The organism is Lentzea albidocapillata subsp. violacea, from assembly GCF_900100275.1.
Taxonomy (GTDB): domain Bacteria; phylum Actinomycetota; class Actinomycetes; order Mycobacteriales; family Pseudonocardiaceae; genus Lentzea; species Lentzea violacea.
The window spans coordinates 115,344-230,686 of record NZ_FNET01000014.1 but is presented as its reverse complement, the minus strand read 5'-3'; the positions used below and the strand labels follow the sequence as shown (position 1 = coordinate 230,686).

General features: G+C 68.5%; 100 protein-coding genes, 2 tRNA genes and 1 riboswitch (2 of these 103 cut by a window edge). Of the genes, 37 read left to right on the top strand and 65 right to left on the bottom strand.

Annotated elements, in window-relative coordinates; translation table 11 throughout:
• Positions 1 to 1,325 carry the 5' portion of a polysaccharide lyase 6 family protein gene (locus tag BLR21_RS28485; RefSeq protein ID WP_090010525.1) on the bottom strand. Its footprint begins 22 nt before the window's first position, so 1,325 of the gene's 1,347 nt are visible here — the first part of the coding sequence; the start codon lies at positions 1,323 to 1,325; its stop codon lies beyond the left edge, outside the window.
• Positions 1,326 to 1,368: 43 nt separating this feature from the next.
• On the bottom strand, positions 1,369 to 1,803 hold the full coding sequence (locus tag BLR21_RS28480) for an NUDIX hydrolase (RefSeq protein WP_090010523.1): 435 nt from the start codon (positions 1,801 to 1,803) through the stop codon (positions 1,369 to 1,371).
• Between the two features lie 72 nt (positions 1,804 to 1,875).
• Here BLR21_RS28480 and BLR21_RS28475 point away from each other — a divergent pair, with 72 nt between their 5' ends.
• From BLR21_RS28475 to rpsT, 4 genes are all read left to right on the top strand, one after another.
• Positions 1,876 to 2,802: an SPFH domain-containing protein gene (locus BLR21_RS28475; RefSeq protein ID WP_090010519.1), complete on the top strand. Its 927-nt coding sequence runs from the start codon at positions 1,876 to 1,878 to the stop codon at positions 2,800 to 2,802.
• A complete protein-coding gene (locus BLR21_RS28470; RefSeq protein ID WP_090010516.1) occupies positions 2,802 to 3,029 on the top strand; it encodes a type II toxin-antitoxin system antitoxin in 228 nt (75 codons plus the stop codon). Before BLR21_RS28475 ends, BLR21_RS28470 begins: the two co-directional genes overlap by 1 nt.
• A 17-nt stretch (positions 3,030 to 3,046) precedes the next feature.
• On the top strand, positions 3,047 to 4,438 hold the full coding sequence (locus tag BLR21_RS28465; protein ID WP_090010513.1) for an AAA family ATPase: 1,392 nt from the start codon (positions 3,047 to 3,049) through the stop codon (positions 4,436 to 4,438).
• 214 nt (positions 4,439 to 4,652) lie between these two features.
• Complete coding sequence (gene rpsT, locus BLR21_RS28460) at positions 4,653 to 4,919, top strand: 30S ribosomal protein S20 (RefSeq protein ID WP_030479455.1); 267 nt, start codon at positions 4,653 to 4,655, stop codon at positions 4,917 to 4,919.
• Positions 4,920 to 5,060: 141 nt separating this feature from the next.
• On the opposite strand, the gene holA is transcribed toward rpsT, so the two are convergent.
• Positions 5,061 to 6,038, bottom strand: coding sequence for a DNA polymerase III subunit delta (holA, locus tag BLR21_RS28455; RefSeq protein ID WP_090010510.1), 978 nt, complete (start codon positions 6,036 to 6,038; stop codon positions 5,061 to 5,063).
• A gap of 88 nt (positions 6,039 to 6,126) precedes the next feature.
• Positions 6,127 to 6,269, top strand: a riboswitch (SAM riboswitch).
• 11 nt (positions 6,270 to 6,280) lie between these two features.
• Between holA and thrC the strand changes: the two genes are divergently transcribed.
• Entirely contained in the window at positions 6,281 to 7,537 is a 1,257-nt protein-coding gene (gene thrC / locus BLR21_RS28450) for a threonine synthase (protein ID WP_090010506.1), read from the top strand.
• A 56-nt stretch (positions 7,538 to 7,593) separates the two neighbouring features.
• Here thrC and BLR21_RS28445 read toward each other — a convergent pair whose 3' ends face one another.
• The 10 genes from BLR21_RS28445 to BLR21_RS28400 all read right to left on the bottom strand — a co-directional run bounded on the left by BLR21_RS28445 (position 7,594) and on the right by BLR21_RS28400 (position 18,358).
• On the bottom strand, positions 7,594 to 10,359 hold the full coding sequence (locus tag BLR21_RS28445) for a DNA internalization-related competence protein ComEC/Rec2 (protein WP_090010502.1): 2,766 nt from the start codon (positions 10,357 to 10,359) through the stop codon (positions 7,594 to 7,596).
• A gap of 945 nt (positions 10,360 to 11,304) precedes the next feature.
• Positions 11,305 to 12,003: a ComEA family DNA-binding protein gene (locus BLR21_RS28440; RefSeq protein ID WP_090010499.1), complete on the bottom strand. Its 699-nt coding sequence runs from the start codon at positions 12,001 to 12,003 to the stop codon at positions 11,305 to 11,307.
• 87 nt (positions 12,004 to 12,090) lie between these two features.
• The gene (locus tag BLR21_RS28435) at positions 12,091 to 12,984 is read right to left on the bottom strand and encodes a DegV family protein (RefSeq protein WP_090010595.1); all 894 of its coding nucleotides are present in this window, start codon (positions 12,982 to 12,984) and stop codon (positions 12,091 to 12,093) included.
• 20 nt (positions 12,985 to 13,004) lie between these two features.
• Positions 13,005 to 13,718, bottom strand: coding sequence for a diglucosylglycerate octanoyltransferase (gene octT, locus BLR21_RS28430; RefSeq protein ID WP_090010496.1), 714 nt, complete (start codon positions 13,716 to 13,718; stop codon positions 13,005 to 13,007).
• Entirely contained in the window at positions 13,715 to 14,320 is a 606-nt protein-coding gene (locus tag BLR21_RS28425) for a histidine phosphatase family protein (RefSeq protein ID WP_090010493.1), read from the bottom strand. Before BLR21_RS28425 ends, octT begins: the two co-directional genes overlap by 4 nt.
• Before the next feature lie 8 nt (positions 14,321 to 14,328).
• Positions 14,329 to 14,712, bottom strand: coding sequence for a ribosome silencing factor (rsfS, locus tag BLR21_RS28420; RefSeq protein WP_090010489.1), 384 nt, complete (start codon positions 14,710 to 14,712; stop codon positions 14,329 to 14,331).
• A 142-nt stretch (positions 14,713 to 14,854) separates the two neighbouring features.
• Positions 14,855 to 15,058, bottom strand: a complete 204-nt coding sequence (cspE, locus tag BLR21_RS28415; RefSeq protein WP_030468099.1) for a transcription antiterminator/RNA stability regulator CspE — start codon at positions 15,056 to 15,058, stop codon at positions 14,855 to 14,857.
• A gap of 85 nt (positions 15,059 to 15,143) precedes the next feature.
• Positions 15,144 to 15,725: a nicotinate-nucleotide adenylyltransferase gene (gene nadD, locus BLR21_RS28410; RefSeq protein ID WP_090010486.1), complete on the bottom strand. Its 582-nt coding sequence runs from the start codon at positions 15,723 to 15,725 to the stop codon at positions 15,144 to 15,146.
• 181 nt (positions 15,726 to 15,906) lie between these two features.
• A complete protein-coding gene (locus BLR21_RS28405) occupies positions 15,907 to 17,076 on the bottom strand; it encodes a cytochrome P450 (protein WP_090010484.1) in 1,170 nt (389 codons plus the stop codon).
• A 16-nt stretch (positions 17,077 to 17,092) separates the two neighbouring features.
• Positions 17,093 to 18,358, bottom strand: coding sequence for a glutamate-5-semialdehyde dehydrogenase (locus BLR21_RS28400; RefSeq protein WP_420843917.1), 1,266 nt, complete (start codon positions 18,356 to 18,358; stop codon positions 17,093 to 17,095).
• Between the two features lie 215 nt (positions 18,359 to 18,573).
• Between BLR21_RS28400 and BLR21_RS28395 the strand changes: the two genes are divergently transcribed.
• The 3 genes from BLR21_RS28395 (at position 18,574) to BLR21_RS28385 (ending at position 23,750) form a co-directional block, all read left to right on the top strand.
• Positions 18,574 to 20,658, top strand: a complete 2,085-nt coding sequence (locus BLR21_RS28395) for a RecQ family ATP-dependent DNA helicase (protein WP_090010478.1) — start codon at positions 18,574 to 18,576, stop codon at positions 20,656 to 20,658.
• Between the two features lie 355 nt (positions 20,659 to 21,013).
• Positions 21,014 to 21,667: a helix-turn-helix domain-containing protein gene (locus BLR21_RS28390; protein ID WP_176929830.1), complete on the top strand. Its 654-nt coding sequence runs from the start codon at positions 21,014 to 21,016 to the stop codon at positions 21,665 to 21,667.
• A gap of 4 nt (positions 21,668 to 21,671) precedes the next feature.
• Positions 21,672 to 23,750, top strand: coding sequence for an ATP-binding protein (locus tag BLR21_RS28385; RefSeq protein WP_090010471.1), 2,079 nt, complete (start codon positions 21,672 to 21,674; stop codon positions 23,748 to 23,750).
• Here BLR21_RS28385 and BLR21_RS28380 read toward each other — a convergent pair.
• Both BLR21_RS28380 and BLR21_RS28375 read right to left on the bottom strand, forming a co-directional pair.
• Positions 23,696 to 23,995, bottom strand: coding sequence for a hypothetical protein (locus BLR21_RS28380; protein ID WP_143027899.1), 300 nt, complete (start codon positions 23,993 to 23,995; stop codon positions 23,696 to 23,698). The two genes, BLR21_RS28385 and BLR21_RS28380, sit on opposite strands and share 55 nt — an antisense overlap.
• Complete coding sequence (locus BLR21_RS28375) at positions 23,992 to 25,179, bottom strand: hypothetical protein (protein WP_143027898.1); 1,188 nt, start codon at positions 25,177 to 25,179, stop codon at positions 23,992 to 23,994. Before BLR21_RS28375 ends, BLR21_RS28380 begins: the two co-directional genes overlap by 4 nt.
• Positions 25,180 to 25,330: 151 nt before the next feature.
• Here BLR21_RS28375 and BLR21_RS28370 point away from each other — a divergent pair, with 151 nt between their 5' ends.
• Complete coding sequence (locus BLR21_RS28370) at positions 25,331 to 28,210, top strand: AfsR/SARP family transcriptional regulator (protein ID WP_176929829.1); 2,880 nt, start codon at positions 25,331 to 25,333, stop codon at positions 28,208 to 28,210.
• 241 nt (positions 28,211 to 28,451) lie between these two features.
• Positions 28,452 to 29,636, top strand: a complete 1,185-nt coding sequence (locus BLR21_RS28365) for a cytochrome P450 (RefSeq protein ID WP_090010458.1) — start codon at positions 28,452 to 28,454, stop codon at positions 29,634 to 29,636.
• Here the strand turns inward: BLR21_RS28365 and BLR21_RS28360 are convergent.
• Positions 29,614 to 30,024, bottom strand: coding sequence for an anthrone oxygenase family protein (locus BLR21_RS28360; RefSeq protein ID WP_256334988.1), 411 nt, complete (start codon positions 30,022 to 30,024; stop codon positions 29,614 to 29,616). The genes BLR21_RS28365 and BLR21_RS28360 overlap by 23 nt on opposite strands.
• Before the next feature lie 82 nt (positions 30,025 to 30,106).
• On the opposite strand from BLR21_RS28360, the gene BLR21_RS28355 reads away from it, so the two are divergent.
• Positions 30,107 to 31,006 carry an AraC family transcriptional regulator gene (locus BLR21_RS28355; RefSeq protein ID WP_090010452.1) on the top strand — a complete coding sequence of 300 codons (900 nt, stop codon included), beginning with the start codon at positions 30,107 to 30,109 and terminating at the stop codon, positions 31,004 to 31,006.
• Here the strand turns inward: BLR21_RS28355 and BLR21_RS28350 are convergent.
• Positions 30,988 to 31,353: a VOC family protein gene (locus tag BLR21_RS28350; RefSeq protein WP_256334987.1), complete on the bottom strand. Its 366-nt coding sequence runs from the start codon at positions 31,351 to 31,353 to the stop codon at positions 30,988 to 30,990. The two genes, BLR21_RS28355 and BLR21_RS28350, sit on opposite strands and share 19 nt — an antisense overlap.
• 56 nt (positions 31,354 to 31,409) lie before the next feature.
• Here BLR21_RS28350 and BLR21_RS28345 point away from each other — a divergent pair, with 56 nt between their 5' ends.
• On the top strand, positions 31,410 to 31,988 hold the full coding sequence (locus BLR21_RS28345) for an alpha/beta fold hydrolase (protein ID WP_090010448.1): 579 nt from the start codon (positions 31,410 to 31,412) through the stop codon (positions 31,986 to 31,988).
• A gap of 12 nt (positions 31,989 to 32,000) precedes the next feature.
• Positions 32,001 to 33,266 (top strand): MFS transporter, encoded by a 1,266-nt coding sequence (locus BLR21_RS28340; RefSeq protein WP_090010446.1) that lies wholly within the window; start codon positions 32,001 to 32,003, stop codon positions 33,264 to 33,266.
• Here BLR21_RS28340 and proB read toward each other — a convergent pair.
• The 6 genes from proB to BLR21_RS28310 all read right to left on the bottom strand — a co-directional run bounded on the left by proB (position 33,259) and on the right by BLR21_RS28310 (position 40,975).
• The gene (gene proB, locus BLR21_RS28335) at positions 33,259 to 34,386 is read right to left on the bottom strand and encodes a glutamate 5-kinase (RefSeq protein WP_176929828.1); all 1,128 of its coding nucleotides are present in this window, start codon (positions 34,384 to 34,386) and stop codon (positions 33,259 to 33,261) included. The genes BLR21_RS28340 and proB overlap by 8 nt on opposite strands.
• Before the next feature lie 4 nt (positions 34,387 to 34,390).
• Positions 34,391 to 35,851, bottom strand: a complete 1,461-nt coding sequence (obgE, locus tag BLR21_RS28330; protein WP_090010440.1) for a GTPase ObgE — start codon at positions 35,849 to 35,851, stop codon at positions 34,391 to 34,393.
• Between the two features lie 105 nt (positions 35,852 to 35,956).
• Positions 35,957 to 36,214 carry a 50S ribosomal protein L27 gene (gene rpmA / locus BLR21_RS28325; RefSeq protein ID WP_030479432.1) on the bottom strand — a complete coding sequence of 86 codons (258 nt, stop codon included), beginning with the start codon at positions 36,212 to 36,214 and terminating at the stop codon, positions 35,957 to 35,959.
• 14 nt (positions 36,215 to 36,228) lie between these two features.
• On the bottom strand, positions 36,229 to 36,540 hold the full coding sequence (gene rplU, locus BLR21_RS28320; protein WP_030479431.1) for a 50S ribosomal protein L21: 312 nt from the start codon (positions 36,538 to 36,540) through the stop codon (positions 36,229 to 36,231).
• Positions 36,541 to 36,969: 429 nt separating this feature from the next.
• Positions 36,970 to 40,023 (bottom strand): translation initiation factor IF-2 N-terminal domain-containing protein, encoded by a 3,054-nt coding sequence (locus BLR21_RS28315; RefSeq protein ID WP_090010437.1) that lies wholly within the window; start codon positions 40,021 to 40,023, stop codon positions 36,970 to 36,972.
• Between the two features lie 226 nt (positions 40,024 to 40,249).
• Entirely contained in the window at positions 40,250 to 40,975 is a 726-nt protein-coding gene (locus tag BLR21_RS28310) for a TIGR03936 family radical SAM-associated protein (protein WP_090010434.1), read from the bottom strand.
• 205 nt (positions 40,976 to 41,180) lie between these two features.
• Between BLR21_RS28310 and BLR21_RS28305 the strand changes: the two genes are divergently transcribed.
• Positions 41,181 to 42,611, top strand: coding sequence for a S8 family peptidase (locus BLR21_RS28305; RefSeq protein WP_256334986.1), 1,431 nt, complete (start codon positions 41,181 to 41,183; stop codon positions 42,609 to 42,611).
• A gap of 75 nt (positions 42,612 to 42,686) precedes the next feature.
• Here BLR21_RS28305 and BLR21_RS28300 read toward each other — a convergent pair whose 3' ends face one another.
• The 4 genes from BLR21_RS28300 to BLR21_RS28285 are packed head-to-tail and all read right to left on the bottom strand — an operon-like array spanning position 42,687 to position 47,220.
• Entirely contained in the window at positions 42,687 to 44,648 is a 1,962-nt protein-coding gene (locus BLR21_RS28300) for a TIGR03960 family B12-binding radical SAM protein (RefSeq protein WP_090010430.1), read from the bottom strand.
• A 45-nt stretch (positions 44,649 to 44,693) separates the two neighbouring features.
• Positions 44,694 to 45,536, bottom strand: a complete 843-nt coding sequence (locus BLR21_RS28295; protein ID WP_090010427.1) for an ABC transporter permease — start codon at positions 45,534 to 45,536, stop codon at positions 44,694 to 44,696.
• Positions 45,533 to 46,306 carry an ABC transporter permease gene (locus BLR21_RS28290; protein WP_090010424.1) on the bottom strand — a complete coding sequence of 258 codons (774 nt, stop codon included), beginning with the start codon at positions 46,304 to 46,306 and terminating at the stop codon, positions 45,533 to 45,535. The genes BLR21_RS28295 and BLR21_RS28290 overlap by 4 nt, the downstream gene beginning before the upstream one ends.
• Positions 46,306 to 47,220 (bottom strand): ABC transporter ATP-binding protein, encoded by a 915-nt coding sequence (locus BLR21_RS28285; protein ID WP_176929827.1) that lies wholly within the window; start codon positions 47,218 to 47,220, stop codon positions 46,306 to 46,308. The genes BLR21_RS28290 and BLR21_RS28285 overlap by 1 nt, the downstream gene beginning before the upstream one ends.
• A gap of 55 nt (positions 47,221 to 47,275) precedes the next feature.
• Here BLR21_RS28285 and BLR21_RS28280 point away from each other — a divergent pair, with 55 nt between their 5' ends.
• Positions 47,276 to 47,857 (top strand): GNAT family N-acetyltransferase, encoded by a 582-nt coding sequence (locus tag BLR21_RS28280; RefSeq protein WP_090010418.1) that lies wholly within the window; start codon positions 47,276 to 47,278, stop codon positions 47,855 to 47,857.
• A gap of 335 nt (positions 47,858 to 48,192) precedes the next feature.
• Here the strand turns inward: BLR21_RS28280 and ndk are convergent, their stop codons facing one another.
• From ndk to BLR21_RS28210, 14 genes are all read right to left on the bottom strand, one after another.
• Entirely contained in the window at positions 48,193 to 48,603 is a 411-nt protein-coding gene (gene ndk, locus BLR21_RS28275; protein WP_090010414.1) for a nucleoside-diphosphate kinase, read from the bottom strand.
• A gap of 91 nt (positions 48,604 to 48,694) precedes the next feature.
• Positions 48,695 to 50,137 carry a DHA2 family efflux MFS transporter permease subunit gene (locus BLR21_RS28270; RefSeq protein ID WP_090010411.1) on the bottom strand — a complete coding sequence of 481 codons (1,443 nt, stop codon included), beginning with the start codon at positions 50,135 to 50,137 and terminating at the stop codon, positions 48,695 to 48,697.
• A gap of 40 nt (positions 50,138 to 50,177) precedes the next feature.
• A complete protein-coding gene (locus BLR21_RS28265; RefSeq protein WP_218130981.1) occupies positions 50,178 to 50,660 on the bottom strand; it encodes a MarR family winged helix-turn-helix transcriptional regulator in 483 nt (160 codons plus the stop codon).
• 50 nt (positions 50,661 to 50,710) lie between these two features.
• Positions 50,711 to 56,125, bottom strand: a complete 5,415-nt coding sequence (pulA, locus tag BLR21_RS28260) for a pullulanase-type alpha-1,6-glucosidase (RefSeq protein ID WP_090010405.1) — start codon at positions 56,123 to 56,125, stop codon at positions 50,711 to 50,713.
• Positions 56,126 to 56,219: 94 nt separating this feature from the next.
• Complete coding sequence (locus BLR21_RS43255) at positions 56,220 to 57,464, bottom strand: hypothetical protein (RefSeq protein WP_218130980.1); 1,245 nt, start codon at positions 57,462 to 57,464, stop codon at positions 56,220 to 56,222.
• Between the two features lie 21 nt (positions 57,465 to 57,485).
• Complete coding sequence (locus tag BLR21_RS28250; RefSeq protein ID WP_090010402.1) at positions 57,486 to 58,994, bottom strand: alkaline phosphatase D family protein; 1,509 nt, start codon at positions 58,992 to 58,994, stop codon at positions 57,486 to 57,488.
• 51 nt (positions 58,995 to 59,045) lie between these two features.
• Positions 59,046 to 59,468 (bottom strand): hypothetical protein, encoded by a 423-nt coding sequence (locus BLR21_RS28245; protein WP_090010399.1) that lies wholly within the window; start codon positions 59,466 to 59,468, stop codon positions 59,046 to 59,048.
• A 43-nt stretch (positions 59,469 to 59,511) separates the two neighbouring features.
• Complete coding sequence (locus tag BLR21_RS28240; protein WP_176929826.1) at positions 59,512 to 60,210, bottom strand: ESX secretion-associated protein EspG; 699 nt, start codon at positions 60,208 to 60,210, stop codon at positions 59,512 to 59,514.
• A gap of 1 nt (position 60,211) precedes the next feature.
• Positions 60,212 to 61,555 carry a PPE domain-containing protein gene (locus BLR21_RS41850; protein WP_143027897.1) on the bottom strand — a complete coding sequence of 448 codons (1,344 nt, stop codon included), beginning with the start codon at positions 61,553 to 61,555 and terminating at the stop codon, positions 60,212 to 60,214.
• On the bottom strand, positions 61,552 to 62,157 hold the full coding sequence (locus BLR21_RS28230; RefSeq protein ID WP_090010390.1) for a DUF3558 domain-containing protein: 606 nt from the start codon (positions 62,155 to 62,157) through the stop codon (positions 61,552 to 61,554). Before BLR21_RS28230 ends, BLR21_RS41850 begins: the two co-directional genes overlap by 4 nt.
• Before the next feature lie 13 nt (positions 62,158 to 62,170).
• Positions 62,171 to 62,467, bottom strand: coding sequence for a PE domain-containing protein (locus tag BLR21_RS28225; RefSeq protein ID WP_090010387.1), 297 nt, complete (start codon positions 62,465 to 62,467; stop codon positions 62,171 to 62,173).
• Between the two features lie 150 nt (positions 62,468 to 62,617).
• The gene (locus BLR21_RS28220; RefSeq protein ID WP_090010385.1) at positions 62,618 to 63,016 is read right to left on the bottom strand and encodes a DUF4233 domain-containing protein; all 399 of its coding nucleotides are present in this window, start codon (positions 63,014 to 63,016) and stop codon (positions 62,618 to 62,620) included.
• A complete protein-coding gene (folC, locus tag BLR21_RS28215) occupies positions 63,013 to 64,359 on the bottom strand; it encodes a bifunctional tetrahydrofolate synthase/dihydrofolate synthase (protein ID WP_256334985.1) in 1,347 nt (448 codons plus the stop codon). The genes BLR21_RS28220 and folC overlap by 4 nt, the downstream gene beginning before the upstream one ends.
• Positions 64,360 to 64,379: 20 nt before the next feature.
• Positions 64,380 to 66,998 carry a valine--tRNA ligase gene (locus tag BLR21_RS28210; RefSeq protein WP_090010379.1) on the bottom strand — a complete coding sequence of 873 codons (2,619 nt, stop codon included), beginning with the start codon at positions 66,996 to 66,998 and terminating at the stop codon, positions 64,380 to 64,382.
• Between the two features lie 137 nt (positions 66,999 to 67,135).
• Between BLR21_RS28210 and BLR21_RS28205 the strand changes: the two genes are divergently transcribed.
• Positions 67,136 to 68,002, top strand: coding sequence for a hypothetical protein (locus BLR21_RS28205; RefSeq protein ID WP_090010374.1), 867 nt, complete (start codon positions 67,136 to 67,138; stop codon positions 68,000 to 68,002).
• 149 nt (positions 68,003 to 68,151) lie between these two features.
• The gene (locus BLR21_RS28200; protein ID WP_090010370.1) at positions 68,152 to 70,440 is read left to right on the top strand and encodes an FdhF/YdeP family oxidoreductase; all 2,289 of its coding nucleotides are present in this window, start codon (positions 68,152 to 68,154) and stop codon (positions 70,438 to 70,440) included.
• A 1-nt stretch (position 70,441) separates the two neighbouring features.
• On the opposite strand, the gene BLR21_RS42775 is transcribed toward BLR21_RS28200, so the two are convergent.
• The 4 genes from BLR21_RS42775 to BLR21_RS28185 form a co-directional block, all read right to left on the bottom strand.
• Positions 70,442 to 70,600 (bottom strand): hypothetical protein, encoded by a 159-nt coding sequence (locus BLR21_RS42775; protein WP_176929825.1) that lies wholly within the window; start codon positions 70,598 to 70,600, stop codon positions 70,442 to 70,444.
• Positions 70,601 to 70,623: 23 nt separating this feature from the next.
• Entirely contained in the window at positions 70,624 to 71,181 is a 558-nt protein-coding gene (locus BLR21_RS28195) for a winged helix-turn-helix domain-containing protein (protein ID WP_090010367.1), read from the bottom strand.
• A gap of 68 nt (positions 71,182 to 71,249) precedes the next feature.
• Positions 71,250 to 71,741: a hypothetical protein gene (locus BLR21_RS28190; RefSeq protein ID WP_089922227.1), complete on the bottom strand. Its 492-nt coding sequence runs from the start codon at positions 71,739 to 71,741 to the stop codon at positions 71,250 to 71,252.
• A gap of 47 nt (positions 71,742 to 71,788) precedes the next feature.
• Positions 71,789 to 73,303, bottom strand: coding sequence for a phytoene desaturase family protein (locus BLR21_RS28185; protein ID WP_090010361.1), 1,515 nt, complete (start codon positions 73,301 to 73,303; stop codon positions 71,789 to 71,791).
• A 65-nt stretch (positions 73,304 to 73,368) separates the two neighbouring features.
• On the opposite strand from BLR21_RS28185, the gene fdhD reads away from it, so the two are divergent.
• From fdhD to BLR21_RS28170, 3 genes are read left to right on the top strand one after another with little or no spacing between them, the layout of a single operon-like run.
• Positions 73,369 to 74,196, top strand: a complete 828-nt coding sequence (gene fdhD, locus BLR21_RS28180; RefSeq protein ID WP_090010357.1) for a formate dehydrogenase accessory sulfurtransferase FdhD — start codon at positions 73,369 to 73,371, stop codon at positions 74,194 to 74,196.
• Complete coding sequence (locus tag BLR21_RS28175; protein WP_090010591.1) at positions 74,183 to 75,313, top strand: CaiB/BaiF CoA transferase family protein; 1,131 nt, start codon at positions 74,183 to 74,185, stop codon at positions 75,311 to 75,313. The genes fdhD and BLR21_RS28175 overlap by 14 nt, the downstream gene beginning before the upstream one ends.
• A gap of 39 nt (positions 75,314 to 75,352) precedes the next feature.
• Positions 75,353 to 76,231: an alpha/beta hydrolase gene (locus BLR21_RS28170; RefSeq protein WP_090010354.1), complete on the top strand. Its 879-nt coding sequence runs from the start codon at positions 75,353 to 75,355 to the stop codon at positions 76,229 to 76,231.
• On the opposite strand, the gene BLR21_RS28165 is transcribed toward BLR21_RS28170, so the two are convergent.
• From BLR21_RS28165 to tig, 7 genes are all read right to left on the bottom strand, one after another.
• The gene (locus BLR21_RS28165; protein ID WP_090010351.1) at positions 76,228 to 77,526 is read right to left on the bottom strand and encodes a serine hydrolase domain-containing protein; all 1,299 of its coding nucleotides are present in this window, start codon (positions 77,524 to 77,526) and stop codon (positions 76,228 to 76,230) included. The genes BLR21_RS28170 and BLR21_RS28165 overlap by 4 nt on opposite strands.
• Positions 77,527 to 77,546: 20 nt before the next feature.
• Positions 77,547 to 78,386: a serine hydrolase domain-containing protein gene (locus tag BLR21_RS28160; protein ID WP_090010349.1), complete on the bottom strand. Its 840-nt coding sequence runs from the start codon at positions 78,384 to 78,386 to the stop codon at positions 77,547 to 77,549.
• Between the two features lie 43 nt (positions 78,387 to 78,429).
• On the bottom strand, positions 78,430 to 79,008 hold the full coding sequence (locus tag BLR21_RS28155; RefSeq protein WP_090010347.1) for an RBBP9/YdeN family alpha/beta hydrolase: 579 nt from the start codon (positions 79,006 to 79,008) through the stop codon (positions 78,430 to 78,432).
• Positions 79,009 to 79,073: 65 nt separating this feature from the next.
• Positions 79,074 to 80,354: an ATP-dependent Clp protease ATP-binding subunit ClpX gene (gene clpX / locus BLR21_RS28150; RefSeq protein ID WP_030479397.1), complete on the bottom strand. Its 1,281-nt coding sequence runs from the start codon at positions 80,352 to 80,354 to the stop codon at positions 79,074 to 79,076.
• A 316-nt stretch (positions 80,355 to 80,670) separates the two neighbouring features.
• Positions 80,671 to 81,300, bottom strand: a complete 630-nt coding sequence (locus BLR21_RS28145; protein ID WP_030479396.1) for an ATP-dependent Clp protease proteolytic subunit — start codon at positions 81,298 to 81,300, stop codon at positions 80,671 to 80,673.
• A 20-nt stretch (positions 81,301 to 81,320) separates the two neighbouring features.
• Positions 81,321 to 81,908 carry an ATP-dependent Clp protease proteolytic subunit gene (locus BLR21_RS28140; protein ID WP_090010588.1) on the bottom strand — a complete coding sequence of 196 codons (588 nt, stop codon included), beginning with the start codon at positions 81,906 to 81,908 and terminating at the stop codon, positions 81,321 to 81,323.
• 198 nt (positions 81,909 to 82,106) lie between these two features.
• Positions 82,107 to 83,453 (bottom strand): trigger factor, encoded by a 1,347-nt coding sequence (gene tig, locus BLR21_RS28135; RefSeq protein WP_090010343.1) that lies wholly within the window; start codon positions 83,451 to 83,453, stop codon positions 82,107 to 82,109.
• 516 nt (positions 83,454 to 83,969) lie between these two features.
• On the opposite strand from tig, the gene BLR21_RS28130 reads away from it, so the two are divergent.
• A complete protein-coding gene (locus BLR21_RS28130) occupies positions 83,970 to 84,869 on the top strand; it encodes a LysR family transcriptional regulator (protein ID WP_090010341.1) in 900 nt (299 codons plus the stop codon).
• A gap of 27 nt (positions 84,870 to 84,896) precedes the next feature.
• Here the strand turns inward: BLR21_RS28130 and BLR21_RS28125 are convergent, their stop codons facing one another.
• A complete protein-coding gene (locus BLR21_RS28125) occupies positions 84,897 to 85,886 on the bottom strand; it encodes a LacI family DNA-binding transcriptional regulator (protein ID WP_090010338.1) in 990 nt (329 codons plus the stop codon).
• Between the two features lie 113 nt (positions 85,887 to 85,999).
• Here BLR21_RS28125 and BLR21_RS28120 point away from each other — a divergent pair, with 113 nt between their 5' ends.
• The 8 genes from BLR21_RS28120 to BLR21_RS42770 all read left to right on the top strand — a co-directional run bounded on the left by BLR21_RS28120 (position 86,000) and on the right by BLR21_RS42770 (position 96,452).
• Positions 86,000 to 87,253, top strand: a complete 1,254-nt coding sequence (locus tag BLR21_RS28120; protein WP_090010335.1) for an ABC transporter substrate-binding protein — start codon at positions 86,000 to 86,002, stop codon at positions 87,251 to 87,253.
• On the top strand, positions 87,250 to 88,119 hold the full coding sequence (locus BLR21_RS28115) for a carbohydrate ABC transporter permease (RefSeq protein WP_218130979.1): 870 nt from the start codon (positions 87,250 to 87,252) through the stop codon (positions 88,117 to 88,119). The genes BLR21_RS28120 and BLR21_RS28115 overlap by 4 nt, the downstream gene beginning before the upstream one ends.
• Positions 88,116 to 88,922, top strand: a complete 807-nt coding sequence (locus BLR21_RS28110) for a carbohydrate ABC transporter permease (RefSeq protein WP_090010332.1) — start codon at positions 88,116 to 88,118, stop codon at positions 88,920 to 88,922. The genes BLR21_RS28115 and BLR21_RS28110 overlap by 4 nt, the downstream gene beginning before the upstream one ends.
• A 20-nt stretch (positions 88,923 to 88,942) precedes the next feature.
• Entirely contained in the window at positions 88,943 to 90,061 is a 1,119-nt protein-coding gene (locus tag BLR21_RS28105; protein ID WP_090010329.1) for a glycoside hydrolase 5 family protein, read from the top strand.
• 4 nt (positions 90,062 to 90,065) lie between these two features.
• Positions 90,066 to 92,972 carry an alpha-mannosidase gene (locus tag BLR21_RS28100; protein WP_090010326.1) on the top strand — a complete coding sequence of 969 codons (2,907 nt, stop codon included), beginning with the start codon at positions 90,066 to 90,068 and terminating at the stop codon, positions 92,970 to 92,972.
• Between the two features lie 134 nt (positions 92,973 to 93,106).
• Complete coding sequence (locus tag BLR21_RS28095) at positions 93,107 to 94,591, top strand: PKD domain-containing protein (protein ID WP_090010323.1); 1,485 nt, start codon at positions 93,107 to 93,109, stop codon at positions 94,589 to 94,591.
• A 12-nt stretch (positions 94,592 to 94,603) separates the two neighbouring features.
• A complete protein-coding gene (locus BLR21_RS28090; RefSeq protein WP_090010322.1) occupies positions 94,604 to 96,049 on the top strand; it encodes a PKD domain-containing protein in 1,446 nt (481 codons plus the stop codon).
• A gap of 226 nt (positions 96,050 to 96,275) precedes the next feature.
• On the top strand, positions 96,276 to 96,452 hold the full coding sequence (locus BLR21_RS42770; RefSeq protein WP_176929824.1) for a hypothetical protein: 177 nt from the start codon (positions 96,276 to 96,278) through the stop codon (positions 96,450 to 96,452).
• Positions 96,453 to 96,523: 71 nt separating this feature from the next.
• Here the strand turns inward: BLR21_RS42770 and BLR21_RS28080 are convergent, their stop codons facing one another.
• The 3 genes from BLR21_RS28080 to BLR21_RS28070 are packed head-to-tail and all read right to left on the bottom strand — an operon-like array spanning position 96,524 to position 100,391.
• On the bottom strand, positions 96,524 to 97,477 hold the full coding sequence (locus BLR21_RS28080) for an ABC transporter substrate-binding protein (RefSeq protein WP_218130978.1): 954 nt from the start codon (positions 97,475 to 97,477) through the stop codon (positions 96,524 to 96,526).
• 12 nt (positions 97,478 to 97,489) lie between these two features.
• Positions 97,490 to 99,430, bottom strand: a complete 1,941-nt coding sequence (locus BLR21_RS28075) for an ABC transporter permease (protein WP_090010316.1) — start codon at positions 99,428 to 99,430, stop codon at positions 97,490 to 97,492.
• Position 99,431: 1 nt separating this feature from the next.
• Positions 99,432 to 100,391, bottom strand: coding sequence for a quaternary amine ABC transporter ATP-binding protein (locus tag BLR21_RS28070; protein ID WP_218130977.1), 960 nt, complete (start codon positions 100,389 to 100,391; stop codon positions 99,432 to 99,434).
• A gap of 300 nt (positions 100,392 to 100,691) precedes the next feature.
• On the opposite strand from BLR21_RS28070, the gene BLR21_RS28065 reads away from it, so the two are divergent.
• Positions 100,692 to 101,630 carry an ABC transporter substrate-binding protein gene (locus tag BLR21_RS28065; RefSeq protein WP_090010310.1) on the top strand — a complete coding sequence of 313 codons (939 nt, stop codon included), beginning with the start codon at positions 100,692 to 100,694 and terminating at the stop codon, positions 101,628 to 101,630.
• 9 nt (positions 101,631 to 101,639) lie between these two features.
• Here BLR21_RS28065 and BLR21_RS28060 read toward each other — a convergent pair whose 3' ends face one another.
• Complete coding sequence (locus BLR21_RS28060; RefSeq protein WP_143027895.1) at positions 101,640 to 103,427, bottom strand: hypothetical protein; 1,788 nt, start codon at positions 103,425 to 103,427, stop codon at positions 101,640 to 101,642.
• A 19-nt stretch (positions 103,428 to 103,446) separates the two neighbouring features.
• On the opposite strand from BLR21_RS28060, the gene BLR21_RS28055 reads away from it, so the two are divergent.
• Positions 103,447 to 104,205 carry an alpha/beta hydrolase family protein gene (locus BLR21_RS28055; RefSeq protein WP_090010304.1) on the top strand — a complete coding sequence of 253 codons (759 nt, stop codon included), beginning with the start codon at positions 103,447 to 103,449 and terminating at the stop codon, positions 104,203 to 104,205.
• A 46-nt stretch (positions 104,206 to 104,251) separates the two neighbouring features.
• On the opposite strand, the gene BLR21_RS28050 is transcribed toward BLR21_RS28055, so the two are convergent.
• Positions 104,252 to 104,325, bottom strand: a tRNA-Pro gene (locus BLR21_RS28050).
• Between the two features lie 63 nt (positions 104,326 to 104,388).
• Here BLR21_RS28050 and BLR21_RS28045 point away from each other — a divergent pair.
• The 3 genes from BLR21_RS28045 to BLR21_RS28035 all read left to right on the top strand — a co-directional run bounded on the left by BLR21_RS28045 (position 104,389) and on the right by BLR21_RS28035 (position 105,408).
• Positions 104,389 to 104,459: transfer RNA gene (locus BLR21_RS28045), tRNA-Gly, on the top strand.
• A 91-nt stretch (positions 104,460 to 104,550) separates the two neighbouring features.
• Complete coding sequence (locus BLR21_RS28040; protein WP_090010301.1) at positions 104,551 to 104,886, top strand: VOC family protein; 336 nt, start codon at positions 104,551 to 104,553, stop codon at positions 104,884 to 104,886.
• 186 nt (positions 104,887 to 105,072) lie between these two features.
• The gene (locus BLR21_RS28035; protein ID WP_090010298.1) at positions 105,073 to 105,408 is read left to right on the top strand and encodes a histidine triad nucleotide-binding protein; all 336 of its coding nucleotides are present in this window, start codon (positions 105,073 to 105,075) and stop codon (positions 105,406 to 105,408) included.
• Here the strand turns inward: BLR21_RS28035 and BLR21_RS28030 are convergent.
• Both BLR21_RS28030 and BLR21_RS28025 read right to left on the bottom strand, forming a co-directional pair.
• Positions 105,389 to 105,997: an MBL fold metallo-hydrolase gene (locus BLR21_RS28030; protein WP_090010295.1), complete on the bottom strand. Its 609-nt coding sequence runs from the start codon at positions 105,995 to 105,997 to the stop codon at positions 105,389 to 105,391. The two genes, BLR21_RS28035 and BLR21_RS28030, sit on opposite strands and share 20 nt — an antisense overlap.
• Entirely contained in the window at positions 105,994 to 106,659 is a 666-nt protein-coding gene (locus BLR21_RS28025; RefSeq protein WP_176929823.1) for a 2-phosphosulfolactate phosphatase, read from the bottom strand. The genes BLR21_RS28030 and BLR21_RS28025 overlap by 4 nt, the downstream gene beginning before the upstream one ends.
• A 27-nt stretch (positions 106,660 to 106,686) precedes the next feature.
• Between BLR21_RS28025 and BLR21_RS28020 the strand changes: the two genes are divergently transcribed.
• Together BLR21_RS28020 and BLR21_RS28015 are read left to right on the top strand one after the other, a co-directional pair.
• Complete coding sequence (locus BLR21_RS28020; RefSeq protein WP_090010289.1) at positions 106,687 to 107,136, top strand: ribose-5-phosphate isomerase; 450 nt, start codon at positions 106,687 to 106,689, stop codon at positions 107,134 to 107,136.
• Positions 107,129 to 107,929 (top strand): Fpg/Nei family DNA glycosylase, encoded by an 801-nt coding sequence (locus tag BLR21_RS28015; RefSeq protein WP_090010287.1) that lies wholly within the window; start codon positions 107,129 to 107,131, stop codon positions 107,927 to 107,929. The genes BLR21_RS28020 and BLR21_RS28015 overlap by 8 nt, the downstream gene beginning before the upstream one ends.
• 43 nt (positions 107,930 to 107,972) lie before the next feature.
• Here the strand turns inward: BLR21_RS28015 and BLR21_RS28010 are convergent, their stop codons facing one another.
• The 5 genes from BLR21_RS28010 to BLR21_RS27990 all read right to left on the bottom strand — a co-directional run bounded on the left by BLR21_RS28010 (position 107,973) and on the right by BLR21_RS27990 (position 113,555).
• Positions 107,973 to 108,698 (bottom strand): hypothetical protein, encoded by a 726-nt coding sequence (locus BLR21_RS28010; RefSeq protein WP_090010284.1) that lies wholly within the window; start codon positions 108,696 to 108,698, stop codon positions 107,973 to 107,975.
• 57 nt (positions 108,699 to 108,755) lie between these two features.
• Entirely contained in the window at positions 108,756 to 109,970 is a 1,215-nt protein-coding gene (locus BLR21_RS28005) for a GNAT family N-acetyltransferase (RefSeq protein ID WP_090010281.1), read from the bottom strand.
• Positions 109,971 to 110,011: 41 nt separating this feature from the next.
• The gene (locus BLR21_RS28000) at positions 110,012 to 111,364 is read right to left on the bottom strand and encodes an aldehyde dehydrogenase family protein (protein WP_090010279.1); all 1,353 of its coding nucleotides are present in this window, start codon (positions 111,362 to 111,364) and stop codon (positions 110,012 to 110,014) included.
• Between the two features lie 677 nt (positions 111,365 to 112,041).
• A complete protein-coding gene (locus tag BLR21_RS27995) occupies positions 112,042 to 112,887 on the bottom strand; it encodes a DNA-3-methyladenine glycosylase family protein (RefSeq protein WP_090010276.1) in 846 nt (281 codons plus the stop codon).
• 59 nt (positions 112,888 to 112,946) lie between these two features.
• The gene (locus BLR21_RS27990) at positions 112,947 to 113,555 is read right to left on the bottom strand and encodes a mycothiol-dependent nitroreductase Rv2466c family protein (protein WP_090010273.1); all 609 of its coding nucleotides are present in this window, start codon (positions 113,553 to 113,555) and stop codon (positions 112,947 to 112,949) included.
• A 163-nt stretch (positions 113,556 to 113,718) separates the two neighbouring features.
• Between BLR21_RS27990 and pepN the strand changes: the two genes are divergently transcribed.
• On the top strand, positions 113,719 to 115,343 hold the 5' portion of the coding sequence (pepN, locus tag BLR21_RS27985) for an aminopeptidase N (protein WP_090010270.1). 937 nt of this gene lie beyond the right edge of the window; only the first 1,625 of its 2,562 coding nucleotides appear in the window; it begins with the start codon at positions 113,719 to 113,721; the stop codon falls past the right edge of the window.

Genomic DNA, 115,343 nt, shown 5'->3' with positions numbered 1-115,343 from the left:
TCGGCCTTCGTCAGCGGCTTCCGCACCGCCGAGGAGTTGTACTCATCTGCCCCGACATCGGGCTTGCCCGAGCGCGACTGCAGGTCGAAGTCACGCGTCACATAGGAGTAGGTGCCGGCCGAAGTGTCGACCGCCGGGCTACCCGAAGACAGCCGGAACAGTCCGTTGGCGTCCTTCACCAGCTTCGGGTCCACGGACCTGTAACCGGACGACGGCATGTTGCCGCCGGTGCCGCCCCAGATGACGTTGCCCTGGTACTTGACGGTCGAACCGGCGTGCATGGAGACGACCCCACCCGACGAACCTCGAATGACGTTGTTCGCGAGCACGCAGTCCTTCGGCTTGAAAGCACCGCCGTCGCTGTCGACCACCGCACCGGTACCGATCAGCGTGTTGAACGCGACCGTCACGCGGTCCGGCCGGTCGTGCAGCTTCGAGTCGGGGCCACTGTCGGCCTCCTTGCCCGAGCCGAACACGATCGCGCGGTCCTTGGTGGTCTCCACGTAGTTGTTGATGACCTTGTGGTCGTTGCCGTGGAACCGGATGCCGCTGTTGAACAGCAGGTTGCCCTCGACCGTGGTGCGGTGGCCGTGGCGCAGGACGATGTAGCCCTTGCTGTTGCGGATCGTGTTGTAGCGGACGATGTTGTCCGATGACTTGATCGAGATGGCCTCGGCGTCGCCGTTCGCCTTCTCGAACAGGTTGTACTCGACGATCGCGTTCGCCGACTTCGACTGCTTGTGGCTGTAGCCGAGCCGGATCGACTCACCGCCGTTCGCACCGGTGAACTGGTGGTTGTAGAAGTAGTTGTGGTGGATCCACGACCGCTTGGCGATCTGGCTGCCGGGGCCGGTGATCTGCAGGTAGACACCCGCGTTGGTCCGGTTCTGGAACGTGTTGTGGTCGATTTGGACGTCGTCGGCACTCACGCTGAGCGAAGCACCGTTCTTGTTCCCCGAGTACGTGTTGCGGGTGATGCGCGTGGCCCGCGCTGCCGCGGGGACCGAGAGCGTGCTGGTTCCGTTGAAAACGAAGCCTTCGATCGTCACGTCTCGAACGGCCCCGAGTTCGAAGCCGCCGCGGGTGAACACCGTGCCGCCGACGGTCTGCGCGGCGACGGTGATGCCCGACTTGGTGATCTTGACTGGTTGGTCGGCGGTGTACCGGCCCTGGGCCAGCACGATGCGCTGACCGGCTCGCGCGGTGTCGAGGGCGGCCTGCAGAGAGGACACGCTCGAGACGCTCACGACAGCCGCGTGGGCCGGCACGGGGACGAAGGACGACAGCAGGGCGGCCGCGCCGACTGCGGCCAGTGATCGGATCATTCGCCAACTCCGGTGTTGGGTCATCGGCGGCGGTGGACCCAAGCTAGCGCAGGATTCCGGCAGGTGGGGTAGTCCGGTACAAACCGAGGGCCGTATCCAGCGACGGCACTCGCTCAAGTTGTCCGATGTCTGCGAGAGGGAACCACTGGGCGAGGTCGGTCGTGCCGTCCACCTCGTTGCGCAGCTCGCCGCCGACGATCCGCACCTCGTACATGATGCGAAGCGCGTGGTAGTCGCGGTCGGGGTCCTCCCGGAACTCGGAGTCGATGCCGAGCAGGCGGACCACCTCGGCGAGGTAGCCGGTCTCCTCCTCGATCTCCCGGATGACCCCGTCGTACGGGTGCTCGCCGTGGTCGATGCCGCCTCCCGGCAGGATCCAACGTTTGCCCTTTGGGCCAAGCCAGCGCGCCAGGAGGATCTCGTCGCGCTCGTTGATGCACACCCCGTACGCCGCCACGCGCTGCTTCTTCGCCCTCATGCGATCAAGCCTAACTGGCGATCACCTCGGAAAAGTGATATCACTTAGATACTACTTCGATAGGGGGTCTGAATGAGCGCGGTTGTGGACACGACAGTGCAGATGCCGGCGCCCGTGGTGCGGGAGAAGCACGCACGGGACCTGCCCGGTCTGCCCATGTTCTTCGGAGGGGTGGTGTTGGTCGCGGTGGCTGCATGGACGTTCGTCGAGGGACTCAGGGCCGCCGCCAACGACGAGCCGTCAGCGGGACTCCTGCTCGTGGGGATCCTGCTGTTCCTGGCGGGGGCGCTGGTGTTCCGGGGCCTCTTCACGGTGGCGCCGGGTGAGGCGCGGGTGCAGCAGTTCTTCGGCCGATACGTGGGCACGGTGCGCACGGACGGTCTGCGGTGGGTGAACCCGTTCAACACGCGGGAAAAGATCTCGACCCGGATCCGGAACCACGAGACGTCGGCGCTCAAGGTCAACGACGCGGACGGCAACCCGATCGAGATCGCCGCCGTGGTCGTGTGGCAGGTCGAGGACACTGCGCGCGCACGGTTCGAGGTCGACGACTTCGTGCGGTTCGTCGGCATCCAGACCGAGACCGCGGTGCGGCACATCGCGAACAGCTACCCGTACGACAACCACGAGGAAGCCGGGCTCTCGTTGCGGGAGAACGCGGACGAGATCACCGAGACCCTCTCCATCGAGATCGCCGCGCGGGTGCAGTCCGCGGGCGTGAAGGTGATCGAGTCGCGGCTCACACATCTCGCGTACGCGCCGGAGATCGCCCACGCGATGCTGCAGCGGCAGCAGGCCAGCGCGGTCGTGGCGGCACGGACACGGATCGTCGAGGGCGCCGTCGGCATGGTGGAGCTTGCGCTGCAGCGGCTCTCCGAGCAGAACGTGGTCGAGCTCGACGAGGAACGCAAGGCGGCGATGGTGTCGAACCTGCTCGTCGTCCTGTGCGGTGACCGATCCACCCAGCCCGTGGTGAACGCAGGGTCCCTCTACACCTGATGGCCGAGCGCAAAAGCGTTCTGCTCAGGCTTGATCCGGCCGTGCACGACGCGTTGAGCAGGTGGGCGAACGACGAGCTGCGCAGCACCAACGCGCAGATCGAGTTCCTGCTGCGGCGTGCGCTGTCGGAGGCCGGCCGCTTGCCCAATGAGGCAAAGAAAATGCCGCGTCGGGGCAGGCCACCGAAGAATCCTGAGGAAAACACGGAGGCCGGGCCAGAGGGTTAGTGCGTACGGTGGAATCGATGACGGATCTCCACACATCTGACGCACGATCGCTCGCGTCGGCTCTGCAGGGGTTGTTGGAGGAGGCCAGGAAACTGGTCTCCGACGGCGCGGAGTCGACGCTGGTCCGGAAGGTCTCCGGGCACATAGGCATTCCGATGGCACAGGTTCCCACGGTGACGGCCAAGTTCATGGCCTGGGAACACGTCAACGTCCACCGCGGGATCGAGACGTACCTGGCCGAGCACTCCCCAGGGGCGGAGTGGTTCGGCATAGCGGGAAGGCGCGCGTTCCAGTACCTCGTGGACATGTTGAGCGGAGCGGTCCACGACGGCAGCTTCGGGCTCGGTCCCGTCGACTACGCGACGGTGGCCACCGGCCCCGACACCGCGGTCGAGGCAGTGCAGCTCGGCCTGGTCCTCTCCCGGTCACCGGACGGCGATCCGGTGGTGATCGCGCTGCAGGGTCCGGGCGAGGACTGCGATTCCCAGTGTTCGCTGCAGGTGCTCGCCGGGTCGAGAGAGATAGCGACGGCCACGCGTGAGGCGGTCGAAGGACACATCGCCCGCCACAACCTGTTCCAGGGCAAGGTGATGGCGTTCGGACTGAGCGAGCACCGGCGCAACCAGCTGCTCACGTTCCTGCCGAGACCGTCGTTGCGACCTGAGGACGTCGTTCTGCCAGACGGTGTGCTCGACACCATCGAACGCCACGTCGTACGCACGGCCGAACAAAGCGCACGGCTGAGAGCCCACGGGCAACACCTGAAACGCGGGCTGCTGCTCCACGGCCCGCCAGGCACCGGCAAGACACACACGATCCGGTACCTGATGGGACGGCTGGAGTCCTCGACGGTGATCGTGCTGAGCGGCGTCGCGATGTTCAAACTCCTGAAAGTGGCGACGTCGATGGCGCGGAAGCTCGCGCCGTCCGTTGTGGTCGTCGAGGACGTCGACCTGATCGCGGAGGACCGGCGGCACACCGAGTTCGGCAACCCGGCACTGTTCGAGCTGCTGAACGAGATGGACGGTGTCGGTTCCGAGGCGGACGTGACGTTCGTGCTCACCACGAACCGCGTGGACGTGATGGAGCAGGCCCTGGCCCAGCGCCCCGGCCGGATCGACCTCGCGACGCAGGTGCCGTTGCCCGACGCGCACGCCCGCGAACGGCTGTTGCGGCTCTACGCGTCCCGCACGGATCTCGATCTTCCAGACGCCTCCGCGATCGTGGCGGCGAGCGAGGGCGTCACGGCGTCGTTCGTGAAGGAGCTCGTGCGGCGGGCGACGCTGCTCGCGTTGGACGAGCAACCCGGCGTTGAGCGCGTGCGGCTGGGCGAACCCACGATCGCAGCCGCGCTGGCCGAGCTGATGGACGAAAGACAGTCGCTGACGCGCTCCATCCTGGGCGGCTGAACAGGCGTTTCACCAGCGTGAAAACGCCGTCATCGAGTTCTCCCGAGGCGGCGGTGGTTGCCGGGAAGGCCACCTTCACGGTGCGCTGAGCTGGCCTGATATCCTTCGTCGTCGTGAACGCGCGGCTCTCCGCCGTGGAGGAGACCCGGTCCTCGTGACCGGTGCCGACCAAGCGCGCCACGAACCCCGGTTTCGACAAGAAGGGTGATGTCGCATGGCGAACATCAAGTCCCAGCTCAAGCGGATCAAGACCAACGAGAAGGCTCGCCTTCGCAACAAGTCGGTCAAGTCGTCTCTGAAGACGGCCATCCGCAAGTTCCGCGAGGCTGCCGAGGCCGGTGACAAGGCGAAGGCCCTGGAGCTGCTGCAGGACGCGTCCCGCAAGCTCGACAAGGCCGCCACCAAGGGCGTCATCCACGCCAACCAGGCCGCCAACAAGAAGTCGGCGATGGCCCTGCGCGCGAACTCCCTCGAGGGCTGATCTCGCTCGTAGCGCTTCCAGCTGCTGCAAAGGGCTCCACTTCCTCCGGGAGGTGGAGCCCTTTCGCATGTGGTCTCGGGCACGGTTGGCGTAGGAGCCCAGTACCTGATCGGGATCCCGCGCCGGGAGTGATCCGGCGGGTCAGCGGCGGCTGTGGGCGGCCACGATCCGGAGTACGGCGCGTTCCAGCGCGTAGTCGGCGTCGGCCGCCACGCCCTTCACGTCGGCGTTGAGCCCGGCGACCACCTGCATCGCGTCGGCGAGGCCCGACTGGTCCCAGCCGCGGGACTGGGCCTGCGCCTTCTTGATCTTCCACGGCGGCATGCCGAGCGGCCCGGCCAGGCTGAACGGGTCGGCGCGGCCCACCGCGGACACGCGCGCGACCGTGCGCACAGCGTCTGCCAGCGCATCCGCGACCAGCACGTGCGGCACGCCGAGCTGCATGGCCCAGCGCAACGCCTCCATGGCGCCCGCCCGGTCACCGACGACGGCCTTCTCCGCGACGGCGAACCCCGTCACCTCGGCCTTGCCCTGGTGGTAGCGGCGGATCTCCTCGACCGTCACCTTGCCGTCGGTGTCGGCGACGAGCTGCGACGAGGCCGCGGCGAGCTCGCGCAGGTTCGTGCCCACGGCGTCGATGAGCGTGGCGACCGCTTCGGAGTCGATCTTGCCGCCCGCGCGCCGCACCTCGTTGCGCACGAACGCCTCGCGATCACCCTGCTTGGTGACCTTGCCGCACTCCGTGACGGCGGCGCCGGCCTTCTTCAGCTGTCCGGGCAGGTCCTTGGCCGCCTTGCTGCGACCACCGCCCGTGTGCACGACGACGAGCGTGACACCGTCCGCGGGCGCCTTGACGTAGGAGAGCACCATGTCGGCGACCTCCTTGCTGATGTCCTGCCCGTTCTGCAGGACGATCACGCGACCCTCCGCGAACAGCGACGGACTCACCAGTTCGGCCAGCTCGGGAGGCGTGAGATCAGTCACCTGGACGCGGGTCAGGTCGGCGGTCGGATCGACCTCCCGTGCGGCCTCGAGAGCCGCCCGAACAGCACGTTCGACCAGCAACTCCTCCTCGCCGACGACGAGGTGCAGTGACTCCGGTGCGCTCACGCTCCGCATCCTGCCACGTCCCGGATCGTGGACGTTTGCGGACGTTTGTGGATGCGCGACGGGCTGTTGCCGTAGGTTGGTGGCCACAACTGAACACCGCTCATCCAGAGGGGCAGAGGGAACGGCCCGAAGAAGCCCCGGCAACCGGCGTCAGCGCTATGTGCACATCTGTGCGCACAGCTCGCGCAGACGATCACGGTGCCAATTCCGACCCGTTCGATTTCGCGGGAAAGATGAGGAGATACCTCGCGATGACTGCTGTCACTGTGCCCACGAGCACGAAGTTCGACCTCGGCCCTGCCCGGGCACTGCTGTGCCGGGAGTGTGGCAACGAAACCCCTCTCGCACCTGAGTACGCCTGTCTCGAGTGTTTCGGGCCGCTGGAAGTGGCCTACGACTTCGGCAAGATCCGGCGCGAGGACATCGAGGCCGGCCCCAGGTCGATCTGGCGCTACCGCGGCCTCCTCCCTGTTCCGTCCACTGTGGAACAGCACCCGAACACCGATCCCGGCGGCACACGCCTGGTCGAGGCGCACAACCTCGCCAAGGCCCTGGGCGTCCGCAAGATCTGGGTGAAGGACGACACCGGCAACCCCACGCACTCGTTCAAGGACCGCGTCGTCGGCGTTGCGCTGGCCGCCGCCCGCGAACTCGGCTTCAAGGTGCTGGCCTGCCCATCCACCGGCAACCTGGCGAACGCCGTCGCCGCGGCCGCCGCCCGCGCGGGCTGGAAGTCCGTCGTTCTCGTTCCCTCCAATCTCGAGCGCGCCAAGATCCTCATGAGCGCCGTCTACGAAGGCGCCCTGATCGCCGTCGACGGCAACTACGACGACGTGAACCGCCTCGCCCAGGAACTCGCCGCGGAGAACGAGGACTGGGCGTTCGTGAACGTCAACGTCCGCCCGTACTACGCGGAAGGCTCGAAGACGCTCGGCTACGAGGTCGCCGAGCAGCTCGGCTGGCGCCTGCCCGACCAGATCGTCGTGCCGATCGCGTCCGGCTCGCAGCTCACCAAGGTCGACAAGGCGTTCCGCGAACTCGGCCAGCTCGACCTCGTCGAAGCCTCGCCGTACAAGGTGTTCGGCGCGCAGGCCACCGGCTGCTCCCCGATCTCCGCCGCGTTCAAGGCGGGCCACGACGTCATCCGCCCAGTCCGCCCGGACACCATCGCCCGCTCGCTGGCGATCGGCGCCCCGGCCGACGGCCCGTACGTGCTCGACGCGGTGCGCCGCACCAACGGCGCCATCGACGACGTCACCGACGAAGAGGTCGTCGAGGGCATCAAGCTGCTCGCCCGCACCGAGGGCATCTTCGCCGAGACCGCCGGTGGCGTGACCGTCGCGACGGCGAAGAAGCTGTTCGAGTCGGGCCAGCTCGACCCGGACGCCGAGACCGTGCTGCTGATCACCGGCGACGGTCTCAAGACCCTCGACGCGCTCGGCGACACGATCGGCCCGCGCGCGACGGTCCCGCCGTCGGCCGAGGCCGTCATCAAGGCACTGGGTTAACCACCTCCCTCCACCCTTCCTCCGGCTCGGGGACGCGCTCGCGTCCCCGAGCCGTTTCACGTCCGGACATGAACACGTTGGCTCACAAGGAGATCGCGTCCGTCTTGAGCCAGCCCGTGCGCGGGAAGCGTTGCAGGCCATCCACCACGTGCGGCCCGACCGCCTCCACGGTCGCTCGCCATGCCACGATCCGTTGCGGCCACGGGGCTTCCGCCTTGAGTGCGTTGTAGTGGTAGTCGTGCCAGACGTCCGGCGCGATCCGCAGCGCGTCGTCGAACACGTGCTCCGCGGCGAGGTCGTACGCCTCCTCCGGTGTCGCCGCCTTCGTCGGCGGCAGCGCGTGCGTGGTCGTCGCCTTGTGCGTGACGGCGCGGGTGCCGTCTTCGAGTGTTTCGCAGATGTAGTAACCGAAATCTGGTTTCAGCTCGTCGTGCGGCCACGGCGTGGCCGAGTAGTTCGTCTGCCACAGCGCCCATGCGAGGCCCGGCGTGCCACCGGGAATCGGGTAGCGCGCGTTGAACAACCTGACCCAGACCATCTCTTCTCCTTCGTACGATTCGGTTTCCCGGCAACACCGCCAGGTCGCCGTCCTTGTCCGTGCGCAACACCAACGCACCTGCCGCCCGCAACACGTCGATGACGTGTGGGCTCGGGTGCCCGTACCTGTTGCCCGCGCCGACGCTCACCAGCGCCACCCGAGGCCGCACGGCCTTCAGGAACGCGGGCAGCGAGTACCGCGAACCGTGGTGCGGCACCTTGAGCACCTCGGCGCTCAGGTCCCGCTCCCCCAGCAACGCCGCCTGGCCGGTCAGTTCGACGTCACCGGTGAGCAACACCCGGCCCGCCCTCGTGTGCGCCCTGAGCACGAGCGAGTAGTCGTTCACCGTCGTGTTCTCGGCCCCGGCGATCGGCGGCCGCCTCGGTCCCATCACCTCCAACTCCAGTCCTGGCAAGGCGAACCGCTCGCCTGCCTTCGGCTCCACGACCCGCACGCCGTGAGCGCGCGCCCGTTCGCTGACCTCCCTCCACGCCCACGCGGGCTCCTTGAGCGGCCCGACTGCCACCGCCCCCACCGCACGACCGGTGAACACGGCGTCTAGGCCGCCGACGTGGTCCGCGTGCAGGTGCGTCAGCACCACCAGCGGAATCCTCTTGATTCCCAGCGTTTTCAGACACCGGTCGACCGCGCCGGGATCGGGCCCGGTGTCGACCAGCACCGCCGTGTCGGCGGCGTCGGTCGCGAGGACCAGCGCGTCGCCCTGGCCGACGTCGCAGCTGACGACCTTCCACCCGGCAGGCGGCCAGACCGGCGCCACGACTCTCACCGGCACCAGCACCACGAACCCGCCTACGAGCACCGCGACGACCAACGTCCGCGTCTTCTTGAACCGCACCAACAACACGACCACGGCGGTCACGACCGTCAGCGCGAACGCGCCGGCCCAGCCGTCCGGCCAGCCGACCGCCGCGCCGGGCACAGCCGATGCCTGCCGCCCGACCGTGATCAGCCAACTCACAGCGGGCCCGGCGACGTGGGTGACCACCTCGGCCACCTGGGGCGAGAGCGGCGCGACGGCCGCCGCCAGCACACCCAGCACGGTCGCCGGCGCGACCACCGGCCCGGCGACGAGGTTGGCCACCACCGACACCAGGCTCACCTGTCCGGAGAGCCCGGCCACCACCGGCGCCGTGGCCAGGCTCGCGGCCATCGGCACGACGATCGCCTCAGCCAGCCCGTTCGGCACGCCACGCCGTTTGAGCGCCCGCGCCCACTTCGGCGCGACGAGCACCAACGCCGCCGTCGCCACCACGGACAACGCGAACCCCGGATCACCACCCAGCGCCGGATCGTGCAACACCAGGACGAGCACCGCCGTCGCAAGGCTCGGCACCGCGGACCGTTGCCGGCCCAGCACCAGCGCCAGCAGCGCGACAGCACCCATGACAGCGGCCCTGAGCACGCTCGGCTCCGGTCCGGCCAGGATGACGAACCCGACCAGCGCCGCCAGGGCGGCGAACGCCGCCGGACGTGGACCGAGGCGTCTGGTGAGCAGGTAGACCGCCCCGCAGACGATGGCCAGGTTCGCCCCGCTCACCGCGAGCAGGTGGGCGAGGCCGGCGGTCCGGAACTCCTCCACGATGCGCGGCACCATCTGCTCGGTGTCGCCCACCACGAGGGCCGGCAGGAGCCCGGCTTCCTCGTCGCCGAGGACCTTGCTGGCCTGTCTCAGGCCATCGCGGAGCTCGTCGGCCCAGGTCTGCCAGACCGGTGCCGGCCACGGGTCCTGCGGCGGACCGCGCACCCTCAACAACGCCGACGCCAGGTCGCCGCCCCTAGAGGGCGCAAGAGTGCCTTTGACCGTGACCTTCTGCCCTGGCAACAGATCTCGCCACTTGTCCGCCGGGGCCAGCAGCACCAGCTGGGCGCCGTTCGCCGTCGCTCTGATCACGACGTTCTCCACGCCTGCCTGGGTTCCGCCGAAGCCCGCGGCCCGGATTCCCTTCGGTCTGGTGGTGAGTTCGACGGTGAGGGTGGTGCTGCGGCCTTCGTCGGCGGCCAGATGGAGTGGGTGGGACTCGGCTCGCAGGACGTTGCCGCCCACCCAGGCCGCGGCGACCGGGCCGGAGATCAGGAGCGCTATCGCGCAGGTCCTGTTCCACCAGGCTCTTCGCCACGCCGTGAGGCCGACGGCTCCTGCGGCCAGACCGGTGAGCACTGCGGCCTGCCAGCTCAGGAAGAGACCGGCCACGGCTGTGGCCCAGACTGCCGCGGCTGCCGGGACCAGGCGGAAGTCGTGGGTTACCGGGTGTTTGCGAGGCATCGGGGCCTCCCCTGTCCGGTGGGAGGTCTCGGGTCATGGGTGGGGCTGCCCTGGCGTGGTCGCGGAAGCTTCGGGGGACGGTGCGGGAGGGATTGCGCCTGCACTTGGGGGTGCCTGGCCGTGGGGTGGTGCCAGGCGGTGGGGTGGTGCCAGGCGGTGGGGTGGTGCCAGGCGGTGGGGTGGTGCCAGGCGGTGTCGATGCGCGGGTGACGGGTGCTGCGGACTGACGGCATGGCTGACTCCGATCGGTGACGGAAAGTGGGCTCCGGGCTGAGATCGCGGCTCGGAACGCTGTAGGCGGGTCCGGCTGGATTGGTGGGCTGGCCGGGAGGACAGGTCAGGAGCCCGGCCGCGGTGAGGCGGTGGATTCACCTGGGCGGTCGGGGTGGTGTGGGCTGGGCGGCGGACTGATGTTGGGGTCGCGCGGCTCGTTTTCGTTGGTACGGCGGCAGGTTCAGGGCGGCTGCACGGTTGCGGCGCATATGCGGCACTGCCGTTGCATGACGACGGGCGGAGCAGCAGCGGCTGGCGCAGCAGCGGCTGGCGCAGCAGCGGCTGGCGCAGCAGCGGCTGGCGCAGCAGCGGCTGGCGCAGCAGCGACAGGTGAAGCAGCGGCGGCCGGAGCAGCAGCGGCGGCCGGAGCAGCAGCGACAGTTGAAGCAGCGGCTGGCGCAGCAGCAGCGAGTGGTGAAGCAGCGAGTGGAACAAGCGGAGCCGGGCGCGGTGGTGGAGGTGGCGGGAAGGAAGTGGCCAGCAGGTGGCGGAGCGCGGTGTTCAGCGGGCGGCGCCGGCGGCGGGGCGAGGTTGGGGAGCGGTGCAGGGGGAACGTGACGGCCAGCGGGCGGGCGAGGTGGTTGTGGTCCGCTGGGAAGCGGGATGGGCTGGTTAGCTGGAGGTACTGGGCTCTGGTGCGGTGGTAGAGGGCCAGGGCCTTGGTCGCGAGGGTCATGTGTGGACCAGCTTGGCCAGCTTGGCCAGCTTCGATTCGCCGATGCCCTCCACGTCGCGGAGTTGGTCCACCGACGCGAACGGGCCCTTGCGGGTGCGGTGCTCGACGATGCGTTGAGCCGTCACCGGGCCCACGCCGGGGAGGCCGTCCAGTTCGGTCGCGCTGGCGGAGTTCAGGTTCAGCTTCGGCTGGGACCCACCGGCCTGGGCCGCGCCTGCCTGGAGCGGGGGTGGGATGCCCACCGCTATCTGTTCGCCATCGGTGAGTTTGCGGGCCAGGTTCAGGTTGTACAGGTTCGTGCCCGGCTTCATGCCTCCGGCGAGGCGGACGGCGTCGGCGACTCGGGCGCCTGACGGTGCTGTGATCAGGCCTGGGGTGGCCACCTCGCCGACCACGTCCACGACCAGCTCGGGGGCCGGGACCGTGGTGCTCACCAGGGCCAGGTCCGGGGCCGGCTCGGCGGCGGAGCTCTGCCACCAGCTGCCCAGGCCTATCACCGTGCACGCCACGGCCACGCCGAGAGCGAGCAGGCCGCGGCGCGGGAGGCGCGGCAGGCGGAAGCGGCGGCGGGGCGAGCCGTGTTCGTCCGAGTCCTCTGATCGTGCGTAGACCAGGGTCGGGTCGGCTCTCACCTTGTCGGCCAGGGCGGCCAGGCGTTCGGTCGGGAGGGAGTCCTGGTGGGAGCGGGGGAACATGCGAGCGACGTTACGGAGCGGGATGGGTGGGGAGGTGGGGTGAGCTCCGGGGCTGTGGATTACTCGCGGGTTGTGGACAGGTCGCGATCACTCGCGCATCGGGGACGAGGAATTGTCGGGGGACTGTGGGAGGCTGTCGGGTCCTCCCGGCAGCACCACGACGCCCAGCACGCCTGGGCCCGTGTGCGCGCCGATCACCGCGCCGACCTCCGAGATCACGCATCCCGTGGAGCCGGGCAGCCGTTCGTCCAGGCGGGTCGCCAGTTCGGCGGCGCGTTCGGGAGCGGCCAGGTGGTGCACGGCCAGTCCGACGGGACCATCGCCCGCCGCGGCCGCCGCCAGGTCGACCAGACGGCCCACCGCGCGGCTCATCGTGCGCACCTTCTCCAGCGGGACGATCCGGCCGTCGTCCATGTGCAGCAACGGTTTCACAGCCAGCGCGGTCCCCACCAGCGCCGCCGCCGTACCGATTCGCCCGCCTCGGCGCAGGTAGTCCAGCGTCTCCAGGCAGAAGAACATCCGCGTCTGGTGAGCGGCCGCGGAAGCAGCGTCCTCGACCTCGGCGTGCGAGCACCCGGCGGCCACGGCCGCACATGCGCGCAACACCGAGAACCCGAGCCCCATGCCCGTCGACCGCGAGTCGACAACGCGAATCCGAGTAGGACCGACCTCCTCCGCAGCCAGCCGTGCGGCTTCCCACGTCCCGGACAGCTCACGAGAGAGATGCACGGACACGACCGCATCTGACGACGACAGGGCCTCTCGGTACACGGCGGCCATCTCGCCCGGCGTGGGACGTGACGTGGTCACCCGGCGGTGCTCGGCGAGGGCACTGGCCAGTTCGAAAGGACCGAAGTCGACGCCGTCGAGGCGTCCGGCACCGTCCACCGCGACGTGCAGCGGCACCACGGTGATCGCATGGCGCTTCGCGAACCCCTCGGGCAGGTATGCCGTGGAGTCGGTGACGATGGAGATGCGCACGAGCGACGAGCCTACGGGGCTCACTCCTCCGAGGGACTCAACGCCACGGACGAGATCAATGAGGCCATCGCCTTGCCCACGAGTTCGTGGCCCTCCCAGCCCCAGTGCATCCCGTCCGGGTTTCCGGCACCGGACCGCACGTGCTCCCCGATCACGGCGGGCAGGTCCAGCAACGGCACGTCCGCACCCGCGGCCCAGCCACGCACGGCCGCAACCGCAGCCGCGTGCCCCTGATGGGCGTACGCGTACGTAGCCGCGCGATGCACCGACGGCACGATCCCGACCGCCGGCATCGTGTACTGGAGATTGCGAACGGACTCCAGCATGTCCCGCAGATAACGCGCGGTCAGCGCAGGAGGCAACGACGCCCGCGTGTAAGGCGCCAACCGGGGCTGCACGAACTGATACCGCGCACGCACCCACCGCCGTAGCCAGTCCGGCCGCACATAACGCAGCCCCTCGCGCAGATACGTCGGCAACGGCGAGGGCAGCGTGTCCATGCTGCCCACCGCGAACACCAGCACGTCCGTACGGGGCAGCAACGACCAGATCCGTGGATCCCCGGTCAACGCCCACCAGGCGTCCCGCGCCGTCCACCCGAAGCCGGCCGCCAGCTCAGCCGTTCCACCCAGCGCCTCGGCACAGATGTTGTGCCACAGGCGTGGATGATCAGCGGGCAGCGGCCCGGACGGCCCGAAGAACGACAGCGAGTCCCCGAGGACGAGCAGTCTCAACGCGTGGTGCCCGCGTTGTACGACGTCAGCCGCCAGAGGTCGTTGCGCCGGGTGAACACGGTCCAGTGGCAGTTCGAGATGCCACCGAGCTGCGACCAGTTCTCCACCGGCAGGCCGAGCAGCCGGCCGGTCAGGGCGCTGATCAGGCCACCGTGCGCGCACAGCAGCACGGTGCCGGAGAACTCCGCGTCCACCTCGTGCACGACCTTGATGGCCCGCTCGGCCACCTCGACGCGCGACTCGCCGTCCGGCGGCACGAAGGTCGGATCGGTGCGCCACACCGTGACCGCGCCTGGCCACTCCCGCTCCACCTCGGCCACGTTCAGGCCCTGCCACTTGCCCAGGTGGGTCTCGCGCAGCCGTTCGTCGATCCGTAACGGAATGTCCGTCGACGAGGTGAACACCCCGGCGGTGTTGCGCGCGCGTTGGAGGTCGGACGCCACGACGATCTCCGGTTCGAACCCGGCGAGCACCGGCACGGCGAACCTGGCCTGGTTCAAGCCGGTCTCGGTGAGCGCCGAGTCCAGATGACCCTGCAGACGACCGGTCGCGTTGTAGTCGGTCTCACCGTGCCGCCACAGCACGAGCCGGCTCAGGGCCATCAGCTACCTCATTCAGCCTTGGAGTCGGCAGGGGCGTCCGCTTCGAACTCGATCCGCGGGCAGTCCTTCCACAGCCGCTCCAGGCCGTAGAAGCTGCGCTCCTCCGTGTGCTGAACGTGCACCACGACGTCCACGAAGTCCAGCAGCACCCACCGGCCCTCGCGGGCCCCTTCGCGGCGCACCGGCTTCGTGCCGGCCTCCCGCAGCTTCTCCTCGATGTTGTCGACGATCGCGCCGACCTGCCGCTCGTTGTGAGCGGACGCGATCACGAACACGTCGGTGATCACGAGCTGGTCGGAGACGTCGAGCACCGTCACGTCGTGCGCCTTCTTGTCGGCCGCTGCGTTCGCCGCGACCAGCGCCAGCCGTCGTGCCTCGTCGGTGGCTGCCACGTCACTCCTCTGACTTCCGGCGAGCGTCGATACGCCCACACGAGTTACTGAGGGTACCGGCGCGCGCCAACGGGTACTCCACACCCACGCATGACGAAGGCCACCTCAGCGCCCTGAGGTGGCCTTCCCCGGTGCCGAGGCCTTAGAGCGGGCGGACCTGCTGGGCCTGCGGCCCCTTCTGGCCCTGTCCGACCTCGAACTCGACCTTCTGGTTCTCTTCGAGCGAACGGAAACCCTTGGACTGGATCTCCGAGTAGTGCACGAAGACGTCGGCCGAGCCGTCGTCGGGCGCGATGAAGCCGAAGCCCTTTTCGGCGTTGAACCACTTCACGGTGCCTGTAGCCAAAGTCTTGCCTTCCACGAACCAGCAACAACCCGCTGATTGTTGCTCCCCGAGCGCTCCAATGCACGCAAAATCCACTCGAACGTGGTTACGACTCGGAGTACAGGCCTGTTTTAGCGATGTATTGGACGACACCGTCGGGGACCAGGTACCAAACGGGCTGCCCGGATGCGGTACGCGCGCGGCATCCGGTCGAAGAGATCGCCATGGCCGGTACCTCGACGAGCGACACCGAGCCGGGCGGCAGGTGGCGGTCGTTCAGCGTGTAGCCCGGACGGGTGACGCCGATGAAGTGGGCGAGCTCGAACGCGTCCGCCGCGCGCTTCCACGACAGGATCTGTTCCAGCGCGTCCGCACCCGTGATGAAGAACAGGTCGGCGTCCGGGTACTGCTTCTTGAGATCCATGAGCGTGTCCACGGTGTACGTGGGGCCCTCACGGTCGATGTCCACCCTGCTGACCGAGAACCGGGGGTTGGAGGCCGTGGCGATGACCGTCATCAGATAACGGTCCTCGGCTGCGGAGACCTCCCGCGACGCCTTCTGCCAGGGCTGACCCGTCGGCACGAAGATCACGCGGTCCAGGTCGAACCTGGCCTGCACCTCGCTGGCGGCCACGAGGTGGCCATGGTGGATGGGATCGAACGTGCCACCCATGACGCCGATGCGCATCAAAGCAGCGTAGACCGGCGCCGGGCCGCTCCCATGACCCAACGCCGGTCGTGCTGATCACACCGCACGGCTCAGGGGGAGGACGAGCCGTGCGGGGCGCGGCCCACCCCGAAGCAGAGCCGCGCGCATAGGAGGAACGTGCCGGCCGCTCCCCCATTACGCGACTGGCCCAAGATTTTTCTCACCAGGCCACGACAAGCCTCAGCGGGCCCCTGACCAGCGAACCCCTGCGGAACTCGACGGGCTCGGCGAGCCGCAGACCGGGCAGGCGGCGCAGCAACGTGCCCAGCGCGACCTGCAGTTCCATCCGTGCGAGCTGCGAGCCGAGGCAGAAGTGGATGCCATGGCCGAACTGCATGTGCTGACCGACCTCGCGCTCCAGGTCCAGCTCGCCGCCGTTGGCGTACATCGCCTCGTCGCGGTTCGCCGACGACGCGACCACCAGCACGGTGTCGCCTTCCTTCACCAGCGCGTTGCCGACCTGGACGTCCTCGGTCGCGATGCGGGGGAAACCGGCGCCACTGCCCAGCGGGATGAACCGCAGCAGCTCCTCGATGGCGTTCGGGAGCTTGTCGGGGGCCTCACGCAGGCTCTTCATGGCGTCCGGGTGCTCGAACAGCGTCACGACGCTGTTGGCGAGCATGTTCGCCGTCGTCTCGTGGCCCGCGACCAGCAACGTGATGCCGAACCGGACGAGTTCGTCCTCGCTCAGCCGGTCCTCGTTGTCCCGTGCGGCGACGAGCGCGCTGATCAGATCGTCCGTGGGGTGCGCACGGCGTTTCGCGACGAGTTCAGTGAAGTAGGCGTACAGCTTCATGACGCCGTCCGTCGCCTCTTCAGGCGTGTGGCCACCGACCGTGGACAGCGCCTGGTTCGACCACCTGCGGAAGTCCTCGCGGTCCTCGAACGGCACGCCGAGCAGCTCGCAGATGATCGTGATCGGGAACGGCATGCTGAAGCCCTCGACCAGGTCACCGGGGTTGTCCAGGCGGTCGAGCAGTTCGTCGGTGATCTGCTGGGCGCGCGGCCGCAGTTCCTCGATCCGGCGCACCGTGAACGCCTTGGACACCAGCCTGCGCATGCGCGAGTGGTCCGCGCCGTCGTGCGTGAGGATCGACCCGCCCGGCGCGATGAGGGGCTGCATCCGAGGCACGTCCTGGCCGACCGTCCGCGCACGGCTGAACCGCGGGTCGCCCAGGACGAACTTCGTCTCTTCGTAGGACGTGACGAGCCAACCCTCGCCGCCGTACGGGTACGTCACGCGCGAGACGGGTTCTTCGCGCCGTAGCCGTTCATAGGTCGGATCGAGGGTCAGGCCGTCAGTTTCGGAGAACGGATAGGTGGGAGCCATGTCTCCGAACGTAGAGCTACGCCTTCGGGCGTGTGTGTCCTTCGCCCCACACGACCCATTTAGAGGACGTCAGCTCAGTCAGGCCCATCGGACCGCGTGCGTGCAGCTTCTGCGTGGAGATGCCGATCTCCGCGCCCATGCCGAACTCCGCGCCGTCGGTGAAGGCCGTGGAGGCGTTGACGAACACCGCCGCCGCGTCCACACGGGCCGTGAACCGGCGTGCTGACGCGACGTCGTTCGTGACGATCGCCTCGCTGTGGCCGGAGCCGTACGTGGCGATGTGCTTCACCGCGTCGTCCAGCGAGTCGACGACCTTCGCCGCGATGTCGAGGCTCAGGTACTCGGTGCCCCAGTCTTCGTCGTTGGCGGCGACCACGTCGGACTGCCGGGCGAACTGCTCGTCGCCGTGGATGGTCACGTTCTCCTGCTGCAGCGCCTTGGTGATGCGCGGGACGAACTCCGCCGCGACGTCCTTGTGCACCAGAAGGGACTCCGCCGCGTTGCACACGCTCGTGCGCCGCGTCTTGGCGTTGAGGACGATCGCCTCGGCCATGTCGAGGTCGGCGTTCGCGTCCACGTACACGTGGCAGTTGCCGACGCCGGTCTCGATCGTGGGAACCGTCGCCTGCTCCACCACGGCGTTGATCAGACCCGAGCCACCGCGGGGGATCACCAGGTCCACCAGGCCACGCGCGGTGATGAGATGGGTGACGGACGCGCGGTCGTGGCACGGCAGGAGCTGCGCGCAGTCGGCCGGCAGATTCACGCTTTCGAGTGCGTCGCGCAGGACGGCGACGAGGGTGGTGTTGGAGTGCTCGGCAGTCGAGGAACCCCGCAGCAGCGCGGCGTTGCCCGACTTCAGGGCAAGCCCGGCGGCGTCGACCGTGACGTTCGGACGGCCCTCGTAGACCATGCCGACGACGCCCATCGGGACGCGGACCTGCTTGAGCTCCAGCCCGTTCGGGAGGATACCGCCGGTGATCACCTGACCGACCGGGTCCGGAAGTCCCGCAACGGTTTCCAGGCCGGTGGCGACGCTGTCGATGCGCGCTTCGGTGAGGGTGAGACGGTCCAGGATGTTGTCCGGGAGACCCGCTGCCCTGCCGGCTTCGAGGTCCTTCTGGTTGGCCTCGATGATCTCTGGCGTGCGCTTGCGGAGCGCGGCGGCCATCTCGAGCAGCGCGGTGTCCTTGCGCTCACGGGTGGCGAGGACGAGTTCGTCGGCGGCGACACGGGCGCGGCGAGCTGCCGCGTGCACCTGATCGCGCAGGTCATCAGTCACGCAACACAGCTTACGACCTGGTCCGGGACGCACTGGAGCGAGTTTCCGACGCCCGCGAGTTCGCGTCGGTCGTCCGGCCACCGATTCAGGTCAACCGCCGAAGGCGATTCGGCCCGAATCGGTGGCCGGACGACCGGCTTCCCGGCGAACTCGCCGCCGTCTGCGGAGCAGCGGCAAACAGACACTGTCAGACCCGCCTGGCAAGCTTGCGCCTCATGGACGACATCGCGTTGCGTGGACTGGCGGAGGAACGGCTCCGGGCACTGGCGGGCCCTGGGGCGGAGCTGCGCGAGGACCAGTGGACCGCGATCCACACTCTCGTGGCCCAGCGCCGCAGAGCGCTCGTCGTCCAGCGCACGGGCTGGGGCAAGTCGGCCGTGTACTTCATCGCGACGGCGTTGCTGCGTCAGCTCGGTGAGGGCCCCACGGTGATCGTGTCGCCGTTGCTCGCGTTGATGCGCAACCAGATCGACGCGGCGGCGCGGGCCGGTGTGCACGCGGTGACGATCAACTCGGCAAACCCCGGCGAGTGGGACGCGGTGCAGGAGCAGGTCGCGGCCGGCGAGGTCGACGTGCTCCTGGTGAGTCCGGAACGGCTGAACAACCCTGACTTCCGTGATGCGGTGCTGCCGTCGCTGACGGCGTCGGCGGGCATGCTCGTCGTCGACGAGGCCCACTGCATCTCGGACTGGGGCCACGACTTCCGGCCGGACTACCGCAGGCTGCGGACGTTGCTGACGGAGCTGCCGCCGGGCGTGCCGGTGCTGGCGACGACGGCGACGGCCAACAACAGGGTGGTCCACGACGTCACCGAGCAGCTGGGGCTCGGCGCGGACGAGGGCACGCTGGTGCTGCGCGGGCCACTGGACCGGGACAGTCTGCGGCTGTCGGTCGCGTTGCTGCCGACCGCGGAGTCGCGCCTCGGGTGGCTCGCCGAGCAGCTCGACCGCATGCCGGGTTCCGGGATCATCTACACGCTCACGGTCGCGGCGGCGGACGACATCGCGGCGTTCCTCGCCTCGCGCGGGTTCGCGGTGGCCGCGTACTCGGGCAAGACCGAACCCTCCGAGCGTGAGCGCGCCGAGGAAGACCTGCTGAACAACAAAGTCAAGGCGCTCGTCGCCACCTCCGCCCTCGGCATGGGTTTCGACAAGCCGGACCTGGGGTTCGTCGTGCACGTGGGCGCCCCGTCCTCCCCGATCGCGTACTACCAGCAGATCGGCCGTGCGGGCCGCGGCGTCGAACGGGCCGAGGTGGTCCTGCTGCCGGGCCACGAGGACAAGGACATCTGGGCGTACTTCACGTCGCTGGCGTTCCCGCCGGAGGTGGTCGTGCGGCAGGTGCTGGCCGCACTCGACGGCGCGGGCAAACCGCTTTCGACGGCGGCGCTGGAACCGAGGGTGGAGCTGTCCCGCGGCAGGCTCGAGGTCGTGCTGAAGGTGCTGGACGTCGACGGCGCGGTCCGGCGGGTGCGCGGCGGCTGGGAGTCGACGGGCCGGCCGTGGGAGTACGACGGCGAGCGGTACGCGCGCATCGCCCAGGCGCGCAAGGCCGAGCAGCAGGTGATGATCGAGTACCTGCGCACCGGCGAGTGCCGGATGAAGTTCCTGCAGGACCAACTCGACGACCCGACCTCGCACGAGTGCGGCCGCTGCGACAACTGCACCGGCGAGCGGTTGTCGGTCGAGGTGTCCGAGGTGGCGGCGGAAGCGGCTCGCGAACGGCTGCTGCGTCCCGGCCTGGACGTGGCGCCGCGCAAGATGTGGCCGACGGGCATGGCCGCGATCGGCGTCCCGCTGTCCGGCAAGATCCCCGCGACCGAGGTGGCGGCCACGGGCAGGGCGCTCGGCAGGCTCACCGACATCGGCTGGGGCAACCGGCTGCGCGACCTGCTCGCGGACGGAGCCGACCGCGAGATCCCGGACGACGTGTTCGCGGCGTGCGTGAAGGTGCTGACGGCGTGGGGCTGGGACGAACGGCCGGTAGGCGTGGTGACGGTCGGTTCGCGCCGGCGCCCGGAGCTCGTCGGCAGCTTCGGGCACAAGATCGCGTCGATCGGGCGGCTGCCGTTCCTGGGCACCGTGTGGCTCGGTGAGTCGACGCACCGGGCCAACAGCGCCCAGCGGCTGGCCGGGCTCGTGCGGGCAGGCGAGGTGCCCGACATTTCAAATGTCGATGGCCCCGTCCTGCTCGTCGATGATCACATCGACACGGGCTGGACCATGACCGTGGCCGCCAGAACGCTGCGTCAAGCAGGGGCTTCGGCAGTACTCCCATTCGCGTTGGCCACCACGAACTAGACACGCTGGGTGTGTCTTTATCGATATGGGCATTTCGCTGAACAGTTATCCACCCAATCTAATGGGTGACAATCCGGAGATACAAGCAGAACGATCTTTGCCGTTTGCTACGGTGCTCGACGACACATTCGTGCCCTGAGCCTGTTTCACCCTGTGGGATCGACCACGTTCCGGTCCTTCACAGTTGACATGGGACGACAGCGGCACTCGCCGTCGTCCCGCCCGATTTCCCATGGATGTACGGCCTTTTGGCGTACGTGAAGGCGACACCGGTCGCTTCGAACGTAACGTCTGGAAGGCGTTCCCGATATGGCGCTTTGGATCCCGACACGAACTGCTGCACACTCAAGGAACGGTGCGCACGACGGGGGAGCTCACCATGCCATCGCATAGGGAATTGTGGAGCCAACTCAATACGGACGAAGAACTCGCGCACGATCTTGTCGCGTACCGGCCCGCTCTGGGCGAACGACTGGTGGCACTGCGCGAGGCGGGTGGCTATTCCCTTAAACAGGCAGCGAAGCTGGCTGGTGTTCGCCCGGAGACGTTGAAGTTCTACGAAGAGGCCGTGCACCGGCCGTCAATGCCGAGGTTGATTCGGCTGATGACGCTGTACGACGCGGATCCGATGGAGTTCCTGGCCGAGATCGCCAGCACCGTGCGTCCCCAGTCGAAGTCCGAACCGGTGTTCCAACGGCAGGTCGAAGCACTGCTCTACTTCTGCGGTGTGACACCGGAGCAGATGGCTGACGGCAAGCACCAGGTGCACAAGACCGGCCGAACCCCGGCACCGATCACCGCACCGCTCGGCGAGGTGCTGAAAGGCCGCAGGGACGACCATCCCGCACGCGTTCAGGGCGGTTTGCTGCTGCGCCGCGAATACGAGGCAGGCGCCAGCATCCGTGCGCTGAGCGACAAGCACCGGCTGGCTTTCGGCACCATCCGCGCCCTTCTGGTGGAGGCGAACACCCAGCTGCGCGGACCGGGCAGAGCTCACGGAACAGCTTGACCGCATGGACGAGCCCGCCGACTCGACCCGCAACCGGATCACCGGTGCCGTCACGGGCACGAGCGTGCAGGCGGGGGTCATCGAGGGCGGCCTGCACCTGCACCCGTCCGAACCCGTTCCGGTACCCCGCCAGCTTCCTCCCCCGCCCACGAGGTTCACCGGACGCACCGCGGAACTCGCCGTGCTCGCGGAAGCCACGAGCTCCGTCGTCGTGCTCAGCGGTCCCGGCGGTGTCGGCAAGACGGCGCTGTCCCTGCAGTGGGCCAGATCCGTTGCGGACCGATATCCCGACGGGCAGCTCTTCGTCGACCTCAACGGCTTCAGCCCGCGAGCGTCGATCGATCCGTCGGAGGTTCTCGGCGCGTTCCTCCGCGCGCTGGGCACCCCGCCCGAAAAGGTTCCGGTGCACCTTCCGGAACAGACGGCGCTCTACCGCTCGCTGACGGCGGACAAGGCACTGCTCGTCCTGTTGGACAACACGTTGTCAGCGGCTCAGGCCCGGGTGCTCGTCCCGTCGTCATCACGCAGCCTGGTGGTGGTCACCAGCCGAAGCAGGCTCGTCGGACTGGTCGGTGATGGCGCGCAACTGGTGGAAGTCGCTCCGTTGCCGGCGGCATCCGCGTACGCCATGTTCGCCGGCGCTGTCGGAGCCGCAAGGGTCGCGGGGGAACAGGGTCACACCGCGCGCCTCGTCGCGCTCTGCGACGGGCTGCCCATCGCCATCCGGGTGGCCGCCTCACGGTTGCTGGCCCGCAGGCACTGGTCCGTGCGGCGGGTGCACGACGAACTCGTCGACGAACGGTCGCGGCTCGTCAACCTGTCACAGTCAGGAGATCTGTCCGTGCGTGCCACGTTCGACCTGTCGTACAAGCTGCTCGACCCGCGGGCCGCCGCGGTGTACCGGCGGCTGAGCCTGCACCCCGGCGACGACTTCGGGCCCGGCCTCGCCGCGGCGGTGCTCGACGACGAGGACGCGGACGCCCTGCTGGAACGGCTGGTCGACGTGAGCCTCGTAGAGGAGCACGCGGAGGACAGGTACCGCTTCCTCGACCTGCTGCGGCTGCACGCCGGGCAACGGCTGGAAGCCGATGACACGGCCGAGGAACGCGCTGCGGCACTGCGACGCATCATCGAGTGGTACCTGTACACGGCCATGCGCGCCGACGAGGTGCTCACGCCGTACCGCAGACGACTGCCGTACGCGTTCTCGTCGCCGCCGAGGTCGGTGCCGTCGTTCGCGGACCGGGACAGTGCGCTCGGCTGGCTCGAACGGGAGCGGCCGAACCTCGTCGCCGTCGGGCGCGCGGCCTTGGACCACGACCTCGCCGAACTCTCGTGGCACATGTCCGACGTCATGTGGCCGCTGTTCCTGCTGCTGAAGCTCTACCGCGACAGACTGGACGCCGACGAACGCGGTGTCGCCGCCGCTCGCCGATGGGGCAACGAGTTCGCGCTGGCCGACATGCTCAAACGACTCGGCCTGGTGTTGACGAGCCTGGGCGACTTCGACCAGGCGGAACGGCACCTGACCGAGTCGGTGGAGCTGTGGGCACGCATGAACGACCAGCGCGGTCTGTGTGACGCCCGCGAAGGACTCGCGTTGCTGTACCAGGCATCCGGCCGCACCGAGGAGGCCACGGCCGAGTTCGGGCGGCTCGCCGAGGCCAACCTCGCGCTCGGTGCGACGCGGTCGGCCGGGCTCAGTTTGATCAACCTCGGTCGATCGCTCGTCGATCTCGGTCGCGCGGCGGAGGCGAGGCCTGTGCTGGTGCACGCCGAGCAGCTCTTCGGCGAGCTGGGGCAGGATCCGTACAACCACGCCCGCGCGACCATCGCACTCGCCGCCGCGCACTGCGGCACCGGCGACCTCGGGACAGCCGCACAACGGGCCGAGGACGGGTTGCGCGCGATGACAGCGGCCGGTTCGGACAAAGGCCGAGCCGACGCGCTGCACGTGCTGGGAACGGTCGCGCAGCGGGAAAACCGTCTCGCCGACGCGCGCGACCACCTCGGTGCCGCCGAAAAGATCTACCGGTCGCTGGGCTCTCCGCTGGCGGACATCGTGCGCACCCAGCTGACGTAGACGTGCTCGGCCACGCCCGGCCGCCACGTCGTGGCGTGCAGCAGCCCTCCTTGCCTGCCGAGGAAGACGACCTGCCCGCGCGGGAGCACGACAGCGACCAGCGTCAGGCCAGGCAGCTGTTCGAACCACATCCTCGCGGCGCGCCGTCCCCCGGACAACGACGACGCGGACGTGCGCAGAACGTCGGCACAGGCACGCGGAACGGCCGGATCGCGCACGTCCACCACCACCGGGTCCGGGCTCATGACCACACCCGCGGAACGTCGACGGGGCTCAGCGCCCGGTGCGCGCCCGGCACCGTCAGCCCGAGCAACCGGTAGCAGGACTCCCGCAGTCCGGCGGCGGCCAGCCCCGGACGTGAGGTCACCAGCGGCGCCACCTCATCCGCGAGGTCGTCACCCGCGACGAGCTGCGCGGCCAGTGGCTCGCCGCTCCGCAACCGCTCCGCGAGCCCTCCCAGCCTGGCCTGCGGGGAGTCATCCACGACCGCGAGCCGCCGCGGTGGCTCGACGAGCGACACCCGCCGGCCGATCGCGGCGGCGTAAGCGGTTGTGGAGCCGTGATCACCGATCACGTGGTCCGCGGCGACGATCGCGGCACGCCAGTCGAGCTCCGGCGTGAACAACCGCAGCCCGGCGTCGACGCAGTCCGCGAGCCACGCCTTCACCTGTCTCGGCCCGTGTCCGTACCAGATCGCCGGGTGGCACAGCGCGGCCACGCGGAACCGGTCGGCCGGCAGTTCCTCGAGCAGCCGGGGAATGAGCTCCAGGTGGGCGCCGAACAGCGAGTCGCCGCCCCACGTCGACGTGACCACCACAAGTGTCTGCTCGGGCTCGACGCCCAGGGCGGCGCGGTAGGCAGGGCGCGAGGGCAGGCTCGCGGTCAGCCGATCGAGGGTGAGATCACCGATCACCTCGGCCACGTCCACGGCCTCCAGGCACTGGTCGCGCAGCACTTCGAGCTGGCTGTCGTGGGAGAGCACGACCAGGTCCGCAACGGGTTTCCCGTTGTGCAGCAGGCGTTGGCCGTCGAGCCCGTAAGGCCTCAGTTCGCCGGTCGTGCTCCGATGTCCCTTGGAGTACCCGGCACCGTGTGCCATCGCGACGACGGGCGCGTGCACCCGGTGCAACGTGCCGTACGCCGCCGCCAGCGCGAGGTCGAACCGTTCCCGGATCGCCTGTTCCCAGGGCAGCACCACCGCCCCGGTCGAGCGCAGGAGCTCCTCCACCCCGTTGCCGAAGACGTCAGGAGCCTGGGTGAAGACGACCTGCAGGCGCGGGTCGGTCTCCAGCAGTTCGACGGCCTCCAGCACACGCTCACCGCTTGTCACCGTGTGCACGACGGCGAGGACGGTGCGCAGACCTTGCCGCGTCACCCATTGCCGGGCGTTGATGCCAACCGGCACGTCAAGCCATTCGGATGCGCCCATGACCCACCCTCTTTCCAATCCAGCGAGAAACCCCCCTTGGGCCAATGCGAGCATCCGGGTGCACTTTGCCAATGGACTTGCACTTGTCTTGCAAAACTGTGCCGACGGACTGACAGGGCCGTTAAAGTATTGCAGCGGGGAGGGGTGCCCTGTGAAGTTCACGATCTTGGGAAAGACCGCGCTGGAGATCGGCACAGCGTCGATCCCGCTCGGCGCGCGTAAACAGCGCGCTGTCCTCGCGCTGCTCCTGCTGCACGTCAGAAGGCCGGTACCGGTGGAGATGCTGGTCGGTGTGCTGTGGCCGGGCCGGACGCGGGACGAGGTGCGCGGCAACGTCCACGCCCAGGTGAGCCGAATACGGCGAGCACTGGAGAATTCCGGTCTGGGCCGGGCTGTCGTCAATGACGGCGACGCGTACCGACTGGACATCGATAAGGACATGGTGGACTACCACCATTTCTGCGCTCTCGCAGATTCCGGACGAGCCGCGATCGCGGTCGGTGATCATTCGACCGGGAAAGCTCGCCTGCGCGAAGCGATCGAACTCTGGGGTGGAATTCCACTCGCGGACGTGCCGGGCGATTGGGCCGAGCAACGACGCAGTGCCATGGAGAGCAACGATTTGCTGCACGCGTACCAGGCACTTTTCCAGGCCGAAGTCCAGCTGCGCGAGTACACCGAGGTACTCAGGGAGCTGGTGCCGCTCATGGAGGAGAGGTACCCGCACGACGACATGCTCGCGTTCCAGCGCATGAAGGCGATGGAGGGGCTCGGCGACCGGATCGGCGCGGCGACGTTCTACGTCCGGCACCGCCAGCGGCTCATCCACGAGTTCGGATCGGAGCCGTCCACGGAACTCGTCCAGTTCCACACCCAGCTGCTTGCCCTGGACAAGACCGGCGAGCGGACGGCTGAGGCTGCCGCACCGGTCTCGGTGTTCCCCCGTGCCACCAGCTTCACCGGCCGCGCCGGTCTGCTGCGCAGACTGGACGGGTTCCTCGGCCTGCCCGGCACGAGCCCCGTGGTCGCGTTGCACGGCATGCCGGGGGTCGGGAAGACGCAGCTCGCGGTGCACTGGGGGCATCGCAACCGCGCCGCCTTCCCGGACGGCAGGGTGCTCCTCGACATGCGGGGTTACGGGCCTGACGAACCGCTGACCGCCGACAACGCGATCTCCCTGCTGCTCGACCGCCTCGGCGTGCCGATCGAACAGATCCCCGCCGCGCCGGAACGCAGGCCCGCGGTGCTGAGCCGGGTACTGGCGGATCGGCGGATCCTCCTGGTGGCCGACAACGTCAGGGACGCCGACCACGTGCGGGGGCTGCTCGACGCGGTGCCCGACTGCTTCGTGCTGCTCACCAGCCGCGACCGGCTGCACAGCCTGACGATCAGCGCGGGCGTGACCGCGATCAGCGTGCCCGGACTGACCACGGCCGAGTCGGTGGAACTGCTGCGCTCGACCATCGAGGACCGGCGGACGGAGGACGAGCCGGGGCTGCTGGAGATCGCCGGGTTGTCAGGCGGGCTGCCGCTGGCGTTGAAGATCATCGGCCAGCACGTGGCCGACCGGCCGCTGGAGACGCTGAGCGAGCTGGCCGGACAGCTCAGGGCACAGCGGGACCTCTTCGCCGACGACACGGACGACGACTTCTTCACCCTGTCCGCGGCGTTCTCGTGGAGCTACCGGGCGCTGACACCGGAGACCGCCCGGATCTTCCGCCTCATCGGACTGCACCCCGGCACACGAGTCAGCAACGAGACCGCGGCCGCGCTCGCGCACATCACGCCGGAGCAGGCGATGAAGCACCTCCGCCAGCTCACCCGGGCGAACCTGGTCGATCTCGACGTGGCCGGCGCGTACCGCCTGCACGACGTGACTCGCGCCTACGCCCACCAGTGCGCCATGCAGGCGGAACTCTCCGCCGACCGGCGGGACGCGATCATCCGCCTGCTGACGTTCTACGTGGAGACGAGCAGCGCGGTGAGCAGCAGGCTCTCCCCGCAGAGCCCCGAGGTGCCCGCGCTGGAGATCGCGGGTGTGGTGGCTCCACTGGCGTTCCCCACGGACCAGGCCGCGCTGGACTGGTGCGCGCACGAGCGAGGAAACGTAGTAGCGGCAACAAAACTCGCGGCCGCCAAAGGACTGCACGAACATGCATGGCGGATTCCGGCCGCCTTGCAGGAAGCGCTCGAACGGTCTGGCTTCTACGACGACATGGTGACGTGCCACGAACTCGCACTCGAATCCGCGGCGTTGAGCACCGACCTGGAGGCCGAGCCGGGCACCAGGAACAACCTGGGCCTCATGTACGTCCGGGTGGGACGACTCGATGAGGCATTGGAGCAGTTCCAAGCCTCGCTGGAACGGTCACAGGCGATCGGTCACGAGCCTTGTGAGGCGGCCGCCCGCTATCACATCGGTGTGGTCCTGTTCGAACGCGGAGACGAGCACGCCGCGCTGCACCACTACCAGTCGTCGCTCGCGATCAACCGCAGGTTGGGCGGTGTCGAAGGCGAGGCTTTCGCGCTCCACCGCATCGGTATGGCTCACCACCGGCTGAACGACTTCGCCGAGGCTCTGCAGGCCTATCAGGAAGCGCTGCGGATTCGCGTGTCGATAGGACACACCCGCGGCCAGGGCGCGACGCTGACCGAACTCGCGGCGCTGCACCAGCAGATGGCCGAGCCCGAGATCGCCCTGGAGTACTGCCTGAGTGCCCTGCGAGCGCACCAGTCCACGAGCGATCGCGTCGAGACGTGCCACGCGATGCAGGTGCGCGCGGCCATCGAGTTCGACCTGGGTGACTTCCCCGCCGCCCACGAACACGCCGAGCAGGCGATCGCCCTGGCCTGCGAGGTGCACGAGTCCGCGACGCAGGTGAAGGCCATGCACCTGCTCGGACACGTGCTCATCGCGTTGCAGCGGGAGCAGGAGGCGCTCGGCATCTGGCGTGAGGCGCTCGGCCTCGCCTCCCCCGACGGGCTCATCAGCCAGACGATCAGGTCCTACCTCGCTGGTACTGATCAGTAACCGACCCGGTTGGCCGAGGTTCGATCTGGCCTGGCATGCTTCCTCGCTATGATCACCTCTACTGCGATCGCTATGGCAGCCGCCCTGAGCTGCTGGTGGATCCGCTACGCTTGACCCTCTCATCCAAACTTCGCCGCTGGGCTCGCCGATCTGCGGATCGGCGAGCCCTTCGCCGTTGGGGTGATGCCGATCCCGTTCGGGGCGGATCCGGCCGCCTGCGCGGTGTGGCACTGTCAGCGGCATGACTCCGGACGTCGTGCGGTACCGGCAGGCCGACTTCCTCGCGAGCCTGTACCGGCGGTTCGGGCCGGTCGTGCGGATGGGGCCCTACACCTACCTCCTCGGGCCTGAGGCGAACCGGTTCGTGTTCGCCCACTCCGAGCTGTTCGAGGTGGAGCGGGCGTTCCAGTCGCTGGTGCCGGTGGACGGGCCCACGTCGTTGATCGTGAGCGACGGCGAGGACCACAAGCGGCGGCGGCGGTTCGTGCAGCCCGCGCTGGCGCACCGGCAGATCGCGAGCTACGTGCCGGTCATGCGGGCCAACGCCGAGGCGACGATCGACGCGTGGCGGCCGGGCGAGACGGTCGACGCGTACCAGGAGTTCCGCCGGGCTATCCGGCGCAGCACGATCTACGCGTTGTTCGGCGAGGAGTTGGCGCAGGAGTCGGACTTCTTCGGTGCGCACCTGCAGGTGCTGATCAACCTGATCGACCGCAACCCGGCTGTCGTCACGCTGCTCAGAACGATGAGAACTCCGGCCTGGCGCAACGCGATGCGGGCGCGCAGGGCCGTCGACGCGCGGGTGTACCGGGCGATCGAGGAAACGCGCCAAGGGAAGACGGCCGGTGACGTGCTCACTTCTCTCGTGGAAGGTGACGGGCTCAGTGATCTGGAGGTGCGCGATCAGATCGTCACGCTGATCGCGGCCGGGTACGAGACAACCAGCGGCGCGATGGCGTGGGCGGTGTTCAACCTGTTGCGGCACAACGGGGTCTGGGAGCGCGCGCAGCAGGACGACGACTACCTGGGCAACGTGGTCAACGAGACCCTCAGGCTCTACCCGCCTGCCGTCGTCTCGGCGCGGGTCGCGACGCAGGCGTTCGAGTTCGCCGGGAAGAAGATCAGGCAGGGCACGTTCCTGCTGTACAGCCCGTACGTCACGCATCGGCTGGCCGAGGTGTTCCCGGACCCGCTGAAGTTCAACCCGGACCGCTGGGAGACCAGGCCGGCCCTGCACGAGTTCCTGCCGTTCGGCGGTGGCCCGCACCGCTGCATCGGCGCCGGGCTCGCCACGACCGAGCTGACCGTGATGCTGAAAGCGTTGCTACAGAGGCCTAGACCCGAACTGCTACCCCAGCGCATCACACCGACCGGTCTCGCTGCGATGCGGCCCAAGCGCGGCCTCAGAATCCGAGTAGCAGGGTGACCATCGAGGCGAGGCAGGCGACGGCGCGCACGTGGTTCCAGATCGTCCACGTCCGCAGGTACTGCGGCCAGTAGGCGTCGTCGGTCTGTTCGAGACGGTTGTTCATCGGCACGTTGACGAACATCGTGAGCACGACGCAACCGACGACGTAGAGCAGGCCGCCGGCGATCCTGCCCTGGAAGACCTCGATGCCGCACAGCACGGCGTTGCCGAGGAACACCAGCAGGAACAGCGGGTTCTGGATCCGGACGTTGATCCGGCGCATCGCCTCGCGTGCCGCGGAGGCGGGCAGGTCGGCGAGTCCGGGCATGACGGCGACGGAGAAGGCGAAGAACAGCCCGGCCATCAGACCGGAAGCGGTGGCTGCGATCAGCGTGATTGTCCCCACGGCGCTCACTTTGACCGCTGAGCGCCGGACTCTCAATGACAATTCATCGCGCGGGCTTGCTCGTTCGTCCAGAATCAACACCATGACGGACGCGCTGGGCGAGGCACTGCACCTGTTGAGGATGTCCGGCACCTTCTACTGCCGCAACGAGCTCACCGAGCCGTGGGGCGCGACGATGCCCGACATGGCGGACTGCCTGTGGTTCCACGTGCTGACCAGCGGCCGCTGTGACGTCGAGGTCGACGGCCAGGTCACCTCGCTCGAACCCGGCGACGTGCTGCTCGTCCCGGGTGGACAGCGCCACCGGCTGTTCCACGGCGAGGCGGAGTCGCCGGTCGTCACGACGCTGCCGCACGAGTTCGAGACCGACAACTACGCGATCCTGCGGCACGGTGGCGGTGGCGCGATGACGCATCTCGTGTGTGGTGCGGTCCGGTTCGACCATCCGGCCGCGAAGCACCTCATCAACGTGCTGCCGAACGTGCTGTACGTGCGCCGCGCCGACGACATGCGCGCCACGATCGACCTGATGGCCGCCGAGGCACAGGCTGTGCGCCCCGGTGGTGAGGCGGTCATCACCAGGCTCGCGGACGTGCTGGTGATCCAGACGATCCGCTCGTGGCTCGCCAACGATCCGGCCGCGCGCACCGGCTGGCTCGGCGCGTTGCAGGACCAGCAGATCGGGCAGGCGCTCGCGCTGATCCACCGCGACCCGGCGCAGCCGTGGACCGTCGAACGCCTCGCGCACCAGACCGCCATGTCCCGGTCGGCGTTCGCGGCGCGCTTCACCGAACTCGTCGGCGAACCGGCCATGCGCTACGTCACGCGGTGGCGCATGCACGTCGCGATGAATCGGCTGAAGGACCGCGACAGCACGGTCAGCGAGGTCGCCCGCGGCCTCGGTTACGAGTCGGAGGCCGCGTTCAGCCGGGCGTTCAAACGGATCGTCGGCGTGTCGCCCGGTCAGGCGCGGGCGGGCTGAAGCAGGTCCCAGCGGTTGCCGTAGAGGTCCTCGAACACGGCCACGCGGCCGTAGACCTCGTCGCGCGGCTCCTCGCGGAAGTACACGCCGAAAGCGACCATGCGGGCGTGGTCGCGGTCGAAGTCGTCGGTGTTCAGGAAGAACCCGACGCGGCCACCGGTCTGATCGCCCACCCGTGCCTGCTGCTGACCCGTGGCGGCCTGTGCCAGCAGCAGCGAAGTCCCCTCACCCGCCGACACCACGACCCAACGCTTGTCGCCCTGCGGAAGGTCCTCGACCAGCGTGAACCCGAGTCCATCTACGTAGAAGCGAATTGCCTCGTCGTAGTCGCGGACCACCAACGTCACCAAACCAATAGATCGCACGGCGATGAGTATCAACGACGAGAGAGGTCTGCCCGCACATGACTCTTGTACTCCTGCACCCCGGCGGCGCCGACCCGTCCGCGTTCAGCCCGCAACTCGACGCGCTCATCGGCTTCGACGTGCACGCACCACATCGCGTCGACCAGGCCACTCAGGACCACCTGGAGATGGCGCAGGAAACCGTGGCGTTCCTGGAGAAGACCGGACCCGCTCACCTGCTCGGCTGCAGCGACGGAGCCACGATCGCACTACTCACCGCCGTACTCAGACCAGATCTCGTGCAACGGCTTGTGGTCGTGTGCGGGGTCTTCCACTACGACGGCTGGGACCCCGCCACGGAACTGACGCCGATGCACCGCCGTTCGCCCGCGCTGACCGAAAATGATCTCGGGAAACTGCCTAACCGGACACTGATCATGATCGGCGATGACGACGAGGTGACGCTGGAGCACGCCGCGGCCATGTACCGGGCGTTGCCGAACGCCGAGCTCGCGGTCGTTCCTGGCACGTCACACGGTCTGCTGCACGAGAAACCTGCGCTGTGCAACGCGATGATCGTCGACTTCCTGACCAACGATCCAGTCGCAACGTACGCGCCAATTCGTCGCCTTGTGTGATTGAGTGCGTCTATGGCGGTTACATCACAAAAGCATCGACTGCCCGTGCGCACGCTCGTCGCATCAAGCGCCGGCAACGCGGTGGAGTGGTACGACTGGGGCATCTACACGGCGTTCAGCATCTACTTCGCCACGCAGATCTTCCCCGCCGGCAACGAGACCGCCGCGCTGCTGAGCACGTTCGCGACGTTCGCGCTCGCCTTCTTCTTCCGCCCGCTCGGCGGCTACCTGCTGGGCCGGTTCGCGGACCTCAGGGGCCGCCGCACCGCGATGCTGTTCACGATCGTGCTGATGTCCGGTGGCTCGGTCATGATCGGCCTGCTGCCGACGTTCGAGCAGGTCGGCTGGCTGTCACCGGCGTTGCTGGTGCTCGCCCGCATCGCGCAGGGCATGGCGCTGGGCGGCGAGGTGTCGAACGCGTCGGCGTACCTGGCGGAGATCGCTCCCGCCACGCATCGCGGCCGGTACTCGTCGTTCTTCTACATCTCGACCGGCGCGGCGGTGCTGATCGCGTCGCTGCTCGGGTTCTTCCTGTCCCGCAACCTCGACAAGGCCGCGATGGCCTCCTACGGCTGGCGCGTGCCGTTCCTGATCGGCGGCGTGCTCGGCCTGGTCGGGCTGTGGCTGCGGCGGGAGCTCAAGGAGACCGAGCAGTTCGAAGAGAACAGGGCCAAGGCCGAGAGCCTGCGCAACCCGCTGCTGATGACGTTGAAGGAGCACCCGAAGGCCGTCGGGCAGCTCATCGGCATCACGCTGCTCTCGACGCTGAGCTTCTACACGTTCTTCAGCGCGCTGACGCCGTTCGCGGTGAAGACCAAGGGCGCCAACGACATCGACGTGTTCCTGGCCCTGTCGATCGGCACCGTCGTGTTCATCGCGCTGCAGTACCCGATGGGGTGGATGGCCGACCGCTACGGCCGCAAACCGCAGATGCTCGTGTGGTCGGCGGCGATGGCGTTGCTGGTCGTGCCACTGTCCACACTGGTCAAACCGGGGCTGGCGAACCTCGTGATCGTGTTCGCCGTGGGACTCGGGCTGTACACGGCGATCACGTCGATCGCGCCGGCGATCATGAGCGAGCTGTTCCCGACCGAACTGCGCGGGCTCGGCATCGGGGCCTGGTACAACCTGACCGTCGCGGTGTTCGGCGGTACCGCCCCGCTGGTCATTCAGGCCGTCGGCGGGACGGTGTTCTTCTGGTACGTGGCGGTCGCCGCCGTGATCACGTTCCTCGTGGTGCTGACGCTGCCCGAGACGAAGGGCGTCGAGCTCACCTAGCCAGCGGCACCAGGTCGTCGGCGTGCACGACCTCGCGGCGCTGCTCCTCCGGCAGGTCGTGGGTCTTGCGGCCGATCAACGACGGCAGCTCGGCCGAGTCGTAACCGGCCACGCCGCGGGCCACGACCTCGCCCGTCAGGCTGACCAGTTCCACGACGTCGCCTGCCTCGAAGTCGCCGTCCACACCGGTGATCCCGGCGGCCAGCAGCGAGCGACGCCTGCCCACGACCGCGGCGACCGCGCCGTCGTCGAGGTGCAGGCGGCCGTTGGCGTCGGTGGCGTAGCCCAGCCAGAAACGGCGGGCGGTGAGGCGGGAACCCGTGGCGGCGAAGGCGGTGCCCACGTCGGCTGAGGTCAGGGCCCGGCCTGCTTCGGTGGCGCTGGTGAGCAGCACCGGGATGCCCGCGGACGAGGCCAGGCGGGCGGCGGCGAGCTTGGAGGCCATGCCGCCGGTGCCCAGGCCGGACGCGCCGCCGGTGCCCGCCTTCACACCATCCACATCGGACGCTGAGGCGACCTCGGCGATGCGGACGGCTCCCGGCTTGCGCGGGTCGCCCGAGTAGAGGGCGTCCACATCGGACAGCAGGAACAGCGCGTCGGCTCCCACGAGGTGCGCGACGAGTGCGGCGAGACGGTCGTTGTCGCCGAAGCGGATCTCTTCGGTGGCAACGGTGTCGTTCTCGTTCACGACAGGAACGGCACCCAACGCCAGCAAACGCGAGAACGTCCGCTGGGCGTTGCGGTAGTGCGCGCGACGCACCACGTCGTCGGCGGTCAGCAGCACCTGGCCGACGGTCAGTGAGTAGCGGCCGAACGAGTTCGCGTAGGCGTGCGCCAAGGTGAGCTGGCCGACGCTTGCCGCGGCCTGCTGGGTGGCGAGGTCGCGGGGGCGGCGGGAGAGCTTCAACGGAGCCAGGCCGGCGGCGATCGCACCCGACGACACGAGCACTACCTGGCTGCCGGCTGCGGCACGGGCGGCGAGGGCGTCGACCAGCGCGTCGAGACGCGCTGGGTCGAGGCCACCTTCCGCTGTGGTCAAAGAAGAAGAACCGACCTTGACCACGATGCGGTTCGCCGAAGCGACCGCTTGCCGAGCTTGTGAGACCACGGGGGCCGTCACTGTGTTACTCCTCGCTGGAATCTCCGTAGTCGTCGCCGTACTCACCGGGCGCGCGGCGGGCCTTCTTCAGGGCCTTGCGCTCGTGGGCGCCGATGCGGTCGTTGCGCTCGAGACGGATGTCCGAGCCTCGTCCGGTCATCGTCATCGCGATGCCGGCCGGGGTGGTCGGTTCCCAGTCGAAGATCAGGTCGCCGATGGTGACCTGGCAACCGGGGACGGCGCCCATCTTCACGAGCTTCTCCTCGACGCCCAGCCTGTTGAGGCGGTCCGCGAGGTAACCGACGGCTTCGTCGTTGGAGAAGTCGGTCTGGCGGATCCAGCGCTCGGGGCGTTCGCCCTTCACGATGAAGCCACCCTCGACCGAGGGGTCCTCGATCACGGTGAAGCCCTGGTCGTCCACGGCGGTCGGCCGCAGCACGATTCGGGTCGATTCCTGCTTCGGCTTGGCCGCGCGGTACTCGCGCACGACCTCGGCCAGCTTGAACGTCAGCTCGCGCAGGCCCTGGCGGGACACCGTCGACACCTCGAAGACCGGCAGCCCGCGGGCCTCGATCTCCGGGCGGACGATGTCGGCCAGGTCCTGGGCGTCCGGGATGTCGACCTTGTTGAGGATCACCACGCGCGGGCGATCCTCGAAGTTGCCGCCGAGCGCCGGGGTGTACTCCGAGAGTTCCTTCTCCAGCGCGTCGATGTCCGCGATCGGGTCGCGGCCCGGCTCGTACGTCGCGCAGTCGACGACGTGCGCCAGGACGGCGGTGCGCTCGATGTGGCGCAGGAAGTCGAGGCCGAGGCCCTTGCCCTGCGACGCGCCGGGGATCAGGCCGGGGACGTCGGCCATCGTGAAGATGGTCTCGCCCGCGGTGATCACGCCGAGGTTCGGGACCAGCGTCGTGAACGGGTAGTCGGCGATCTTCGGCTTCGCGGCGGAGAGCACCGCGATCAGCGACGACTTGCCCGCCGACGGGAAGCCGAGGAGACCGACGTCCGCGACGGACTTGAGCTCCAGCACCAGGTCGCGCGTCTCGCCCGGCTCGCCGAGCAGCGCGAAACCGGGGGCCTTGCGCGCCCTGGACGCGAGCGAGGCGTTGCCCAGACCGCCACGGCCACCGGCCGCCGCGATGAGCTGGGTGCCCTCGCCCACGAGGTCCGCGACGATCTCGCCGGCCTCGGTCAGCACGACGGTGCCGTCCGGGACTCGCAGGATCAGGTCCTCGCCGTTCGCGCCGTCGCGGTTCGCACCGGCACCGGCCTTGCCGCTGGTGGCGGAGGCGTGCGGGCGGAAGTGGAAGTCCAGCAGGGTGTGCACCTGCGAGTCGACAACGAGGATGACGTTGCCGCCACTGCCTCCGTTGCCGCCGTCCGGGCCACCAAGTGGCTTGAACTTCTCGCGGTGCACTGAAGCACAACCGTTGCCCCCGTTGCCGGCGGCAGCGTGGATCACCACACGGTCTACGAAGCGGGCCACGGAACTACTTCCCTTCAAAGGACTTGAACAAGCAACGAGGGGCGGAGCCGGATGACCGGGCCCGCCCCTCGCAGAGGTCTAACAACTACGTTGCGGAAACGGTCCTCAGACCGTGGCCGGAACGATGTTGACGGTCTTGCGACCGCGCTTCATACCGAACTCCACCGCACCGGGCAGCAGGGCGAACAGGGTGTCGTCCTTGCCGATGCCGACGCCGACGCCGGGGTGGAACTTGGTGCCGCGCTGGCGGATCAGGATCTCGCCGGCCTTGACGACCTGACCGCCGTACCGCTTCACACCCAGGTACTGGGCGTTGGAGTCACGGCCGTTGCGGGAACTGGATGCACCCTTTTTGTGTGCCATGAGAAGTCAGGTCCTCACTTACCGGTGATGCCGGTGACCTCGACACGGGTCAACTTCTGACGGTGACCCTGTCGCTTGTGGTAGCCGGTCTTGTTCTTGAACTTGTGGATGCGAATCTTCGGGCCCTTGGTGTGCTCGACCAGCTTGCCGGTAACCGAGAACTTCGCCAGGGCCGCCGCGTCTGCGGTGACGTCAGTGCCGTCGACCACGAGCAGCGCCTGGAGGGAGATTTCGGTGCCCGGCTCGCCCTCGAGCTTCTCGACCTCGACGATGTCGCCGACAGCGACCTTGTACTGCTTGCCGCCGGTCTTGACGATCGCGTACATCAGGACGGAAGTCTCCTGCTACTCGATGGTGACGGGCCGTGCGCCAACCAAACTGGGACGGTGTTTCCACCATTAGGCACCAGAGGAGGCACACGACAGGACCCGTCGGATGGCGGGCCGTCCACAAGGTTACGGGAGTGGGTACTCCCGGAGCAAACCGGGGTGCCCCGATCACGTTCCCGCAGGCTGTGCGGTGCCTCACAACGTTGTCCCGCAACGCAAAACCGGGGCCGCCTGTAGGCGACCCCGGTCTAGTGGTGTGGCCCGGAACGTTGCCGGGGGAATTCGCGGTCAGACGGGTGCATCGTGGTGTCGCCCCCACGTCCTCGTACTGGATGTACGGGGGCGTGGGGGCGGCGCCGCGAGGTGCCCTGCTGAGCGTGGATTACCTCGCCGACGTTCCGGGTCGCGCCACTTGGTTTCCTTGCGTCAGTCCTCCTGGACCGGCGGGCCCGCGGGCCGCGACACGGCGCGGCGCCTGCGGGTGGTGGTGACCACCGGTGCGGGCATCTGGACCTCGGGCTGCTTGGGCACCTCGACCACGATCGGGGCGGGTGCCTCGGCCGCGGGGGCACCGGCGGCACGCTTGGCCGCGCGGCGCCGCGGACGGGCCGCAGGGGCCTCCACCGCGGCCACAGGGGCGGCGGCGGCGGGCTCGGGTGTGGAGACCGGCTGCGGGGCCTCGGCGGGCTCCTGCTCGGGCTCGGCGGCCGGAAGGGGCCGCTGGGCGCCGATGCGGCCGGTCACGGTGGGCTGCTGGGCTCCGATGCGGCCCGTGGTGACGGGCTGCTCGGGCTCGGCGGGCCGCTGGGCACCGATGCGACCCGTCGCGACGGGCTGCTCGGCGATGGGCTCGACGAGCTCCTCGGCCGTCTCCTCGATCACCTCGGGCTCGGTGACGACGGGCTCGAGCTCGACGGGTGCCGGGTCCTCGGCCACCTCGTGCGGCACGTGACCGTTGAGCGCCTGCTCCTCGACCACGACCGCGTCGACCACGGCCTGCGGCTCCTTGTCGCGGCCACGGCGACGGCGGCGACGACGGCCGTGGGCCTCGTGCTCCTGGTCGGCGGCGACCACGTCCTCGGAGGTGTCCTCCGGCTCACCGGGCTCGAAGACCTCGACGACCTCGGGCTCGGCCGGCGCCTCGACGGCTGCCTCGACGACCTCGGTGGTCTCGGCCGCCTGCTCGCCGCCGCCCTTGTTGCGGCGCGACTTGCGGCCACCGGTCTGCTGCGGCTGCTGCTGCTGGCCGCCACCGTTGCCACCGCCGTGCGAGTGCATGGGCTCGGTGGACACGACGACGCCACGGCCGCGGCAGTGCTCACACGTCTGGCTGAACGCCTCGAGCAGGCCCGTGCCGACCCGCTTGCGGGTCATCTGGACGAGACCCAGCGAGGTGACCTCGGCGACCTGGTGACGCGTGCGGTCGCGGCCGAGGCACTCGGTCAGGCGGCGCAGCACCAGGTCGCGGTTCGACTCCAGGACCATGTCGATGAAGTCGATGACGATGATGCCGCCGATGTCGCGCAGCCGGAGCTGGCGGACGATCTCCTCCGCCGACTCCAGGTTGTTGCGCGTGACGGTCTCTTCGAGGTTGCCGCCGGACCCGGTGAACTTGCCGGTGTTGACGTCGATGACCGTCATCGCCTCGGTGCGGTCGATGATCAGGTAACCACCCGACGGCAGCCAGACCTTGCGGTCCAGGGCCTTCATCAGCTGCTCGTCGATGCGGTACTCGACGAACGCGTCGTTGTTGCCGACGTGCTTCTTCAGGCGGTCCTGCAGGTCCGGCGCCACGTGGCGGACGTAGGAGTCGATGACCTCCCACGCCTCGTCGCCCTGGACGACGAGCTGGGCGAAGTCCTCGGTGAACAGGTCGCGGACGACCTTCACCAGCAGGTCCGGCTCTTCGTAGAGCAGCACCGGCGCCTTGGTGGAGGTGCTCGCGGACTTCTCCTTGATGACCTTCCACTGCGCCTGCAGACGCGTGACGTCGCGGCCCAGCTCCTCCTCGCCGATGCCCTCCGACGCGGTGCGGATGATCACACCGGCGTCCTCGGGGACGACGCGCTTGAGGATGTCCTTGAGGCGCTTGCGCTCGTTGTCCGACAGCTTGCGGCTGATGCCGGTGGCGCCACCGCCGGGTACGTAGACCAGGAAGCGGCCGGGCAGGCTGATCTGCGTGGTCAGCCGGGCGCCCTTGTGACCGATCGGGTCCTTGGTGACCTGGACGAGCACCGAGTCGCCGCTGGAGAGCGCCTGCTCGATCTTGCGGGACTTGCCCTCGAGACCGGCGGCGTCCCAGTCGACCTCACCGGCGTAGAGCACGGCGTTGCGGCCGCGGCCGATGTCGATGAACGCGGCTTCCATGCTCGGCAGCACGTTCTGCACGCGGCCGAGGTAGACGTTGCCCACGATCGAGCCGGAGCCCGACGACGTGACGAAGTGCTCGACCAGCACGCCGTCTTCCAGCACGCCGATCTGGGTGCGGTCGCCGCGCTCGCGGACGACCATCGTGCGGGCCACGGCCTCGCGGCGGGCCAGGAACTCGGCCTCGGTCAGCACCGGGGCACGGCGGCGGCCGGCCTCGCGACCGTCACGACGGCGCTGGCGCTTGGCCTCCAGGCGCGTGGAGCCGCGAATGCTGCGGACCTCGCTCTGCGCGGCCTCGGAGTCGGCCTTGTCGTCGCGCGCGTCCCGCGTCTCGCGGACGTGCACGACCGTGTTCGGCGGGTCGTCCTCGGACGTGACCTCGTCCTCCGCGCCGGTCTTGCGGCGACGGCGACGGCGGCGACGGCGGGTCGAGCTCTCGTCGCCCTCGTCCTCGGCCTCGGCGGCGTCGTCGCTCTCCGCGCTCTCGGGGGCGTCCTCGGCCGGAGCCTCGTCGGTCTCCTCGCCGCCCTCGCCGTCCGTGCCCTTGCCGCGGCCTCGGCCACGACGGCCACGGCGGCGGCGACGGCGGCTGTCCGACTCGTCGTCACCGTCGACGTCGGCGTCGGTCTCCGCCTCGGCTGCCTCGGCGGCGTCGAGCTCGTCCGCGGCGATCTCGCCGACGGACTTCTCCTCGACTGCCGGCTCCTCCTCGACGACGAACGGCGACGGCGGGGCCTTCGGCCGTTCGATCGGCTGAGGCGGCAGGAACACCGCGCTCGGCGCGGCGAAGATCGGCGCGAGCGCCGGTGCCTCGAACGCCGGGATCGCGGGCGCCTCGTAGTCCTCGGTGACCTCACCGGTGACCACGTCGTCCCAGTCGACGAGTGTCTCGGCGACCTTCAGCGCGACGTCGCGGCTGACGCTCGACTGCGCGCTTTTGGGGACCTCACCGAGGTCCGCCAGCGCCGTCATCACGTCCTTGCTGCTGACGTCCAGCAGTTTCGCCAGTGCGTGGACCCGCAACTTGTCCGGCAGGTCCGCCAGTTCAGGGCGTGCGGCAACCACGCCCTGCCCGCCGGTGACACCGGCAGGCTTGTCCTTGTTCGACATGCAGCTCCTCCACCCCCGGGCGCGTCCCGTGAGGACGCGGCCGCGCAGGGGCCTCTCTTAGTCTCTCTCCACCGCTTCTCGCGGCGGGAATCCTTGCCTCTCGCGCAGCGGCGTGGCGCCTCACTGGGCGCACGCTTGCGCAGGTCCCACGACGACGCCGCTGTCAGCGCCGCTCCTCCTGTATGCGCGTCACAAGGTTGGACCAAACTGACACTGTCAGCGCTCGTCAGGACTCTCTGTCCTGCTGGAGCGGGTCCACCAGCCTGCCCTCGCCGTCGAGCCTTCCCTGCGCCATCCGGGTTGCTCTCGCAGGTACCGGCGGCACGAGATCGGCCACGACGCGAAGCGCATTCAGCACGTCGTCGGGTCGCACGGTAGGCGTTACCTGCCGTACAACCGTCATGAGTATCCCACACGGTCGTGACAAAGCGGTGTCATCGTGTCCGGCGTCGCTCGAACGGGGTTCGACCAGCGCTGACACGACGGCGGGCCGCACGTCGAGCATCTTCGTGCCGTTCTTGGTGAGCCGCTCGACCTCGACGGACTCGGCCGTGAGGAAGACGCTCACCGCCTTCGCGAGCTCTTCGGGCTCGACACCGTCGAGCTCGATCCTCCACTCGCTCGCGTCGATGCGCTCGGTGAGGTTGCCACCTCGCGCCTGGACGATGTCGACGATGTCGATGCCGGGTGGCAACGCCTCGTCGAGCGCGGCCCTGAGCGCCATCGGGTCGACCTCCTCGACCACCGAGACCTCGACGTACTCGGCCTCGCTGGCCACGCCGGTCGGCGCGGCGCCGACCCACGACACCTTCGGGTGAGGGCTGAACCCCTGGGAGTAGGCCATGGGTACGCCTGCCCTGCGCAGCGCACGTTCGAACGTGCGAGCGATGTCGCGGTGCGAAGTGAAACGCAACCTCCCCCGCTTGGTGTAGCGCAGGCGCAGTTTCTGCACCGCGACGGCGGAGGGGTTGTTCGGCAGGTTGCGGCTCAGCGGTGCTCCCGAGTGGTGTTCCGACGGGTGAGCGGTCCCATCGGCGCAGGCTGTTCGTCCATGAGGACGGTACCGTGAACCTGATTCAGAACGTTCAGCTTGTCTAGATCGTTGCGCGTGGCTACGGTCCGGCTGACTGGACGCCCTGCCGACCTGGAGGTCCCTGGTGCCTCTGCCCCACCGCGCACGAGCGGCGGCGATGACCGCGTTGCTCGTGGCCGGGTGCTTGGCGGCCTCCCTGCCCGCAAGCGCGGAACCAGACCTGGTGCCCGCGGCGCCCACCTGCATCCAACCCGGTCCGCTGCTGCGCTACCTGGTGGTCTTTCCGCAGTTCACGCCCTCCGAGACGGCGGATTCCGAGATCACCGGGGCGTGTGGCCTGACCACCGTCTACTACCCGCAGATCTCGGTCGCGGTGGCCACCTCGCCGGACCCCGGTTTCCTCGGCCGGATCGGCCCGCAGCGCGCGTACAGCGCCCAGGCCGAGAGCATCGCCAAGCGGTCGGTGAAGCGGAAGAAGGACGACACGGAGCTGTTCCGGCCCTCGGGCGTGCGCTCGGCCGAGCAGTGGGACATGGATCTCATCAACGCCCCGGCCGCGCACGAGATCACCACGGGCTCCAAGTCCGTCGTCGTGGGCGTGCTGGACTCGGGCGTCGACGCCCGCCATCCCGACCTGGCCGGCGCGCTGGCACCCGAACTGTCCGCGGGGTGCCTGACCGGCATGCCCGACACGTCACCGTCCGCGTGGGCCCCGACGACGTCTCCCCACGGCACGCACGTCGCCGGCACCATCGCCGCCGCGGACGACGGCCGCGGCACCACGGGTGTCGCACCGGGCGTGCGCATCGCGTCCGTGAAGGTCGTGGACGACGAGGGCTTCATCTATCCCGAGTACGCGGTGTGCGGCTTCATGTGGGCCGCCGCGCAGCAGATGACGATCACCAACAACAGCTACTTCATCGACCCGTACCTGTTCACGTGCCAGAGCGAGCCCGGTCAGCGCGTCGTCTACGAGGCCGTGCGCCGTGCCGTCGACTACGCGACCTCGAGCAACGTGCTGACGGTCGCCGCCGCCGGGAACGCCGCCGCCGACCTGTCCCGGCCGGGGCGCGACTCGATGTCGCCGACGAACGGCGAGGCGCGGACGCGGCCGGTCGACTCGACGTGCGTGGTGCTCCCGGCGCAGCTCAAGAACGTCGTGGGCGTGTCCGCGGTCGATTCGACCAAGACCAAGGCCGGGTACAGCTCGTACGGGCTGGGCGCGATCGACGTGACGGCGCCGGGTGGCGACTCGCGCGCGCCGAACGGGTGCGTGCTCTCGACCGTGCCGTCCGGCTACGACTACTCGTGCGGCACGTCGATGGCGACTCCGCACGCGGCCGGGGTGGCGGCGCTGATCGCGTCGGTGCATCCCGAGAAGGACGCGGTGTCGCTGGGGCGGATGCTGAACGCGCAGGCGCAGACGCTGGCGTGCCCCGCCGACTACGACCTGAACGGCACGGGTGTGCAGGACGCGTTCTGCACCGGGTACTCGGAGTACAACTCGTTCTACGGCCACGGGCTCGTGGACGCGCTCGCCGCCGTCACGAAGTAGCCGCCTGCCTGCTGCTGTGCACGCGGGGACCTTCGTGCTCTCACCGAGTACGAAAGCTCCCCGCGTGCACTCAGGTCACGGCGTGAGCGTGGGGTTCTTCACCGGCGAGCCGACGCCGACCGGGGAGATCGGCAGCAGCTTGCGGCCCGTGGGACCGACCTCGATGTCCGTGCCCATCGCCGGGCAGACACCGCAGTCGAAGCACGGGGTCCAGCGGCAGTCGTCCTGCTCGCGCTCGTCGAGCGCGTCCTGCCAGTCGGCCCAGAGCCATTCCTTGTCGAGGCCCGAGTCGAGGTGGTCCCAGGGCAGGACCTCCAGCTCCTCGCGCTCGCGGGTGGTGTACCAGGCGAGGTCGACGCCGAGCGGTTCCAGCTCCCGCGCGGCCATGGTGGTCCAGCGGTCGTAGGAGAAGTGCTCGCTCCAGCCGTCGAACCGGCCGCCGTCGCGCCACACGGCCTCGATGACCTTGCCGATGCGCCGGTCACCCCGGCTGAGCAGGCCTTCGATGAGGCTTGGCTTGCCGTCGTGGTAGCGCATGCCGATGTTGCGGCCGAGACTGCGGTCGCTGTTGACGGCTTCCCGCAGCTTGCGCAGGCGGTCGTCGACGACGTCCGGGGCGCACTGCGCGGCCCACTGGAACGGCGTGTGCGGCTTGGGGACGAACCCGCCGATCGAGATGGTGCAGCGGACGTCGTTGCGGCCGCTGGCCTGCCGGCCCGCGCGGATGACGTTCTTCGCCATCTCCGCGATCTGCAGGACGTCCTCGTCCTCCTCGGTCGGGAGGCCGCACATGAAGTAGAGCTTCACCTGCCGCCAGCCGTTGGAGAACGCGGCCGACACCGTCCGGATCAGGTCCTCTTCGGACACCATCTTGTTGATGACGCGGCGCATCCGCTCGCTGCCGCCCTCGGGCGCGAAGGTCAGGCCCGAGCGCCTTCCGTTGCGGGACAACTCGTTCGCGAGATCGATGTTGAACGCGTCGACGCGGGTGCTCGGCAGGCTCAGGCCCGTGTTCGTGCCCTCGTAACGGTCCGCGAGGCCCTTGGTGATCTCGGCGATCTCGCTGTGGTCCGCACTGGACAGTGACAGCAGGCCGACCTCTTCGAAGCCGGTCGCCGCCAGTCCCTTCTGGACCATGGCGCCGATGCCCTCGATGGACCGCTCGCGCACCGGGCGGGTGATCATGCCCGCCTGGCAGAAGCGGCAGCCGCGGGTGCAGCCGCGGAAGATCTCGACGCTCATCCGCTCGTGGACGCTCTCGGCGAGCGGCACCAGCGGCTGCTTCGGGTACGGCCACGCGTCGAGGTCCATCGTGGTGCGCTTGAAGACGCGGTACGGGACCCGGTCGCGGTTCGGCACGACGCGCTGGATGCGGCCGTCGGGCAGGTACTCCACGTCGTAGAAGCGCGGGATGTACACGCCGCCGGTCTCGGCGAGCCTGGTCAGCACCTCGTCGCGGCCGCCGGGCGAGCCCTCGGCCTTCCAGTTCTTCACGATCTCGGTGATCTCGAGGACGGCCTCTTCACCGTCGCCCAGCACCGCCGCGTCCACGAAGTCCGCGATCGGCTCCGGGTTGAACGCCGCGTGCCCACCGGCGACCACGATCGGGTCGGCCTCGGTGCGGTCCTTGGCGTGCAGCGGGATGCCGGCGAGGTCCAGCGCCGTCAGCATGTTCGTGTAACCCAGCTCCGTCGCGAAGCTGATGCCGAACAGGTCGAACGCCTTCACCGGCCGGTGCCCGTCGACCGTGAACTGCGGGACGTCGTGCTCACGCATGAGCGCCTCGAGGTCCGGCCACACGGCGTACGTGCGCTCGGCGAGCACGTCCGGCAGCTCGTTGAGGATCTCGTAGAGGATCATGACGCCCTGGTTGGGCAGGCCGACCTCGTACGCGTCGGGATACATCAACGCCCAGCGCACGGACGCCTCGTCCCAGTCCTTGACGGTCGCGTTGAGCTCGCCGCCGACGTACTGCACCGGCTTGGAGATCCGCGGCAGCAGGGGCTCCAACCTGGGGAAAACAGACTCGGCACTCACACGACCAGAGTAACGGCCTCCGCGGGCGCGAGCCGAATCGCGGGTTCAGTCCAGCAACAGCTTCCCCAATCGCCGTGCCGCCACCACCGTTCCCACGGCCGCGAGGACCGCGAAGTACGCGACGTGGCCGAGCATGCCCCAGCCGACAACGCCCAGCGTGAGGCCCCGCATCAGCTCGATGGCGTGGTAGAGCGGCGTCCACGTGACCACCACCTGCAGCCAGCCCGGGTAGACCGACAGCGGGTAGAACGTCGTCGAGAACAGGAACAGCGGCAGGACCGCGAGCTGCACGAGATCGAAGTCCTGCCACGACCTCATGAACGTCGTCGCCGCCATGCCCACAGCGGCGAACGCGAACGCCACCAGCAGCGCCGCCGGCAACGCGAGCAACGCCCAGGGCGAGAAGATCAGCCCCATCCCGAGCATGACCGCGAGGAACCCGGCCGAGTACAGGCCACCTCGCAGCAGCGCCCAGGCGATCTCGCCGATCGCGATGTCCAGCGGCCCCATCGGCGTCGTGAGCATCGCGTCGTACAGCTTCACGTACTTGAACTTGAAGAACACGTTGAACGTCGCGTCGTACACGGCCCCGTTCATCGCGCTCGCCGCCAGCAGCGCGGGCGCCACGAACGCCGCGTAGCTGATCGGCCGCCCGTCCGGCCCGGCCACCGCCGACACCATCTGCCCGAACCCGAGCCCGAGCGACCACAGGAACAGCAGGGGCTCGAAGGCCCCGCCGACCAGCACGAACCACGCGCGCCGGTTCACCAGCGCAGCGCGTTCGACGAGCATGCTGGCCCTGCCGCCGTACAACCCCGGCGGAATCACGCGCCACAGCAGCCCCACGCTGGCGGGCACGGCCTTCTCGCGATCGAGGGTCTGCGTCATACCGCCAGCCTCCGGTGGAAGAACTTCACGCCGAGCGCGATGCCCGCGGCCGTCAGCGCCACGAGGTACACGAGGTGGCCCAACGCCGGTAAGAGGTCGATCGTGCCGAACGTCGCGCCTCTCGCGAGCTCGATGCCGTGCCACGCGGGCGTCAGCCACACCACCGGCAGCAACCAGTCCGGCAGCTGGCTGACCGGGAAGAACGCCCCGGTGAACAGCGTCATCGGCATCAACACGAACCGGAAGATGGTGGTGAAGCTGTCCGGCTTGTCCAACGTCGCGCTGTAGGCGACCAACGGGGCGCTGAACGCGAGCCCCGCCAGCGTCCCGAACACGATGGACAACAGGATGCCGGGCCCGGCGGCGGCGCCGAGAACGACCGCGATCGCCACGAACACCGCGGACCGCGCGAACAACTGCGAGCCGATCCACATTGTCTGCCCGTAGAGCACCTGCGCCGGCGTGATCGGCGTGGCCGCCATCGCGACGAACGACTTCTGCCACATGAACTGCGACATGATCGGGTACGTCGAGTCGAACGTGGCCCCTTGGATAGCCGTGACCACGACCAGCGCGGGTGCGAGGTACTCCAGGTACGACACGCCACCGATCAACGCCGTCGACTGCACCTGGGACCCGAACCCCAGCCCGAGCGCGACCAGGAACAACACCGGCGTCAGGAAACTCGACACCGCCGTGGCCCGCCAGTTGCGCCGGTACCACGTCCAAGCCTTCTCGAAGCCGAACCAGGAAGCCCTCAGCGTCTGCATCAGTCCACCAACGTCCGGCCGGTGAGCCGCAGGAACACGTCCTCCAGCGAACTGCGGCGCACCAGGCTCTGCACCGGCTGAACCCCGTGCTCGTGGACTCTCTGGAGAGTCGCCTCCCCGTCCTGCGTGTAGAGCAGCAACCGGTCCGGCAACACCTCCACCCGGTCGGCGAACCGCTCCAGGTCGGGCTTCTGCGCGCCGGGCTGGAACCGCAGCTCCAGCACCTCCCTGGTGGAGTACCGGTTGATCAGCTCACTGGGCGACCCCTCGGCGGCGATCCGCCCGCCGTCCATCACCACGAGCCGATCGCACAGCTGCTCGGCCTCGTCCATGTAGTGGGTCGTGATGATGAGCGTGACACCATCCTGTTTCAGCCGGAACAGCCTGTCCCACAACAGATGCCGCGCCTGCGGGTCCAACCCGGTGGTCGGCTCGTCGAGCAGGAGCAACTCCGGGTCGTTCACGAGGGACCTGGCGATCGTGAGCCGCCGCTTCATGCCACCGCTGAGCGGCTCGACCTCGTGGTCCGCCCGCTCGGCGAGCTGCGCGAACTCCAGCAACTCCTCGGCCTTCTCGCGACACTTCTGCCGGGACATCCCGAAGTACCGCCCGTAGATCTGCAGGTTCTGCCGGACCGTCAGCTCGGTGTCCAGGTTGTCGAGCTGCGGCACCACCCCGATCCGGGCCCGGATCTTGGGCCCCTCGGTCCCCGGATCCATGCCGAGCACCTTCAGCTCGCCACCGGTCCGCCCCGACACGCACGAGATCATCCGCATGGTCGACGACTTCCCGGCCCCGTTGGGCCCGAGAAACCCGAACGCCTCCCCCCGCCGCACCTCGACGTCGATGCCGCGCACGGCCTCGAACGACCCGAAGTGCTTGGTCAGAGCCTTGGCTTCAACAAGGTTGTCCACCTGTCCGACGTTAACGAACAGGTCTGACAATTTTCGACGCAATTACGATCGCCGCATGCCCGAACTCCGCTGGCTCACGGAAGCCGACGAGACCCTCCGCGCCGAGATCCACACAGTCGTGCACGACGTGGTCGCGGCAGGCGGCGCCGTCGGCTACCACGAGCCTCCGACCTACGACCGCATCTCAGCCTGGCTGGACACCGTCCTCAAACAGGTCCGCGACGGCAACGCCGCCTTCACCGCAGCCACGGTGGACGGCGTAGTACGCGCAGTGGGCCTCTGGCGCCGCGGCTCAACGGCAGTCTTCCAACACCGCGCCGAAGTCCAGCAGATCATGGCCCACCCCTCAGCACGCGGCCTCGGCCTGGGCAAACGGGTGATGGAGGGCCTCATCGCGAACGCCCGCGAACAGGGCATCGAAATCGTCATGCTCGGCGTACGAGGCAACAACCACGGCGCAATCGAGCTGTACGAGAGCCTGGGCTTCCGCGAATGCGGCCGCATGCCGAACGCGATCGCCGTAGGCACCGAACGGTGGGACGACGTGTGGATGTACCTGCCGCTCGGCTACCCGGAGGGCACCACCCTCAACGGCGCGGCACCAGGCGGCAAGGGCAGCAGCCCCAGAAGGACCTGACCCCGCACAGCACCTGATCGAACGCGACGCCGCAGGCGAGCCGTCCTACCGAACGGGCTGGGTGGGGTGGCTTCGTCACGAGTCGTGCCACAGCTCTTGCTGCATGCAAGAAGGGGTGTCAACTCGACACGCTTTTCGTCGAGTTGACACCCCTTCTTGCATGTGGCCCGCTCTTGGCTCGGCTCGTGACGAAGCCACCCCACCAACGCAAGCCAACTAAGCAACGCGCCTCCGCCCAAAGCAACAGGCGTGCCATCTACCCGCGAGCGGCGTAGACCCCGGCTTTGGATCAGATTGGCGGGGTCTGGGGCGGAGCCCCAGAAAACACCCAAGAATCAGAGGTGAGGGAACCAGATCTTGATCTCGCGCTCAGCCGACTCAACAGAGTCAGACCCATGCACCAGGTTGAACTGGACCTCAGTCCCGAAGTCCCCCCGAATCGTGCCGGGCGTGGCCTTCTCGATGGGGTCGGTCCCACCGGCCAGCTGACGGAACGCGGGCACCGCCCGAACACCCTCCACCACGAGAGCGACCAACGGCCCACCGGTGATGAAGTCCACAAGGTCGGCGTAGAACGACTTGCCGTCGTGCTCCGCGTAGTGCTGCTCGGCGGTGGCGCGGTCGGCGGTGCGCAGCTCCAGAGCGGCGAGCTTGAGGCCCTTGCGCTCGATGCGGGCGATCACCTCGCCGACGAGACCACGGGCAACGCCATCGGGCTTAACGAGAACCAGGGTGCGCTCGGACACGACGGTGTGACTCCTCGAAAACAGGTACGGGATGTGCGAACAGGGTAGCCGCGCACGTCGTCAGGGCTGTGACCCGGGATACGTCACGGTCCTAGTGCACCAGCACGGGCTGGGCCTCGCGGTCAACGGTGACCTGCCGCAGCACGAACACGGCCAGCCCGAGCGCCACCGCCACGAGCGCCGACGAGATCCAGAACGCCAGGTGGAAGCCCGAGGTCAGCGCCTCCAGACGGCCGACGCCCGAGGCGAGCAGCGACGAGGTGTAGGTGGTCGAGGTCGTGGCCAGCACCGCCAGTCCCAGGGCGCCGCCGACCTGCGCGGTCGTGTTCACGAGACCGGACGCCAGGCCCGCCTCGTCGTGCGCGGCGCCGGACATCGCCAGCGTCATCAGGGCCGGGAACGACAGCCCCAGACCGATGCCCAGCGGTGCCACGGCGGGCAGGATGTGTGCGACGTACGAGCCGTCGACCGGCACCTGTGTGAACACCAGCATGCCGACGAGCATGAACAGCAGGCCCACGATCAGCATGTTGCGTTCGCCGAAGCGGATGTTCAGGCGTGCCGACAGCGACACCGAGAACACCGCGATCGCGCCGGCGACGGGCATGAACGCCAGGCCGATCTGCAACGGCGTGTACTGCAGCACGAGCTGCATGTACAGGGTGCCGAGGAAGAACAGGCCGAACATGCCGGCGACCATGGAGATCTGCACCAGGTTCGCGCCGGTCACGTTGCGGGACTTGAACACCCGCAACGGCAGCAACGGCTTCGCGGCGGTTCGTTGGCGTTGCACGAATCCCACCAGCAACGCCAGCGCGACGGCACCCAGTCCCAGCGTGTGCGCGGAACCGAAACCGTAGTGCTCCGCCTTGACGATCGTGTAGACGCCGAGCATCACCGCGGCCACGATCAGCAGCGCGCCGAGGACGTCCGCACCTTCCCGCAGGCCAAGACCCACGGAGTCGGGCACCAGGCGGACTGCGGCCACCGCGGCCACGATCCCGATCGGGATGTTCACGAAGAAGATCCAGTGCCACGACATGGCGTCGGTCAGCACGCCGCCGAGCAACAGGCCCAGGGACGCGCCCGCCGCCGCGACGAAGCTGAACACGCCGATGGCGCGCCTCTGCTCGTTGGGCTCGGGGAACATCGTCACGACCATGCCCAGTGTCACGGACGTGGCGAGCGCACCGCCCGCTCCCTGCACGAACCTCGAAACGATCAGCATCTCGGCGCTGAACGAGAGCCCGCACAGCAGCGAAGCCACCGTGAAGACGCCCAGGCCGATCAGGAACACCTTCTTGTGCCCGATCAGGTCACCCAGCCGACCCGCGAGCAGGAGCAGACCGCCGTAGGCGATCAGGTACGCGTTCACGACCCAGGCGAGTCCCGCCTGGCCGAACTTGAGGTCTTCCGCGATCGCGGGCAGCGCGACGTTCACGATCGTCTGGTCCAGCACGATCATCAACATGCCTGCGCACAGCACTATCAGCGCCAGCCAGCGCGAGTCGGTCCTCGATCCCCCTGAAGTCATAAGAGGAACCGTAACAGATAGTTTTGTATGGGACTATCTTCTATCCAACGGCATGACGCAGCGCACGTTTCCGCGGCGGCTTCTCGCACGCCACAGGAGTGCCCAGACGGCCCTCGACCAGCCTCGTCAGGCCGTTGACCAGGCCCGCACGCTCGTCATCGGGCAACGAGCCGAGCACGCTGCCGACCACGTCCCGGTACACGTCGTCGGCCTTCGCCACGATCGCGCGGCCCTGCTCGGTCACGACCACCACGCGGGCGCGGCGATCCGTCGGCGACGGCTTGCGCTCGGCGTAGCCGGCGGACTCGAGCGCGTCCATCGTCACGACCATGGTCGTCTTGTCGATGTCGACCATGTCGGCGATCTCGGTCTGCGTAAGCTCCGCGTCCAGCGCGCTGGACAGCACGCAGCGGGCTCGCGGAGTCAGTCCGATCTCCGCGAGCCTCGCCGTCAGCTCTGTCTCGAGCGCGTGCCCCGTCCGATGCAGCAGCATCATCAGGTCAGTACACCCCGTCGTGCCCATGAACACGACGGTACCAAACTAATCCGGAACGAAACTATTTCTAAGCGGGACTATCGCTCCAGCACCACGACCGAGCGTGCGGCTCCCACCCTCTTCTCGCTGGTCAGCGGCTTCCAGTCGCCAGAAGGCAACGAGACGGGACGGTCCGTCTCGTAAGGGTTGATCACCACCAGAACTCCCCGGCGGGCCGAGTCCACGTCCGGCCCCGCCGTGTCGTCGACGTGCATGACGATCACGCCGGACTCCGCGGCCGGGAAGGAGACCTTCTGCTGCACCAGATCGGCCGACCCCAGCGAGAACAACGGCGACGACTGACGGATGCGCAGCAGCTCGAGCGTGGCGTCGAGCGTGGCCTTCATGTCCGCGGACGAAGGCTTCGCCATGCCCAGCAACGGCTTCGCGTACGGCCACTTCGACTCGTTGTCGGCCTTCGGCGGCAGTCCCCGGCCGAAACCGTTGTCGCGCAACGACGGGTCGTACGGGTTGAACCAGTCCCCTGAGTCGTAGCTGTTGCGGTCCAACGACTTCGAGCGCAGGAACTCGGTGCCCGCATGCACGAACGGACGCCCCTGCCCGAGCAGCGCCGGTGCCAGCGAGACCGTCTGCATCTTCACGCGATCAGCCATCGAGGTCTCGGGCTTCAGCTTGTAGGCCAACGCGTCGAACAACGTCTCGTTGTCGTGCGCGTCGACATACGTGATCGCCTCCAGCGGCTGCCCGGTGTACCCGGCGGGCGAGCCGTTGTACCGCACGTCCCGGCCCGACACGACCGGCCCGGCCGTCGACTGGAAGCGGTACGAGGCCATGTTGCCCGCCATGCCGAGCTTCACCAGGTCGCTGTAGTTCTCCAGCCGCGCGGCCACGTTCCCGTTGGCAGGCGAGGAGTTCACGCCGCCGGCCAGTCCAGAGCCGATGCCCTGCACGCGCGGGTCGTCGTCGAACGGGCCGCCGCCGCGCACGGCGTCGCGCAGCCGGTCGCTGAACGTGCCGATGCCCGTCCCGGCCATGTTCGCCTGGGTGGCCTGCTCGAACCGGGCGTTGCCGGCGACCTCGCCGAAGTCCCAGCCCTCGCCGTACACGCCGATCCTGCGCCCGTCCACGCCGTCACGTTCGACGGTCAGCGCGTCCAACGCCGCCCGCACCGCGAGGATGTTCGCCTTCGGGTGGTGGCCCATCAGGTCGAACCGGAACCCGTCGACCTTGTAGTTGCGCGCCCACCGCACCACGGAGTCCACGACGAGTTTGCCCATCATGGCGTTCTCGGTCGCGGTGTTCGCACAGCACGTGGAGTTCGCCACCGAGCCGTCGAGGTTGAGCCGCTGGTAGTAGCCGGGCACAACCTTGTCCAGCACGGACGTCGGTGTGTCGCCGAACGCGGCCGTGTGGTTGTAGACGACGTCCACCACTACGCGGTTGCCGTTGTCGTGCAACGACTTCACCATCTCGCGGTACTGCTTCGAGCGCGCCTGGCCGTTCTGCGCGTCCGCTGTGGCGTACGAGCCTTCGGGCACGTCGTAGTGGAACGGGTCGTAGCCCCAGTTGAAGCCGTCCTTCGCCGCGACGGCGCCGACGCAGGCCTGCTGCTGCTCGGAGTCCGCGGGGAGCGTTGGCAGGTCGCAGGCCGGGGTGGCCTGGTCGGAGCGCTTCTCGGGAATCGTCGCGATGTCGAACGTCGGCAGCAGGTGCACGGTGTCCATGCCCGCCGCGGCCAGCGTCTTCAGGTGCTTCATGCCCGTCGAGTCGCGGTGCGTGAACGCCTTGTACGTACCGCGATCCGCCGCCGGGACGGACTGGTCGTTGATCGAGAAGTCCCGCACGTGCAGTTCGGTGATCGCACCGCCGATACCGCGAGCGACATCGCGAGACCAACCGGAAGGCATCGACCTGGCATCCGTCAGGTCAGCGAACTGCGAGTGCGTCGAGTTCACCGACAACGCAACCGAGTACGGGTCGGTGACGACGACCGTCCGCTGCCAGTCGGTGACCTCGAACTGGTAGTACCTGTTCTTCCAGTTGCCCTTGCCGGACCATGAACCGGACGCGTCGTCGCGCCTGAGCTGGACGGTCCTCGAAGGCTCTCCGGACGGCTGGTCGAACAGGCGCAGCTTCACGTTCCGAGCGGTAGGCGCCCACAACCTGATCGACGCGCGGCCGTGGTCGAACGTCGGTCCGAACGTCAGTTTCGTTGCGGCGGCGGCATAACGGTCGTCGAGCACGCCCGCGATCTGCACGCTCGTGCGGTGCCGGATCGCGCCGCCCGCATCGACGTGCACGGCGGAAAGCTTGTCCCGCAACGCCTCGTCGACGAACCCGCGCACGGCGAACACCGGCTTGCCCTTGAGGTGCGGGAACTGCGCCGGCACCTCCTCGGTCGTGGGGGACAACCGCAGCACCCGTGCGCCGTATTCGAGGCGGTAGCCGTCGGACTGCACGGACGGAACGTCCCAGACGACCCTGTCCTTCGAGATCCAGATCGCCTTGGCCTTGGTCAGGTCGTCATCGGCGGCCGGACCGGCGTTGGGCGGCAGCAGGTAGGTCTCGTTGCCCTGCAGCTGCCACACCTCGTGGCCCTTCTGCCCCAGGTCGAGGAACTGGTCGGGGCCGGGATCCTTGGTGTCGCCGCGGTGGACGATGTAGCTCAGCCCCGCGGCACCGGCGGCGAGCGGCACCGACCAGTAGACGCCGAACTGGTCGCGCCCGTCCGGCACCCGTGACTGGTTCCAGCCCGGTGACGGCTCCGCGGAACCGGTCCAGTGGTACATCGTCCAGTCCGCGTAGTCGCCGTCCGGGCGGTTGTAGTGGATCACCGCCCGGTTCTCGGCCGCCGCCTTCGTGGCGTGCACCTTCCCGCCGGCAACCCACGCGTGGCCGCTCGTGAACTTGCCCGAAGCCTCCACCGTCGTGCCGCGCACGACGGAGAAGTCAGTGGTGGGCGGGAGTTCCGCGACGCCGTTGGTGAACGGCACGTCACCTCGTCCGGCGACGCGCACAACGGCTCCGGTGGCGTCGCCGACGTAGTGCACGACCGCCTTGCCCGTGGCCGCCTGCTCGGACTCGTGCACGGCCGGGTCGCCCTGCTTCAGCCAGATTTCGGGCGTCACGCTCGGATCGACGAACCGGTCGGCCGAGGTGTCCTTCTCGTCGCCCCTGTGCGCGATGAGACCGACCGACTTGGCGCCCGGCTTCAGCTTGACCCAGGCGAAGCGCCCGTAGGCGTCCTCCCCCGCGAACGGCAGCGGCGCGTTCCACTCGGTCGGCGTCTCGACGTCGCCCCAGGCGTGCAGGCCCCAGCCGTCGTAGTTGTCCCGTGCGTAGTGCACGACCAGCCAGTCCGGGTTCTTCGTGCCGGGGTCCGGAAGCGGCGGCGCGGCCACGAGCGACACGAACGCACCGTCCGCGCCGATCTCACCGGACTTCGCCACCACGCGCAGTTCGACGCGCTTGCCAACGGCCGCGCCCGGAAGTGCCGACAGGTCAGCGAAAACCCGGTAGGGAGCCGCGTCGTCAGTGCCGAGCACGGTCCAGTCGCGGGTGCCCTCCACACGAGCAGCGAACGTGGCCGCCGCGTTGGGCGCGCTGATGCCGTCGGTCCTGAGCTCGACGCGCTCGTCCAGCACGGTTCCGGCCGCCGGGGCGACCAGGACGGGCGCCGGCTTCGACTTCACGACGTCGCTGGTTCCCTTGAGCACCAACGAGGACAGCGCGGGCACGGTCACCGTGACGCGACCGTTCTGGACCTGGGCGTTCTCGAAGCCCGACGAGGACACCGGCACGGTCACGGTCGCCGGCGAGGTGCCCGCGTTCGCGACGACGAGGTGCTCGCGGCCGAGGATGCGGCTGAACGCGAACACGTCACCGTCGGCGTACCGGAGCACCTGGTTGCCGTCACGCCACACGGGATCGCGGTCGACCTGGTCGGCCAGTGCCTTGAGCTGCCGGTACAGCGGGTGCGAGGTGTTGAAGTTGTCGACAGCGCCCGTGCGATCGGACCCGACGAGCTTCTCCGCCATGTACTCCGGCGTCTTCGAGGCGAACATGTCCTGGCGCGCCAGCTTGTCACCGCCCGTGCCCGCGAAGCCCTGCTCGTCGCCGTAGTAGACGACCGGGTTGCCGCGCCACAGGTACATCAGCTGGTTGCCGAGCTTGAGCCGCTCCAGCAGTTCGGCGTCCGAGATGCCGGGGCGGTCGTTGCGGATCATCCACGCGATCCGGCCCATGTCGTGGTTGCCGAGGAACGTGGGCAGCGAGGACGCGTTGGAGTCGGCGTCGGTGTAGCGGTCGTCGTCGAGCAGCACCTCGCCGAGCCGCTGGGAACCCTTGCCGGACAGGAAGGTCAGCGCACTGCTCTGGAACGGGAAGTCCAGCGTGGCCTGCATCCTGCCGTCGGTCGTGTACTTCGAGGTGTTCTCGGGCGAGGAGTCGAAGACCTCGCCGAACACGAAGAAGTCCTTCTTGCCCTTGCGGTTCGCGTACTGCTTCACGTGCGGCGCGAGGGCCTGCCAGAACTCCAGGTTGACGTGCTTGACGGTGTCGACGCGGTAACCGTCGATGTCGAGCGTGTCGATCCAGTTGGTGAAGATGTCCTTCATGCCGTTGACCACGCGCGGGTGCTCGGTCATCAGGTCGTCGAGGCCGGAGAAGTCGCCCTGCTCGCTCGACTCGCCGGAGAACGTCGAGTCGCCGCGGTTGTGGTAGAGCGTGGAGTCGTTGAGCCACAGCGGGTACTTCGCCGGGCCGTCCTTGACCGGGGTGTACGGGAAGGACTTCTGAGCGTCGAGCTTCGGGAAGTCCTTGCGGCCCGCATAGTCCGCGAGGTCGAACGGCTTGCCCGAAGCGTCCAGGTACGGCTGAGCGCCCGTACTGACGTACTGGGTCTTGTTCTCCGCGTACTTGATCACGTCGGCGGTGTGGTTCGCGACGATGTCGAAGAAGACCTTGATGCCACGCCGGTGCGCGTCGCGGATCAGGTCGCGCATCTCCTGCGTGGTGCCGAAGTGCGGGTCCAGTTTGGTGAAGTCGAGGGTCCAGTAGCCGTGGTAGCCAGCCGATTGATCTTTTCCAGGGTCGCCCTGCACCCAGCGGTTCAGGAACATCGGCGTCATCCAGATCGCCGTGATGCCCATGCCGTCGAGGTAGTCGAGCTTCCGGTGCAGACCCTTGAGGTCGCCACCGTGGTAGAAGCCCTTGTCAGCGGGGTCGAAGCCGTGCTCGGCGGCCTTCGAACGACCACGGTCGTTGCCCGGGTCCCCGTTCGCGAACCGGTCGGGCATCACGAAGTAGAAGCGCTCGCCCCGGAGGTCGTCTCGCTTGGGCGGTAACGCGAGTCTCGAATCCCCGTCGCGCACACCGGGCGCTATGTCCACCACCTCCCCCACGGCCAGGCGTTGCGGTGGAGCGGCAACGGCCTGGACGGGTGTCAGCGGAAGTAGAACCAGTGCAGCGAGCGCGGCGACGACCCGACGCATCGCGACCTCCTTGTCGCAAACTCTTGCAGGGTTGCTGCACGAAACCACGACAAACAGCGGGAAACAATACGTCGGGTACTGCAAATGTTTGCAATCAGCCTGCCGGACGCCGATAGGTGATCGCCATCCGCAGCGGATGTGAGCGCCACTCGTTGACCGCGAGCCCGGCGATCACACCGATGCCCTCGACCGACTCCGGCGTCGCGGGTGCGCTGCGGCTCGGTGCTCCGGCCAACGGCCCCTCGGCCGGCGGCGGCGAGAACTGGGCGATGACCATCTGCTGGCCCTCGTGCGGCTGCACGGCCAGGAGGATGTGCGGATCGGCCTGCTCGCCCTGGTTCTCGATCGGTTCCAGGGACAGGAACTCGCCGCGTTCCGCCGCCGCCCCCGCCATCCGGCCGGCCCACTTGAAGGCGTCCATGACGTCGTCGTCGGAGAGCGCCGCGTCGGCCTCGGGCAGCGTGACCTGCTGCAGGCGCGTGCCGTGCGCGGTCATCTGACCGTTGGTGGTGAAGCGGTCGGGGATCATCGCTTCGCCGGTCTCGATGTCGATGAGCAGCATGTCGCGGAACCGGGTCTCGGCGAGCGGCGAACGGCCCATGAGCCCGCGGCCGAGCATCTCCCTGAGCTTCGGGTCTGCGGTCCGCCAGTACGTCGTCTGCTCGCCGATCTGCAAGCCGATGAAGTCCTTGACCGGCAGGCTCGGCAGCGCCGTGATGAGGCTCTGACCAGGCGCGACCGGTGGCGGCGCCTGCACCCGGAACGGCGGCAGCGAGGCGAACCCCGGATCCACCCGTGCCGTGCGAACCACGTGATGTGCCCACGCACGCACACGCGTCAACGGGTGGTCGGGGAACCTCACGTCATGGCGGGGATCGTCGCCCGCGTGGAACGGCAGCACGCCTTCCAGCTCGGGCGCGTACGGGTGCGGTTTCACCCAGCTCTGGAACCCGAGCTCGGCCGCGAGAATCGCCTCCCGCGCGCCCGTCATGCCGCGTTCCACCGCGCCCAGCTGGAGCACGGCGCTGCAGCTCTCCTTGGGGATGGTGAAGGAACCGACGAACACCTGCCCGTTCGGCTGGTTCGGCAGCGGCAGCTTGATGATCCGCAGCAGCGCCGGCGCCCCTCCGAGCTGGACGACGTGCGCCTCGATCAGGCAGCCGGTCTCGCCGTGGATCAGGGCGAGGTCGTGCCTGAGTCTCGGCAGGTCGTCCAGCCCGGCGGGCAGATCGGGGACCAGGCCGTAGTAGGCCAGTTCGGCCCGGTCACCGCTGCTGGGGTGCTGCCAGGTGTTCTGGTCGAGCTGACGGAAGCCGGTGGTGTCGAACGAGATGGGCACCCACCGACCCTACGACTCCCGTCAGGCGGCCCTGAGCGTTTTGGACCAGAGGGAGGTGCCGGTCGCGTCACGCAGCCACACCGTCAGCTCGTGCCGCGACGCCTTGACCTCGCCGAAGTGCTGGAACCCGTCCAGCGGCGTGGTGTTGGCGGCGGGCGGTGCGTGCACGAACACGGCCTGCGGACCGAACGTCGGGTCGAGCTTGTTCGGGCCGAACGCACCGGCGTGCAGCGGGCCGGACACGAACTCCCAGAACGGGTCGAAGTCGGCCACGGCCGCGCGGTCGGGCGAGTAGTGGTGTGCGGCGGTGTAGTGGACGTCCGCCGTGAGCCACACGGTGTTCTTGACCCGGCGCTTCTTGAGCTCGCGCAGGACCCACGCGATCTCGTCCTCGCGGCCGTTGGGCGCGCCGGGCAGGCCGTTCGCGACGCCCTCGATGTCGGTGCCGTCCGGCACGGTGAGGCCGATCGGGAGGTCCGCCGCGATGATCTTCCACGTGGCGGTGCTGCGGCTGAGCCCGTCTACGAGCCACTTCGCCTGCTGCGCGCCGAGGATCACGCCGGGCTTGTCCTTGGGCGAGGTGTTCCGGTCCTTGTAGGTGCGCATGTCGAGCACGAAGATCTCGACGTTGCGGCCGTAGGAGAACTTCCGGTAGACACGGCCGTCCACCGCACGCTTCCGGTCGATCGGCATCCACTCGTGGAACGCCTGGAAAGCCCGCTGCGCCAGCACGTCCACGCGCTTCTCGGTGTAGAGCGGGCTGTCGAGAATCTCGCCGGGGTACCAGTTGTTCGTGACCTCGTGGTCGTCCCACTGTGCGAAGACGGGGACCTGGGAGGCGAAGCGCTTCACGTTGTCGTCGAGGAGGTTGTAGGCGAACTGGCCGCGGTACTCGTCGAGCGTTTCGGCCACTTTGGACTTCTCCGGCGTGACGACGTTGCGCCAGATCCGGCCGTCCGGGAGCGTGACGCTCGCCTGCATCGGGCCGTCGGAGTAGACGCTGTCGCCGCTGTGGATGAAGAAGTCGGGGTTGCGGTCGGCCATCGCCCGGAAGATCGGCATGCCGCCGATGTCGGGGTTGATGCCCCAGCCCTGGCCCGCGACGTCACCGGACCACACGAACCGCACGTCGTCGCGGCCGAGCGGGGCGGTGGTGAAGCTGCCCGTGACGGGTGCGCTGCAGGTGCGGCCGTGCAGGTCCTCGGCCGTGACGCGGTAGTAGGCGGGGCGGCCGGGCAGCAGGCTCGACACCCTGACGTGCCCGGTGCCGCCGGTCTCGGGGGTGAGCAACGGGCCGCGGAGGCGGCGGGAGAGGCGGAACCTCGGGTCGTTGGACACCTCGACGAACATCCGCGAGGGACGGTCGGCGCGTGTCCACACGATGCCGCCGTCCCACGTGACGTCGCCGGACTGCACGCCGTGGGTGAGGATCGGGCGGTCCGACTTCGCGAGGCTGATGCCCGAGGGCACCAGCGCCGCGGCCGTACCGAGTGCGCCTGCCTTGAACAACGTACGACGGTCGAAGGTCATGCGCGGTTTCTAGTCGCCGGTTCTGGCCGGTGCTGAAACCCGAGGTGAACTTCAGCAGCGCAGGTCGGTCCAGCCCGACACGTAGCTGCCGCCCGGCACGGTGACGCTGGCGACCGCGCGGGTGCACTTGCTGAGCGTGGCCGCCCCGGCGCCCCACAGCTCCTGCCTGGTGCCGCTGCGGATGTCGCCGCCGGGGTACTCCTCGTTGCCGTCGATCACCGCGATCCAGTTCGAGACGCGGTAGGAGTGGCTCTTGGCGTAGGAGTCCCAGACCCAGGTGTAGGCGTAGTTCTTGCCGCACCCGGCGAACTGCTTGACCGACGCGATGGTCGCGCCCTGGTACTTCACGTACCCCGTGCTGCCGATCTGCTTGGCAGAGGCACAACCGGGGACGGTCTCGGCGTTGGCGGTGCCGACACCCACGGACAGCAGCGTCGCGGCCAGTGCGGCGGCGATGGCGAATGGCTTTCTCACAGCCACGACGCTGGTGCAGTCCGGTTATGTGGCGGTAAATCCGTCAGGTGAGGCGCTTGAGCCAGTCGGTGATGATCTGACGCGACGCCGGGGTGGCGTGCACCCACGTCTGCTGGTTCTGGTCGGTGTACTTGACCACGAGCCAGCGGCCGTCCTCGAAGTCGATCGTGGTGAGGAACGTCTTGGCGCGCTGCCGGCCCTCGCCGTCGCGCTTCGCCGCGTACAGCTTCGCCGTGCCGTTGCGGGGCTGGGCGAGCAACTGGCGCAGTGAGATCGACGGCGACGCCTTGCCCTGCTGGTGCAGGTTGATCTCGGTCTCGTGCACGTTGATCGACGCGCCGCGGCCCGCCGGGACGTCCGGCAGCTGCATCGCGAGGACCTCCGGCGCGTTGTCCGGCCGGATCGGGTGCAGCTGCACGAACCCGTTGTCGTGCAGGGCAAGCACACCGTGCTGCGCGTTCGCCGCGACCACCACGGGCCTGGTCTCGTTCGGCGTGACCGCGATCCAGGCCGAGTAGTCGTGCTCCGCCTTGGCGATCAGGTGCAGCGTGCCCCGGACGTCCGGGTGGTCGAGCCCGACCCGCCGCAGCTCACCGATGACGTCGCGCTCGATGAGCACGCGTTCGTCCTCGGTCTCACCGGGCGAGTCGACGGAGAGCGCGGGGTGGTACTGCCCCAGCTTCTCCTGCTTCCACAGGACGTCGAAGGCGAGGTCGGACAGTTGGATCGACGACCGAAGCACGTCAGCCCCCGATCGTCGGCGGTGCGACCATCGGCATGTCACCGATGATCTCGTTCGTGTTCTCCTCGGTGATGAGGTAGTCGGCGGACTTGTGCTCCAGGTCGTCCTCTCCCTGACCCTTCTGCCCCTGACCGCCCATCCCGCCCATGCCGGCCGCGCCACCTCGTCCGGCCGCGCCTGCCGCTCCGCCGCGCGCCGCGTTCTGGCCGGTCTCGCCCATGCCGCCGAACACCCCGGCCTTGCCACCGGGCTGCTGGGCCGCCGTGCTGCCGGCCGCTGCGCTGCCGCTGCCACCACCGACTCCGCCGATGCCACCGCCACCGAACTTGCCTCCGGCACCGCCACCGGCGCCACCACCGAACTTGCCACCCGCACCGGGGCCGCCGGGGCCACCGCGACCGGTGCCGCCCGGACCGTTCGTGCCGCCGCGACCAGGACCACCCGGACCGCCGGGGCCACCAGGACCGCCGGTGTTCGGGCGGACGGGCACACCGATGGGCGGGAGGCCCGTGTTGTTCGGCCGGTCGATCACGCTGCCGGCCGGGGGCTTGCCGGTGGGGTTGTCGATCCCGGGCTTGCCGGTGTTGTTGGTGTTGCTGGTGTTCGTGGTGTCGGACGAGCTGGTGGTGGTCTGGTCGCCGTTGGTGGTCGGGACCGTCCACGGGGTGCCGACAGTGCTCTGCGGCGTGCTGGTCGAGGAAGTGCTCGAGGTGCTCGACGTCCGTGTGGTCGTCGTGTTGTTGTTCGTCGTCTTCTCTTCACCGTTGTGGCCGCCGGTCTCGGCGATCTCGACCACGAGGCTGTCGGTCGTGACGCCGGGGAACTCCCTCGGCAGCTCACCGCGGTTGGTGTTGCTGGCGCTCTGGAACTCCCTGTAAACGCTGCGGTTGTGAGCCTCTTCAGCGTTGTAGCCGTTGACCTTGTCCTCGGTGTCCGTGTCCCAAGGGGTCGCGTCGTCCCAGAAGTTCGTGTCCGGCTTTGACGCCGGCATGTCCTTGAGCTGGTTCTTGTTCAGGTTGAACTGGTAGACCTGGTTCGAGATGGAGTGGTCGGCCTGCCGCAGGGCGTCCTGCATCTGGACCATGGCCTGGTTGATCGGATTCGCGGCAGCCTGAGCCGCATTCGCGCTCGCACCCGTCCACGCTTCGCCCAGCGTCTCGCCGACCCGCTTGAGCCTCGCCTCGATGCCGGCGTAGTCGCGCCCCAGTCCCGCGGCCGCGGTGGCGGCGGCATCAGCCGACGCGGTACCAGGGCCACCATGCATCTGGGAGTAGATCTGTGCTCCCGAGAAGCCCTCGGCGCGTGTGTTGTCCTCGGTGAAACAGCTGGGCGCGGGCCTGGTCATTTCGCACCTGCCTTCATCGTGGTGATGGCGAGATTCGCGAACTCGGTGATCCCGGCACACGGGTCGGCGAACCTCGGACTGCCTTTGTCGCTCTGGAAGGTGAACGTGACGGCCTTCACGTCGGACACTCCGACGAGCAACGCGCAGTCACCGTTGGTACGGGCATCCGACACGAGAGCGATGTAGGTGGGGTAGCCCTGGATGGCCGGCTGAGACTCGAACGCCGCGTAGATGTTCGCCTTGTTCGGAAGGATGGTGGAGAGGTTCGTGCCTTCAGGGAGAAATGCGATCCCAGGAGCCATCTTCGCCGGTGTGCTGGCACCCAGCCAGATGCAAGCCGCGCCGAGCTCGTTGCTGTTCACCCGTCCGGTGACGCCGGGCAGTCCGAACGCCTCTACCTGGGCAGGGGTGACCGTATTGCACGGAGCGGCTTCGAAGGCCTTGACATCCAGCGGGCTCTCGATCTTGGGAGCTCCGCCGCTGTCGCCGGCACTGGTCGACGGAGTGGCGGTGGTGGGCATACCGGTCGTGCCACCGCTGTCGCCGCAGCCCGCGAGCAGCGCGACTGCTGCGGTACCAGCGACGATGGTTCGGATGCGCAACAGCTCAGTCCTTCTACTTGAGGTTGTCCCGGTTGCCTTGCTCGGTCTGCTCGTACTGACGCAGCGTGGCCTGCAGGTTCTCGATCCTGGTGGTCAGGGTGTCCTGAAGCTGCTTGTTCGACTTCTGATGCGCCTCGCCGGCGGCGCGCGCCCAGTTCGCGTAGACCTGGCTCGGCGCGTCCTTGCCGGCACCCTGAACGGTGATCAGCCGCTCGCCGTTCTGATGGGCCATCATCAGGTCGTCGCGGATGGATTCGTACTCCTTGATCGCGGCGCGCAGTGTCTCCAGATCGACCTTGGTCCCGCTCATCCCCAGTGCCCTCCCCGCAGATTCGTGCGTCAAGCAGCATAGCGCCAGGTCGCGGGACTGGCCCCGGTTTCGCAGCACGATCGGGTGAACACGACGAACCCTCGCCGTCGCATTGCGACGAGCGAGGGTGTCGCGCGGAAACGCGCTCTGTCAGGACTGCTGTTCTGGCTGCTGCTGCGCCGGGAGCCGGCCCTCGGCCATCCGCTTGAGCAGGTCCTTGCGCAGCCACAACAGGTACGCCCAGACGAGCCCGAAGATCACGCCGATCACGCCCATCGCCGGCAACAGCAGCCAGGTGGCGATCAGCAGCACGTGCAGACCGACGACAGCGCCGATCGCCCACGGCTTGCGGACGAACGCGCACAGCGCGATGAACACCGCGATGAAGCCGAAGGCGATCCAGCCCACCAGGGACGTGACGCCGCCGTGCAGTTTGGCGATCACCGGCAGGGCCAGGGCGACGACGATGACCTCGAGGATCAGTGTTCCGGCCATGATGCCCCGGAAAGCCTTCATCGGGTCTTTCTTCAGAGGCGCCGGGGTGGTCATGCCGGTTCCTTTCCGAACAGCGCGCGGGCCTCGCCCGCGGTGACGACGGAGCCGGTCACGATGATGCCGCCGCCGGACTGTTCGTCCTCGATGAGGTGGATGGCTTCCTCGATGGCGTCCACGAGGCGGGGACGCACCTCGAAGCGGTCCTCGCCGAAGATCGGGACGGCCAGGCCGGCGAGGACGTCCGGGTCCATCGCGCGCGGCGAGGAGTTGGTGGTGATCACCAGTTCCTGCACCACCGGCTCCAGTGCGGCGAGGATGCCCTCGGCGTCCTTGTCGGACATGACGGAGACGACGGCCACCAGCTTGCGGAAGCCGAACTCCGACTCCAGAGCCTTGGCCAGGGCCGCGGCGCCGTGCGGGTTGTGCGCGGCGTCGACGAAGACGTTGGGCGCGGAACGGACTCGCTCCAGGCGGCCCGGCGTGACGACCGAGGCGAAGCCCTCCCGGACCATCTCGATGTCGATCCTGCGCTCGGGGCCTGCCCCGAAGAACGCCTCGACGGCGGCCAGCGCCAGTGCGGCGTTCTTCGCCTGGTGTTCGCCGTGCAGCGGCAGGAAGATGTCCTCGTAGACGCCGCCCAGGCCCTGCAGCGTGATCATCTGACCGCCGACGGCGACCGCCCTGGACAGGACGCCGAACTCGCTGCCGAGCCGGGCCACCATCGCGTCCACCTCGGCGACGCGTTCCAGGATCACCCTCATGACCTCGGGCGTCTGCTCCGCGACGATCGCGACGGAGCCCGGCTTGATGATGCCGGACTTCTCCACCGCGATGTCCTCGGGACGGTTGCCCAGGTACTCGGCGTGGTCCACGCCGATCGGGGTGAGCACGGCGACGCGGGTGTCCACGATGGACGTCGCGTCCCACGTGCCGCCCATGCCGACCTCGACCACGGCGACGTCGGCCGGCGCTTCCGCGAAGGCCGCGTACGCCATGCCGGTGAGCACTTCGAACTTGCTCATCCGGATCTCGGACTGGGTGTCCACCATCGCGACGTACGGCTCGATGTCGCGGTAGACCTCGACGTAACGCTCAGGCGCGATCGGCTGGTTGTCGATGCTGATCCGCTCGGTCGCGAGCTGCAGGTGCGGGCTCGTGAACCGGCCGGTGCGCAGGCCGATGCGCGTGAAGAGCGCATCGATCATGCGCGACGTCGACGTCTTGCCGTTCGTGCCCGTCAGCTGCACGACCGGGTACGACGTCTGCGGGTCGCCCAGCACGTGCGCGAGCGCCTTGATCCGGTCCAGCGACGGCTCGAGCTTGGTCTCGGGCCACCGCTGGTTGAGCTCGTTCTCGACGTCGAGGAACTCGTCGAGGTTGGTGTCCACGGTTGTCACGCCTCCAGCCAAATAAAGAACTACAGCGCGGCCAGGCGCTCGTTGATGCGGGCGATCTCGGACTCGGCGACTGCCTTGCGCTCCTCGATCTTGGCCTTGACCTCGGCGGGCGCCTTGGCGAGAAACGCCTCGTTGCCCAGCTTCTTCGTCGTGCCCTCGAGTTCCTTCTGCGCCGCCGCGAGGTCCTTCGCGAGGCGCTTGCGCTCGGCCGCGACGTCGATCGTGCCGGACAGGTCCAGCTCGACCTTCACCGCGCCCTTGGGCAGGCCGACCTCCAGCGTCGCGGAGACGGTGAACTCCTCACCCGGCTCCGTCAGGCGCGTGAGCGCGCGCACCGACGGGACCTGGTCGGTCAGGCCGACGCAGCACGCGCCCCGGACCTTGCCCGCGACCTTCTGGCCCGGCTTGAGGCCCTGCTCGGAACGGAACCGGCGGATCTCGGTCGCGAGCTTCTTCAGGCCCTCGACCTCGGCCAGCGCGTCGAGGTCGCGCTCCGCACCGGACGGCTTCGGCCACTCGGCGATGACCAGCGACTCGCCGCCGGTCAGCGACGTCCACAGCGTCTCGGTGATGAACGGGATCGCCGGGTGCAGCAGGCGCAGCACGACGTCGAGGACGTGGCCCAGGACCGACTGCGTGGCCTCGGCGCGGCCGTCCGCGATCTGGACCTTCGCGATCTCCAGGTACCAGTCGCAGAACTCGTCCCACGTGAAGCTGTACAGCGCCTCACAGGCACGGGAGAACTGGAACGCCTCGAAGTTGGAGTCCACGGTGGACACCAGCGCGTCGAGCTCGTCGAGGATCCAGCGGTCCGCCGCCGTCAGCTCGGCGCGGGCCGGCAGCGGACGGGCGACCGTCGCACCGTTGGCCAGCGCGAACCTGGTGGCGTTCCACAGCTTCGTGGTGAAGTTGCGGGAACCGGCCGCCCACTCCTCGGCGACGGCCATGTCCGAACCGGGGTTCGTGCCGCGCAGCAGCGTGAACCGGGTGGCGTCCGCGCCGTAGCGCTCCATCCAGTCCAGCGGGTCGATGCCGTTGCCCTTGGACTTCGACATCTTCTTGCCGTACTGGTCGCGGATCAGGCCGTGCAGGAAGACGTGGTCGAACGGCTGGACCTCATCCATCGCGTACAGGCCGAACATCATCATCCGGACGACCCAGAAGAACAGGATGTCGTAGCCGGTCGAGAGAACGGACGTCGGATAGAACTTCTTGAGGTCCTCAGTGGACTCCGGCCAGCCCAGGGTCGAGAACGGCCACAGGCCAGAGGAGAACCACGTGTCGAGGACGTCCTCGTCCTGACGCCAGCCCTCACCGGTGGGCACCTCGTCGTCCGGTCCGACGCAGACGACCTCGCCGTTCGGGCCGTAGAAGACCGGGATCCGGTGGCCCCACCACAGCTGCCGCGAGATGCACCAGTCGTGCAGGTTGTCGGTCCAGTCGAAGTACCGCTTGTTCAGCTCGGCCGGGTGGATCTTGGTGCGACCGTCGCGGACGGCGGCGGACGCGGCCTCGGCGATGGTCTCGACCTTGACCCACCACTGCAGCGACAGGCGCGGCTCGATGACCGTGTTGCACCGCGAGCAGTGCCCGACGGAGTGGACGTACGGCCGCTTCTCCGCGACGATCCGGCCCTCGGCGCGCAACGCGGCGACGATCGCCGGACGCGCCTCGAACCGGTCGAGGCCGAGGAACGGGCCGTGCGCGGTGATCGTGGCGCGGCCGTCCATGATCGTGAGGTTCGGCAGGCCGTGGCGCTGGCCGATCTCGAAGTCGTTCGGGTCGTGGGCGGGCGTGACCTTGACGGCACCCGTGCCGAACTTCGGGTCGACGTGCGCGTCGGCCACGATCGGAATGCGGCGGCCGGTCAGCGGCAGCTCCACCTCGGTGCCGATGAGGTGCCGGTAGCGCTCGTCGTCCGGGTGGACGGCGACCGCGGTGTCGCCCAGCATCGTCTCGGCGCGCGTGGTCGCGACGACGATCGAGTTCTCCCCGTCGCCGTAACGGATCGAGACGAGCTCGCCCTCGTCCTCGCTGTGGTCGACCTCGATGTCCGACAGCGCCGTCTGGCAGCGCGGGCACCAGTTGATGATCCGCTCGGCCTGGTAGATCAGGCCGTCGTCGTACATCTTCTTGAAGATCGTCTGGACGGCGCGCGACAGCCCCTCGTCCATGGTGAAGCGCTCACGCGACCAGTCGATGCCGTCGCCGAGCCGCTTCATCTGGTCGAGGATCTTGCCGCCGTACTCCTCTTTCCACTCCCAGACGCGCTCGACGAACTTCTCGCGCCCGAGGTCCTGCCGCGACAGGCCCTGCTTCGCGAGGTCTCGCTCGACGGCGTTCTGCGTCGCGATGCCGGCGTGGTCCATGCCCGGCAGCCACAGCACCTCGTAGCCCTGCATGCGGCGGCGCCTGGACAGCGCGTCCATCACGCTGTGGTTCATGGCGTGGCCCATGTGCAGGCTGCCGGTGACGTTCGGCGGGGGCAGCACGATCGTGAACGGCGGCTTGTCGCTCTTGACGTCCGCCTCGAAGTACCGCCGGTCGACCCACCGCTGGTACAGCTCCGCCTCTACCTCCGCCGGAGTCCACGCGGCGGGGAGGTCGGGACGCTGGGTTGCGGTGTCGAGTTCAGTCACAGCCGAGAAGTCTACGGAGCCCGGGGTCTCGACTTGAAACGAGATACCTGATAACGGCCCGGCGACGATCTGGACCAAGCCATCGGCGTCGGTCGCACCGGTGATCAATGATGTGCGCCGATCACCTTGGGGGGAACGTGCAGTACGACATCGAGGACCACCCTGACCTCCAGGACTCGGCCTGGATTCGCGGCGCGAACAGACGTGCCAAGCGGGAGGTCCGCAGGCAAAGACGGCAGGCGCGGGCGCGCAGGCACAGCGGCAAGATCATCGCGGTGCTCGCGCTGGTCACCGTCGGCGCGGTGGTGTTCGGCCTGAACCGCGCGGGGACGTTCGACAACGTCTCGCTGCCGGACGCGCCGGACCTGAACCTGCCCTATTCGGGCGTCAACGTCGAGCAGCCCTTCGCCGGCACGCACGCGGAGCAGTGGTCCGAGGGTGAGCGGGGCATCGTCCTCCCGTCCACCGACCCGGCGTTCGAGCAGGTCCGGCAGGCGCTCATCGCGGCGCGTCTGGACCCGGCGACGATCAGCGAGCTCAAGCCTGACCGGTACCTCGCGCTGCTGGCGCCAGGGGCGCGCGAGCAGGTCTCCGCCCACCCGCGCAACTGGACCACCCAGCTCAAGCCGGGCACGAAGCTGTTCCCGAACGGCATCAGGGTGTCCGGGACGATGACGCTCGGCGAGAAGGACGGTCGCCAGACCGTGACCGCGGACTACGTGTTCGCGTACGCGTTCGAGCCGCCGGACCCGAAGAAGCTCTTCCACCAGATGGAGATGATCGCCGCCGTCCGCGAGAAGATCACGTACGCGGTCACGCCGGAAGGGCTGTGGCCGACGGAGGCCCAGGGCCACCGGTACTCGATCGCGTGCAAGGCGTCCGGCGAGGGCTTCCTCGGCCCGCAGTTCATCGAGCCGCTCGCGCAGGGCGGAAGCCCCGTCCAGGACGAGAAGAAGCACTTCACCGTCGGCGGAGAGGTCCCGACCGAGGACACCTGCGACTGATCACTCTTTCAGAGGTGCCGGGACGCGGTGACGGCGATCACAATTGACCGTCACGGACCGTTCAACCCCTTGGGGCCCGTGACGGGCGACGCCGCCGCGTTCTTCGGGGGCGCTGGCGGCGCCGACGTCGATCAGCGAACAATGAACGCATGAGCAGCAAGCCCCCGCAGCACGACGTCGACGAGTCCGCGCTCGAAGTCAGCACCCCCAAGACCTGGGCAGCGGGTATTCCCGGCGTGCTCGTGTCGCTCGACCGCGCGGTCGAGCAGATGGGTGTCGGGCGCACGGTCAAGACGTTGCGACTGCTCAACCAGCGTGAAGGTTTCGACTGTCCTGGTTGCGCGTGGCCCGAACCGCAGGGCCACCGCAAGATGGCGGAGTTCTGCGAGAACGGCGCGAAGGCCGTCGCGGAGGAGGCCACCAAACGACGAATCGGGCCCGAGTTCTTCGCCGAGCACTCCATCAAGAGCCTGCGGACGAAGACGGACTACTGGCTCGGCCAGCAGGGCCGGCTCACCGAACCGATGGTGCTCGAGCCCGGTGCGACGCATTACACACCGATCAGCTGGGACGCCGCGTTCACGCTCGTCGCCGGCGAGCTGACAGCGTTGTCGTCCCCGGACGAGGCGATCTTCTACACCTCCGGCCGCACCAGCAACGAGGCCGCGTTCCTCTACCAGCTGCTGGTCCGCTCGTTCGGCACCAACAACCTGCCGGACTGCTCGAACATGTGCCACGAGTCGTCCGGCTCCGCGCTCAACGAGGCGATCGGCATCGGCAAGGGCTCGGTGTCCATCAAGGACTTCGACCTCGCCGACCTGATCGTGGTCATCGGCCAGAACCCCGGCACGAACCACCCGCGCATGCTCAGCGCGCTGGAGGACGCCAAGAAGAACGGCGCGAAGATCATCGCGATCAACCCGCTGCCGGAAGCGGGGCTGATGCGGTTCAAGAACCCGCAGAACGTCGCCGGCCTCGTCGGCAGGGGCACCGCGCTGTGTGACGAGTTCGTGCAGATCAGGGTCGGCGGCGACCAGGCGCTGTTCCAGGCGATCGGGCACTTGCTGCTGCAGTGGGACAAGCTCGACAGGACGTTCATCGAGGCGAAGACCCACGGGTTCGAGGAGTACGCGGAGAGCCTGCGCGAGCTCGACTGGGACGGCGTGCTCACCGCGACCGGCCTGACCCGCGAGCAGATCACGCGCGTGGCCGGGATGTTCGTCGACTCGAAGGCCACGATCGCCTGCTGGGCCATGGGCCTCACGCAGCACAAGCACAGCGTGCCCACGATCCGCGAGGTCACGAACGTCATGTTCCTGCGCGGCATGATCGGCAAGCCGGGCGCGGGCCTGTGCCCGGTGCGCGGCCACTCGAACGTGCAGGGCGACCGCACGATGGGCATCTACGAAAAGATGCCGGAGAAGTTCCTGCAGGCACTGGAGACCGAGTTCAGCATCTCCGTGCCGCGCAAGCACGGGTTCGACACCGTCGACGCGATCAACGCGATGCGTCAGGGCCGCGGCAAGGTGTTCATCGCGATGGGCGGCAACTTCGTCAGTGCCACCCCGGACACCCCGGTGACCGAGAAGGCACTGGAGCAGTGCTCCCTGACGGTGCACGTCTCCACGAAGCTCAACCGCTCGCACGTGGTGCACGGGAAGACGGCGTTGATCCTGCCCGCGCTGGGCCGCACCGAGAGCGACGTGCAGCACTCGGGCGAGCAGTTCGTCACGGTCGAGGACTCGATGTCGGTCGTGCACCGCTCACGGGGCCGGCTCACGCCCGCGTCGGATCACCTGCTGTCCGAGATCTCGATCGTCTGCCGGCTCGCGCGCAAGACCCTCGGCGCCTCGCACCCCGTGGCGTGGGAGGAGTTCGAGAAGGACTACGACGTCATCCGCGAGCACATCTCCCGCGTCGTGCCGGGCTGCATCGACTACAACACGCGCGTCCGTCAGCCCGACGGTTTCGTGCTGCCGCACCCGCCGCGTGACTCGCAGGAGTTCGCGACGGCGACCGGCAAGGCGAACTTCACGGCGAACGAGATGACCGTGATCGAGGTGCCGGAGGGCCGGCTGCTGATGCAGACCCTGCGCAGCCACGACCAGTACAACACCACGATCTACGGCCTCGACGACCGCTATCGCGGTGTGAAGGACGGCCGTCGCGTGGTGTTCGTGAACCCGGACGACGTCCAGGCGCTCGGGTTCGAGGACGGCCAGATGGTGAACATCGTGTCGGAGTGGAAGGACGACCCGACGGGCGTCGTCGAACGCCGCGCCGAGTCGTTCCGGATCGTCTCCTACCCGACCGCGCGCGGCTGCGTGGCGACGTACTTCCCCGAGGCGAACCCGTTGGTGCCACTGGATTCCAAGGCGGACATCTCGGGAACCCCGACGTCCAAGTCGGTCATCGTGCGGCTGGAAGCCGTCGCCTGATCTACGCGTGCCGGACCCGGACGAAGAGCCTTAACCGGCGTCGTTCGGGTTCGGCCTCGGCCTTCTCGTCCTTCTTCACGAGCCGGCGCGCGGCGGCGTCGGCCTCGAACTCCTGCTGGCGATACTTCGCGATAGCAAACGCGTCGTGGTGCGAGAACATCGTGAATCTCCCTGGATTGGGTTCTAGTCGGGTGCGACCGTGTGACTCAGGAACAACCTGACCGGCCGCGAACCTTCCGGCCGCAGCGCGGGGTCCAGCCGGCGCTCGTCGTACTTGTCCAGCAGGGCGCGCAACTCCGCCAGGTACTCGACGGCCTCCTGAGCGGTGATGAACTTGACCGTGCCCTCGGTGCCGACCGCCTCGCGCCACTCCTCCGGCAGGTGCTCACGCTGCCGCAGGCGGTCCCGCGTGCGCTCGAACTCCTGGTCCAGGTAGGCCATCGCCGCCGCCTCGGCCGCCATCGCCGTCTCACCCTCGAGACCTTCCGAAGAGATCGACTGGCGTTTGTGCACGATCTTCCACGGCTTCTGCCTGCCGGGCCCCTCGACCTCGGTCACGAAGCCGTACTTGGCCAGCATGTTCAGGTGATAGGAGCAGCTCGCCACGCTTTCACCGAGCACCTCGGAACACTGGGTCGCGGTGCGTGGCCCCTCCTCGGTGAGCAGCTGGAGCAGCTTCCACCGAAACGGGTGCGAGAGCGCCCGGAGAGTCTTGGGATCGGTGATCGGAGCCTCGGTCATGACACCAAGGTACGCGTATCAAGGAGTCTTTAGCAAGGTTCCTTGATATACAAATCCTTAGGTAGCGGTCACCAGTCCGGCGAGTTGCGCGCGACGGCCGTGACCAGCGGCAGCGACTCGATCACCGGCACCCGCAACAACTCCGCGGGAACGTCCGGGTCGCGCACGGGTTCGATGAGCTCACGCAGCAGCGCGCCGACGACGTCGTCCGCGGACTGGTCGACCTCGTGGATCAGGTCGCGCAACTGATCCGCGGCCTCGTTGAGCACGCGCGGACGTTGCGGTTCCTCCAGCATCAACGCCGCCAGCCGCAGCACGCGACGGCAGGTGCGCAGCCGGAGGCTCCTGCTCGCGGACTCCCGCGTGCCCGCCAGCCCCAGGCGGCCACGCGTGCGTTCGATCCACGGCTCGACCGTCTCGCGCCGCCAGATCGGGCCGGACGCGAGTTCCGCGTCCGGCTCGGGAATGCCGTGCGAGCGCCGTTTGCGCCAGACAGCGACCAACTGCCGACTGAGCCCCATGGCGTCGGCGATCTCCGCGATCCCGTAGAAGTCCCCCACGCCGGCCACTGTAACCAGAGATGACGCGGAGTGTCATCAAAAATGTCTCAGATGCGTTCGAGTACCGCCTGCGCCGCGTTGTGGCCGCCGATGCCGCTGACTCCGCCGCCACGCCGGGAGCCCGCACCGCACACGAGGACGTTGTCCACGTCGGTCTCCACGCCCCACTTGCCGACCTGCTCGCCGGTCTCGGCGAACGGCCAGTCGAGCTCGCCGTGGAAGATGTTGCCGCCCGGCAGGCCGAGCTCTTCCTGCAGGTCGAGCGGGGTGCGCGCCTCGATGCACGGGGTGCCCTGCGCGTCGACGGCCAGGCAGTCCTGGATCGGCTCCACGAGGTGGGCGTTGAGCTGGTCGAGGTAGCGCCGCACCAGTTCGTCGCGCAGTTCGGTGTTGCGGCCCTCGAACAACGACGCCGGCAGGTGCAGGCCGAACAGCGTCAGCGTCTCGTGACCGCGCAGCGACGGCCCGAGGATCGACGGGTCGGTCAGCGAGTGGCAGTACATTTCGCCTGGCAGCACCGACGGCACCTGGCCGGCGGCACTCTCCAGGTACGCGGTCTCGAGCTGGTCGTAGGACTCGTCGAGGTGGAACGTGCCGGCGAACGCCAGCCGCGCGTCGACACCGGACCTGAGCTCGGGCAGCCTGCGCAGCAGCATGTTGATCTTCAACTGGCAGCCGGGAGCGTCGTGGACCTCCCTGCCCTGCAACCGTCCCAGCACCGACGGGGCCACGTTCGAGAGCACGAACCGGGCCTCGGCCGTCTCGTCCCCGTACGTCACCGAGGCGGTCCTGCCGTCCGACTCGACGGACGTGACCTCGGCGCCGGTGACGATCCGCGCACCGGCCTCGCGCGCGACCCGTTCCAGTTCGGCGGTGACCCCGCCCATGCCGCCGACCGGGACCTTCCACTCCCCGGTCCCGTTGCCGATCACGTGGTAGAGGAAGCACTTGTTGGCGCGCAACGAATGCAGCGACGAATGCGTGCCGATCAACGCGTCCGTGGCGACGACGCCGCGCACCAGGTTGTCGTCGAACAGCTCCTGCAGCGTCGCGCCGATCGGCCGTTCGAAGACCTGCTCCCACAGCCGTCCGCGCACCACCGCGTCGACGCGCACGCGCAGATGTTCCCGCGACACCAACGGTTCCAGCAGGGTCGGCGCCAAGGCCTGCGCCATCAGCTCCAGATCGGCGTACCAGCGCTGCCACCGTTCCCAGTCGTCGAGCGACCCGCACACGGCCTCGAACGACTTCACGGTCGCCTCGCCCGGCGAGCGTTCGACCAGCAGCCCGCCCTTGCCGTTCGGCGTGTAGGACGAGGCCGAACGAGATTTCAACGCGAGCTTCAGCCCCAGATCCGACACGATCCGATCGGGCAGCAGCGAGACGAGGTACGAGAAGCGCGAGAGCCGGGCGTCGACGCCCTCCCACGGTGAGGCGCTCACCGCCGCCCCGCCGACGTGCGGCAGCTTCTCCAGCACCCTGACCGACTTCCCCGCCCTTGCGAGGTACGCGGCCGCCACCAGCCCGTTGTGGCCGCCCCCCACGATCACGACGTCGTCCATGCCCCGGAATCCCTCCCACGTAGCCTGGTCGGTGGGGAACATAGCGGTCCGAAGGAGATGTGCACATGGGCCGAGTGACGGTGCGCCGAGCGGTCGAACGGGTGTCGCCGAGCGGTCGTCGCCGCAGAGTCGACTCGCTCGCCGCCGAGGAGCCGCTGGAACTGCGGGTCAACGGGAAGGCGTTGGCGGTCACGATGCGCACGCCCGGCCATGACGTCGAGCTCGCGCACGGCTTCCTGCTCAGCGAGGGCGTGATCGGGTCGTCCGAGGACATCTCGATCGCGCGGTTCTGCGAGGGCACCGGGCCGGACGGGCTGAACACCTACAACGTGCTGGACGTCGCGCTGGCCGAGGGTGTGCCGCCGCCGGACACCGGGGTGGAGCGGAACTTCTACACCACGTCGTCGTGCGGCGTGTGCGGCAAGGGCGCGCTGGACGCGGTGAAGCTCAAGACCCGCTACTCCCCCGCCCTGGACGAAGTGCGGGTCACACCCGAGGCGTTGACGGGCTTCCCGGACGCGTTGCGGGAACGGCAGAAGGTCTTCGAGAGCACCGGCGGGCTGCACGCGGCCGGGCTGTTCGTCGACGGTGAGCTGCTGGTCGTGCGCGAGGACGTGGGCCGGCACAACGCCGTCGACAAGGTGCTGGGCTGGGCGGTGCTGCAGGACCTGGTGCCGTTGCGCGGCGCGGTGCTGATGGTGTCCGGGCGGGCGTCGTTCGAGCTGGTGCAGAAGGCCGCGATGTCCGGAATTCCGGTGCTCGCGGCGGTGTCCGCGCCGTCGTCGCTCGCGGTCGAGCTGGCCGAGGAGCAGGGCATGACGCTCGTCGGCTTCCTGCGCGGTGACTCGATGAACATCTACACCGGTGGGGAGCGCGTGGTTGAGACCGCTTGACGGCGTCGTGGTGGTGAGCCTGGAGCAGGCCGTCGCCGTGCCGTACGCGACGCGGCTGCTGGCCGATCTGGGCGCGCGGGTCATCAAGGTCGAACGGCCCGGCACCGGGGACTTCGCGCGCCACTACGACTCGTCGTGCGGCGAGGTGTCGTCGTACTTCGCGTGGACGAACGCCGGCAAGGAGTCGGTGTCGCTGGACATCAACCACCCCGGCGGCCGTGAGGTGCTGGACCGGCTCGTGGCACGGGCGGACGTGCTGCTGTGCAACCTGTCGCCACGCGTGTGGCAGCGGCTCGCGCTGCAGTTGCCGCCGGCGTTGATCGTCGGTGAGCTGTCCGGCTACGGCTGGGAGGGCCCGTACGCGGACCGCAAGGCGTTCGACGCGCTGGTGCAGTCCGAGGCGGGGCTGGTCTCGCTGACCGGTGAGGGCGACGTGATGGCCCGCGCCGGCATCTCGGTCGCGGACATCGCGGCGGGCGTCCAGCTCCAAGCCGCCGTGCTGGCGGCGTTGCTGCAACGCGGCCGGACGGGTGAAGGCGTGCGGCTGCGGTTGTCACTCTTCGAAGCGATGGCCGAGTGGATGCACCAGCCGATGCTCTACGCCGCCGGCACGGGCGCAGCGGCCCCGCGTTCGGGCGCGCACCACCCGAGCATCGCGCCGTACGGGCCGGTGGCCTGCGCGGACGGCGCCGTGCACCTGGCCGTGCAGAACGACGGGCAGTGGCAACGGCTGTGCGGCCTGATCGGGCTCGCTCCGCAGGAGAGGTTCGCCACAGTGGCGTCCCGGGTGGAGCACCGGGCGGAGCTGCAGAAGCTTCTCGAAGAGGCGTTCTCGAGCCTCACGGCAGCGGAGTTGCTGACCACTTTGGACGCCGCCGACGTGCCTGCCGCGCTGACCCGCCCGATCACCGACCTGCCCACCCACCCACAGCTCGACACATGGGTTGACGTGCCGGTTCCCGGCGGAACGGCGCGGATGCTGCCGCCGCCGGTGGCCGGTTTCGAGTGGTCACCGGGTGCGGTCCCCGCCCTCGGCGAGCACAATGACGCCGTGCTGACCTGGCTGGGCTATTCGGGTGAGGAACTGTCTTCCTTACGCGTGCGTTCCGTCCTCTGAGAAGGAAACGAGGAACGGTGCCCACGCGATGAGGTGAGCATGGGGGAACCGAGGTACAGCCGCCGCACCCTCCTCGCGGCGGTCGGCGTGGTCATCGCGACGGCCACCGGCGTCGTGACGTACGTGTCGTCGTCCGAGACCGTCGAACGGCAGATCGCGACGGCGGACAAGGTGCGGGCCACGTCCACCGCGAAGCCGGCGATCCGTTTCGAGCGCGTGTACTCGGCCGCCCGCCACCGCGAGGTCACCCTCGCCTTCTACCTCCCGCCCGGCGCGAACGCCCGCGGCCTGCCGATGTCGATCCTCCTGCACGGCCTGCACGGCGACGCCAGGCACGCGCCCGTGGGCAACCTGGCCGAGGTCCTGGCCAACGCCGTCGCGAAGGGCTCGGTGCCCGCGTTCGGCTTCGTCGCGGTCGACGGCGGAAACAACTACTGGCACGAGAACGTCCCCGGCGACGACCCGATGGCGATGCTGCTCGACGAGGTCCCGCGCTGGCTCAAGGAACGCGGCTACGGCGAACCGTTCGCGGTGACCGGCGTGTCGATGGGCGGCTTCGGTTCGCTGCTCTACGCGAGGCGCAGGGCCGAACGCGGCGACCCGATCGCGGCCGCCGCGGTCATCTCCCCCGGCCTGATCACGGCGTGGCCGGAGATGGCCAAGCGGCGTGCGTTCAAGAACGAGCGCGAGTGGGCGGCGCTCGACCCGCTGCGCCACCCGAAGTCCACCGGACCGACCGCGCTGGGCGTGTGGATCGGCGACCGCGACAGGTTCATCGAGGGCACCCGCCGGTTCATCCGCGAGGTGCGGCCCGAGGTGAGCGCGGTCAAGGGTGGCGGGCACGACGACGGGCTGTACCGGAAGGTCACGCCCGACGTCGTGCAGTTCCTCGCGAAGTACGCGAAGCGCGCCGTCTAGACGCGGACGGCTGCCCTGCCCCAGTGCAGCCACTTCACGCGGTCCTGCTCGTCGCGTCCACACAGGACGACCACCGCGTGGTAGCCGTCCTCCTCTTCGACGGCGATCAGCGCGTCGTCACGCAGCCCAGTGAACTCGTGTTCGTCCTCGTCGACGAAGGACTTCCAGTCGGGGTCGAGGGCCACGTACCGCAGCGTCACCCGGCCCCCGTCACCTTCGGTGATGTGCGCCTCCAGCCCTGTGGACCGGTAGACGCCGACGACCCTCTCGACGTCGACCGGCACCGGCATCATCGGAGGCGTGGGCAGACCGGGCAGGGTGATGTCCGCCAGGTCGCCCAGCACCTGCTCATAGACCGCGCGCACCAGCGGCAGGGCCTCGCCGCCGTTGGTGAGGACCGCGATCGCGAGTCCGGCTCCCGGAACCACCCGCAGGTACGCCCGGAACCCCAGGGTCGATCCGGTGTGGCCCATCCCGGAAACGCCGTCGGCGTAGTCGTGCAGCGCCCAGCCGAGCCCCTGCTTGCCGCCGTGCCCGAAGTCGGGCGGCACGACCTGAAGCTCCCGCATCGCGTCGAACTCGCTGGTGCCGAGGTGCATCCGCACGAACTCCAGCAGGTCGCGCGCGCTCATCGCGAGCACCGTGCCGGCCGGGGTGTCGCCCTCGGCCATCAGCTTGTCGGCGGGCTTGGGCTCCTTGCCCGGATGTCCCGTGGCGCACGTCTGGGCGGCGTACTCGGCGTGGCTCGCGGCCGCGGTGCGCAGGCCGAGCCGCTCGATCAGACGTTCCCTCAGGACGACGCGGAAGGGCTTGCCACGCAACACTTCCACGATCCGGCCGAGCAGCGTGAAGCCGCTGTTGCAGTACGTGTAGAGCTCACCGGGCGGAACCTGCTGCCGTGCGTCCGCCATCCGCTCGACGTACTTCTCCAGCATGTCGTCACCGTTGCCGGTGTCGTGGAAGAGATCACCCTCGAAGCCCGCGGTATGGGTGAGGAGCTGCCGTGGCGTGATGATCCGCGCGGCCTGCTCGTCGGCGAGTTTGAACTCCGGCAGCACGTCGCGCACCGGGCGGTCGAGGTCGAGCAGGCCCTCGTTCACCAGTTCCTGCACGAGCGTGGCCGTCCAGATCTTGGTGATCGATCCGATCTGGAAGATGGAGTCCGTCGTCACCTTCTCGCCGGTGACGTTGTTCAGCACACCTGCTGCCATGTCGACGATTTCGCCGTTGTGGAGCACGGCGACTTGGGCGCCTACGACGCCGTGTTCCTCGACCAGTTCGTCCAGCTTGATCATGCTTCTTCCCCCAGGAGTTCTCAGGTTCGGGCGGCAGCCCGTCCGAAGTGCAACAGATCGCCCTTCAACACCAGCACGGTGTGCGGTCTCTCCAAGGCGATCAAGGCGTCGTCGCGCAGAGCCACGAACTCGCGCACGTCGTCGTCCAGGTCGACCCGCACGCGGCCGTGATCCGCTTGCGTGACAACCACTTCGTGGTCGGCACAGCGGTAGGTGCCGAGGAAGCGCTCGTCCACCAGTTCTGGCGCCTCGGGCGGCGTCGGTGGCTCCGGTCTGCGCACGCCCGCGAGTTCGCTGAAGACGTTGTCGATGATGTCGTCGAACACTTCGCGGGCCGCGCCGCCGCTGGTGAGCAGCGCGACCGCGATCCCGCGTTCCGGTGCGATCCGCAGGAACGAGGCCATGCCCCTGTTCGCGCCGTGGTGGCCGATCACCGGGCCGCCGGAGTAGCCCGGCAGTTCCCAGCCCAGGCCCCAGGAAGCGCGATTCCCGCAGTCCGGCAACAGCATCTGCGGCTCGCGCATCACCGCGAACGCCGGCGTCGCCAGGTGCATGCGCGCGAACGCGGGCAGGTCCCGTGCGCTCATCGCGAGTGCCGACCCCGCGGGCCAGCCCGGCAGAACGTCGCACACCGGACCGTCGAGGTCGAGCCTGCCCTCGTTCACCAGCTCCTGGACGAGCGTCGCCGTCCAGACCTTGGTGATCGACGCGATCTGGAACAGCGACTCCGTCGTCACCGGTGCGCGCGTGCCGGCGCTCAGCACACCGGCGGCCACGTCGGTGATCTCGCCGTCGGCCAGCACAGCGAACTGGGCTCCGACGACGCCGTGTTCGTCGATCAGCCCCTGCAGTTCGATCACCTTCCCCCCAGGAAGTGATGTCCGGGCCCTGTCCTGCGAGGACCTAGCGCGGTGAGAGCGGCACCGTCTTCGACCGCACCCACTTGAGCACCGCCGGCCACTCCCCGTAGCCCGCGTCGATGTTGATGTGCCCGGCGCCCGGCAGGACGTCGATCTCGATCCGCAACGCCTCGGCGAGCTCCTTCGCGGCCTGCATCGAGCAGTACGGGTCGCCCTCGCCCGCGATCAGGCGGGTCTCGGTGGCGGCGCGGCGCAGGTTCGCCGGGTCGAGCGGGGCCGGGAAGAACGACTTGATGGCCGGTTCCGGGTGGTCCAGCGCCGGCGGGGCTACGAGCAGCACTCGGTCGACGTGGGCGATGGACTCGCGGGCCGCGTGGTGCAGCCAGAGGTAGCAGCCGAGCGAGTGCGCCACGACGACCCGTTCGCGGTCGGTGGGCAGCGCTTCGAGGTGCGTGTCGAGTTCGCGCAGCCACGTGTCGCGGTCGGGCGCGTCGGGGCTGCTGAAGTGCGGCATGTCGGCGAGGCCGCCGTGCTCGGACACCGTCTGGGCCAGCCAGCGCTGCCAGTGGCCAGGGCCGGAACCGGTGTAGCCGTGGAGCAGGAGCACGTGAGGCAGCGACATGGTTCCACCTTAGAACGAAGACCGGCCCCGGCAACGAGTTGCCGGGGCCGGTCCAAGAAGATCACTTACGCGGACTTCTCCCGGCGTTCCCGGCGCGAGGGCTGCCGAGCCACGATGGTCGGGTTCACGTTCTCCTTCACCGTCTGCTCGGTGATGACGACCTTGGCGACGTCCGTGCGGCTCGGGATGTCGTACATCACCGGGAGCAGGACCTCTTCCATGATCGCCCGGAGGCCACGAGCACCGGTGCCGCGCAGGATCGCCTGGTCGGCGATCGCTTCGAGCGCGGTCTTGGTGAACTCGAGCTCCACGCCGTCCATCTCGAAGAGCTTCTGGTACTGCTTCACCAGTGCGTTCTTCGGCTCGGTGAGGATCATCACCAGCGACGGCTTGTCGAGGTTCGTGACGGAGGCGACCATCGGCAGACGCCCGATGAACTCGGGGATCAGGCCGAACTTGATCAGGTCCTCCGGCATGGAGTCGGCGAAGAAGTCCGACGACTCCACCTCGGCCTTGGAGCGGACCTCGGCACCGAAGCCCAGACCCCGCTTGCCGACGCGGTCCTGGATGATCTTCTCCAGGCCCGCGAACGCACCGGCCACGATGAACAGCACGTTCGTCGTGTCGATCTGGATGAACTCCTGGTGCGGGTGCTTGCGGCCGCCCTGCGGGGGCACCGAGGCGGTGGTGCCTTCCAGGATCTTCAGCAGTGCCTGCTGCACGCCCTCACCGGACACGTCGCGCGTGATCGACGGGTTTTCACTCTTTCGAGCGATCTTGTCGACCTCGTCGATGTAGATGATGCCCGTCTCGGCGCGCTTCACGTCGTAGTCGGCGGCCTGGATGAGCTTCAGGAGGATGTTCTCGACGTCCTCACCGACGTACCCGGCCTCCGTCAGCGCTGTCGCGTCGGCGATGGCGAACGGCACGTTCAACATCTTCGCGAGCGTCTGCGCGAGGTAGGTCTTGCCGCAGCCCGTCGGGCCGAGCATCAGGATGTTCGACTTCGCCAGCTCGACGCCGTCGTCACGACCCTCGCGCCCGCGGTCGCCCGCCTGGATGCGCTTGTAGTGGTTGTAGACGGCGACGGAGAGGGTGCGCTTGGCGTCACTCTGTCCGATGACGTACTGGTCGAGGAACTCGTGGATCTCGGCGGGCTTCGGCAGCTCGTCGAGCTTCACGTCGCCGGCTTCGGCCAGCTCCTCCTCGATGATCTCGTTGCAGAGATCGATGCACTCATCGCAGATGTAGACGCCGGGGCCGGCGATGAGTTTCTTCACCTGCTTCTGGCTCTTTCCGCAGAAAGAGCACTTCAGCAAGTCGCCGCCGTCACCGATACGCGCCATGACCGCTGACCTATGTCCCCTCCGGCGCACACCTGCTGTAGTGCGCCTGCTGACTTGCTGTGGCAGTCCCACTGGCTGTGGGTGCTGAGCCCGTTCTCCTGACGGTACCTGGCCGACCCCGTTTCAGGGGAGGACCCGCGTCCCCCGACGCGCCGATCAGGCCGGACATCCGGCCACATCGGCGTGTCGGGTGGGTGCGCGCTGCCCAGGGGCTGGGGATTTTCCCAGCCCTCGGGACAAGGCCCGGGGCCTGGAGTGTCCCCAGACGAACACCGGGCGGCGGGCGAGGCGAACGCACCTCACCCACCGGCGCCCGTCAGGACTTGGCGGAAAGCTTGCGGTAGGGCAGCACCGTGTCGACGATGCCGTACTCCCTGGCCTCTTCGGCCGTCAGGATGCGGTCGCGCTCGATGCTCTCGCGAACCTCCTCCGCCGTCCGGTTCGTGTGCCGCGCGAGGGTGGATTCCATCAGGCGGCGCACGCGCTGGATCTCGTTCGACTGGATCTCCAGGTCGGACACCTGACCGTACGCACCCTCCATCGAAGGCTGGTGGATCAGGATTCGCGCGTTGGGCAGTGCGTGGCGCTTACCGGGCGACCCAGCCGCCAGCAGCACGGCCGCGGCGGAGGCCGCCTGGCCGAGGCAGTACGTCTGGATGTCCGGGCGGACGAACTGCATGGTGTCGTAGATGGCCATCAACGAGGTGAACGAGCCACCCGGAGAGTTGATGTACATCAGGATGTCGCGGTCCGGGTCCTCGGACTCGAGCACCAGCAGCTGCGCCATGACGTCGTTCGCCGAAGCGTCGTCAACCTGCACGCCGAGGAAGATGATGCGCTCCTCGAAGAGCTTGTTGTACGGGTTCGACTCCTTCATGCCGTAACTGGTGCGCTCGACGAACGACGGCAGCACGTACCGCGACTGAGGCAGGTGGAACTGGCTCACTTGAAGTCTCCTAGCTGACGTCAGTTGTTCGAGTCGCCGACGGGCTGGGCCCTGGTGACGACCTTGTCGACGAAGCCGTACTCCAGCGCTTCCTGCGCCGTGAACCAGCGGTCGCGGTCGGAGTCGCGGGTGACGGTCTCGAGCGTCTGGCCGGTGTGCTCGGCGATGAGCTCCGCCATCTCGCGCTTGGTGCGCGTCAGCATGTCCGCCTGGATCGCGATGTCCGCGGCCGTACCGCCGACACCGGCCGACGGCTGGTGCATGAGGATCCGGGCGTGCGGGAGCGCGTGGCGCTTGCCGGGCGCACCCGCCGAGAGCAGGAACTGCCCCATCGAGGCCGCGAGGCCCATCGCGTACGTGGCCACGTCCGGCTGGATCAGCTGCATCGTGTCGAAGATGGCCATGCCCGCCGTGACGGAACCACCCGGCGAGTTGATGTAAAGCGTGATGTCCTTCTCGGGGTCCTCAGCGGCCAGCAGCAGCAGCTGCGCGGTGATCTGGTTGGCGATGCCCTCTTCGACCTGTGATCCCAGGACGATGATCCGCTCGCGGAGCAGCCGCTCGTACACCGAGTCGTTGAGGTTCATCCCGGCGGTGGCCGACCGCATCTCGGGGGTCGGGAAGGAGTGCTGCGTCACGTCTGCCTGCCTAACTCCAGGTGGAACGAATCTGGAAGCGAAAACTCTCTGCGATCGACCTTAACGAAGGCGGGCGGCGTCAGATGCCCGACACCGCCCGCGTTCGCTATCAGCTGTATTTCCGGAGCTCGCCCACTCGCGGGGGAAGGGCGAGCAACTCGGTCTTCGCTACTCCTGGCCGTCCTCATCGGACTTGGTCTCGCCGAAGAGCTCGTCGAGGTCCAGCTTCTGCCCGGTCGAGTCGCTGACCTCGGCCTGGCGCACGACGCTCGCGAGCGCCTTGCCCCGGCGGACGTCGGCGAAGATCGCGCCGAGCTGACCGGACTGCTGCGCGCGCTTGACGTACTCGTCCGGGCTGATGCCGAAGCGCTGGGCCTGGTAGATGATCCGCTCGGTCAGCTCGCCGTCGGACACCGTGACCTGCTCGGCGTCGGCGATCGAGTCGAGCACCAGCTGCGTCTTGACGGCCTGCTCGGCGGCCTTGCGCAGCTCGGCGTCGAACTCCTCCTCCGACTGACCCTGCTCGGTCAGCCACGCGCCGAACTTCGCCTCGTCGTGGTCGAAGGCGTGCACGGCGTCGTGCTTGCGGGCGTCGATCTCACCCTGGACGATGCCCTCGGGCAGGGGGACCTCGGTGGTCTCCAGCAGCGCCTCGAGGACCTTGTCGCGCGCCTGCACGCCCTGCTGCATCTTCTTGACGCGGGCCAGGCGGGTCTGCAGGTCGCCCTTGAGCTCGTCGAGCGTGTCGAACTCGCTGGCGAGCTGCGCGAACTCGTCGTCGAGCTCGGGGAGCTGGCGCTCCTTGACGCTGCTGAGCACGACGGTGACCTCGGCCTCGCGGCCCTCGTGCTCGCCGGCGACGAGCGTGGTGTTGAAGGTCTTGGTCTCGCCCTCGGCCGCGCCGACGAGCGCGTCGTCGATGCCCTCGACGAGCTGGCCGGAGCCGACCTCGTAGGACAGGCCGCTGGTGCGGGCCTCCTCGACCTCTTCGCCGTCGACGGTCGCGGACAGGTCGACGATGACGAAGTCGCCGGTCTCGACCGGGCGGGTGACACCGGTCAGCGTGCCGAAGCGAGCGCGGAGCTCGTCGAGCTGGGTGGTCACGTCGGAGTCGGTGACCTCCTGCTCGTCGACCGTCACGGCGAGCTCGCCGAAGGCGGGCACGGTGATCTCGGGACGGACGTCGACCTCGGCGGTGAACTCGAGGGTCTGACCGTCCTCGATCTTGGTGACCTCGAAGTCGGGACGGCCGAGCGTGCGCACCTCACCCGCGTTGACGGCCTCCAGGTACTTGGCCGGGATCGCCTCCTGGATGACCTCGTCCAGCACCGGGGCGCGGCCGATGCGGTTCTCCAGGACCTTGGCGGGGGCCTTGCCAGGACGGAAGCCGGGGATGCGGACCTGCTTCGCGAGCTTCCGGTACGCCTGGTCGAAGTTCGACTTGAGCTCGTCGAACGGCACCTCGACGTTGATCCGGACCCTCGTCGGGCTCAGGTGCTCGACGGTGCTCTTCAACGTGGACTCCTCGATACGAACAAGAACGTGCAAGACAGCCGGTATCGCCGCTTCGGGACGCCCGGATTCCCAGCGAGTCTAGGCGAGACCCGCGCTGTGACCGCCGCCACCCCGCTTTGGGCCGATGACGGACTCCTGCCCCCTGACCTCCTGCGGCCGTTCGGCCCTATGCAGCGCTTCGACCGTGATCCTGGCGGACCCGCATGCCGGAAACTTCCTTCAGCCTGCTCGCCACCGCTCTACCCGGTGTCGTGGCCGCCTTGCGGCGCCGCTTTGTTCGCCTGGCGAAAGGCTTAACTGAAAAGAGTCACCCAGCTACGGCCCGTCAAAGCGCTCGGCGCATTTTCACTCTTTCGGCCGCAACCATCTTTCGCGACCGATCAAGATGACTCCATAAGCACCAATCTGGCCTCCGCACCGGACAGGTAGCGTTACTGCTCCCGCACCATCCGTAACAGGACCACGGGAACGAACGAGAAAAAGTCGTCGCACCGTTTTAGCCCGAGGATCCGCCTGATGGAGACACGCCAGCTTCTCGCGTTCACGACCGTGGTTCAGACAGGGAGCTTCACCAAGGCCGCTGCCACGCTCAACTGCTCGCAGCCGACCATCACCACCCGCATCAAGGCACTGGAGGAGGCCCTCGGCGTCGTCCTTTTCCGGCGCCTCCCCAGAGGTATCCAGATGACGTCCGCGGGCGTGGAACTCCTCCCGTTCGCGCGAAACATCATCAACCTCACCGAAAAGGCCCGGAAAGCCATCACGATGAACGGTGAGCCGCACGGCAAACTCGTCATCGGTTCCGCACAGAGTTTGACCGACTACCGTCTGCTACCGCTCATCGAATACATGTGCTGGCGCTACCCGTCGGTTCAACTTTCGCTGCACTCGCGCAACGCCCTGTACAACCTGAACTCGGTGCGCGACGGCCAACTCGACTGCGCCTTCTTCATCGGCGCCATCGAACCCCGCGAGGGCCTGGAGACCACGGTCCTCTGCCCTGAGCCGTTGGTCCTGGTCGCGGGCCCGAACCACATGCTCACCCAGCGCCAGTCGCTGACCGAGGACGACGTCACCAGCAGCACCCTGATCCGGGCGGAGAACGGCGCCTCGTACCACGAGCTGTTCGAGCACTCCCTCGGCTACGACGACACCCGCGCCCCGGTCCTGGAACTGGACTCGGTGGACGCCGCCAAACGAGCGGTCGCCTCGGGCCTGGGCATCGCCCTGATGCCGGAGGTCACCGTCTCCGCGGAACTGGCCGACGGCAGGCTGGTCCGCCTGCCCTGGTCTCCGACCTTCCGCGTCTACACGCAGTTCGGCTGGCGCCAGGACAACTCGACGAACCCCGCGGTGACGGCCTTGGTGTCGGCAGCGGCTCAAGTGGTGAGCGACCAGGTCGCCTCACTGACCTGACACGCGGGTGGGGGGCCGCCGCCCCACCTACTCCGCGGGCGCCGGCCCGGAACTCCCCCGCACCACCAGTTCGGGCAACACGTCCTCGACGTCGGTCGGCGACGCCCCGCCGATCACGGCCACCAGCGCCCGGGCCGCCCGAGCCCCGAACGCGAAAGTGTCCCGCGACAACGCGGTCAACCGCCCGTGCTGGCACAGAACCGAGTCGTCCCAGGCCACGATCGACAGCTCGGACGGGACAGCAACCCCGAGATCTGCGGCCACCTCGGCACCAGCCACGGCCATCACGTCGTTGTCGTAGACGATCGCCGTGGGCGGCTCGGCCATCCCCAGCAGCTCCCGCGTGGCGCGAGCACCGGACTCGGCCGTGTAGTCCCCGGCCACCACCACACCGTCCACAACGGACGACGCGAACGCCGAGTCCCGCCGGACCGTGTGCAACAACGACGCCAGCCCGGCCACTCGGGCGATCCGCCAATGCCCCAACGCTTTCAGGTGTTCCACAACGGAGGTCATGGCCGCGTAGTCGTCGGCCCAGACCGAGGCGAGCGCCCCGTGGTGCCCGGCCCCACCGACGACGACGGCCGGCAACCCGAGCGAGGGCATCAGCTCGACCCTCGGATCCGCCACCAGCAGGTCCACCAGGAACACCCCGTCGACCCGGTGCTCGGCCCACCACCGCTGGTACAACGCGATCTCCTCCTCACGGGAGGAGACCACCTGCAGTAACAGGGCGCAGGACATCTCGGACTGCATCCCGGCGATCAGCTGGAAGAAGAACGCCTCGTCCCCCAGCGCACGAGGCGGCCGCACCAGCACCAGCCCCACCGCGTCGGCGGACGCGGACGACAGCGCACGGGCGGTGACCGACGGCCGGTACCCCAGCACCGAGGCGACCTCCAGCACCCGCGACCGCGTCGACTCGGACACGCCGGAGCGTCCGTTCAACGCCAGCGACACGGCTCCTTTGGACACCCCTGCCGCCGCCGCGATGTCCTTGATCGTTGGCCTCTTCACCCAATGCCCTTCAAGCGCCGCACCCTGTCCGGAACAAGACAACAAGACGTTCGGAGGCTAGCCGGAGATAAACCGGTTTAGCTAGGGTCCGCGACCAAGGAGGTGGGGTTTCAATGAAGAGGCGCACGTTCCTAGCGGGCCTGGCGGCGGTGCCCGTCGCAGGATGCGGACTGTCCGGCACGTCCAGTACGTCCACAGGCACAACCGGCCAGGTCACGGGTGAGATCACGTTTCAGACCTGGTCCCTCAAGCCCAAGTACACCGACTACGTCAACGGTGTCGTCGACGCTTTCCAGAAGCAACACCAGGGCACCACGGTGAAGTGGGTCGACCAGCCCGCGGACGGGTACCTGGCCAAGGTCATGGCGGACGCGAGCGCGGGGAGCCTCCCCGACGTGATCAACGTACCGCCGGACCTGAGCTTCCCGCTTGCCAAGGCAGGCCAGCTCGTCAACCTCGACGAGTCGATGAAGGACGCCAAACCCGAGTACCTCGGCAACGCCTGGCAGGCGTTCGAGATCCCCGGCAAGGGCGGCTGCTACGGCTTCCCCTGGTACCTCAACACCGGCCCGATCTTCTACAACAAGGCCCTGTTCAGCCAGGCTGGCCTTGACCCGGACAAGCCACCGACGAACTTCAAGGAGCTTGAAGAGCAGGCGCTGAAGCTCGCCCAGAAGAAGATCGCGATCCTCGGCCAGACGCCGAGCATCGCCGACTTCGGGCTGTACGGCGTGAAGCTGTTCGAGAACGACAGGTTCACGTTCAACGAGCCCAAGGGCGTCGAGCTCGCCGAGAGCTACAAGCGCATGTACGACGCGGGCGCGCTCATCCCCGAGGCGCTCACGCAGAACTACACCGGCGCCGGCGCGAAGTTCATGGCGCAGCAGACGGCGCTCAACCCCGGCAGCGCGTACGACCTCGGCAAGTTCAAGACCGACGCGCCGAGCCTCTACGCGAACGTCGGCATCAGCACGCCCATCACGAACACGGGCAGCGCCAACATGTTCCTGCACGGCGTGAGCGTGCCGAAGAGCAGCAAGAACCAGGCCACGGCGCTGGCGTTCGGCAGGTTCGTCACCAACGCCGAGAACCAGGTGAGGTTCGCCAAGCTCGCCTCGATCTTCCCGAGCACCAGCAAGGGTGGCGACGACCCGTACTTCACCACGGAGGACGGCACCGACGAGGCGCGGGTGCGGGTCGCGGCGGCCAAGCAGCTCAAGACCGCGGTGAACTACACGCCCGTGCAGTTCAGCGACCAGATGCGCGAAGCGCTTCTGCAGCAACTGGCCGACGCCATGCTCGGCAAGAAGTCGCCGAAGCAGGCCCTGGACGACGCCGTCAGCGAGTGCAACAGGCTCCTTAAGTGACCCATCGTCCGTACACGCCGTGGCTGTTCCTGGCTCCAGGACTGGCCATCTGCCTCATGTTCACGATCTTCCCGTTCCTGAACATGATCGTGCTCGCGTTCACCGACGCGAGCGCGCTGGGCGGCGGCCGGTTCACCGGTGTGGACAACTTCGTGCGGATGGCCCAGGACCCGAAGTTCTGGGCCGCCGCGCGCAACAGCCTGCTCTACATGGTGTGCGTCGTGCCGCCACTGGTGCTGTTGCCGCTGCTGATCGCGATGCTCGCGCAGAAGGTCGTGCCGGGCATCGGGATCTTCCGGACGGCGTTCTTCACGCCGGTGATCGCGTCCACGGTCGTGGTCGGGCTCATCTGGACGTGGCTGCTCGACAGCCGCGGCCTGGTGAACAACGTGGTGGAGGCGTTGGGCGGCAGCAGGATCGGGTTCCTCACCGACTCGACGCTGCTGCTGATCAGCTCGATGGTGGTGACGGTCTGGCGCGGCCTGGGTTACTACATGGTGATCTACCTGGCCGCGCTCGCGAACGTGCCGAAGGACCTGCACGAGGCCGCGATGGTCGACGGCGCGGGACCGGTCAGGAGGTTCTGGTCGGTCACCGTGCCGAGCATCAGGCCGACGATGGTGCTCGTCGCGGCACTGAGCGCGGTCAACGGGTTCCGCGTGTTCTCCGAGATCTACCTGCTGTCGGGCGGGTCCGGCGGGCCGGGCGGGGCGAGCACCACGCTGGTCATGCTCATCCAGCTCACCGGCCGCGGCCTGACCGGTGAGGTCGGGTACGCGTCGGCGCTGAGCATCGTGCTGTTCGTGATCCTGCTGGGGCTGCTGCTGATCACCCTCAGGCTCAACCGCAGGGAGGACCGGCTGTGAAGCTCGCTCTCCGGTACGTGGCACTGCTGGCGATCCTCGCGATCAGCATCGGGCCGTTCCTGTGGCAGTTCGCCACGAGCATCAAGGGCCCCGGCGAGGACGTGTTCGTCCCCGACTTCATCCCGGACGACCCGACGTTCGGCAACTACGCGGCGGTCGCCGACGTGGTGCCGGTCTGGACGTTCGCACTCAACTCGCTTGGTGTCGCGAGCGTCAACGTCGTCACGAACTGCCTCGGCGCGGCCATGGCCGGCTACGCGTTGGCACGGCTCAAGTTCCGCGGCCGCAGGTTCGCCGCAGTGGTCTTCGCGAGCAGCATCCTGGTGCCGTTCGAGGCGATCATGATCTCGCTGTTCCTGGTGATGCGCGGGTTCGGGCTCACCAACACCCTCACCGGCGTCGTGCTGCCCGGCGCGATCGCCGCGCTCAACGTCCTGTTGCTGCGCAACGCCTTCCTCGCGCTGCCCGCCGAGGTCGAGGAGGCCGCGACCATCGACGGCGCCAACGCGTGGCAGCGCTTCACCCGCCTCGCGCTGCCGTCGGTGAAGGGCACGCTGGTCGTGGTGGCGCTGTTCTCGTTCATGTTCAGCTGGGACGACTTCCTGTGGCCGCTCATCGTGCTGAGCGACCAGGAGAAGTACACGCTCACCATCGGCCTGGCGTACCTCCAGGGCACGTTCGTGCAGAACCAGCGGCTGGTGGCGGCGGGCACGATCATCGCCGTCGTGCCGCTGATCCTGTTGTTCCTGTTGCTGCAGAAGCACTTCTTCCGCGGAGTGGGAGAAGGCGCGATCAAGGGATGATCCCCAGAAGGAGTTCGGCCTTGCGTTTCGGCGTGAACTACACCCCTTCCCACGGCTGGTTCCACCACTGGCTCGACTTCTCGCTCGACGACGTCAAAGCCGATTTCGAGTCCATCGCGGGCCTTGGCCTCGACCACGTGCGGGTCTTCCCCCTGTGGCCGGTGTTCCAGCCCAACAGAGGCCTGGTCCGTCCCCAGGCGCTCGAGCAACTCGCCCAGATGCTCGACGCGGCCTGCGAGACAGGCCTGGACGTGCAGGTCGACGTGTTGCAGGGCCACCTGTCGAGCTTCGACTTCTACCCGTCGTGGGTGCAGACCTGGCACCGCCGCAACATCTTCACCGATCCCGACGCCATCGACGGGCAGAGGTTCTACGTCCGCGCGCTCGCCGAGGCAGTGAAGGACAAGCCCGGCTTCCTCGGCTTCACCCTGGGCAACGAGGTCAACCTGCTCACCGAGTCGAACCCCTGCGCGCCCGCGCAGGCCGGCGAATGGATCGACGCGCTGCTCGACGAGTGCGAGAAGGCCGCACCGGGCCTCCCGCACGTCCACTCCGAGTACGACGCTGTTTGGTACGAGAGCGAGCACGCGTTCCTGCCGGAGCACGCCGCCAACAAGGGCGCGATGACCACCGTGCACTCGTGGGTTTTCAACGGCACCGCGCAGCGCTATGGATCGATGTCACCGGAGAGCGTCCATCACGCCGAATACCTGGTCGAACTGGCGAAGGCGCACGCCGAGGATCCGCAACGGCCCGTGTGGTTGCAGGAGGTCGGCGCCGCCCAGCCCGAGATCACTGCCGAGCAGGCGCCGCGGTTCGCCGAGCAAACGCTTGCGAACGTGCTGACCTGCTCGAACCTGTGGGGCGTCACGTGGTGGTGCTCGCACGACGTCGACCGTGCGTTGGTGGACTTCCCCGAACGCGAGTACGAGTTGGGATTGTTGACGACGGAACGCAAGGTCAAGCCGCTCGGCGAGGCGATCGCCCGGATCGTGCGCGAGGCAGCGTACGAGCCGGTCGAGCGCACGCCGATCAAGCTGCACGGCGACCGGCCCTCGTGGGGTCCGGGTGGTGCTTTCTTCGAAGAGTGGATGAGCCTCGCGCGGGACGGCGTGCGGGCTTCGATCGAGCTGGGGTGAACACGTGCACGACGAACGCGCTCTGCTGGAAGAACGACTCAACCGCACGCTGAAGGAACGCATCCGCCCGGCCGTCTACGGCGAGACCGCACCGCTGGAACTCGCCGTCTGGACCGTGCCGGACGAGCCCGTCCCGGTCGCCGAGGCACTGCGGGCCACCTACGAACCGGCCAACGTCGGTGACGACTGGGGCGCGCCGTGGAGCACGAGCTGGTTCCGGCTGACCGGCAGCGTCCCGGAGTCGTGGCAGGGCAGGCAGGTCGAGGTCGTGCTGGACCTCGGCTTCACCCACCCCGGCCCCGGCTTCCAGTCCGAAGGGCTCGCCTACAACGCTCAGGGCGAGCCGATCAAGGGCATCGAGCCGCGCAACACCTACCTGCCCGTCGACGGTCGCGAGGTCCTCTTCTACCTGGAGGCGGCGGGCAACCCGACGATCCTCGACTTCCACCCGTTCCTGCCGACCCCATTGGGCGACAAGGAAACGGCGGGCACCGAGCCGTTGTACAAGATCCTCAAAGCCGAGCTCGCGGTGTTCCAGCCGCAGGTGTGGCACCTGATGCTCGACATCGAGGTGCTCCAGTCGCTCATGAAGGAACTGCCGGAGCACGACCCGCGCCGGCACAAGGTCCTGCACGCGCTGGACCGGGCGATGGACGCGCTGGACCTCAACGAGGTGGCCGCGACCGCCGATCTCGCGCGGACCGAGCTGGCCGGCGTGCTGGCGTTGCCCGCCAACGCCTCCGCGCACAAGGTCTCCGCGATCGGGCACGCGCACATCGACTCCGCCTGGCTGTGGCCGTTGCGGGAGACCGTCCGCAAGTGCGCGCGCACGTTCTCGAACGTCACCAAGCTGATGGACGAGTACCCGGACTTCTACTTCGCGTGCTCGCAGGCCCAGCAGTACGCGTGGATGAAGGAGCACCACCCGCACGTCTGGGACCGCGTCCGCGAGAAGGTCCTCGCCGGGCAGTTCGTTCCGGTGGGCGGCATGTGGGTCGAGTCGGACACGAACATGCCCGGCGGCGAGGCGATGGCCCGCCAGCTCGTGCACGGCAAGCGCTTCTTCCTCGACAACTTCGGCATCGAGACCGAGGAGGTCTGGCTGCCGGACTCGTTCGGGTACAGCGCCGCACTCCCCCAGCTGATCAAGCTGTCGGGCTCGCGCTGGTTCCTCACCCAGAAGCTGTCGTGGAACCAGATCAACAAGTTCCCGCACCACACGTTCTGGTGGGAGGGCATCGACGGCACGCGGATCTTCACGCACTTCCCGCCCGTCGACACCTACAACTCGTCGCTGTCCGGCGAGGAGCTCGCCCGTGCCTCACGCCAGTTCGCCGAGCACGCCAAGGCTTCGCGGTCCCTGGTCCCGTTCGGCTACGGCGACGGCGGTGGCGGTCCCACGCGCGAGATGATGGAGACCGCGCACCGCGTCGCGAACCTCGAAGGCTCACCGACCGTTCGGGTGGAGCCGCCGCGCGAGTTCTTCCAGGCCGCGCAGGACGAGTACCCGGACGCGCCGGTGTGGGCGGGCGAGCTGTACCTGGAGAAACACCGCGCCACCTACACCACCCAGGCCAGGACCAAGCAGGGCAACCGCCGCAGCGAACACCTGCTGCGCGAGGCCGAGCACTGGTCCGTCGCGGCGGCCCTGGCCGGCCACGAGTACCCGTACGACGACCTCGACCGGTTGTGGAAGACCGTGCTGCTGCACCAGTTCCACGACATCCTGCCGGGCAGTTCGATCGCCTGGGTGCACCGCGAGGCCGAAGCCACCTACGCCCGCGTCGCGTCCGAACTGAAGGCCCTGACGGCGTCCGCGATCGACGCGCTGAAGGGCGACGGCGACGACGAGCTCACGTTCGACGTGCTCGGCGGCGACGCCCCTCGCGCGTTCGTCGCGCCCGTGGACGGCGTGCTGGACAACGGAAGGCTGCGCGTCACGATCGACGCCGACGGCATCGTGCTCTCGGTCCTCGACCTGGAGGAGGACCGCGAAGTCCTGCCGCCGCACGGTTTCGCGGGCATGCCGCAGCTGCACCGGGACAACCCGAACCAGTGGGACGCCTGGGACATCGACCCGTTCTACCGCAACTGGAAGGCCGACCTGGTCCCGTCCGAACGCGTCGACGCCGCCGACGGTGTGGTCGTCCGGGCGAAGTTCGGCAACTCGGTCCTCACTCAGACCATCCGGCTGCGCGAGGGCGCCAAGCAGCTCGACTTCGACACCGAGGTCGACTGGCAGGAACGGGAGAAGCTGCTCAAGATCGCGTTCCCGCTCGACCTGCGCGCCGAGGTCTCCACGGCGGAGACCCAGTTCGGCCACCTGCACCGCCCGGTGCACACGAACACCTCGTGGGAGGCGGCGAAGTTCGAGATCTGCGCCCACCGCTACCTGTACGTCGGCGAACCCGGCTACGGCGTCGCGGTGGTCAACGACTCGACCTACGGCCACGAGGTCACCCGCACCACCCGTGACGACGGCGGAACCACCACGACCGTGCGCCTGTCCCTGCTGCGCGCGCCGAGGTTCCCCGACCCCGAGACCGACCAGGGCGAGCACCGCTTCCGCTACGCCCTCGTGATCGGTGACCTACCGGCCGCCATCGACGCCGGGTACCGCATCAACCTGCCGCCACAGGCCGTCCGCGGGTCGAACGCGCCAGAACCGTTGGTGCGCACGGACAACCCCGCGGTCAGGGTCGAGGCCGTGAAGCTGGCCGACGACCGGTCGGGCGACGTGGTCGTCCGGCTCTACGAGGCGCACGGCGGCCGTGCGCGCGCCTCGATCAGCACTTCCTTTGAGCACCAGGGCGTCCAGGAGACCGACCTGCTCGAACGGCCCCTGGCCGACGCCACGGCAGAGGTGGTGCTGCGCCCGTTCCAAGTGATCACCCTGCGATTCACGCGGTGACGGCCACGCGGGACTAGGCCGAACGACGCAACTTCGGCGGGGTGGGCAACGAACACCCCGCCCGTTGCGATTAGAAGGCGGGGAACCTCCAGCCGCCAGGGCTCGGGGGTCTGGGGACTTGGGGGTAATTTCGCATGTCTTCGTGGAGAGCGATCGCGGTGGTCGCCGCTGTCGCGCTGGGAATGATCACACCCGGTGTCGCGCACGCGGCACCACCCGCCAACGACGACTTCGACGCGTCCACTCCGATCGCCGCGTTGCCGTTCGTCACGCAGGTCGACAGGACCGAGGCCACCAGGGCGCTCGACGACCCGGCCAACTGCGTGCAGAGGCCCGCCGAGGGGTCCGTCTGGTTCCACCGCACCGCCACCGAGGACGGCATCTTCCGCGTCAGCACGGACGGCAGCGACCTCGACGTCAAACTGACGGTGCTGAGCGGTACGCGCGGAGACCTGCGGTCCGTCGGGTGCTCCAGCCCCGGCACCCCGTTCAGCTTCCGGATGACCGCTGGTCAGACCTACTACTTCATGGCCTCCGACGGCTACAACGGCCGCGGCGCCACGCTGGCGCTCAGCCTGCAGCAGCTGACGCCCCCGGCCAACGACAACTTCGCCGACGCACAGCAGGTGACCTCGCTGCCGTTCAGCGCACCGCAGCCGGACTTCGCGACCGCGAGCGCAGAGCCGGACGAGCCGTGGACCCCGGCATGCCCCGGTGTCCGTGAAGGCACGCCGACCGTCTGGTACTCCTACACGCCGACCACCACGCAGTCGGTCCACGGCCAGGTGCTCAACAGCGGTCCCGTTCTCGGAGTCTACGAGGGCTCGTCGCTCTCCGGCCTGCGGACGCTCGGCTGCGTGAACCCCAGCTACAACAACGGCAAGGCGTTCCGGTTCGTCGCCGGCACGACGTACCGCCTGCAGTTGCAGTACAGCTTCTACTCGGCGAACACCGCGACGTTGCGGCTGTCGGAGGCGGCGCCGCTGCAGACGAGCCTGTCGCGTTCGTACGACGAGCGGTCGATCTTCGACAACATCACCCTCTCGGTCTACCACCAGAACCACTACGACCAGCCGGTCATGACGGAGTGGGACTTCGGTGACGGCACGGTCCTGCCGCCGAGCACCGACACGTCGAAGACGCACCGCTACAGTTCGGACGGCACCTACACCGTGACCGTCCGGTCGACGTCCGAGGACGGCCGCACGGCGACTTCCTCCACCCCCGTCGTGGTGAAGACGCACGACGTCGGGATCGCCAAGCTCGGCACACCCTCATCGGCACGGGCCGGCGAGCAGAAGGCGATCAACGTCCGCGTCTCGAACACCCGCTACCTGGAGAAGGGCACCACGGTCACGCTCTACAAGTGGGGCGAGTTCGGGTGGCAGTCGATCGGCAGTCTCTCGCTCGACGTGCCGGCGCACCCGACCCGCAAGGTGACCTTCCCGTTCTCCTACACCTTCACGGCGGAGGACGCGATCAGGGGCAAGCAGAACTTCCGCGCCACGGTCTCGCTGCCGTACCCGGCGCGGGACGCGCTGCCGCTCGACAACGAGGCGATCTCGACCGCCACGACTGTCCTGCCCGCCGCCACCGCCGGCTCCGCCACCGCGAACTGACCAGGGGGAGACATGTTCAGACGGGCAGGCCTGACCGCCATCGCACTCGCCGTCGCCGCGGTGTTCGCACCCGCGGTGGCCCACGCGGCACCGGCCGGTGACGACTTCGACTCCGCCACGGAGATCACCTCACTGCCGCTCAGCACGACCATCGACACCACCGGCTCCACCAAGGCCGACGACGACCCGAACCCCTGCTACTTCTGGGGCGAGGGCTCGGTCTGGCAGAAGTACACCGCGCCGAGCGACGGCCTGCTGCGGGTCTCGGCCCGCAGGGGCACCTGGGGCTCGATGCTCGCCGTCTACACAGGACAGCGCGGCGCGCTCGGCCTCGAACCGAACGCGTGCGTCCAGGACGGCAGTTACACGGTGCACGCCAAGGCAGGCACCACCTACTACTTCATGGTGGTCGACTACAGCGCGGACTACAGCGGCCCGCTGTCGTTCTCCCTGCGCCAGGCCGCGCCGGAACCCAACGACGCCATGGCATCGGCGACGGCGGTGACAGTGCCGAGCGACCAGCAGCCCGACCTCACGCTCGCCACGGCCGAACCGGGTGAGGCTCCGCCGAGCTGCGACACCACGGCGACCCGCTCGGTCTGGTACCGCTACACCCCCGCCCGTGCCAAGGTCGTCCAGGTGTCGGGCAACGTGATCAGCGTCCACCGTGCGGGCGAGACGGCCGAACTGGCGTGCGCGCAGCGGCACTCGAAGGTGCTGTTCGCCGCGGCCGCGAACGAGACCTACCTGATCAGGGCGGCCACGTCCCCGCACGTGACCGAGCGGGTCCCGGTCCTCCTGCGGACCGCTCCGGACATCTCGGCCGGCCTTTCTACCTGGCCGCAGACGCCGAACGTGCTGGAGGACACCACGTTCGGCGTGTCCGTGAGCGACGGAAACCACCTGCCGTTCACGAGCGCCACGATCGACCTCGGCGACGGCACGGTCCTGCGCTCGAACGGGGAGCAGGTCAAGCACCGGTTCACCAGGGACGGCGACTACCAGGTCACGGTCACCGCCTCGGTCGCCGACGGCCGCACTGCCACGACCACGCGCATGCTGGCGGTCAGGACGCACGACGTGTCGGTGGCCGGCCTGTCGGTCCCTGCCTCGGCTCGGGCGGGCCAGACCAAGCCGATCAACGTGTCCGTGGCGAACACCCGCAATGACGAGGACGTCACCGTCGTCCTCTACCGCGTGGGCGCCGCCGGCGAGCAGGAAAGGGAGATCGGCCGCCTCACCCAGCGCGTCCTGGCGTCGGCGCAGGGGCGGAGCGAGTTCCCGTTCGCTTACTCCTACCGCCAGGAGGACGCGGCGGCGGGCCAGGTGACGTTCCGGGTGCGTGCCGAGGTGGCCGGCTACGGCTGGCGTGGTGACGACAAGGGCGACGACAACGAGGCCCGTGCCACCACGACCTCGGTCCGTCCCGCCGCGGGCGGCAGTGCCCTGATCAACTGACCGGTGCTGCCTTCCGGCCCACGTCTGCGACCCGGCCGGGAAACGAGCGGAGCCCTCGCACCACGACCCTCAGGTCGTGATGCGAGGGCTCTCGCATGTGCGCCTCAGGCTTGGGTAAGGGTTCTCGCGGCGGCGCCTTAGGTGATCGTCCGATGTAAGGAGCCACCCCTCAGGAGCAATCTCATCGTTGTCAGCAAGCGAGAGAACGCACTGAGGAGTGAGTCAGATGGAGTGGACGCCCGAAGCGATCAAGGCGGAGATGGACTACCGGCAGGCAGCCCTGCGGGACGACGCCCGCCGGACCCGCGAGTACTACCTCCACGGCGGGAAGCCGCGTTCGTGGTGGCACCGCATGACACACCGCCACGAGCCTGAGGTTCCCGCCGGACAACAGGCTGCATGATGCCGGGGGTAGTCGTAGGGGGTGTAGTTCCTCTCGTCCAGGAACCACACCCCCTACGGCTCATGCTGTGACTAGGCCTTGGGCAGCCACGCCTTGATCTTGTCGGCGTTGGCGTCCGCCCACTTCTTGGCGGCGTCCTCGGGCTTCATCTTGTCCTCGGCGATGTACTTCGCCACGGTGTTCTGGTCCTCGTTGGTCCACTTGAAGTTCTTGACCAGCTGGGCGGCCGGGCCGTTGGCGTCGGCGAACTTCTTCGACACGATCTTGTCGAGGTCGTAGTCGGGGTAGTCGCAGGCGATCTTCTCGGCGTCGGCGTCACAGCCCGGCGTGTACGCGGGCAGCTTCACCTTCTCCAGCTTGACCTCGTTGAGCAGCCACTGCGGCGAGTAGAAGTAGCCGAGCACCCACTTCTTGTCCTTCTCGGCCTGGCGGAAGGCCTGGATCAGCGCGGTCTCGCTGCCACCGTAGACGACCTTGTAGTTGAGGTTCAGGTTCTTCACCAGAGCCTCGTCGTTCGTCACGAACGACGGGTCGCCGTCGAGCAGCTGGCCCTTGTCGCCGGACTCGGACGTCTTGAACTTGTCGGCGTACTTGTTGAGGTTGTTCCAGTCGAGGATGTCGGGGTGCTCCTTGGCGAGCCACGGCGGCACGTACCAGCCGATCTGCCCCTTCACGCCCGTGGACCCCGCGCTGACGGCGGTCTTCTGCTCGTCGATGTACTTCTTGCGCAGGTCGTCGTGGCCCCAGTTCTCCACCACGGCGTCGACCTCACCCGTGCCGAAGCCCTGCCAGGCCACCTCTTCCTTGAGCTCCTTCTTGGTGACCTTGCACTTGAGCTCCTTCTCGGCCACGTATGCGAGCACGGCCGCGTTCGCCTCGTAACCGACCCACGGATTGATCGCGAGGTTGAACGTGCCGCAGTCGCCGGTCGCACCCGTAGAGGTGTCACCGACCTTGGCGCCACCGCAACCAGCAAGGGCGAGTGCTCCCACGAGCACTGCTCCCAGCACGCTGTGCCTAGCCACTTTCCGAACCTCCTAGTTGGTCCACCGCTTGGCGGCCGCCTGGGTGAGGCGGTCGAGCATCACGCCCAGCACGACGATCGCGACACCGGCCGCGAGCCCCTTGCCGTACAACTGGCCCTGCGAGAACCCGGCCACCACGTCGTAGCCGAGCGCGCCGGCGCCGACGAGACCGCCGACGACGACCATCGAGAGCACGTAGATCAGGCCCTGGTTGGCGGCGAGGGTCAACGCGCCGCGCGCCATGGGCAGCTGCACCTTCACGATCGTCTGCCACGAGCTCGATCCCAGCGCCGTGGAAGCCTCGACGGTCGCGGGCGACACCGCGCGGATGCCGTCCGCGATGATCTTGATGGCCACCGGCGCCGCGAACACCACGGCCGCGATGATCGCGGTGAAGCGCGACGCGGAGAACAACGCCAGGAAGGGCACCAGGTAGACGAAGGCGGGCATCACCTGGGCGGCGTCGAGGACCGGCCGGATGAACCGGTCGGCGCGCCTGCTCCGTCCCATCCAGACTCCCACGACGATGCCCAGGGCCATCACCATGATCGTGGCGACCAGCGTGGACGCCAGCGTGATCATCGAGTCCTGCCAGAGGCCGGTCGCGATCAGCAGGCCGACGCACACGGCGGAGACGATCGCGGACCGCACGCCGCCGATCATGAACGACAGCGCGACGATCACCAGTGCCACCAGGAACCACGGCGACTCGGCCAGCAGCGCCTGCAGCGGGTTGATCAACGCGAGCGTGACGAAGTCCTTGAAGCCGTCCGTGATCACCGGCAGCGAGTCCTGTGCCCACTCCGTCACGGCGGTCGCGCCCTTGCTGATCGCGCTGCCTGCCCCCACGTCCGACTGGAACTCCGCCGCCCACAGGTAGGTGTAGGAGAGGTAGACGCAGACGCCGGTGATGCCCAGGCCGCCGAACAGCGCCCAGCGCGGGAGCGTGCGGCGCTCGCTCGCGGCGGCGGTCGTCACGCGGTCCAGCACGATCGCCAGCACCACGATCGCGAGGCCCGCGTTGAACGCCGTGCCGACGTCGAGGGTCTGCAACGCCTTCACGACGGTCTTGCCGAGGCCCGGCGCATCGATCAGCGCGGCGATCGTGACCATGGCCAGCGCGGCCATGATCGTCTGGTTGATGCCGAGCACGATGGTCTTGCGCGCGGACGGCAGCAGCACCTTGACCAGCGTCTGGTTCCGCGTCGCACCAAGCGATTCACTCGCCTCGACGGTGTTGCGCGGCACCGAGCGGATGGCGTGCGCGGTGATCCGGATCGCGGGCGGTGCCGCGTAGATCAGCGTCGCGATCGTCGCCGAGGCGGGGCCGATGAGGAAGAACAACGTCAGCGGTGCCAGGTAGACGAACGTCGGCATGGTCTGCATGAAGTCGAGCACCGGCGTGAGGATCCGGTTGGCCCGATCGGACAGTCCTGCCCAGATTCCCAGCGGAATGCCGACGAGCAACGAGATCACGACCGCGGCGAGGGTCAGTGAGAGCGTGTCCATGCTCTCCTGCCACAGGCCCTGCAGTCCGAGGAACACGAAACCCGCGACGGCGAGCAACGCGATCCGCCAGCCGGCCACCGCGAGGCTGACGAAGCCGGCGATCGCGACCACGCCGAGCCAGCCGATCACCGGCACGGGCCGGCCGAACGACGGCTGCGCGATCAGGGCCTGGATGAAGGTCACGAACTCGTCGATGACGAGCCGGATCTCGTTGAAGAAGTACAGGAACACCGGATTGGAGTTCCTGGACGCGCCGACCGCGTCGTTGACGTCGTTGATCCACCGGTGCAGCGGCGTGAGGTCGGCGGCACCGAGCGCGAGCGTCCCGACGTTGCGGAACACCATCCACAGCACCAGCCAGGCCAGCACGATGCCGGCGAAGATCAGCGATTTCCTGTACTGGAACACCCGAGGTAGCTGCCTGGGGGCGGCGACGGCGACCATGTCACGCCTCCCCGGCCACGACCCCGAGGATCTCCTCGTCCGCGACCACACCGAGCAACTCGCCGTTCTGCACGACCTTCACCGGCTTGTCCGCGCTCAGCACGCTGCGGACGGCTTCCCGCACAACGGTTTCCGGCGACAGCTCCGGCCCGTCGAGCTCGTCGTCGGGGCGCGGCGGACGCATGATCCACTTCAGCGTCAGCACGTGCGACTTGGGCACGTCCCGCACGAAGTCGCGCACGTAGTCGTCCGCGGGCGCGCCGACCAGTTCGTCGCCGGTGCCGACCTGCACGACCTGGCCGTCACGCATGATCAGGATGCGGTCGCCCAGCTTGAGCGCCTCGCTCAGGTCGTGGGTGATGAAGACCATCGTCTTGCCGACCTCGCGGTGCAGCCTGATGACCTCGGACTGCATGTCACGCCGGATCAGCGGGTCCAGCGCGGAGAACGGTTCGTCGAAGAACAGGACGTCGGGGTCGCCGGCGAGTGCGCGCGCGAGACCGACGCGTTGCTGCATACCGCCGGAGAGCTGGTCCGGATAGGACTTCTCGTTTCCGGACAGTCCGACGAGGTCGATCACCTCCTGTGACCGTTCTCCGCGTTTCGCGCGCGGTACCCCGCGGATTTCCAGGCCGTAACCGACGTTCTCGGCCACGGTCCGGTGCGGCAGCAGACCGAAGTGCTGGAACACCATGGAGAACTTGTTCCTGCGCAGGTCACGCAGGCGCTTCGGGTCCGCTTCGAGAATGTTCTCGCCTTCGAACATGATCGTGCCCGCGGTCGGTTCCACCAGCCGTGTGAGACAACGCACCAGTGTGGACTTACCCGAACCGGACAGTCCCATCACCACGAACATCTCACCGGGAGCGACGTCGAAGTCGACTCCTCGCACGGCGGCGACGGAACCTGTGCGTTCCATCAACTCCTGCCGCGACAACGCCTTGAGCTCGTCCGAGGCCACCAGTTGAGATGCGTTGGGACCAAACACCTTCCACAGGTCCCTGACCGAAATCACGGGATCCACGCCAAACCACTCCGACCTGTTGCGGACTACGCACACCGTTTCTCGATGCGCGACAGCATTGACCTTCACACGGATACGGTCAAGGGCTGATACAAATCAGATCCTTTGTGGACAACCAATCATCCCATGACTTGACTAGGTCTGATCGTTAGGGAAAAGCTGAACTGAGCGGTCTCCTGCATCGCTCTTCCCCCCGACGAGGAGCTGTTCGTGCAAGCCCCCAGAATCGCTCTGGCAATGACGTTCGTGTTGACAATTGCCGGTTGTGGCGGTGGATCAACCGCATCACCGCGCTCCAGTTCGGCAGCACCCACCGAACCCTGCGGCTCCATCACCATCGCGGTCAACCCGTGGGTCGGCTACGTGGCGAACGCGGCCGTGGTCGCGTACCTCGCCGAGAAGCGGCTCGGCTGCAAGGTGACGAAGAAGGAAGTCGACGAACAGACAGCCTGGCAGGGCCTCGACTCCGGCGAGATCGACGTGATCCTGGAGAACTGGGGTCACGAGGACCTGAAGCAGAAGTACATCGAGGAGAAGCGCTCCGCCGTGCGGGTCGGCCCGACCGGCAACAAGGGCGTGATCGGCTGGTACGTGCCGCCGTGGATGAAGAAGGAATTCCCGGACATCACGAACTGGCAGAACCTCAACAAGTACGCCGACAAGTTCAAGACCGCCCAGTCCGACGGCAAGGGGCAGGTGCTCGACGGCGACCCGTCGTTCGTCACGAACGACGAGGCCCTGGTCAAGAACCTGAACCTCAACTACAAGGTCGTCTACGCGGGCAGCGAGGAAGCGTCGATCAAGGCGTTCCGCCAGGCACAGGAGAAGAAGACGCCGCTCATCGGCTACTTCTTCGAACCGCAGTGGCTGCACCTCGACATCGAGCTCGTGAAGATCGAGCTGCCCGAGTACACGGCGGGCTGCGACGCGGACGCGGCCAAGGTCGCGTGCGACTACCCGCGCTACGAGCTCGACAAGATCGCTTCGAAGAAGTTCATGGACAAGGGCGGCCCCGCGGCCAGGCTCGTGCAGAACTTCCAGTGGAGCAACGACGAGCAGGACACGGTCGCGTCGTTCATCGCGAAGTACAAGATGTCGCCCGACGAGGCGGCGAAGCGGTGGGTCGAGGCGAACCCGGACCGGGCCGAGGACTGGCTGAAGAAGGCCAAGCCGTAACCAACGGCCTCAGTTCCGGCCGCGCGCCCACCACTTCTCGTCGGGCCCGGAGATGTCCTCGACGCTGAGTCTGCGCACGGACCCGGCGCGCCTGAGCCGGGCCACCAGCTGGTCCTGTCGTTGCGCGAGCCGGCGGTAGATCTCCACGGCGGAGGTCTCCTGCCGGCCGCCTCGTTCCTTCTGGGCCGGTCTTTCCTTATGGGTGCGTCTTTCGACGGTCCGCCAGTTCCCGAGGAACTCGAGCGTGAGGTCGGCGACGGCCTGCCCGGCGTGCGCGGTCAGCGTGTCGGCGGGCGTGGCGAACCGTCCCGCGTGGAACGCCAGGTTCCTGGTGACGTAGAGCCACTCCAGCAGCGCGGCGGCGGTGTCCTCCTGTTCGCGCAGCCAGCCCGCCAGTACCTTCGAGTCGGCGAGCCTGGCGCGCCACAGTTCCGTGAGGTCCTGCACGAGACCGCCCTCGCTCTCGGCGAGCGCGGTGATGGCCTTCTGGGCGGCTTCGAGCTGCGCGTCCGGGCGGTTGTGCTGGATGAGCACTTCCAGCCAGGCGTCCACCGACTTCAGGTGGTGCTTCACACCGGTGGTCGGCACGTGCGCGTCGAGCGGTTTGCGGAGATCCGTGTCGTGGTTGGTGACCACGACGTGCAGGCTGACCAGGTGCTGCCGCAGCATCTGCAGCGCACACGCCTTGGCCAGCCACGCGATCTTGCCCGGGTCGAGCCCGGTCGCCTCCAGCGCACTCCACGCGAGCCCGGCGCTGGCCATCGGCGCGTCGACCTGCCGCGCCAGGTTCGCCACCCGCATCGCGCTGCGCAGTTCCGCCGGCCAGTACGCGGTGAGCGGGTAGGCGTTGCCGACCGTGCGCTGGTGCTCGGTGCCGCGCGTGACCCGTCCGCCCGGTTCGCTGACCTGCCAGACCGGCGCGATGTTCAGTTCGGTGAGCCGCTCCCCCGCCGCGTACTGGTCGAGCACCTCACTGAGGATCCGGCGGCCCCTCAACGCGGCCGTGTGCACGTCCGCCGCCTCGACCGGCACCCGCACCAGCACCGACGACCCGTTGACGGCCTCCTTCAGGAAGTCGTCCTTCGGCAACCTGTTGCGGTGCAACGGTTCCTGCCGAGCCTGGGGCAACAGCTCGTCCAGGTGCCTGAGCACGCGCGCACCTCTCACCACGAACGCGACGACGTGCTTCTGCTTGCGGGGCCACAGCACGTCAGCGAGATCGCCGCGCTTCTTGAGCCACCGCAGCAGGTCCGCCCTGAGCTGCCTGCCGTCCCTGCCGTGCACCGCGACGACCACCGCGACCTCGGCGATCATCCTGGCGCGCAACGGAAGCTCGATTCCGTTCCACAGTGGAGTGATCCACTTCTGCACCGCACCGCGCAGCTTCCCGGGGTCGAGCCTGGCCGCGGCGCCGGCCGCCACCTGAGGATCGAACCTCTGACCGTCCGCGACGATGGCCGCGTCGACCTGCACCAGGACCCTGCGGGCCTTCGCGAGCTCCAGTCCGCCGCCGTGGGCGTAGGCGGGTTTGGCGGCGTCCATGCACGCGATCGAGGTGGCGATGATGCGCCGCAACAGGTTCCACCGAGGCTGGTCCTCGGTCGCGTGACTCTCCAACGCGGTCTGAGCCCGAGTGACGGCGAGGTATGCGCTGTTGAGCCCCGCCACGTGCTCACCGAGGTGCGCGTCGGGGTCGAGCGCACGCAGCACACCCTGTAGCAACGCCCGTTGCCCGCGATCGAGCCCGGCGTCGTCGAAAGCCTGCCGCAGCCGGGCGTCGAGGTACTGGTAGCGCACGTGACGCACCATAGAGGTCATGGACAACCGGAAAGCGGTCTTCGCGGGCATCGACGGCCAGGCACTGGCGGGCCGCCTGGAACTGCCCGCGGGTGACGTCGTGGCCACCGCCGTGTTCGCGCACTGCTTCACCTGCGGCAAGGACTCGGTGGCGGCCGGCCGGATCTCCCGCCGCCTGGCCGAGCGCGGGGTGGCGGTGCTGCGGTTCGACTTCACCGGCCTCGGCCAGTCCGACGGCGACTTCGCCAACACCACGTTCACGTCCAACGTCGACGACCTCGTCTGCGCCGCAGGCCACCTGCGCGACACCATCGGCGCCCCGAGCGTCCTCATCGGACACTCGCTGGGCGGCGCCGCCGTGCTGGCCGCCGCACACCAGATCCCGGAGGTGAAGGCCGTCGTGACGATCGGCGCGCCCTTCGACACCGCACACGTCGAACACCTGCTCGGCTCGTCCAAGGAGCAGATCGAGGCTCAGGGCGTGGCCGAGGTGCAGCTGGCCGGCCGGCCGTTCCGGATCAGCAACGGCTTCCTGCTCGACATCAACCAGCAGAACCAGACCGCGTGCATCGCCGGGCTGGACCGCGCGCTGCTCGTCATGCACTCCCCGCAGGACGACACGGTCGGCATCGACAACGCCAGGCTCGTCTTCGACTCGGCGCGCCACCCCAAGTCGTTCGTCTCGCTCGACGGCGCCGATCACCTGCTGACCGACCGCGCGGACGCCGCCTACGTGGCGGAGGTGCTCGCGGCCTGGGTGAGCCGCTACCTGAGGTAAGCCGAAAGCCCTCGACGAGGTGCTCGTCGAGGGCTTTCGTCAACCGTCGGGGCGACAGGATTTGAACCTGCGACCCCCCGCTCCCAAAGCGGGTGCGCTACCAAGCTGCGCCACGCCCCGGTTGCACTCACCTTACCGCCACCCGCTAAGGTATTAATCGCAGCCCCTGTAGAGGGGCGGCATGCGGGCGTAGCTCAATGGTAGAGCCCTAGTCTTCCAAACTAGCTACGCGGGTTCGATTCCCGTCGCCCGCTCGCGACCGAGGTCGGCCCATGTCTGCGGAGAGCGCAGACCGGGTCGGCCTCTCGTCGTTTCTCTGGGAGCCCGAGAGAACCTGGTGGAGACGTGAGGCTCGAACAGATCGTGCTCGACAGCAACGACCCGAGCCGGCTCGTGCGGTTCTGGGCGGAACTGCTCGGCGGTGAGCCGGTGGACCGCGAGCACGGCTGGGCGCACGTCGAGCCGCCCGGTGGCGTGCGGATGTCGTTCCAGCCGGTGCCGGAGCACAAGGACGTGAAGAACCGGCTCCACCTCGACTTCGAGGTCGAGGACATCGAGGCGGCGGTCGTGAAGGCGGTGAACCTGGGGGCCACCCGCGAAGGTGTCGTGCACACCGACGAGAAGGGCAGCTTCCAGGTGATGCGCGACCCGGAGGGCAACGAGTTCTGTTTCGTCCGCTGAGCCGCTACTGGACGGCCCGCCAGAGCGCCTCACTGAAGCGGATCGCGAGTACCACGAGCAGCACGCCGATCGCGAAGCTGATGAGGCACCGCACGACGACCAGTAGTTTGGCGCCTTTCACGTCGCCATGATGAGCCGGTGGCGAGCCTTGGCAACAGGGTCCATCGGGACCAATACGATGCCGTTGTGACCGACTGCCTGTTCTGCCGCATCGTCTCGGGCCAGATCCCGGCGACCGTCGTGACGGAGACCGACACGACGCTCGCCTTCCGCGACATCGACCCCAAGGCGCCCACGCACGTCCTGGTGATCCCCAAGGAACACCACCCGGCGATCGGCGACGTCGACCCGGTGCTCGCGGGGCAGATCCTCGCCACCGCGCACCAGGTCGCGAAGGCCGAGGGGGTCGACGAGTCCGGCTACCGCCTCGTCTTCAACACGGGCGGGGACGGCGGCCAGACCGTCTTCCACGTGCACTGCCACGTCCTCGGCGGACGCGGTCTCACGTGGCCTCCGGGATAGCCATCTCGCGCACGAACCTCGCGTCGACCGGGTCACCGTGGCCCGGCACGACGATCCGCGGTTCGAGCTCCAGCAGCAGGTCGAGGACGTGGCGCCAGTTCGCCGGCGTCGCGTCCGGGCCCGCCTGGGCGGGAGCGCCCTGTTCGACCAGGTCACCCGCGAACACGACGCCGGCGTCCGGCACGTGCACGACCACGTCGTGCGAGGTGTGCGCGGGGCCGAAGTGGTGCAGGTCGACCCGGCGTCCGCCGACGTCCAGCGTGACGGTGTCGCGGAACGTGTGCGTGGGCGCGACGAGCGTGCCCTCGAACGGTTCGTCGTAGTGCTTGGCGCGGTCTTCGAGCAGCGACTCGTCCACCACGCAGCCCTCGTGCGCCCACACCTCGCACGGCAGGAACGCCTCGGTGGCCAGCACGTGGTCGAAGTGGTTGTGCGTCAACACGATCCGCGACGGCCTGATCTCGCGTGCGAGGGCGGTGTCCATGCCGGAGTCGACGAGCAGCGACTCGCCCGCCCCGGTGACGAGACCGAGCGTGAGGTCGAGTTCGGTGTGCCGGCGGATGAAGATCCCGTCCGCGATCTCGATCACCGCAGCACGCCGTCCACGAGCACGGGAGCAGCGCTGCTGACGTTGATCCGCACCGCGAGGTCGACGTCGGCGGAGTGGCCGTTCTCGACCAGTTCCCGGCCCGACCCGCAGCCCCTCACCGCGGCCGGGACGTCGGTGGTCCGGAACGCGGTGGCCGCGAGCCTGGCCTCCGGCGACGCGCTCCCCGTCAGCGCGGCCAGCACCGCTCCGGCACCCAGGTAGTCCTCGGCGCACGGCCGCAACGGCCCGAACTCACGCGGGCCCGCGTTGAGGATGTCGAGCCCCCACCGCTCGCCGCCGGGGATCACCCCGATGGTCTCCCCCAGCGCCTGCGCCCGCCTGGCCACCGCCGTGGCGTTGCGCAGGCAGGCCGCGAGCACGTGGGCGCCGGTCTCGGCGGCGAGGAAGCACAGGTTCGAGCCGTTCGGCGACGGCAGCTCGACCAGTCCGGTCTCCCCCACGAGTGATGCTGGTCGCAAAGTTTTTCCCGACGAGGGCTTCCACCGCGACGGACGCACCTGGCCGCCGTTGCCCACCACCAGGTCGACGGACGTCGTGAACGACAGCACGTCGACGATGACCAGCACGTCACAGTCCCGCAGGGCCTTGACACCCTCGGGCCCCCATTCCAGCCTCAGCTGGTACCCCTCCTGGCTGAACATACTCACCAGCGTGTCAGACTCCTTGACGTGCGCGTTTATCTGGCAGCAGACCACGCTGGCTTCGAGCTGAAGTCCCACCTGTCCACGGCTCTCACCGAGCAGGGCTACGAGGTCGTCGACGTCGGCGCCCACGAGTACGACGCTTTGGACGACTACGTGTCGTTCTGCGTCGACGCGGCCGAGAAGGTCGTGGCCGACCCCGGCAGCCTCGGCGTCGTGATCGGCGGCTCGGGCAACGGCGAGCAGATCGCCGCGAACAAGGTGAAGGGCGCCCGCGCCGCGCTGGCGTGGAACGTCGACACCGCGCAGCTCGCCCGCCAGCACAACGACGCCCTGCTCGTCGGCATCGGCGCCCGCCAGCACACCGCCGAGGAGGCGACCGAGATCGTGTCGGCGTTCCTCCGGACGCCGTTCTCGGGCGAGCCGCGCCACCAGCGCCGGATCGACCAGGTTAGCGCCTACGAAGACCGTGCCTGAGGGCCACACGCTGCACCGCCTCGCGCGGCTGCACCAGCGTCGGTACGCGGGCAGGCCCGTGTCCGTCACCAGTCCGCAGGGCCGCTTCTCGGCGTCCCTTGTGGACGGACGCACGCTCGTTCGCGCCGAGGCTCACGGGAAGCACCTGTTCCACGTCTACGGCCCGGACGCGATCGTGCACGTCCACCTCGGTCTCTACGGGACGTTCACCGAGTCGCCGCTGCCGGTCCTGCTGCCCGTCGGCCAGGTCCGCATGCGGATGGCCGGCGAGACGCACTGGACGGACCTGCGCGGCCCGACCGCGTGCGAGGTGCTGAACAAGGCCGAGGTCAAGGCGATCCGCGACCGGCTCGGGCCCGACCCGTTGCGCCGCGACGCCGACCCGGACCGCGCCTACGAGCGGATCATCCGGTCGAAGCAGTCGCTGGCCGTGCTGCTGATGGACCAGAGCGTCCTCGCGGGCGTCGGCAACGTCTACCGCGCCGAGGTGCTGTTCCGGCACAACGTGAACCCGCTGCTGGTCGGCAACAAGGTCAGCCGCGAGCTGTGGGACGTGATCTGGGCCGACCTGGTCGTGCTGATGAAGGACGGCGTGAAGGTCGGGCAGATCAACACCGTCCGCGCCGAGCACATGCCCCGTGCCATGGGACGCGCGCCACGCGTGGATCGGCACGGCGGTGAGGTGTACGTCTACCGCCGTGCCGGGGAGCCGTGCCTGGTCTGCGGCACCGAGGTCATGACCACCGAACTGGCGGCCCGCAACCTCTTCTGGTGCCCCGCCTGCCAGCCCTGACGGCGTCTGCAGGTACCACCGTTTGCAGACGCTTGAAACGCGGCTAGAAGTCGAACCCGCCGCCCATGTCGCCGAAGTCGAAGCCACCGGTGTCGCCCGCGTCGGCGGCACCGCCCATGTCACCCATGTCTCCCATGCCGGCGTCGCCCATGCCCATGTCGCCGACACCGTGCATGCCGGAGAACATGGCGTCCATCAGCAGGAACGTGCCGACGCCCCACGCACCGGCCACGAGCGCGGGCTTCCACCACGGCTCGGAGTACCAGCCACGCGGCACCGGGCGTCCGGCGACCATGCCACCGGGGTAGTAGTAGGGCGTGCCCGAACCGGAGTGCGGCGACGCGGCGTACTGGTGACCCTCGACGGCGACCTGACGGTCCTCGCTGACGGCACCCGCCCGCTTCTGGCTCAAGCTTTCGGGCAGTGCGGGGCCGGGGTCCATGCCCATGGCCTCACGCGCCGCGCGCACGTAGTGCAGGCCCTCCATCGCGGTCTCGGTGACCAGCCGGGCCTGCGGGATCGTGCGGGCCTGCTCCATCTGGGAACCGGCGGCGGTGAACCGTTCGGACGCGTCCGCCATCGCCTGCGTCGAGGCGGTGTTGCTGCCGGTGAGGCTCATCACCTGCCCACCCAGCCGCTCGACCCAGCGGCGGGCTTCCGCCCTGGCGTCGTCGAGCTCCCGCGCCTTGCGCGCGTTGCTCTGGCTGACCAGGTAGAACACACCTGCGACCAGCAGTACCAGCACTACGACCCACACGATGGTGCCCACGGCTTTACCTCCCACACCAGGTAAACCGTCAACGAGCAACGACCGCCGCGAGTTCCGTCAGAACACCTCGGGGCAGTGCGGCTCAGTCACACCGAGGAACGCGATCGTCAGCGCGTCCACGTGTCCGGGCGTGTGCTCGACCACACGGTGTGCCCGCTTGAGCACGGAAAGCCGTACACCGCCGAGGAAAGCACTGCCGAGTGCGGCGACGTCCAGCGACACGTCGGCCGGGTCCTCGGTGCGCGTCACCGTCGCTTCGCCACCCTTGACCGTGAAGCGCCAGCGGCCGGAGTTCCACGGGCAGAACGAGTCCTCGACCTCCAGCACACTGTCCACATCGGACGAATAAGCGCGCAGCGGCAGCGCCCGGCTGACGTCGACGAGGCGCATCCACAGCGCGTCCGTGGACTCGCGCCGCACCTTCCGCGGGTTGTCGACCATGTGCGTGATCGGGTCGTCCCAGGCGGTGAAGAAGGAGATCTCCCCGGCGAGATCCATGTCCAGCAGGAACCGGTAAAGATCGGCGTAGGCCTGTTCGGTCGTGCAGACCAGCTCGCGCACGTGCAGTTCGTTGGCCGGTCCGCCCGAATCGCCGTTCGCCTTGACCCGGAACACCACATAGCCCTCGGGATGCAGGCAGTAGCGGTACGAGGTCAGCCCGCCGCGGTCGGCCTCGCGGTCCGCGAGGTGCACGTCCCAGGTGTGTTCGACGCGGCTCAGCCAGCCGACCCGTGTGGTCCGCACCTGCTCGTGGAACTCACGCATGACGGGCAGTGCTTCTTCTCGCGACACCTGACGGATCCGTGCGTCGCTGACGTGCACACCAGGGTGGAACGCCATACGCGTGGGCATCCTGAGCATGGCAATGCTCGTCGCGTACTCGCCGTAGCCGTACCTGCGGTAGATGGAGCCTTCCGACGCCCACAACATCGCGAGCGCCTCACCACTCTCGTGCATGCCGTGCAGTTGCGTCTTCATCAGCAACGACGCCACACCACGACGCCGATGGCCCGGCTTCACCGACACCACGGTCACCGCGCCCGCCGGCGCCTGACGGCCACCGGGAACGGTGATCTCGCGGGTCAGGAGCGCGGCGGTGCCGATCAGCTCGTCGCCGTCGAACACCGCGTGCGCCCGGTCCCGTTCGAGGACCTTGAGCCACTTGCTGTCCTCGCCCAGCTGATCGCCGAGGAACGCCCAGGCCATCACCCGCTGGAAGTCGGGGAGGTCGGATTCGTCGATGGTCCGGATGCTCAGCGCCGAGTCAGCCATGCCCGCAGTGATACGCGGGTACGGCGCGACTCGCAGCTCAATTACCGCTGGACCGACTTGACCTCACAGAACTCGTCCAGCCCGAACCGGCCGAACTCGCGCCCGTTGCCCGACTGCCGGTAACCGCCGAAGGGCGCGCTCGTGTTGAACGCGGCGGCGTTGATGTCGACCTGCCCGGTGCGCAGCCGCCGGGCGATCCTGAGGGCGCGCTCGGTGTCCGCGGAGAACACGGCACCCGCCAGCCCGTAGATGGTGGAGTTCGCGATCCGCACCGCGTCGTCCTCGTCGGCGTACGGCATGACCGACAGCACCGGCCCGAAGATCTCCTCCTGCGCGATCGTCATCTCCGGCGTCACACCACCGAACACCGTCGGCGCGACGTAGAACCCCTGCGGCAACGGCGCTTCGGGCCCACCGGCGGCCAGCGTCGCACCTTCCTCGACACCCTTGCGGATGTACCCGACGACCCGATCGCGCTGCGCCTTCGACACCGCCGGCCCGATCCGCGTGGACGGGTCGGCCGGATCCGCGGGCGTGTACTTCCGGGCGGCCTGCGCGGCCAGTTCGACGGCCTCGTCATGACGTTCGGCAGGCACCAGCAGCCGGGTCCACGCGCTGCACGCCTGACCGTTGTTCATGAACGAGTTCGCGACCGCGATCTTCACCGCCCGCCCGAAGTCGGCGTCGTCGAGCACGACGCACGCGGACTTGCCGCCCAGTTCGAGCGCGACCCGCTTCACCGTCTCCGCGGCCACCGCGGACACCCGCCGCCCGGCCTTCGTGGAACCGGTGAACGACACCATGTCCACCTCCGGATGCGCGGCCAGCGCCTCACCGACCACCGCCCCGGTGCCGTGCACCAGCTGGAACACCCCCGCCGGAGTGGCCGCCGCGACGATCTCGGCGAGCAGGTCGGCGGTGTGCGGCGCGAGCTCACTCGGCTTGAGCACCACGGTGTTGCCCGCCGCGAGCGCCGGCACGACCTTCGCGACCATCTGCTGCAGCGGGAAGTTCCACGGCGTGATGGCCGCGACCACCCCGACCGGCTCGCGGAAGACCAGCGAGTTGCCGATCTCCTCGGGCTCGAAGTACCCGCGCTCCAGCACGTCCGCGACACCCTCGGCGATGGCGACGGGGTTCGCGACCTGCACCTTCTGGCTGAAGGTGAGCGGCGTCCCCATCTCCCGGGTCATGGCCGCCGCGAGCTCACCGGCCCGCTCCTTCAGCCCGTCGATGATCGCCCGGACCACCTTCACCCGTTCGTCCGCCGAGGTCGCCGCCCACGACGGAAAGGCCTTGACCGCGGCGGCCACGGCCGCGTCGACGTCGGCCGGCGTGCCCTCGGCGAGCGTGCCGATGACTTCCTCGGTGGCGGGGTTGACGACCTCGATCACGAGAGCCCTCCAGGCGGATGTGACACTTCTGACGCTGATGAGCTCCAGACTGTCACATCTGCTTGCGCGGGTCACGCCGACCGGGGTGCTGAACGGGTGAAGTGGTGGTCAGGCCGGTGGTTGACGAAGCCGTGTAGGCAGCGACCCGGCGGCCGGTGCGGAATGGACCGCGACACCTCGGGCGTCGCCGCCCCGGCCGGCGAGAGGCCATGCAGCAGCGAGCACTGTCGCGAGACCGTGAGTCATGGGCGCTGCGCCCGATGCCGAACAGGCCGCCACACGCCGGGGCGTCACAACCGGCCGACACGAGGCCACGCAGCGGTCAGCACCTTCGCGAAGCCACGAGTCATGCGCCCAACGCCCGATGCCAAACAGACCGCCACACCCGAATGCCACAGCACCACCTGACACAACGCCACACAGCAGCGAGCACCTTCGCGAAACCGTGAATCATGCGCGCAACGCCCGGTGCCGAACAGACCGCCACATCCCGAGCGTCGCAGCCCCGGCCGACGAGAAGCCACGCAGCAGCAAGCACTTCGCAAGACCGCGAGTCATGCGCCCAACGCCCGACGCCAAACAGACCGCCACACTCCGAACGTCACACACCAGCCGACACGAGGCCGCAGAGCACCTTCGCGAAGCCGTAAGTCATGCGCGCAACGCCAACCGGCCGTTCACCGGCCCGAAGCAGCCATCGCACCTCCCAGCCGCCGCTCCCGCAGCACCCGCAGGTGCACCGCCGCCCAGGTCCGATACGGCCGCCAAGCCTCGGACACCTCCGCCAACGGCCGCCCGTACCGCTCAGCCACCTCGTCGGTGAGCCGGGACTCGTTGTGCGGCACGGCATCCGGAGCGTTCGCCCCGCGCAGCACGACCAGCTCGGCCGCGAACGGCCCCAGGCCCTTGACCTGCTGCACCGCCAGCACGGCGGCCGCGGGTTTCATCGAGCGCAACGTCACCGCGTCCAGCAGTCCGTCCAGCGCCGCCTCGGCCACCGCCCGCAGGTACTCGGGCTTGCGGCCGGGCAGGTCCAGGTCGAGGGCCAGCAACTCCGCGGGTGCGGGGAACACGCCGTCCCGCAGCAGCGAAGCCTTCAGCGCGGCCGCCTGCGACATGCGGACTCGCTGCGCCAGCACCGACCAGGCCGCCGCCTCGTACGGCGAGTAGAAGCCGCACGGCCGTAAGCCGGGCAACGCCGCCTGTGCGGACGCGATCACCGGATCACGCAGCCCGACCTCCGGCCAGGCCCGCCCGTCGACGTCCAGCGACAGGAACCGGCACACCTGGGCCGCCGCCAGGTCGAGATCACCGCCGCCGGACAGGGACAGAACAGCAGTGGCGCCGCGCTGGGTCACGGAGACCTCAGCACGGCGCCACTCACCTTCGACCAGGAACGTCGCCCGCAGCGCCTCGCCGTCGCGCTCCGGCAACGCCGACGGCGTGAAGCCCTCCCAGAAAGCCCTGGAGGTCGCCAGCGACCAGGGCCCCTGGACTGCGACTTCGACGCAGTGATCTGTCATGTCCGGAGACGCTAGCGAGCACCCCTGACAAAAAATCCGGCTGAGGAAGCCGGACGGCCTCAGCTGAAGTCGAGCTCACCCGAACGGGTCCGCTTGAGCTCGAAGAAGTACGGGAAGCCGGCGAGCATCCGGGCGCCGTCGAAGATCGTGCCCGCCTCCTCGCCCCGCGGGATCTTCGTCAGCACCGGGCCGAAGAACGCGACACCGTCGATGTGGATGGTCGGCGTGCCGACGTCCATGCCGACCGGGTCCATGCCGCGGTGGTGCGACGCCCGCAGCGCCTCGTCGTACTCGGTCGAGTTCGCGGCCTCGGCGAGCTCGGCCGGCAGCTCGGCATCGGCCAGCGCGAGCTTGATGACCTCGTCGAAGTCCTGGTTGCCCTCGTTGTGGATGCGCGTGCCCATCGCGGCGTACAGCTTCGGCAGCACCTCGTTGCCGAACTTCTGCTCCGCGGCGATCGCCACGCGAACCGGGCCCCAGCCCTTGGTCATGAGCTCCCGGTACTGCTCGGGCAGGTCGCGGCCCTCGTTCAGCACGGCGAGGCTCATCACGTGGAAGCTCAGGTCGATGTCGCGGACCTTCTCCACCTCGAGGATCCACCGGGAGGAGATCCAGGCGAACGGGCAAAGAGGGTCGAAGTAGAAGTCGACCTTCGCCTTGTCGGTCATGCGTGCCCCTTCAGTGACGGTCGGTGGCGTTATCGCCCCATCAGCCCAACCAGATCACCCTGTCATCTCTTCCCGAGCGCCGGTTCCGTGATTGGATGCGGGAGTCATAACCATTCCCGACGACGTCAGCGCGTAACCACCCGCGCGGCAGACGAGGTGACCAGTGGCCGCGCCCAACCTCACCCGCGACCAGGCTCAGGACCGTGCTGAGCTGCTGGAAGTGGAGTCCTACCGGATCGAGCTGGACCTGACCGACGGCGGCGGAAAGCCGGGTTCGGACACGTTCCGCTCCACCACCACCGTGGTGTTCCGCAGCCGGACTCCGGGTGCTTCCTCGTGGATCGACATCGTGGCGGCGACCGTGCACCGCGCTGTGCTCAACGGCAGCGAGCTCGACGTCTCCGACTACCGCGAGGAGGACGGCGTCAGGCTGCCGGACCTCGCGGAGACCAACGAGCTCACCATCGAGGCCGACTGCCGGTACATGAACACCGGCGAGGGCCTGCACCGGTTCGTCGACCCGGTCGACGGCGGCGTGTACCTGTACTCGCAGTTCGAGACCGCGGACGCCAAGCGCATGTTCGCGTGCTTCGACCAGCCCGACCTCAAGGCCGTCTACTCGATGAAGGTGACGGCGCCGCACGACTGGAAGGTCATCTCGAACGGCGAGATCACCGCCACCGAGGCCGGCGAGGGCGGCGCGGACGTGCACACGTTCGCCACCACCAAGCCGATGTCGACCTACATCGTGGCGCTGGTCGCGGGCCCGTACGCCGAGTGGCGCGACGAGTTCGCCGAGGGTGACTTCAAGATTCCCCTGGGCATCTACTGCCGCGCCTCGCTCGCTCCCCACATGGACCACGAGCGGCTGTTCACCGAGACCAAGCAGGGCTTCGGGTTCTTCCACAAGGCCTTCGGCGTGCAGTACCCGTTCGGCAAGTACGACCAGTGCTTCGTGCCGGAGTTCAACGCGGGCGCGATGGAGAACGCGGGCTGCGTCACGTTCCTGGAGGACTACGTCTTCCGCAGCCGCGTCACCCGCTACCTCTACGAGCGGCGTGCCGAGACCGTGCTGCACGAGATGGCGCACATGTGGTTCGGCGACCTGGTGACCATGCGCTGGTGGGACGACCTGTGGCTGAACGAGTCGTTCGCCACCTGGGCGTCGGTGCTCGCGCAGGCCGAGGCCACCGAGTACCGCCAGGCCTGGACGACGTTCGCGAAGATCGAGAAGTCGTGGGCGTACCGGCAAGACCAGCTGCCCTCGACGCACCCGGTCGCCGCCGACATCTCCGACGTGCAGGCGGTCGAGGTCAACTTCGACGGCATCACCTACGCCAAGGGCGCCTCGGTGCTCAAGCAGCTCGTCGCGTACGTCGGGCTGGAGAACTTCCTGGCGGGCCTGCGGGTCTACTTCGGCAAGCACGCCTGGGGCAACGCCACGCTGGCCGACCTGCTGGGCGCGCTGGAGGAGGCGTCGGGCCGCGACCTGTCGTGGTGGAGCGCACAGTGGCTGGAGACGACGGGCCTGAACCTGTTGCGCCCCAAGTTCACCGTTGACGCGTCGGGCAAGTTCACCGAGTTCGCCGTGCTGCAGGGCGGCGCGCGTCCGGGTGCCGGCGAACTGCGCACGCACCGCATCGCGATCGGCGTCTACGACGACGACGGCACGGGCAAGCTCGTCCGCACGCACCGCCACGAGCTGGACGTGACGGGCGACCGCACCGAGGTCCCCGAACTGGTCGGCGTGCACCGCGGCAAGATCGTGCTGGTCAACGACGACGACCT

Coding starts and splice junctions, on each gene's coding strand:
- BLR21_RS28480 (WP_090010523.1), bottom strand. CDS start 1,803: ATGAGGGCGAAGAAGCAGCGCGTGGCGGCGTACGGGGTGTGCATCAAC.
- BLR21_RS28475 (WP_090010519.1), top strand. CDS start 1,876: ATGAGCGCGGTTGTGGACACGACAGTGCAGATGCCGGCGCCCGTGGTG.
- BLR21_RS28470 (WP_090010516.1), top strand. CDS start 2,802: ATGGCCGAGCGCAAAAGCGTTCTGCTCAGGCTTGATCCGGCCGTGCAC.
- BLR21_RS28465 (WP_090010513.1), top strand. CDS start 3,047: ATGACGGATCTCCACACATCTGACGCACGATCGCTCGCGTCGGCTCTG.
- rpsT (WP_030479455.1), top strand. CDS start 4,653: ATGGCGAACATCAAGTCCCAGCTCAAGCGGATCAAGACCAACGAGAAG.
- holA (WP_090010510.1), bottom strand. CDS start 6,038: ATGCGGAGCGTGAGCGCACCGGAGTCACTGCACCTCGTCGTCGGCGAG.
- thrC (WP_090010506.1), top strand. CDS start 6,281: ATGACTGCTGTCACTGTGCCCACGAGCACGAAGTTCGACCTCGGCCCT.
- BLR21_RS28445 (WP_090010502.1), bottom strand. CDS start 10,359: ATGCCTCGCAAACACCCGGTAACCCACGACTTCCGCCTGGTCCCGGCA.
- BLR21_RS28440 (WP_090010499.1), bottom strand. CDS start 12,003: ATGTTCCCCCGCTCCCACCAGGACTCCCTCCCGACCGAACGCCTGGCC.
- BLR21_RS28425 (WP_090010493.1), bottom strand. CDS start 14,320: ATGGCCCTGAGCCGGCTCGTGCTGTGGCGGCACGGTGAGACCGACTAC.
- nadD (WP_090010486.1), bottom strand. CDS start 15,725: ATGCGCATCGGCGTCATGGGTGGCACGTTCGATCCCATCCACCATGGC.
- BLR21_RS28405 (WP_090010484.1), bottom strand. CDS start 17,076: ATGGCTCCCACCTATCCGTTCTCCGAAACTGACGGCCTGACCCTCGAT.
- BLR21_RS28395 (WP_090010478.1), top strand. CDS start 18,574: ATGGACGACATCGCGTTGCGTGGACTGGCGGAGGAACGGCTCCGGGCA.
- BLR21_RS28385 (WP_090010471.1), top strand. CDS start 21,672: ATGGACGAGCCCGCCGACTCGACCCGCAACCGGATCACCGGTGCCGTC.
- BLR21_RS28380 (WP_143027899.1), bottom strand. CDS start 23,995: ATGAGCCCGGACCCGGTGGTGGTGGACGTGCGCGATCCGGCCGTTCCG.
- BLR21_RS28375 (WP_143027898.1), bottom strand. CDS start 25,179: ATGGGCGCATCCGAATGGCTTGACGTGCCGGTTGGCATCAACGCCCGG.
- BLR21_RS28365 (WP_090010458.1), top strand. CDS start 28,452: ATGACTCCGGACGTCGTGCGGTACCGGCAGGCCGACTTCCTCGCGAGC.
- BLR21_RS28355 (WP_090010452.1), top strand. CDS start 30,107: ATGACGGACGCGCTGGGCGAGGCACTGCACCTGTTGAGGATGTCCGGC.
- BLR21_RS28345 (WP_090010448.1), top strand. CDS start 31,410: ATGACTCTTGTACTCCTGCACCCCGGCGGCGCCGACCCGTCCGCGTTC.
- BLR21_RS28340 (WP_090010446.1), top strand. CDS start 32,001: ATGGCGGTTACATCACAAAAGCATCGACTGCCCGTGCGCACGCTCGTC.
- rpmA (WP_030479432.1), bottom strand. CDS start 36,214: ATGGCACACAAAAAGGGTGCATCCAGTTCCCGCAACGGCCGTGACTCC.
- rplU (WP_030479431.1), bottom strand. CDS start 36,540: ATGTACGCGATCGTCAAGACCGGCGGCAAGCAGTACAAGGTCGCTGTC.
- BLR21_RS28315 (WP_090010437.1), bottom strand. CDS start 40,023: ATGTCGAACAAGGACAAGCCTGCCGGTGTCACCGGCGGGCAGGGCGTG.
- BLR21_RS28295 (WP_090010427.1), bottom strand. CDS start 45,536: ATGACGCAGACCCTCGATCGCGAGAAGGCCGTGCCCGCCAGCGTGGGG.
- BLR21_RS28290 (WP_090010424.1), bottom strand. CDS start 46,306: ATGCAGACGCTGAGGGCTTCCTGGTTCGGCTTCGAGAAGGCTTGGACG.
- BLR21_RS28280 (WP_090010418.1), top strand. CDS start 47,276: ATGCCCGAACTCCGCTGGCTCACGGAAGCCGACGAGACCCTCCGCGCC.
- BLR21_RS28270 (WP_090010411.1), bottom strand. CDS start 50,137: ATGACTTCAGGGGGATCGAGGACCGACTCGCGCTGGCTGGCGCTGATA.
- BLR21_RS28265 (WP_218130981.1), bottom strand. CDS start 50,660: ATGGGCACGACGGGGTGTACTGACCTGATGATGCTGCTGCATCGGACG.
- pulA (WP_090010405.1), bottom strand. CDS start 56,125: ATGCGTCGGGTCGTCGCCGCGCTCGCTGCACTGGTTCTACTTCCGCTG.
- BLR21_RS28250 (WP_090010402.1), bottom strand. CDS start 58,994: ATGACCTTCGACCGTCGTACGTTGTTCAAGGCAGGCGCACTCGGTACG.
- BLR21_RS41850 (WP_143027897.1), bottom strand. CDS start 61,555: ATGACCAGGCCCGCGCCCAGCTGTTTCACCGAGGACAACACACGCGCC.
- BLR21_RS28225 (WP_090010387.1), bottom strand. CDS start 62,467: ATGAGCGGGACCAAGGTCGATCTGGAGACACTGCGCGCCGCGATCAAG.
- BLR21_RS28220 (WP_090010385.1), bottom strand. CDS start 63,016: ATGACCACCCCGGCGCCTCTGAAGAAAGACCCGATGAAGGCTTTCCGG.
- BLR21_RS28200 (WP_090010370.1), top strand. CDS start 68,152: ATGAGCAGCAAGCCCCCGCAGCACGACGTCGACGAGTCCGCGCTCGAA.
- BLR21_RS42775 (WP_176929825.1), bottom strand. CDS start 70,600: ATGTTCTCGCACCACGACGCGTTTGCTATCGCGAAGTATCGCCAGCAG.
- BLR21_RS28195 (WP_090010367.1), bottom strand. CDS start 71,181: ATGACCGAGGCTCCGATCACCGATCCCAAGACTCTCCGGGCGCTCTCG.
- BLR21_RS28185 (WP_090010361.1), bottom strand. CDS start 73,303: ATGGACGACGTCGTGATCGTGGGGGGCGGCCACAACGGGCTGGTGGCG.
- fdhD (WP_090010357.1), top strand. CDS start 73,369: ATGGGCCGAGTGACGGTGCGCCGAGCGGTCGAACGGGTGTCGCCGAGC.
- BLR21_RS28170 (WP_090010354.1), top strand. CDS start 75,353: ATGGGGGAACCGAGGTACAGCCGCCGCACCCTCCTCGCGGCGGTCGGC.
- BLR21_RS28165 (WP_090010351.1), bottom strand. CDS start 77,526: ATGATCAAGCTGGACGAACTGGTCGAGGAACACGGCGTCGTAGGCGCC.
- BLR21_RS28155 (WP_090010347.1), bottom strand. CDS start 79,008: ATGTCGCTGCCTCACGTGCTCCTGCTCCACGGCTACACCGGTTCCGGC.
- clpX (WP_030479397.1), bottom strand. CDS start 80,354: ATGGCGCGTATCGGTGACGGCGGCGACTTGCTGAAGTGCTCTTTCTGC.
- BLR21_RS28140 (WP_090010588.1), bottom strand. CDS start 81,908: ATGCGGTCGGCCACCGCCGGGATGAACCTCAACGACTCGGTGTACGAG.
- BLR21_RS28130 (WP_090010341.1), top strand. CDS start 83,970: ATGGAGACACGCCAGCTTCTCGCGTTCACGACCGTGGTTCAGACAGGG.
- BLR21_RS28120 (WP_090010335.1), top strand. CDS start 86,000: ATGAAGAGGCGCACGTTCCTAGCGGGCCTGGCGGCGGTGCCCGTCGCA.
- BLR21_RS28095 (WP_090010323.1), top strand. CDS start 93,107: ATGTCTTCGTGGAGAGCGATCGCGGTGGTCGCCGCTGTCGCGCTGGGA.
- BLR21_RS28090 (WP_090010322.1), top strand. CDS start 94,604: ATGTTCAGACGGGCAGGCCTGACCGCCATCGCACTCGCCGTCGCCGCG.
- BLR21_RS42770 (WP_176929824.1), top strand. CDS start 96,276: ATGGAGTGGACGCCCGAAGCGATCAAGGCGGAGATGGACTACCGGCAG.
- BLR21_RS28075 (WP_090010316.1), bottom strand. CDS start 99,430: ATGGTCGCCGTCGCCGCCCCCAGGCAGCTACCTCGGGTGTTCCAGTAC.
- BLR21_RS28065 (WP_090010310.1), top strand. CDS start 100,692: ATGACGTTCGTGTTGACAATTGCCGGTTGTGGCGGTGGATCAACCGCA.
- BLR21_RS28055 (WP_090010304.1), top strand. CDS start 103,447: ATGGACAACCGGAAAGCGGTCTTCGCGGGCATCGACGGCCAGGCACTG.
- BLR21_RS28025 (WP_176929823.1), bottom strand. CDS start 106,659: ATGTTCAGCCAGGAGGGGTACCAGCTGAGGCTGGAATGGGGGCCCGAG.
- BLR21_RS28005 (WP_090010281.1), bottom strand. CDS start 109,970: ATGGCTGACTCGGCGCTGAGCATCCGGACCATCGACGAATCCGACCTC.
- BLR21_RS27995 (WP_090010276.1), bottom strand. CDS start 112,887: ATGACAGATCACTGCGTCGAAGTCGCAGTCCAGGGGCCCTGGTCGCTG.
- BLR21_RS27990 (WP_090010273.1), bottom strand. CDS start 113,555: ATGACCGACAAGGCGAAGGTCGACTTCTACTTCGACCCTCTTTGCCCG.